The organism is Limnobacter humi (assembly GCF_024518835.1).
GTDB lineage: Bacteria > Pseudomonadota > Gammaproteobacteria > Burkholderiales > Burkholderiaceae_B > Limnobacter > Limnobacter humi.
Window position 1 is genome coordinate 114,499 of sequence record NZ_JANIGO010000001.1, and the last position, 115,343, is coordinate 229,841.

Consider the following 115,343-nt stretch of genomic DNA (forward strand, 5'->3'; position numbering starts at 1 on the left):
GTCGGGTCAGGACGCGTCATTCCTGGCCGGTGGTGAAATCCCCATTCCCGTGCCCTCTGGCAATGGCACCATCGGTATTGAATACAAGAAGTTTGGTATCGGGCTGACTTTCCGACCCACCATTCTGTCCAACAAAACCATTGCCCTGAATGTGTCGCCTGAAGTCAGCGACCTGGACTTTTCCAGGGGCACGTCCATCCAGGGCATTTTGGTTCCAGCCATCTTGACACGCCGGGCCAACACCACGGTGGAATTGGGCGAGAACCAAAGTTTTGTGATTGGCGGATTGATTAGCCGAAACATCATCGCCAACGCCAGCAAAGTGCCCTGGCTGGCTGAAATTCCCATTCTCGGTGCTTTTTTCAAAGGCAACTCCTACAGCCGCGAAGACAAGGAATTGCTGATCATTGTCACGCCCCGTTTCGTCAAGCCTCGCGCTGCCGACGCCCCGAAATTGCCTTTGCCCGGCGAGAATGTGGGCATGCGGCCCCGCAGTGTTTGGTCACAGCTCTTTCTGCCATCGGCAGGTGAGCCAGTGCCCGGCTTCTCGACGAAGTAAGGGGATGGCATGAACAACATTCCCCGAATTCTGTTCATTAGCGCGTCCGACGCCCACTGGTTGTGGCTGTCCGACGCGGTGGGTGAACGCTTCATGCTGGTGCGCGAAGGCGGCACATTCTCGGAAATCGCCAAACGGGTTGGCTTGGTGTCGCCCAACTTGGCGGTGGTGGATTATTCACCCCAAGTCGGCCTGGATCCTGGTTTGGTGGTGAAGGAACTTCGTGACATTGCGCCCGACTTGCCGGTGGTGGCACTGGGTTCCAAGGAATCCACCGATGCGGTGGTCAACGCACTGCGATCGGGCGTTAAAGACTTCCTGGGCCTGGACTCCAGCCCTGGCGAGGTCCTGAAGATTTTGATGAATGTTGCCGAAACTGCACCCAAAACCGCACAGGATGGCAAGGGTTACGCCATGGTGGTGCTGGGCGGTCGTCAGGGCGTTGGCGCCACCACACTGGCGGTTAACCTGGCGGTGCAACTGGCCAAACAAAATAAAGACCAAACCTTGCTGCTGGACTTCGGGCTACCGCTGGGCGATGGCCTGGTGCACTTGCCCTGCGAGGAAAAGCAGGGTGCAATGGACTTTGTGGAATGCGTGCGCAACCTGAAACGGTTTGACGCAACGCTGGCCAAAACAGCATTCCGCCGCAACCCGGAAACAGGGGTTGCATTGCTGTCGCTGCCGCGCAATCTGGCAGACTTGCGCGACATCTCTGCTTCCGATGCATTGAAGTTTTTGAACCTCATCAAGTCATTTTTCGAAAACATCGTGATTGATTTGTGCGGTTTCTCCAACCTTGAATTTGTATCCAGCCTGCTGCGCAGTGCAGACACCACATTGATTGTGACACCCCAATCGGTGCCGGGCATTGTGACGGCAGCCGAGCTGGTCAAAGCACTGAATGACAAAGGCATTGCCACCAAAACATTTGATTTGGTCGTCAGTCCTCACCACAAGGACGTGGTACTCGACCCGCCGTCGATTGCCAAAAAACTGGGCGTGGAGCGCCATCACACCCTGCCAGACCGTGGCACAGCACTCATCAACGCGGTGAACAACGGACAAGTGCTGTCCAGCGTGGATGCCCGAGACCCCTATGCCAAAGCGGTGGCCAACATACTCGCTCAAACGCACGGCCTGCGCAGCGCTGGTGAAGAACGCAGCCTTGCCCTGCCTGATTCATTGAGAAAGTGGTTCAAGAAATGAATGAGATTATTTTTGGTCAGGAGGCAACACCACCGGAACCACCACCGACGAACAAATCCGACGGGGTGAGTACCCAACCGGTGCAATTTGCCACGGCCAAAGTCAACGACATCGACACCGCAGTCATCAATGATGTGAAGGACATGGCCCATGAGCATGTGCTGTCCATCATTGAGAAGAAAGGTGCCACCTTCGCCAAAATGAACAACGGTGAACTGGAAAAGTTCATCCAGGGCGAAGTGCAAAGCTTGATTTATGGCAAGCAAATACCGTTGAACGACACCGAGGTGGCTTACGTGGCCGACTCGCTGTTCAAGGAAATTGCCGGTTTTGGTCCGCTGGAGGATTTACTGGCCGATGCCACTGTTGAAGACATCATGATCAACGGTTACAAGGATGTGTACGTGTCCCGCATGGGCGTGATGGAACGGGTTCAGGCCCGCTTTACCGACAATGCACACCTGCTGCGGATTGTGCGGCGAATCTTGGCTCCATTGGGCCGGCGACTGGACGAATCCAGCCCCATGGTCGATGCACGCCTGCCAGACGGCAGCCGCATCAACGTGATCATTGCACCACTGGCGCGCGACGGCGTGGTCGTCTCCATCCGGAAATTCCGCAGCACCCCACTGCGGGCCGAGGACCTGATGGGCTTGGGTACTTTTGATGCCCGGCTGTATGAACTGATGCGGGAAGCGGTTCGCAAGCGCTGCAACCTGGTGGTCAGTGGTGCCACCTCCACCGGTAAAACATCCATGCTCAACGTGCTGGCCGAATTCATTCCAGCGGGCGAACGCTTGATCACCATTGAAGACACCGCCGAATTGCAACTGAACCACCACCACGTGGTTCGGCTGGAAAGTCGCCCGGGTGGACATGAGGGTGCTGGTGCAATCTCCATTCGTGATTTGGTGAAAAACAGTTTGCGGATGCGCCCCGACCGCGTGGTGGTGGGTGAGGTTCGCGGTGCGGAAGTGCTCGACATGCTGCAAGCCATGAGCACAGGCCACGATGGCTCAATGGGTACCATCCACGCTTCCACGCCCCGGGATTGTTTGCACCGACTGGAAATGCTGTCTGGCTTTGCCGGGTTTACAGGCAATGAAATGAGCCTTCGTCGGCAAATCGCCTCCGCACTGGATCTGATCGTGCAGATTGTTCGTTTGCCTTCCGGGAAACGCCGTATTTACAGCGTGACCGAGGTGGCGGGCATTGTGGACGACAATATTTTGCTCCAGGACCTGTATCGGCATGAAAGCCGTTTGGGACCCGACGGACAGGAAATCGACAGTTGGGTACCCGTGGTGCCCTACCCCAAAAACCCGAAAATTGCCCATGTGCGCCTGACATGACTTTTGGACTCGTTGCTGTTGCACTGATTTTTGTGTCGCTGGCCTTGCTGCTGTTGGGCAAGGGCGCGGAACAGGAATCGCGCGAACGCGCCGAAATTCGTCTGGAGCGCGCGTTGAGCCATTCGCTCAACCCCATGGCCTTGCACAAAGACCCACTGAAAAAAAAATACATTCCGCAGTTCATCACCGACAACCTCATCTCAGCCGGACTGATACCCGACAAAGCCCTGGCCTTTAAAACACTGGCACTTTTGCTGGTGCCCACGCTCTTGGCCGTGGGTTTGCGCGGACCAGCCAGCGCCACAGGTGTACTGGTCCTGTTGCTGCTGGGCGTGGTGGTTTACGTGCTGTACCGGCAACGGAAGCGGCGCCTGCTGATGCTGAGTCAGTTGCCAGCTTTTCTGGACGGGGTGGTTCGCGTGAGTGCCGTGGGCTACAGCCTGACGGTGTCATTCAACACGGCCCTGGAAAATGCGGACCAACCGCTCAAGGATGCATTGGGCATGGCGGTTCAAATGCAGTTTGCCGGTCTTGAACTGGATGAGGCCATGCAACGCCTGGCCCGGGTTTATGGGTTGTCTGAATTCAAACTGATTGCCTCGGTGGTTGGATTGGCCCTGAACTATGGCGGCAAAAGCGACATTTTGCTCAGTCGCCTTGCGCAATATTTGCGTGACCGGGAACAACATCACAAAGAACTGATGGCCATGTCATCCGAGGCACGAACCTCCGCCATTTTCATGTGCTGCCTGACACCAGCACTGGCTGGGCTTATCCTCACCCTGAACCCAGGATACATCGGCACCATGTGGAATGACGGAACCGGCCGGCTGCTCCTGCTGGCTGCCGGGGGGCTACAGGCCTTCGGTGCAGCCGTTATTTATCGCATGGTCAAGAGCATTTGAGGAGCAACACATGACAATGTCCCCGATGCTGGCCCTGGGTATTCTGATGGTGGGTTTGGGCTTGATGGGTTTGGCCTGGGCGCTGCTGCGTCAGGCTGCCAAGAAGGACAAGGCGCTGCAACGCATTGATGAATTTCTCGACCAGCGACGCCGGGTGCAAAGCTACGTCGGGGCGAGAAATCAAGTGCCCACCGCCGCCTTGAGTAACCGGATCGACCGGATTGGTGCTGCATTTTCAAAAACCAAAGCATTCTCCTCGTTTGTGGATGAAGAGGATCGCAAACTGCTCGGCAAGGCCGGCTTCGGTACGGACGAAGACCTCAACCGGTTTGTACTCATTCGGGTCATTCTGGCCATGGCGGGTCTGCTGGCCGCCACTTATTTCAATGTGCTGTCCCAAAGTGGTTCAGTCGAATTGGTTCGCATGGTCGCCATGATTGGACTGGGATTCATGCTGCCCAAATGGGTACTCAAGGCGATTGCAGAATCCCGCGAGCAGGCGTTTGAACGGGAATTGGTGGCCATCGTCGATGTGATGCGTCTGTTGCAAGGTGTGGGCTTGAGTGTTGACCAATCCATCGAAATCATGGCCACCCAGCTGCGCGACCTGGTGCCCATCACCGGCCGTCTGCTCAATAAAGCGCACATTCAAGCCAAGTCCGGTGTGCCGTGGAATGTCATCCTCCGAAAAATCGGCAACATGTACAGCAGCGACGAGTTCCGTTCATTTGTTCAGGTGCTGGGACAGATTGAAAAATTTGGTGGTGCTGTTCAGGAACCCCTTCGACAATTCTCCGATCGCCTGGTGGAAAAGGAACGCTCGTCCGCCAAGGAAATCATGGGCAAGCTGACCGTCAAGCTGACGGGCGTGATGGTAATCACAATGTTGCCAGCCTTGCTGATTGTGGCAGGTGGTCCGGGTATCATCTCTATCATGAACGCTTTCCAGCGTGTTGGAGGATGATGTGAATTTGAAGGTTCAAGCCCTTCCTGTTGCGCTGGCTGTGGCCATGCTGGCTGCTTGTGCGCCCATGCCGCAACGGGAGGTTGTGATTGCAGGTCAAAGCAGCAGGCCAGCCCCCACGCCCAACGCTGCCGTGGTCACGCCCACACAAGAAGCGGTGATTCGCGCAGAACAAGCTGACAAGCAGAGCGAGCTCAAGCAACGCGACCGGCAACTGGATGCGCAACGCGAAAAGGATCTGCATTTGAAATTGGTGCAACAGATGATGGAACAGAACAATGCATTTGCAGCATTGGCCCATCTGGATGCATACGACCAAAAATGGGGCGCCAGCCGGCAAAGCCGTTTGCTCAGGGCCGATGCTTATCGCAAAACCAGTCAGTGGGACAAAGCCGAGTCGGCCTACCAAACATTGCTGGGCAACTCCACCAGCGCACAGAGTGGCCCGGTCTGGTATGGCTTGGGAAAAGTCTCCATCGAAAAGGGTGATCTGAAAAGTGCCAACACCCGACTGGAAAAAGCAGTTCAGATCGACCCTCTCAATGTCAGTGCTTACACTGACCTGGGCCTGGTGTATCTGCTGGAAGGTCTCAAAGACCCGGCTTACAACGCCTTGATGAAGGCCAGCCAATTGTCGGGCGGCGACACCACGGTGAAAGCCAACCTGGCGTTGTGGGCCTTGGTGTTTGACGAATTTGGTCTGGCCAAAGACATGGCCGACCAACTGAACTGGTCGGAAGTCACTCGCAACAAGGTGTTGGCCCAGGCCAATGTGATTAAAAAGCGCATCGACTCCAAAGGAGGCGCCCGATGAAACCCACATTTCAATGCACACTGGCCACGCTGTGTTTGGTCTTGCTGTCAACCGCCCATGCACAAGAAACCACCGAAGGAAATCCGGCCCGCTCATTGCGAGGCCAGACCGATGCGAAAACCGGACTGGAGGCCCGCCAATGGCTTCATGAACAAGCCAACGGGATTCACCGTGGCGACGTGGAGGCTTATCGGGCGGAGTCTGCTGGCAAAGCGTATCGCGCTTACATGGATTCCATCGGTTCGAAAGAACAGAAAGCGCCGACCTCTCAGGTTCAAACCATCAAGACCAATTAATCCCACAGCACTGTGCTTCAATTCGTGTTAAGCCTGTTGTCCGCATTGACCGGCAGACGCTGGATACATCCGGACGAAACCGACAAACTGTTGCGCCAATTGTCCGAAACACGGCAGAAGCTCGACAACACCGAGCTGTTGAATCAAAACCTTCGGACGCAATTGCAAGGCTTGGGCAACGCACACGCCGAACACCTTCAGGCGGTTGAACGTGCGCACCAACAGTCGCTGGATGAAGCCCATCGCTCACTGCAGGCTTTGCAGGGTTTGCACGAACAACTCACCCAAAGCCTGGACCTCGAAACCCTGCGACACCTGAAGGAAAACGAAGCACTGCTGCAGCAGCTCAACTGGCTGTCAGGCACCATCGCCCACGACTTTCGCGCACCATTGCGAGCCATCGATGCCTATTCGTTTTTTTTGGCCGATGACCTGGGCAGCAATGTCCCACCGGAAGCCACGAAATCGCTGGATGAGATTCGACGCAATGGCCAACGCATGGGTGTGCTGCTGGATGGATTGATTGAATACCTGCGGATGAGCGTTTGCCCACTCAACCTCCAGATGCACGACTTGGCCGAGACTGTGGAGCAGGTCATCAACGAGCACCTGGAATTTTCTGCGGTGCCCATTTCCATCGATGTGCGGGGGTTGATGAAATTCGATAAACCCTTGGTCATGCGGCTGTTCAAAGAACTGATCGACAACGCCGTGAAATTTTCAAAGGGAACGCCCGGGGCACAAATCTGGATTCGACAACAAGGCATGGAACTCATTGAAATCGTGGACAGTGGCGTGGGGTTTGACACCGCATTCAACCGCCAGAAATTTCAATTGTTCCACCGCATGCACGGCAATGATGAATTTCCGGGTGAAGGGATCGGTCTGGCCATGGCAGAGCGCATCGCAGCCCGGCACCACTGGCAACTCAGCTTAAGCCGTTTGGGCGAGCGCACCGTCGCACAGGTTCGATGGTCAAACCACCCGGCCGAGCAAGTCCAGCAACCCCGGTAGCTGACCCAAATCGCGCCGGGGCAAAGCACACCGCACCTTGTGCTGTTCCAGTGCCGTGTCCAGCAATGCCGGTGCAGGCAGGCTACTGGGCAAATTCTTGAATACCAGCACGGTGGGCGTGGTTGCTGTTTCACCACGAATTAAGCTACAGCCGATCTGGTTGCCCACCAATTGAACCAAACTGCCGGCCGGATAGATCCCCAACTCCTCCAGGATGATGGCTGTGAAATCGCTGGACAAAGGGCTGCCATGGGAGAACAGGTCTTTGACCGCCTGCTCTGCGGTGAAGTTGGCACGGTATTCCCGTTGAGCCATTCGGGCATTGAATGAATCGCACACACCCAAGAGCACCGAGCCTGGATGCGCATTGTGGATTTGTGCAGGGTATCCAGAGCCGTCGGGCAGTTCATGGTGAAGCCGCACCGTTTCCAGCCACAGCTCGTCCACCACGCCCAACAAGCTTAACTTACTGGCACTCTGTTCCGGATGCCGTCGAATCACCTCCCGCTGCTCCCGACTCAGCGCCTCCGTCTGCCCGCGCAATCGCGCTTGAAGCGCAAGCATGCTGATGTTCATGGTCAATGCAGCCTTCATCAACGACGCCAAGGCACCGTCATCAAACTGCCCGCTGCGCTGGGCGACCCGGGTCAGGGTCAGGGCAACCAGCAGCGGGTGCATCACCGGGTAATCATCGGACGTGTGCCAGGACAAGTAAGCGTAGGCCAAATCAAACTGCCGCTCCGACACCATTTTGAGGCGTCGGGCCAACTCATCAATCACCGGCACAAAGGTGACAGGGTCCTCATCCATGAGCACCTTGGACAACACCCGGTAGGCGCAATGCAGTTCATCAAACAACTCCCGGGCCTGAAAATACAGCAAGGTAGCCCGACCAAGCTCAGACTCCAGCGCCAGCAAACCGTCTGCCGGCAGTCGTTTGGCTTGGTCCAGTCGTTGGCCCCGAATGTTGTAAAGGTGTTCACACGCGATCGACTTGCGTTGTAGCAATGGTTGTACAACGGCCGGGTCTGGAATGGTGATTAGCATGGACGTACTCCTGTATACCTTTGGCATATCGGCATGCGGTCCGCGCTGGCTCATCGCCCGGTTGGTGGAGACGCCCGGAGGAATGTTCCGAACTGAACCCGAAAAACCAGTTTATTCCGTCACTGAATACGCCAACAAACATGCGATTTTTAGAGCGTGTACCAACAACCCTAAGACATGCGCCATGCAAGCCATTCATCTTTATGCAACACCGGTCTTGAACAACCCTTTGTTACAGGCCGTCAAGCTGGAAACGCCCACAGCCAGCCTGCACACAGGTCCCGACTTGGACGATGCGTTGGCCGTGGTGTTGCAAGCGGTTCGGGAAAGCCAACAACCAGGGGCGCTTGAAGCACTGGGGCAAATGCTGGCTTACATGGAGCAGTTGGAAAAAACCAGCACACCCGACAGCGTGAGCGATGCGTGGGTGATGTTGAAAGCCCCGGTTACACTGACTGTTTGAGCGAACACCGCAACGCCTGCAGTGCCAAAGCAAACTGACCCAGAAAACCCAGGCCACTCCAAGCGGGTAGCGACAACCCCAACAGGGGTGGATACACATCCGAGCATAAACCGTCGGATGTGAACAGCGCAGGCCACACAGACACCCAAGGCAAAGCATTGAGTTTAAGCTGCAGCGGATCGATACCGCAGGTTTGCAAGGGATGGGCCAACACCCACACGTGATAAAAGGCCGATGCCCCACCTGCCAGGGCCAGCAGCAGGGTCAACAAGGTTATCCCGACCTGGCCAGGCCGAATCAGCATCAACAGAAAACACACAGCAGTTAACAAGTAGGCGTACCGCTGCAAAATGCACAGCGGGCAAGGAAACCATTGCAGCACTTGCTGGGTGTACAACGCGCCGCCCAGTGCGCACACGCTGAGCAACAGGCCAACGGCAGCGTGCATTCGACGATTGGTGGAAACAAACATGGCGAAGCGAAACCGGTTTCAGTGTTGGCTGGCGACCCAGCGTTCCGTGTCTTCAAGCACCATCCGCATGTGCTGCATGTAGCGCTGAGTGGGATCCCCGATCGGGTTGTGCTCCATGCACAGAAATACAAAACGCAAACGCATGAAGCCAATGGTGCCAGCAGCACCCGCACTGCGGTGTGCCAACGACTGGAACGCTTTCTCTGGCATGCTGTGCGGGTCGACCTGTTGGTCAACCCACTGCTCGCGAGTCTCTTCAAAAAATTCAGTGGCAAATTCCAGCAAGGTGTCCAGGCCCAGTTCGCGGCTCAAACGCCCCCACTGGTCCAGATCAATCAAGTCTTGCAGGTCGAGGTTGGCCTCGTTGTATTGATGTTCAGCCATGGGCATAAAAACGAATCGACAAATCTAGTACAGGATACTCGCCTAAAACCCAAACAAATGCCAGTTCCGCCTATACTGGACCAGTTTTGTGGAGCGTGTGCCACACCTTGACTGCACCTGAAAACCTGCCATGACCAACACCCTTGAACAACTGAAAACAGTCACCACGGTGGTTGCCGACACCGGTGATTTCCAAGCCATTGGCGCTTACCAGCCCCAAGATGCCACCACCAACCCGTCGCTTATTCTGAAAGCGGTTCAGAAGGCAGACTACGCGCACTTACTGAACACGGTTCAGACCCGTCACGGCGGTGAATCGCTGGATCTGCAGACCGACCGGTTGCTGGTGGACTTCGGACTGAAAATTCTCGGCATCATTCCCGGGCGTGTGTCCACCGAAGTGGATGCAAGGCTGTCGTTTGATGTGCAAGCCACGGTGGAGCGGGCGCGCCGAATCGTCCAGCTGTACCGGGCCCATGGTGTCGACACCGAGAAACGTCTGTTGATCAAAATTGCATCCACCTGGGAGGGCATTCAAGCCGCCCGAGTGCTGGAACAGGAAGGCATTCACTGCAACCTCACCTTGCTGTTTTCACCCATGCAAGCCCATGCGTGTGCCAAGGCTGGTGTTCGTCTGATTTCACCGTTTGTGGGTCGCATCTACGACTGGTACAAAAAGTCTGCGGGCACCCAATGGAACGAGCAAGCCCATGCGGGCGAACATGACCCCGGGGTGCAGTCCGTGCGCCGCATCTATGCCTATTTCAAACAACAAGGTATTTCAACGGAAGTGATGGGTGCCAGCTTTCGAAACGCAGGACAAATCAAGGCACTGGCGGGTTGCGATTTGTTGACGATCAGCCCCGAGCTGTTGGCCGAATTGCAACAATCAACCGAGACGCTGAAGGTCGACCTCAGCCCAAGCTGGGCTTTACAACAACCGAAAGAGCATTTTGGCGACACCGAGGCCGAGTTCCGCTATGCCGTGAATGCCGACGCCATGGCCACCGAAAAACTGGCGGAGGGCATTCGCGCGTTTGTCAAAGACTCAATCACGCTGGATGGTTTGTTGAAGGGTTAAACAGACCGGCCTGCCCTGGCTGGTTTTAAACCACCCCACCCCGCCTCAACGCGGCAATCTCATCCTCGCCATACCCCAAACCACGCAACACCGAATCGGTGTGCTCCCCAAGGGCGGGGCCAAGCCACCGGGTGCCACCAGGCGTGTCGCTCAGCTTGGGCACCACGCCGGGTACCTTCAGGGTTTTACCATCCGCAAACGGGTGCTCTTCAATCATGCCGCGTGCAGCAAACTGCGGGTCCTGCACAATGTCAGCGATGCTATAAATTTTACTGACAGGTACATCTGCCGCTTCCAGCACAGCCAGGGCCTCATCAATGGGGCGTTGTGCGCACCACTGCGCAATCGTGTGGTCAATCAGGGCGGTGTGCTTCACGCGGCCATCGTTGGTGGCCATGTCGGGGCTGTCGGCGAAATCGGCACGGCCAATGGCCATCATCAAACGTTTGAAGATGGCATCGCCGTTGCCACCAATCACGATGTAACCACCATCACTGCAGGTGTAGGTGTTGGACGGCACGATGCCCGGCAAACTGGCACCGGAGCGTTGCCGCACCACACCCGCAAAATCATATTCAGGCAGCAGGCTTTCCATCATGTTAAACACCGACTCATACAGCGCCACATCCACCACTTGCCCCTGACCGGTTTTGTGGCGTTGCTGCAAAGCCAGCAACGCACCAATGACCGCATGAAGGCCAGCCAGGGAATCACCAATCGAAATGCCCACCCGCACCGGTGGTTTGTCCACCTCACCACTCAGAAAACGCATGCCCCCGATGGATTCGGCGATGGCACCAAAACCAGGGCGATCCTTGTAGGGGCCGGTTTGACCGTAACCACTGAGGCGCACCACGATCAAACCCGGGTTCAAGGCTTTCAAGGCCTCCGGGCTCAGGCCCCACTTCTCCAACTGCCCCGGTCGAAAGTTCTCCACCAAAACATCGGTACTGGCGAGCAGCTTTTTCAGCACAGCCAACCCCTCGGGCGACTTCAGGTTCAGGGTGATGGATTTTTTATTGCGCGCCTGTACAGCCCACCACAACGAATTGCCCTCGTGCAGTACACGCCATTTGCGGATCGGGTCGCCGCTTCCCGGTGTTTCCACCTTCACCACCTCAGCGCCAAATTCACCCAGCATGCGGCTGGCAAACGGGCCTGCAATCAAGGTGCCCAGTTCAAGCACGCGGATGCCAGTCAACGGGCCAGCGGGTGACATCGGGGGTTGGGCTTGTGGGGTTGTATTCATGGCGTTATTCCGGGTCAGCACCCAACGGTCTGCGATCCAGCAGTGCGCGGGCCACGGTGGTGGGGTCGGTGTATTCCAGTTCGCCGCCAATCGGCACACCGCGGGCCAGTCGGCTCACCTTCACACCCTGTTTGCGAATTCGGTCTGTCAAGAACACCGCAGTCGCTTCGCCTTCATTGGTGAAATTGGTGGCCAGAATCACCTCCCTGACCTCACCGTCATCCAGGCGGGTGGCGAGCTTGGGCCAGTCCAGGGATTCCGGTCGTACACCATCCAGGGGCGATGCGCGCCCCATCAGCACATAGTAGTAGCCTTGGTAGGTGTGGGTGGCCTCAATCGCAGCCAAATCTGCGGGTGTTTCGACAACACACAACACGCTGGCATTGCGACGGGTGTCACTGCAAATTGGACACAAAGCCGTGTGACTGAAGCTGTTGCAACGCGCGCAGTGTTGCACATCGCGAACGGCAGTCAGCAAAGCCTGGCCCAGGTCAGTCGCGGCTTGGCGATCATGCTGTAACAAATGAAATGCGAGCCGCTGGGCAGACTTGGGACCCACGCCGGGCAAGCGCTTCAAGGCCTGAACCAAGTCAGCCAAAGGGCCGAGCCCGTCAAATGGGTCGAGGGTGTTGCGCGTCATGAATACATCCGGTGGGGCGTATTCAGAACGGCATTTTAAAACCGGGTGGCATGGGGAAGCCGGATGTCACTGTCGACATTTTTTCCTGCATCAGGGCCTCTGATTTGCGAACGGCGTCGTTGAATGCAGCAGCGACCAAATCCTCCAGCATGTCCTTGTCGTCAGCCAGCAAACTGGGGTCGATGGTTACACGCTTCACATCGTGCTTACAGGTCATCACCACTTTCACCAAGCCACCACCGGAAGCGCCTTCCACTTCCAACTTGGCAAACTCGGCCTGCATGCGCTGCATGTTTTCCTGCATCTGTTGGGCCTGTTTCATCAGGCCGGCCAACTGGCCTTTCATCATGTTCATGGTGTTCTCCTCCGGGGACGGTTCAATCACACATCAGCAGGGCCGATGTCATTCAATGTACGCTCAGAACCTGGCACCACTGTGGCACCCATGAGGTTCTGTATGCCCTTCAAAAATGGGTCTTCATCCAGCGACTTTTTCGCGCCTTCCATGGCTTGTCGCCGGTTTTCGCTGTGCACCGCATGGGCGGTTTGCTGTGCTTCACCCAAGGTCATGGTGACTTTCACAGGCGCTCCATAGTGCGCTGACAACAGACCTTCAATACGGCTCACCATGCTGGCGTCGGTGTAAGGGCGGATGGCGGTGCGCAAATGGAACTGGATTCCAGCCCCTTCACGTGCAACGCTCACCAACTCCGCCTGTACCAATGCCTGCCGGGTCAGGCCCTTGGCCGGAATCTGTTGGGAGGCTAGAGGCCAACTTTCTGGCGTGGGCAAGTCAGGCTCAACCGCTGAGCCTGTGAATGCCGGGCTGGCCTCCACCACGACCGGTTTGGCCAGGGGCATTTCCTGCACAGGAACGGAGGTCGCCACCACCGGTGGCGCCAAGGGCCGTGCAGGCGCGTTGGCCACCACGGGCGCTTGACCCCCGGGCTTGAATGCCAACATGCGGATCAAGGCCATGGAAAAACCAATCGACTCCTCGGGTGCCAGGTGCAAATCAGCACGGGCATGGGTCGCAATCTGGTAGATCAGTTGCAGGTCTTCTGGGGTTAGTGTCTGCTGCAAACCGGTCAAGGCTGCATCGTCCGGATCGTCACTGTTCAGGCCTCCGGCAAACACCGCCACCGACAAACGGTAGGCCACCGCCGCCAATTCATCCAGAATGGCTGGAAAGGGTGCTGCAACGGCAGCCAGTCCACGGGCAATGTCCAGCAAGGCCTTGCCATCGCCACTGGCCAATGCATTCAGAATTTGAAGCACCACTTGCTGGTCAACACTGCCCAGCATTTGCCGGACCACCGCCTCGCCAACCGTGCCTGCACTGTAAGCAATCGCCTGATCGGTCAGTGACAAAGCATCCCGCACACTGCCTCGAGCTGCCTTGGCCAACAAGCGCAAGGCACCAGGCTCATGCGCAATACCCTCTTCTTTCAGAATATGGCCCAGGTGGTCGGCCAGCAAATCGGGCGGCAAATTGCGCAAACCGAATTGCAGACAACGCGACAGCACCGTGGCTGGAATTTTTTGGGGATCAGTGGTGGCCAAGATAAACAACACATGGCCAGGCGGTTCTTCCAGCGTTTTCAACATCGCATTGAATGCACTGGTGGACAGCATGTGCACCTCATCGATGACATACACCTTGTAACGGCCAGCGGTGGGCGCATACATGGCGTTTTCCAGCAATGCGCGCATTTCATCCACGCGGGTGTTGGTGGCTGCATCCACTTCCAGCAAATCCACAAACCGGCCTTGGCTAATTTCGAGGCAGGCCTGGCACTGACCACAGGGGTTTTTGCTGATGCCGCGCTCACAATTCACCGCCCGGGCGAGAATTCGCGCGATGGTGGTTTTGCCCACGCCGCGGGTACCGGTAAACAGGTAGGCATGGTGCAGGCGCTGGTTCTCAAGGGCATGCGACAAGGCACGCACCACATGGTCTTGTCCCACGAGGGAATCAAAATCACGCGGGCGCCATTTGCGGGCCAGCGCTTGAGAAGCGGTTTGAGTCATTCGCAATGGACCTCAAAAGAAAAGGCGAGCCAGAACCCCGGCACTGACTTCACGGTTGTGGCTGCTTCCTTCCGGACCTGACCAGGTTGGCCGCTACGCCATGCGGGGAGGCCCGCCGGCTTGAATTCTACACCGAAGTGAGCCAATGGATTTGCCCTACCCGGTCAATCAGGGCAGCCCGTGTGCGCCCGGCAGTCTGCCCAACATTCAGGGTTTGGTCCACCAAACCCACATATTCAAGCACTTGCGCGGTGTAGTCAGCCAAATTGTGCGCATTCACCGCCCATTTGTAGTCCAGCACCACCGGGCCTTCCAAGGACAACACCACCCGGTCTGCCCTCAAAAAACGGCCATTGGGCAATGTCCATTCCAATTCATTCCAGGCCTGCACTGCATCAGCCAGAAAAGGCCTCAGCACATCACAATTCAGCACGGTTTCGCACGCAGCACGCACGGCGGCCAGCTCATCATCGCCCAGTCGAAGGAATTCCGCCTCACAGTCCAGCCAACGTGCCTGCCACCAGTCCTCAAACCGCACACCGCGCGCTGTGTCCACCTGTTCCATGGCCTTGTGCCAGGCAGTGCCCATGCGCAACTCTGGTGAATCAATCCGGACAATGGCCTCGCCCACTGGCTGCCGCAGCAGAGGCACTGCCGGACAGGCTGTTCGGCTCCACACCACGGGCTCTGCCGGTGAAAACAGGTCGGTTTGAACGGCTTGCCGCACGTCAAGGGCTGGTGGAACCAAGGGTTGGCGCTGACCATCGGGCCAGGCGGCGAGCTCACCCTGCACCTGCGCCAACAGCCGCTCATACCAAGCACCAGCCGCACTTTTGCTGCCAGCACGACCACTCACATGGACTGAAAAACGCGCGCGGGTTAGGGCCACATACAACAAGTGGTCTTCCTCGTCCCGGTAGGCTGCCTCATCCTGTGCAAAGGCCTCCGCCCGGCCACGGCTGGGCTTTCGGGTGTTGGCCATCACGGTCACGCTGCGGCACATCCGCTCACCCAAAGGCCAATCCATCAACAGGCCCGCTGCGCTGCCCATGCCACCCACATTGCGGTTTGCATCCAGCAGCCAAACATGGTCGGCCTCCAGGCCCTTGGCGGCATGCACGGTCATGATGCGCAAGACACCCGGCTGAGGCTCGCCACCATCACCGTCCGACCCCCCGTACACCTGCAACCGCTCAGCTTCCGCCAGCGCGTCGGTCAGGGAAGGAAAGCGCCCCTTGTTCACACCCAAGGCCCAGGCCTTCAACCAATCCCAATGGCCAGCAAACAAGGCGCGCTCTCGAGGCTGCGCCACGGCCAAGTATCGCCGCGCCGCATCGGTGTCATCCACAATCAAACCCAGGGTTTCAAACAAGGGCAGGCTGCGTGACCATGCCAGCCACTGTTCAATCTGTGTGACCCAGTTCTCGAAAGGCTGCTGTCCCACCGTTTTCAAGTTTGCCAGTGTTTGCCACACGGTGGTGTGTCCCTGCCCTGCCGCTTGCTCCATCAACCGTTGCAGTTGGTCGGATTGAGCGCCCAACAGCGGACTGCGCAGTAGCTGCAGCAGGGCCATATTGTCATCTGGGTTGTTCAGCACCCGAAGCAGCGCCACTGTATCGGCCCACACCAGGGAACCATAGCGTTCACCCTGATCTTTGACGGTGTAAGGCAGATTCGCCTCACGCAGCGCGGCGATCAAACCCGCTGCGCTGCCATGGGCTTGAACCAGAACCAATACTTGATGCAAACCAGCAATGCGCCCTTGTTGCAACCAAGCCTGCAAGGTGCAGGCACACAACTCACCTTCAGACCGTTCCGCCTCCTTCTCGACCAGGGGATAAACGCTCAATGCGGGCCAGACCTGGGCAGGCTTGGGGGTGTCGGTGCTTAGACTGCGGTGTGGCCGAAACGGGGTTCGTCCGCGTTTGCCGTCCCCGGCATACACTGCGTTGACCAGCTCTACCATGGTGGCACTGCACCGCCGGGTATCGTCCGAGTACAAACAGACTGCATCAAAGTGGGTTTGTAGCCACGCCGTGGCCTGTTCAAACAAACGCGCCTCGGCCCGCCGGAATCGGTAAATGGACTGTTTGGGGTCGCCCACCAAAAATACGGTGGGCCGCTCGCCGGCACCATACTCGCCCAACCAGTGTCGCAACACATTCCATTGCACTGGGTTGGTGTCCTGAAACTCATCGACCAGCAGGTGTTTGACACGCGTGTCCAGCTTTTGCAGCATGTAGGCCGATTGCTGGGGGTCCATGGTCAGCTGCAAGGCTGTGGCTTCCAGGTCGTCGAAGTCACACAGGCCTTGTGCACTTTTCAACTGTGAATATTCATCAAACAGGGGCTTCACCAACACGGCCAGTGCCTGCGTACACTGGAGGTCAATCTGGTCTCTTTCACGGGCCAACGCTTCCATGCACTGGCCCTGCAGTGTTTCAACCAGGCTCACAAATTGAGCCTGATCAAAGCCGGGCGCAGTCGTCAAGGCCTTGTTGGTTTTGATTAAAGTCTTGTTGGGCTCCTGTTTTTGGGTCAGGAAAAAACCCTGCACCTCGGCAAACAAGGCCTGTCGACCATCCACATCACCTGGCAAATGTTGAATCTGCTCGACCAAACCTTGCAACTCCGTGGCTTTGCGCTGGTTGGCCTCAGTGCCCATGCCCAACAGGCGGGCCAAGTCTGCACAGTCGCGGGCGAATGCAGCGTCCAGCAGGCACTGACTGGGCCAGTGTTCACGGCTGTTCAGGTCAAACAGGGCCTCCCAATCCCGCTCGCTGATGCGCGCTTGAGCATTGCCAAACACCATCTCGCAAGCCACCCGGTTGGACATGGCCTGCACCAGCACCTGCCGCTGCCCATCCCGATTCAGGTGCACTGCCAACACGTTCAGCGCATCCAGCACCGCTTTGCCTGCCTCACAGGCCAACACAGCCTTGCGCGTCAGACTATCAATCGCCTGATCCATCCAGAAAGCGGTTTGCTCGGTGGGTTCGCTCTGCCGGGAAAAACCACTGGACAGCGGTGCCAACTGGCACAAGGATGTAAACCATCCATGGAACGTGTTCATGGTCACGCCCCGTGAATTGGTCAGCACCAACCCAGCCAGGTCACGGGCCTTCAAGAGATTCCCGGCAGAGGCCACCGCACCGCGCTCACTCAACAACACGGCAAGGCGTTCGTCATCGGCCAGTGCGCATTCCTGCAACAATCCAAACAAACGCTGGCGCATTTCCTCGGCCGCTTTCCGAGTGAAGGTAATGGCCAATATTTCATCAGGCTTCGCGCCCGCCAACAGCAACCGAAATAGCCGTGCGGTCAGCAGCCAGGTTTTACCACTGCCAGCGCAAGCCTCCACCACGACACTGCGCTGGGGGTCGCAGGCAATTGCTGTCCAATCCGCGGCGGCGAGGGTCGGCTGGTTCATTCTGGCGTCCCCAGCATGCTGTCAGGCCGGCACACCCAATGCGCATCACAATGTGTACAGGCATCGCCCGGTGAGGCCTGCCAGTCCGCTTGCGCAGAAAAAAACGCATCCAGTTCCACAGCAAAGGTTTGCCAAACCACCTCACCCCAGTTCCCTTGGCCCTGCTGGGACTGTTCCTGGGTGGGTGGTGGCATGGGTACCCATGCGACATCGTCGGTGTGGATTCCCAAAAACATCAATTCAGCAGAGGGCGCTTTCAGCAACGCCTGGTACATCGGCAATTGCGGCGCACTCAGTGGTTCGGCAGCCATTTTTTTCAGCACGGGCAACGGTTTGAACTTAATGTCCACGATACTCACGTGTGAACCCAGCCGATCCAATCGATCCACACGACCAGACAGTGGCAGGTCAACCCCCGTTTGTTTCAAGGGCAACGCGCCGTCCACCCTTGCCTCAGCCGTGTCCATTCGCCACCCCTGCAAGTATCGGCCCATCAACTGGCCCGCCACTCGGGGAATCAACCGGTCAAACACAGCAATAAACGGGTGAAGAAGGCCCTGCTCTTCCAGCGTTAATCCGTGCCAAACCGCATTGGCCTGTTGCTGCAAGGCGGTTTTCCAGGTTTGAAGATCATCGACTTTTACACCGGGCATCTGCAGTTGGCGGGCGGCTTTTTCCAATACCCGGTGAACAAAGATACCCCTTAACTGCGGAAAGCTCGGCAAACCCTCGTCACGCTGACGTGGCCAAGGCATGGCATGCTTCAGGCCGAAACGCAGCGGGCAGGCCGCGAAATCGTCCAACGCTGTCACGCTGAGCTGGGCCGGCACCGACAGTGCGTCCGGCAGGGCCCGCAGGGCCAAGGCCTCAGTCGCGCACGCGTCCACCTGAACCTGCTGCCCATTGGGCACCACCTGCCAGCCAGGGTAGGAAAAGCGCTGTTGCAGCAAACCGACCCACAACAGCTCAGGCAGCAATGACTCAGGTTTGCCAGCAGACTGGACACAATGCACCAGGCTCACCACATGAGCCTGATTCAGCAATTCGTACAAAGCAGACAGTTTCTGCATGCGAGCTTGCCTGGGCCCGGGAAAGCCCAATTCCTGCGCGACGGCAGGTGGCAATAATCCCGGCGGGCTTTCCTGAAAATGCGAGGCAGCACAGCCCAGGACCAGCACATGGTCCAACGTTCGTAAGCGCGTGGACATCAGTGGCACCATGCGCACCGGGCTGCGCACATCCTCTGGACGGAAACGTTCCTGTTCAGCCCAATGGCGCCAAGCGGCCAGCAGCCCTGCGGCCGAAAATTGCGCATCGGCCTGTAACAGACGCATTTGCCGCCAGCCCTGCACCACCAGTCGTCCAGCCTCATCCTGAAGCAGGTCGCTGAGCAAACCGCGATGCTCGAGCATATCCAGCACAGCCTGCGCCCACTGCGCCAATGTCCGATCACCGTGCAAGGCCCAGGGCTGGGCGTCGGGCTTCACCTCACCAGTCAGCGGGTGCCGAAACAGATCAATTTGCCCCTGCTCAACCCACTGCCGCAACAAGGCGTCCATCCAGCCTGCCACATTGGCCGTGGACAGTCGCCAGCCAGTCCGGTCATCCACTTGAACGCCCACCTCGGCCAACAACGCCACCAGCCGACGGGCAGCCAGGCGGTCCAGCACAGCAACGGTGATGGATCGCCCAGGGCCAGAGTCATTCGCGGTGGATTCCAGCCAGTTCACGATGCAGGCTGCAGCCTGATGGGCCTGAGCCGTTTCATCCGGCGCCTCGTGCAACACAACGGGCGGTGCCACTGGGCCTGCCGGGCCGGATACCCAGCGCCGATGCACCCAATCCACCCAGGCCTGTGGCCCTTCAATCATGGGCAAGCTCAGGCGTTTAACTGGTACTTCGGGAAAGAAACGCTCAATCCACCAACCCGGCAGGGGTTCACCATCATCCAGCCAGACAATCTGGTCAAGTGCCTGGGGTGGAATGGACGGGGACGCGATTTGGCGTTCCAGTTCATCACCGAACGCATCAGCCAGGCGGCTGACCACCTGCCCCTCTTCTGCGGAAAACGCATTGGACTGCAGGTATTCAGCCCATCGCGTTGGGCCGGAAGCCCGCACCCAGGTCAAGCGCAGCGCAAGGTCGAGGTATTCCTGGGCCAACGCCCACACCTGCGGCAGGGATAAACCCCCAGTCAAATTCGGCAAACCCTGGAGAATACTGACCAACTCGGCCTTCAACGCCCACCAGGCTGTTGGGGCAGCAGGCTGACTCAGGCGGTCGGCTGTCTGGATGTGGGGTGAGAGCACAGGCCCATCGGGTTGCCCTGCGCGGGCAGCCATCACGGACTGGAAACGTGTCTTGAATTCAGCCGCTGCCTCCACCCTGGGCATGATCCACAGCACCCGCTGAGGGTCCAGTGGTTGCCCGGCAAACCATTGCAGGGCCTCATCCAGTGGGTTGTTCACGCCGGTGTTAACAGGCTGAGACATGCAAGACCTTGAATTTCAGAAGATTGTCCACAGTTACGAGGTGATGGTTTGTATTTGGCGTGTTTTTCGCTGTAACATCCAGAGTAGCATTTTCTTAACCCAGATTTTTCGCGGTTGTCCGAGTTGGTTTTCAGCTTTGACGGGCTTTTGGCACATTCACCAAGCCCCGACCCGATAAAGGATTGATTTCAATGAGCAGTGATCTCATCAAGCATGTGAGCGACGCCACTTTCGAAAGCGACGTGTTGAAAACCGACGGCCCCGTGCTGGTCGATTACTGGGCCGAGTGGTGTGGTCCCTGCAAAATGATCGCCCCGATTCTGGACGACTTGTCAGCCGACTACAAAGGCAAGCTGCAAATCGCCAAGCTGAACGTGGACGAAAACACCGACACACCCGCCAAATACGGCATTCGTGGTATTCCAACCCTGATGTTGTTTAAAAACGGCGCTGTGGTGGCCACCAAGGTGGGCGCGCTGTCCAAATCGCAACTGGCTGCTTTCATTGACAGCCATCTGTAATACAATGCAAAAAAAGCCCGGTGAAATGCCGGGCTGCTGATCTGCAGTAAATTCACCCAACACCCTTTCTCCCTCGTTTGTCACCCCTGGCGTTCGCCACCCTTCTTCCCGCACAGCTATGTATCTTTCTGAATTAAAAACCCAACACGTGTCTCAACTGCTGGAAATGGCTGCAGGGCTGGACATTGAGAACGCCAACCGGTTGCGCAAACAGGAACTGATGTTTGCAATCCTGAAGAAGCGGGCCAAAAACGGCGAGCAAATTTTTGGAGATGGTGTGCTGGAAGTGCTGCCCGATGGTTTTGGCTTCCTGCGTTCGCCAGAAACATCCTACCTGGCCAGCCCAGACGACATTTACATTTCCCCCAGCCAGATTCGCCGCTTTAACCTGCACACGGGTGACAGCATCGAAGGCGAAGTGCGCACGCCCAAAGATGGCGAGCGTTACTTTGCGCTGGTGAAAGTGGACAAGGTCAATGGCGAAGCACCCGAGGCCAGCAAACACAAAATCCTGTTCGAAAACCTGACGCCCCTGCACCCCAACCAGCCCTTGAAGCTGGAACGCGAGATGCGGGGCGAAGAAAACAACACTGGTCGCATCATCGACATGATTGCACCCATCGGTAAAGGCCAGCGTGGCTTGCTGGTGGCGCCGCCCAAGTCCGGTAAAACCGTGATGCTGCAACACGTGGCCCACGCCATCACCGACAACCACCCAGACATCACCCTGATTGTGCTGCTGATCGACGAGCGCCCGGAAGAAGTGACGGAAATGATGCGCTCGGTGCGCGGTGAAGTGATTGCTTCCACCTTTGACGAACCGGCAACACGCCACGTGCAAGTGGCCGAAATGGTGATTGAAAAAGCCAAGCGCCTGGTTGAACACAAGCGTGACGTGGTCATTCTGCTCGACTCCATTACCCGCTTGGCCCGCGCTTACAACACGGTGGTGCCCTCCTCTGGCAAAGTGCTGACCGGTGGTGTGGATGCCAACGCATTGCACCGCCCCAAGCGTTTTTTCGGTGCTGCGCGAAACATTGAAGAAGGTGGTTCGCTCACCATCATTGCCACGGCACTGGTGGACACCGGCAGCCGAATGGACGAGGTGATTTACGAAGAATTCAAGGGCACGGGCAACATGGAAATCCACCTCGAGCGCCGCATGGCCGAGAAGCGGGTTTACCCAGCCATCAACATCAACCGCTCGTCCACACGCCGGGAAGAACTGCTCATCAAACCCGACCTCCTGCAGAAGATTTGGGTACTGCGCCGCCTGCTGCACGACATGGACGAAATCGCGGCGATGGAATTCCTCATGGACAAGATTCGCCAAACCAAGAACAACAACGAATTTTTCGAGATGATGAAGCGGGGCAATTAAGTCCGCAGCCTGATTCGAGTTCACAAAAAACCCGGCCTTGCTGCCGGTTTTTTTCTTATTTCGACGAACCCCACACCTCAACCAAACGGTCATCCCGACCGCAGCGGCTGCGGTAATAGTTGTAGCGAATCGGGTTTTTCTTGTAGTAGTCCTGATGGTATTCCTCAGCAGGATAAAAACCGATCACTGGCGCAACCTCGGTGTATACCACCGGAAATCGTTTGCTGTTCACCAAGCGAGCCAAGCTGTCCTGAGCAATCTTTTTTTGCTCATCATTTGCATAAAAAATTGCGGTGCGGTACTGGCGGCCCACATCGCAAAACTGGCGGTCTTTCACAGTCGGGTCAATGGTTTTCCAGTAATGCTCCACCAATTGTGCATAGCTCACTTTCGCCGGGTCAAACTCCACCAGCACCGCTTCAGCATGCCCTGTTTTCCCGCCGCCCACCTGCTCATAGGTGGGGTTCTTCTCGGCTCCACCCGCGTAGCCCGAGGTGGTTTTGATCACACCGGGAACCTTGTCAAAGTCGGACTCGGTGCACCAAAAACACCCGCCAGCAAATACGGCTGTTTGTGTGGCGGCTGCCCAGGCGGTCGAACCGATCGATGCACCCAGCGACAGCACCAAGCCAGCCAACATGATTTGAATGCGCCTCATGATTTCAACACCTCAGGCAAGGCCTCTCCATCGGCCACAAATTTCAAGGCCAAACCATTGTTGCAATACCGCTTGCCGGTGGGGGGCGGACCATCGTCAAACACATGCCCTTGGTGTCCACCGCAGTTGCTGCAGTGGTATTCGGTGCGGGGCAATATCAGTTTGAAATCCCGTTTGGTGCCCAAAGCACCTGCAATCGACTGGAAAAAGCTGGGCCAGCCGGTGCCACTGTTGAATTTGGAATCCGACTTGAACAGGGGCTGACTACACGCAGCACACACAAAGGTTCCCTTGCGCTTTTCGTCATTGAGAGGGCTGCTCCAAGGGCGCTCCGTGTCCTCTTGAAAAAGCACGCCATATTGTTCTTTGCTGATGATTTTCAACCAGTCTTCTTTGCGCTTGTTCACTTTGAACTCTCCTGCCAGGGCAACCTGCTGAACCAGGCTTGTTGCAAACCAACCAGTGCCCAGGGTACCCAGCGTACTCAATAAAAAATGTCGTCGTTTCATTCAAATTATCCTATTCATTCAACTGTTTGGGCATTGGGACAACGCCTTCGGCGCATTCAAGGCCTGCAATACCTCTCCAGTGCCGCGGGCTTCAACAAAGGCGCCGACACCCAATTGGCTGGATTTCCATGCGCTGGGCAGCAGGGCTTGAATGGGTATGCCCGCTTTGACCTTGGACACCGGGTACGGACCAAATACGCGCCGAACCACACCGTCATGGGTCAACACCTCACCCCGGTTTTCACCGGAATTCACAGCCGATGTTAATCCATCTTCATACAGCACCACAGTCACTGTGGCCTCTCCGTCCACAGCACCCTCTGTGTCTTGAATACGCACCGTCGCATTCAATTTTCCGGAATCCGCGGGGATGGTCTCCAGCTGCAAGGCCCACGGCACCGGTATTTTCTGGGCAGTGGCCAATTGGCGGCTCAATGTCGAACGCAGGTTCCAGTCGCGGGATTCCGCACTGTTCATCACCACCTGCGGCGTGTAAATGCCACGGGTGTGACCAATGTTTCGGTGCCCGTATTGGCGCGCGGTGTATTGCGGGCTGCCGTAGGGATCTTTCCAGCCAATGTAATCCCAATAGTCCACATGAAAAGCCAATGGCAACACCTGGGTGGCCAATTCGGGTGTTTTCAAGCGGGAACTCAACCAGCGATCGGCGGGTGGACAACTGCTGCAACCCTCGGAGGTGAACAACTCCACCAGCACCACCTTGTGGGCAGGACTTGCCCAGGTACAACGCTGCTCGGCCGCCATGGCAGGCAATGCAGCGGTCAGCGTGGCTGACAGGATTGCCGTATTCATCCACATCTTTTGAACGGTCTTCATACGACAACCCTCCTCGCCCTTATTTCTTCATCATGTCGTCTTTTTTCATGTCATCTTTTTTCATCATGTCGTCTTTCTTCATGCCGTCTTTGTTGGACATGGTGTCTTTCTTCATGTGGTCTTTTTTCATGTGATCCTTCGACATGGACTCCTTCTTCATCATGTCGTCTTTTTTCATCATGTCGTCTTTCTTCATCTCGTCGGCGTAGGCGCCTGAGAACAAGAATGCGGAGGCAGACACCAGGGCGAACAGTACTTTCTTCATTGCAATCTTCCTTCTGAAAAGGCGCGGGATGCGCATGCCGGGAACGATTCCCGAAGAGGAGTTCGGTGGCTTGTGCCGGGTGGTTACAAGGCGGAGAGAAATATTTTGGGTGGCCCAAGCAATGCCGGGTGCCCGTGCCTTTTTAGCCCCCCCCAGCAAAGCCGGTAGCCCGGTCCGAACGCCCCCCGAATGTAAAGGTTGCCCCGCGCATTCTGAACCGGACCGATAACTCGCCACTGCGTGGCTCAAACATCTCGGTCCGTGTGTTCGAATGCTGTGCGGGTCAAACCAATCGGGTGGCTGAATGTTCGGAGCCGGGCACACCGGTGTTGCTGGGGCGGCCTGCGCGGTTCACCTCGCCTGCAGCGACAGTCAGGACAATCTGCAAAACCGTGACAAGCAGGCGTGGTGACCGAGCGGTGACACAATTCAGATTCGCGATCAATGGTCTGCTGCTACCCGGCTAAACGGCCCTTTCGCCAACCAAATGGGAAAGATCAAGGCCACCATCATCATGCCGCAAATGCACAGCACCGCATTGGTGGACAGCAAGTACGCCTGTTGATTGATCAATCGGTCGGTGGTGGCCAGGGCGCTGTCCATGTTCATGCCCAAGCCCTGCAGCGTACCCACATAGCCCATGGCATTGTCGGAAGCTGTGTTCACATTCTCGACCAACCTGGCGTGGTGCATGGTCGCTTTGTGCTCCCACAGGGAGGTGATGGTCGCCGTGCCCACACTGGAACCCATGTTGCGGATGAAACTGTTCAAACCCGAGGCCCCAGCCATGCGGTCTGGTGAAATACCGGACAAACTGATGGTAATCAACGGCAGGAAGAAGCAGGACACACCAATGCCCATGATCAAGCGGGTGCCCGCCAAGGTTCCGTAGGTCACATCGGGTGTAAACCGGGCGCACACAAACGCGTACACCGCAAACATGAAAAAGCCGAAACTGGCCACTGCCCGGGCATCCACCTTGGCAATGTTGGCCCCCACGATCGGGCCTAAAAACACGGCCAACACGCCGCCCAGGGCCATGGTTCGGCCAGCCCAGGTGGGCGTGTAGCCCATTTGTGTTTGCAGCCACAGGGGCAGCACCACTGTAGAGCCAAAAAAGGCAATGGTGCCAATAAACAGACACACCATACCCACTGCAAAATTGCGCTGGGTAAACAGCTTCAAATCCACCAGGGGGTGCTCGTCATACCACTCGTAGATGATGAACACACCCAAGCCCACAAAGGCGACCACGCCCAAGGCAATCACCGTGGGGCTTTCAAACCAATCCAGCTCGTTGCCTTTGTCGAGCATGATCTGCAACGCACCCACCCCAATCATGAGCAACACCAAACCGACCAGATCAATCGGCAGCTGGCGCTTGGGCGTCTCGCGCTTTCTAAAAATGGGATACACCAGAAACAGGCACAGCATGCCCACGGGCAAGTTGATGAGGAACACCCAGTGCCAACTCAGGTTGTCGGTTAGCCACCCCCCACTCAATGGACCGATGATGGGCGCAGCCACCGTGGTCATGGCCCAGATGCCGGTGGCCAAACCAGCCTTTTCCGGAGGGTAGGCAGACAACATCAAGGTTTGCGACATGGGAATCATGGCGGCACCAAAAATGCCTTGCAGCACCCGGGCGGCAAGCAACACTTCAAACGAGGGCGCCATGCCGCACAACAACGACGCCATGGTAAACATGAAGGTGCTGATACAAAACAGCTTCACCTGCCCCAAGCGGCCTGCCAGCCACCCGGTGAGTGGCAACATAATGGCCTCGGCCACCGCATACGAGGTGATGGCCCAGGTGCCTTGGGATGGAGCAACCCCCAAGTCACCCGAGATGTTGGGAATGGACACGTTGACGATGGTCAGGTCCAGCACATTCATGAACGACGCCATGCCCAAGGCCAGTGTGGCCCACAGGCGCTGGCCTGCAGGCAAGGGTTGGGGGTTCATGATCCTTTCAACTCCCGGTTCAGGTGGGCTTGAACATACGCGTCGGCTTTCTTGCCGAGTTCATCAAACACGGTGGTTTGACGTGCAGCAGTTTGCTCACCCGCCACCAGCGCACCGTCCTGCGAATGGGTGTCCACTTCAGCACGCATCGACAAACCGACACGCAAGGGGGCTTTTTTCAGTTCCTCCGCATCCAGCGCAATGCGCACCGGCACCCGTTGCACAATCTTGATCCAGTTGCCGGTTGCATTCTGGGCAGGCAGCAAAGAAAACGCACTGCCGGTACCCGCGGACAATCCTGCCACCTTGCCGTGGTAGGTCACTGCGCTGCCGTACACATCCGCTTCCAATGTGACTGGTTGGCCCACGCGAATGCGACGCAACTGGCTTTCCTTGAAATTGGCGTCCACCCACACAGCATCCAAGGGGATCACGGTGAGCAATGGCGTGCCAGGCGCAACCCGTGCACCCGGCTGCACACTGCGTTTGGCCACCTGGCCTGACACGGGTGCTTCAATGCGGGTGCGCTGGTCGTTCACAAAGGCGGCGCGTAATTGCGCAGCCGCTTGCAGCACGCGGGGGTGACTGGACACCTTCACATCGCGGGTTTGGTTCAGTGAGGCATCCAGCGTCGCTTGGGCCTGCGTCAAACCCGCCTGGGCCTGCAGCAATGCAGCCTTTGCAGCCGACAATTGCGCAGCCATTTGCGTGGCGGTGCTGCGGGCATGCTCCAGTTCTTCCGCGGACACCGCACCCAGCTTGAATGCCGCTTCACGCCGGTTAAGGTCCGATTGTGCACGGGTGTTTTCAGCGGTCAACCGGTTCACGTCTTCTGTGGCTTTTGCGATATCCGCCTGACGGCTTTGTGCTCCGGCTTTGTTGATATTGACCTGGTCATACAGCGACTTCACGGCACGCACGGTATCGGCCAGTTGAGCTTCGGCCTGCGCCAGGGCCACTTGGGTATCGGTATTGTCCAATTCAATCAGTGCCTGGCCGGCAGTGACCACCTGATTGTCATCGGCCAACACGCGTTTCACGTTGCCAGTCACTTGGGAAGAAACCACCACCAAGTCACCCGCAACGTAGGCGTTGTCAGTCTCTTCGCTGAAACGACCAAATGCATATTCGTAAGCTGCAAAGCCGAGTCCACCGAGCACCACCGCACTCAGGAAGATGGCGATGACTTTTTTTCGTTTGCCGGCATTGATTGGTGTTTGTGTTGTGCTCATGATGCGTCACCTTGAATGTTGTTCATTTGGAAACCGCCACCCAGGGCGTTCACCAAGTCAATCTGATTGCCCAATGATTTCAATTGGAGCTCGAGGCCGCGCAGGGTCTGCGCCCGATAAGCCAACTCGCTTTGAATGGCGGGCATGGCGGAGTCCAGTCCGAGCGTGCGACGTTGCTGCGCCCGGTCCATGATGCGTTTCAGGCTGTTGCTGCGGTCATCCAGCTTGGTTGCCTCCGCTTTGTATTGCTCCAGCATCAACACCTCGGTGATCACCTCCTGGGCTGCGTTGGTAATCGACGACTCGTAATGCGCCTTCATGGCTTCAAACTGCGCCCGTTTGGCCTCGGTGGCGAAGCGGATTTTTCCGGCATCAAAAATAGGAAACTGAACAACCCCACCCAGCAAAGCCACCTTGCTGTCGGCCTGCGTCAACTTGTTAAAGCCGATGGCCTGAGTTCCCAGGTAAGCCTGCAGGTTGATGTTGGGCAACAAGGCCAAACGTTGTGCGTCCACCTCGGCTGCAGCCGCCTCAACGCGGAAGCGCTCACCGACCAGGTCGGGTCGGCGGGTCAACAGGCTCAGGGCAATGGGTTGTTGGCTGCTGTAGTTCAACAAAGGGGCTGGCAAGCCAGGCTGCAGTTCCTTCAAAGCGGCTTGGGTAATGGCAGGGTCACCCACCAGGCTGTCCAGCGCTGCCAGCAAACGCGCTTGCAAACCTTCGGCCTGCGCCAGCTGCTGCTGGGTTTGGGCCTGTCCATCACGTGCTTGATCAAGGCCATTGCCGTTGTCCAAGCCCAAGTCCAGTCGGGTTTGTTGCAGGCTCACCAGTTGAGCCTGAAGATCGACCATGCGCTGTAACTCGGCAATTTCCGTTTTGGCATAACGCAATTGCACATAGGCCCGCGCGATTTGTGTGGACAGTTGCAGCGATACCAAGGCCTGTTCGGCTTGGGTTGCTTTTAGCTCTCCCAGCGCGGCTTCAATCGCTTTGCGTTGCTGGCCCCACAAATCCAGGTTCCAACTTGCGTTGAAGGTGGTTTGTCCGATGTCCAGCGGCCTGCCGCCAAATTGGGGCGGCACGTAATAGTTTTTGCTCAGTTCCTGGCGATTGAACTCCCCCCGGAAACCCAGCGAGGGCAGTTCATCCGCCTTTTGTATACCCAGCTGTGCTGCAGCAGCGGCCGTGCGGGCGGCAGCGGCACGCGCACCTGCGCTGTCTTTCAGGGCAGCTTCAATCAGTGCCGACAAGGCTGGGTCATTGACTTGCGTCCACCAACGGTCGGAATGAAACTCAATGGCTGGTGCTTTGGGGTCAGCCTGTGCATTGCGCGCGTTCACCCAATTGGGCAAGGCATCGCCTGGCACGGGTCCAGCAGCCGGGGGCAGCGCGCAAGCCGCCAGGCTAAGGCTCAACATGGCCTGGACTACTTGGTGGATGGGGCGGGTTCGCATGGTGTTGCAGGTCCTGCATCAAAAAGTTTCATCAAAAGCGCTGTCATTTGCGCTTTCTCAGCATTGTTTAAAGTTGAAAGGCTTTGCTCATAGCGCGCCCAGATTTTGGGCATCAGAATTTCGACCTGCTTTCGCCCGGTCGTTGACAACACCATCCAGCAACTGCGTTTGTTGTTGGGATCGGGAGTGCGCGTCACCCACCCCTTGTCCATCAGGAAGGTGGTGGTTTTGGTGGTGTTGGGTCCAGACTGGCCAATCGCATTGGACAGCTCCTGCGGACGTCGGCGAAAGTCTTCGCTGCCGTAGAGCATGGCCAGCACCATCCAATGAGAAATCAGCAGGCCTTCAACCGCCAACACGGTGGCCAGTTCGGATTCCAGCTGGCGCTGGGCGAAGTGCAGCAAGCGGTTCAACAACACCGTTTCAAATGGAAACGCGGGCTGCTGCGCTTTAACCCGGTGCAGGCTGGCAATCAGTGGGGCCAGCCGTGGCGGGAATTCCAGGGTGTTGGGGATGGCATCCTCAGTCATATTCATTCACTGGTGCATTGTTTACCAGTAAACTATATTCTCGAAAAGCTTCCAGAATCAAGTAGTAAATGAACAAACAGTCATTTATTTACACTAGGGATTACCCGCAAATCGGCCGGATCGAACGGGCATTGACTTAATAGGTAACGACTTTGTCGCTGTCCAGAATCAACTGAAGCAGATCTTGCGGAAACACAAACCGGGCTGGCGTGTCTGCCAAGTCTGCATCGGTAACGCCCCGCGCGCGGGACGACAAGGTGGACAGGCAGATGTTGCCTCCGCCAGCCACAAACCCGGCGTAGTGATCACCCACAGGCCCGGTGCCCACGCCCACCACGCTGTCACGGCAGGCCTTGCGAATAAGTTGAACGCCCTCGCCCACCAAAAACAGGGTGACATCGTGCCCGGCCTCAACCGCTATTTTGCCCAACAAAAAGGCCAGGGCTGCTTTGGTGGGCTCCTCAGGGCCGCAAGTGAGTTGAATCAACAATCTGCTCATCATCGGGTCTCCAAATCAAGGTGAGGGTTAGGTTGTTGCAGCCAACCGGTTTAAGAGGTGGCCCAGGTGTGCTTCAAACAGTTGGGCCGGGTTTTGACCAAACAGGCGAATGCGCCCGGTGTGCTGCAACATGAGCAGACCCACACTGTGGGCAAACAGGGCTGTGGTCTCAGCGATGGCCTTGTCCTCGCTTAACCCCTGGGATTGCAAGGCTGACTGAATGGGCTGGAGGCAGGCCAGCAGCCCAGCATTCAACGCCGCATTCAGGTTCTTGTTCAAGCCCTGCGGCTTTAAGCCATTGAACAGGTAAAAGCCCAGCTCAAGGTCTTGTGGATGGTCAGCGTAGAACTGATAGAAGGCCAACGCAGCCGCCTGCAGTTTGCGCAAAGGCAACCGTGGTCTGACTGCCGCCGCCTCAACAACGCTTTGTAAACGCTGCAGTGACTCGGCCAGCAAAGCACCGTACATGTCTTCTTTGCCGGGGAAGTAACTGTAGATGGCCCCTGGGGTGTAGCCCGCCCGCTTGGCGATTTCACGCAACGAAGCCGCCTCCAGGCCCTGTTCCCGGAACACAGCGCGCGCTGCATCCAGAATCAGGCTGCGCCGGTGGTCAATGGCAGCCTGTTTTCGCTGCGACGAAGGATGGGGGTTGATGGTCATGACTGATTCTCAATTTTCTTGACAACAGTTTGACATTGAATTGAACAGTGTTCAATAATTGAACACTGTTTAATTTTTAGAACACCAACGCAATCATGATGATGGATGCCCAGCAATACCGCGAGTCTTTGCGCACCTATTCCCCCACCGTGTACCTGGACGGCCGTCGCGTGGACTCAGTGGCTGACGAGGCCGCGTTTATACCAGGCATTAACGCAGTTGGGCTGACTTACGATTATGGCCTGAAGACCGAGTGCGCCCCCATCATGACTGCCACGCAACACACCAGCGGCAAGGTGGTCAACCGCTTGCTGCACATCAACACCAGCGCAGGCGACTTGCTGAACAAACTGGAGGCCGTGCGCCTGGTGTGCCAGGAAACCGGCTGCGCACAGCGCTACCTCACCCACGATGCATTGAACGCCATTTACCAAGTGGCTGCCCGCATGGACCACGCTGCGGGCAGCACCGAGCACATGGCACGCTTTCTGAACTACTTGCACACCGTGCAGGACCGGGACCTGACCCTGGGTGTGGCCATGACAGATGCCAAGGGGGACCGAAGCCGCAAACCCCACCAGCAAGCCAACCCGGACACCTATGTGCATGTGGTGGAACGCAATGCTCAGGGCATTGTCATTTCAGGGACCAAAGCCATCGTGACCGGGGCCCCTTACATGCATGAACTGTTGGTCATGCCCTGCCGCAACATGGGCGAGGCCGATGCTGACTTTGCTGTGTGCTGTGCGGTGCCGATTGATGCACCGGGCATGACCATCATTGCCCGCCCGGCCGGTCGTCCCGGTGAAAAGGCTGCGCTGTTTTCCAACCGGTATGGCCAATCCACCGGTGTGGTGGTGTTTGACCGTGTGCAAGTGCCTTGGGACCGGGTGTTTTATGAAGGCGCCTGGGAACATTCTGGCCATTTGACTTATCACTACGCCACCCACCACCGCCACAGTTGTATTGGTGCACGGGCCGGGTTTGGCGACCTGTTGATTGGTGCCGGCGCGCTGATGTGCGAGGCCAATGGGTTTGACCCGGGCAAAGAAACCCACCTGCGGGAACAGATGGTGGAACTGATCAAAATCACCGAGGGCTTTTATGCCTGCGGTGTGGCGGCATCGGTGTACGGCAAGGCCGATGAATTCTCGGGCAGCTTCATGCCCGACGCGGTGTATTCCAACATCGGCAAACTGCTGCTGGCCACACAGATTTACGACATGCACCGCATTGCACACACAGTATCGGGCGGTCTCATTGTGGCCTTGCCCGGCCCCGATGAAGACCACAACCCGGCCACAGCCGCCACGCTGGCTGACATGCTGCAGGCCAACCCTGATATTCCGTATGACAAACGCATCCAGACTGCGCGGTTTATTGAAGACTTGACCGCCTCGTACCAAGGCGGCTGGTATTCGGTCATCAGCTTGCATGGAGGCGGCTCACCGGCAGCCATGAAGCAGGAAATTTACAGGAATTACCCCATCGGCAACAAAGTGGACCTGGTGGAACGATTGCTGAACCGTGGCCTTGCCGCTGAGCCTGGAACAGGTTCGGACAGGGCCATTACCCAAAACCGGCAACCCGGCAAATGCTGTGCGCAAGGCTGCACAGTGCCGGGCCAACCAGTGATGGTGGACTTACCGAACAGCCGGGCGTAAAGTGAGGGTTCAGGCTTAAGACCTGAGCCCAGTCCGACTCCCATTGGCTGGCCATAAAACCCGATGAACGCCCCAATGAGACCACATCCATGACAGCACACCCGGCAGCCGACCTGACGGTGTATTTCGACTTTTCCAGCCCCTATTCCTACCTGAGCGTGATGCGCTTGCCCGACTTGGTGCGGGAACGCGCATTGACGGTGCGCTACGCGCCGATCGTCTTGGGCGCCATTTTCAATAAACTGGGTTGGGAGTCGAGCCCGTTCAAGTCACAGCCCCTGAAGATGAATTACATGTGGCGTGACATGGAACGGCAAAGCCGGCAATTGGGCTTGCGGTACCGAAAACCGTCGGAGTTTCCAGTGAGCAGTATCAATGCAGCCCGTGTGGTGAGTTCAGCCCCTGATGCCGACTGGATTCCCGAGTTTTGTCAAACGGTGTTTCAGGCCTATTTCGAATGCGACCGAGACATCAACTCGCCCGACAGCCTCATTCAGATTCTGGATGGTCTAGGCCTGGATGGCGAAACCCAGCTTCAGGCCGCCATGACGGAGGACAATAAACTGCGCTTGCGTCACCTCACCGACCAGGCGCTGATGTGCGGGGTGTTTGGTGCACCCAGCGTCGTGGTGGGTCATGAACTCTTTTGGGGCAATGACCGCTTGGATGAGGCGCTGGACTATGCGCAAGCCTTCAAAGCCAGCCACCCCCGAAACACGGTGATCGCAGCCTAGCGGCTACGGTTCAATGACCACGGGTTGACGGGTTTTCAGCCAGGCCTCCACTTTGGGTAAATAATGCGCCTCAATGATATTGCGGCGTATTTTCATGGTGGGCGTGAGAAAACCGTTCTCCATGGTCCACAGGTCTTTCACGACAATCAGGCAGTCCAACTGCTCATGGGCCTCCAGCTTTGCATTCACCGCATTCAACAGCTCGGTCATTTGACTGAGCACATGCGCGCGTTCTTCGGGGTTGTGTTCAACCGCCTGGTGCTCTTCCAGCGGCAACATCACCAATGCAATGGGTTGCGGCAATGACGGGCCGGTCACGCACACCGCTTCAATCAAGGCATGCCCCATCAGCCGGTTTTCAATGGGCACAGGGGCCACGTACTTGCCCTTGCTGGTCTTGAACAGTTCTTTCACACGGCCGGTAATCTTCAGACGCCCCAACTCGTCCACCTCACCCATGTCGCCGGTTTTCAGATAGCCGTCTTCGGTAAAAGCCTCTTCGGTTAATTCCGGCAACTTGTAGTAACCCATCATCAACGTGGGCCCCTTGACCTGAATTTCGCCTTGCTCGGAAATGCGGCAGTCCACGCCCGGGAACGGTAAACCCACATAACCGGGGCGTGCAGAGTCCAGCCGGTTGCCATGCGAATACGCAAAGTTTTCAGTCATGGCATAACCTTCCAACAGCTCAAGACCCAAGCCGCGATACCACTCAATCAGTTTGGCCGACAACGGGGCAGAACCGCTCAAGGCCATGCGAACCTCGGACAAGCCCAACTGTTGGAGGATTTTGCGTTTGAACAGGCCGGACAACACCGGAATACGGAACAACACGGACTGCACACGGGGCGAAATTTTGGCGCAAATACCATTGTAAAACTTGGCCCACAACCGGGGCACTGAGAAAAACAGCGTGGGCCGTGCGCGACGCAAGTCCTCAATGAACGTAGACAAACCCAAGGAAAAATAAACCCGGAACCCAAAGACCATGGAACCGGTTTCCACCACAGCCCGCTCGGCCGCATGGGCCAGCGGCAAGTACGACAGCATGCGATCGCCACGATGGATGCCATAGAGTTGAGCCGTCCCCAGCAAGGCACGGGTCATGGCCCCAAAACGCACCATCACGCCCTTGGGGTTGCCCGTGCTGCCCGAGGTGTACATCAGAGTGGCCAATTCATCCGCGGTGCGCTGGGCGGGCTGCTGGGTGGGAGCAAACTCGCTCAGCAATTGGTTCCAACCCTGGCTGCCGGATTTGCTTGGCCCCAGCGGCAACACCACCGTGGGTAGCCCTTCGGGAATGCCCTCTTTCACCACGGGCCACAACTCTTCCATTTTGCCCAGAAACAGCAGTTTGGCCTCGCTGTGCGCCAGCACGTAAGCGGCAGTTTCAGCATTGACTGTGGGGTAAATGGGCACAGAAATGTGGCCAGCCATCCAAATGGCCAAGTCGGCCATAATCCAGTGCGCCGAGTTTTTACCCAGAATGGCAATGTTGCTTCGCGGTGGCAAGTTCAGCGATTGTAAATACGCAGCCATGCGCTGCACCTGGTCATTCACCTGCGCCCAGGTGTACTCCACCACTTCACCAGGCCCCATGGGCTGCACAAAGTGCACCTCGTCGGCACAGGTGGTTGACCAATGCTGGAGGCAATCCAGCAGGGTCTCAAATTGAGGTAAATCGGCATTGCTGTACTGCGGTGCGGCTGGGCTCATGGTCGGCGTCTCCCGTTGTTGTTGCTGTTGTGCCCTGATTGAATGGTTCAATGGGTTTCTGTGAACCCTGCTGATGCTGCGTGGGTTGGTAGGCCCTCGCGAATTCGAGTTGAAAAATTGTCGGTTGGGCTCACCGTTTGAGCCCGCTCAGTGATGCGCCCCAGGCGGTGCAGTGTTTCAAAATCATAGCCAGCCACCAAACCGCCTTGGTCAAAGGCATACTCCGCGAAGTGGCCCGAGGCCAGCAGACGGTAGTCCATCGGCAAGCCAGGCGCAATGTGCCGTGCAATGTCCACCACGATGGTGGTGCAGTTGCTGGTCAAGGTGTTGTAAAACTGGGGGTGCTGCTCAATGTCCCGGGCTTTTTCAAGATAAGCCATGAACAGGGTTCGAAGCTGTTCCGGTGGTATGGCCAGGCGATACAGATAGACATCCTCACCCCGCGCATTGGTGCGGGTTTTGATGATGTCGTCTTCCTCAGAAGCAATCAACACACTTTCGTATTGCCTGAAAAAACCAGCCACGGCCGAGAAGGCTTCCCCGCGCTCCTTGCGAATTTCAAGCGAGAACACCAGGTGCCGGCCGTCTTTGAAACCGAACGACACCAAGGTGTGGGCAATGTGAGGGCCCATCCAGTAAGACAGCACGAGGTCGGCTGACTCCAGGGTATCCAGATCGTATTGGCGGGTTTCCCAGCGCGGCGTGAAATCGGTTTCACTGCGCCAGTCAAAATGCCGCACTTGGTGAAGCGTGACAATGCTGCCCCGCTGCTCCCAACGCAGCAATTGGCTCACGTCCTCGGCCCAGTCGCGTTGGTGTGATGGTTTTTGACTAACCCACCACAAGGCAAAGGCCAGCAGCGGCAGAAGCAGTAAAACCATGACCACGCGCGTCATCACGCGGCGTCAACAGACAGCAATCGACCCAACTGGCCATACAGGCCCTGCTCGGGGGTCAACGTGCTGCGCAGCCGCTCCGACTCTTCCAAAATTCGCGTCCAACGCCGATTGACTGCTTGGTAATGGGCATCGGTCTGCTTGTCCTCATAAGCATAGGCAAACGCTTCCAGCCCCAATTTCAAATCCGAGTGTTTGTAAAAACAGGTCTGAATGCCTTCCACGGTGTCGCGGTCCAACACTTGCGCGCAATGCGTGTCAATGGCACCGCCAAACACCTCATCCAGCCAGTCGATTTGCGGGTCGAAGAACAGGTTGATCTGGCTACCCGTGTTCACGGAATGGGCGTGTCCAGCCGGGACAAACACTGCTTTGCTTTGGAAGATCTTGCCATCGCAATGGCAATTCAGCAGGGTGTTGTCCATGGAAATGGCGATTTGATGACACCAGTGTGCATGCTCGTCCACATTGCCCCGCACGTCGACAAACACGGCCAGCCCCAGAGTGCAGGCAAACTCGTGACCAATGATGACGCAGGGCAATTGAGATGACATGGTCATGCTCCTTCGGACGGCATGTCTTGATTTAACCAGAAAGCGCCGATGATTGTTTTAACGTCGCTCACTTCACCGTTGCGAATTTGGGCCATTAATTCGTCTGGATGAACCAACACCACGTCGAGAAACTCGTTGTCGTCCAACTGCTGTTGTGCTGCAGTCAACCCGCGCGCCACATACAACACGATGCGCTCGGTGGAATAGGAAATCACCGGGTGAATGGTGGTCAGGTACTGAAGCGATGTTGCGCTGTAACCGGTTTCTTCACGCAATTCACGGTGCGCAGTGGCCAGGGGCTCCTCACCGGGGTCAATTTTCCCAGCGGGAAATTCCAGAAACACGCGGCTTAGCGGGTACCGAAACTGCCGCTCCATCACGTAGCGGCCATCGGCCAGTACCGGAATCACCATGACAGCACCTGGGTGTTCGGTGTATTCGCGCACCGACTCAGCCCCATTGGGCAAGCGCACAGTATCACGGTTGATTTTCAGCAAGGCGCCATCGTACACGCGCTCGCTGGTCAGGCAGGTTTCCTGAAGGTGGGAATCGATGGGGTCCATGAATGGCAAAAGAGGCTCCAGTGAGCCTCTTTATTAACACAGATCTGCCAGTTTTCTGAAATGCTCAAGGTCGAACCGGGCAGTTGGCCGCCACCTTGTACTCTTCCGGCAAGCCACACTCCGCCGCAGCACCATCAACTGCACAGCGCACTTTCTTCATCAGGCGCAACGCGCAGCCGTCGTAGACACCCTCTTTGCTCAGCGCAATCCGCGACTCGCGCATCATCCGACTGTAGTCCGCTTTGTCGGCATCTGACAAGTCCATGTAGTACTTTTCGGGAATCAGCTTGTCGACTTTTTTCACAGCCTCCAGTGCCTTGGGCATTTCCTGCGCCACGAATTTGCGCAACTTCAGGCCCGAGCCTGGCTGGAATTTCGTTTTTCGAAGAATGATTTGATAAGTCACCATGGCCACAGGGAATCGCACCACGGCACCTCGCTTGCGGATGCCCTTGTAAAGCTCCAGGGGCTGGTAGGCAATTGATGGCGCCACAATAATGTCCACTGCACCGTTGTTGAACAGCGACCCATAGTTGGACACATCGGCGGCCACTGGCTGGGCCCCCACCTGCTCAATCAGTTTGATTTGCGATTCATCATGGGCCAGCGCGGCAATTTTTTTGCCAGCGGCCTTGGCCAGGGTGTTGATGTCTTTGTCGTTGACAAAGATGTAGGCGGCACCAAAAGGCAATACACCACCCACCTCGTAGTCACCCTGCTCCATCACCGATTGCAATTGCCCACTGCCCATGCTTTTGAGAGCCAGCAATACAGCCTCGTAGTTGGGCAATGCACCAATTGCATCCAGGCTGCCCGTAAAACTGTTGAAACGGCGGGTGCGAATGCCAGTGGCCACCAACCCATCACATTTGCCGATTTCAAAGTCTTTGGTGGCCACCGCTTCATTGGTGTACACCACTGGCTTGAAGCCATAGCCATTCTTTCGACCTTCCAGTGCATATTCAGTGGCCAGGTTGGCGATCGGGCCTTTGGCGCCCAGGTAATCGAACACACAAATGGCAGGTTCGGACTTGTCTTTGGCTTGGGCCTGTGCAAGGTCTGCATGGCACAGCATGGCGAACGCTGCGGTGGCCCCCAACAGGGATTTGAAGACTGTGTTCATTCGGTTCTCCCGGGCTGCAGGGCCCGCAAGGTGATGATCTGCGTCAGATTGGACAAGGTTTTGGTCATCATCCGGTTCCAGATGACGTTGACGATGAGGGCATTGAACACACCGCGTTTCACGGCGGCCCCAAGCCCACCCCGCAAATAGAAGTTATACCGCCAGGTGATGTCAGTACCATCGCCGTTTTTTTCAAATTCAAATGAGCCCTTGGCATGGTCCAACCAGGTCAACAGGGGCTGTGTGAACCCGGTGCCCTTGTACACAAATTGCCGGTTGGGCACAAAGGCCAGCAATTCCTCGCGAATGGTGTAGCCGCCTTTGAATGTGATGTGCTGCACATCGCCAATCTCGGTGAACGTTTGCCCCGGCGCGCGGTCTACTTGCACAATGGGCGCAATCACTGCATCGTGGTGGATGTATTCCTGTGCACCCAGTCGCGTGAACAAGGCAAAACAGTCTGCCACAGGCACGGGCACATGGCAGGTACGTTGAATGGTCAATGGTGCTTGTGTCACGGTTGTCCCTGTTTGTATTTTGATCTTGGGGTGCTGCGTATGTTCTCTCGCTGGTTTCCGTTGTGGTCCAAGCTAAAAGCCCTGAAAACCCATGGCCGATTGATGTGGCATGCTTTTCGTCACCATGACACCCCGCTGTGGATCAAGGTCTTCATGGTGGCCGTGGTGGTTTACCTGCTCAGCCCCATCGACCTGGTACCGGACTTCCTGTTGTGGTTTGGCTTCACCGACGACCTGATTGTGGTGACGCTGGCCATGTGGCTGCTGGGCAAATGCATACCGGACGCAGTCAAATTGTCTGCCCCGGGTCAATCGGTGTGAACATTGAACCATGATTGTCTGTTCGGTGCGCAGGCCCACGCCCGGGAAATGTCCAAGAGCCGACAGTTAAAATGAAAAAACCCCAGTGAAATCAATCCACTGGGGTTCTTTGAGCATTTGCTCGATTTTTGTCGTCTTGTTGTAATTACAGCAGACGGGCATCGGGTCACATCCCTCCACGCCTAGCTAACCGCTATTAAACCGATCATCCCTTACAACAGCCTGACCCCCCTATTGGGGCCAATTCTGTGGAATGAGCCAGACTTTCTACCCCTATTCGGGGTTTTCCCCGGTTGCGAAACCCTCACACTAGGCTCAAAGCCCATCGCTTGACGGGCACAACCCGATGCATTGATCGCCCCCAAGGAAACAGACATGTCGGAAGCCGAAAACCACGCCAGCCCGCAAGACTCTACCAACCGCGCACTGGACAGCACCCAAGCCATCATCGAGTTCGACCCCAAAGGTTATATCCTGTCGGCCAACCAGAACTTCCTGGACACCATGGGCTACCGGGCTGCCGAGGTGTTGGGTCAACACCATCGCATGTTCTGTACGCCGGAATATGCCGAGAGCGCTGACTACCAGCATTTTTGGAAGGACATGGCCAACGGACAATACAAAACCGGCGAGTTCATGCGGTTGAACCGCCAAGGCGAACCAGTGTGGCTGCACGCGACGTACACCCCCATTCAGGGTCCAGACGGCCAAGTGACCAAAGTTATAAAGTTTGCCAGCAACATTACTGCGAACAAGCAGGAAGCGCTGGAGAACCAAAGCAAAGTGTCTGCCATCAATCGATCCCAAGGTGTCATCGAATTTGATCTACAGGGGAATATTCTGTCGGCCAACCCGAACTTTCTCGAGTTGGTGGGCTACACCCTGAAGGAAGTGGTTGGCCAGCACCACAGCATTTTTGTTGAACCGGCCGACGTCAACAGTGCTGCTTACCGTGCTTTCTGGAAAAGCCTGGGCGAAGGCAACTACGATTCAGGTGAATACCTGCGTGTGGGCAAAGGGGGTCGGCGGATCTGGATTCAGGCCAGCTACAACCCGGTGATGGACCTTCAAGGCAAGCCGGTGAAGGTGGTGAAATTCTGTAGCGACATCACCAGCCGAAAGCTGCAGTCCATCAAAGTTCAGGCCAAGCTCGATGCGATGTCCAAGAGCAACTGTGTATTGGAGCTCAACAGCAACCGTGAAATTGTGGGCAGCAACCCACTGATGCGCACCACGTTGGGCTATTCAGACAGTGACCTGCACGGCAAGCTGGATTCGTTCCTGATGTTTGATGAGGACGTCAGCCACGAGCATTATTATGCCGAGTGGGCCAAGCTGCGAGATGGCCGTTCCATCACCGGGGAACTGCGCCTGAAAGGTGCGGGTAACCGCCAAATTTGGCTCACTGGCACGCGCAGCCCGATTTTCGGTATCAACGGTGAATTGCTCGAAGTGATTTACCTGATGCAGGACGTCACCGACGGCAAGAACCTGCAAATGGACGCCCAGGGTAAACTGGGGGCCATCGACCGGGCTCAAGCGGTGATTGAATTTGACATGACTGGCAAGGTGTTGACCGCCAATGCCAATTTTCTGAATTTGATGGGATACGGTCTGGAAGAAATCCAGGGACGTCACCACCGCATGTTTGTCGATCCAGAATACGGCGCCTCAACCCAATACCAAGCTTTTTGGGAAAGCCTGGGCCGCGGACAATTCGAGCAGGGCGAATTTAAAAGGGTCTCAAAGAATGGTCGGGAAATCTGGATTCAAGCCACGTACAACCCGGTGTATGACCCCCGTGGCAACCTGGTCAAAGTGGTGAAATTCGCCAGCGACATCACTGACTCCAAATTGCGCAATCAGGAATTTGAGGCAAAGGTTGCAGCCATTAACCTGGGGCAGGCGGTGATTGAATTCAATCTGGATGGCCAGGTGCTAACGGCCAACCGCAATTTTCTCAACGCCATGGGCTACACCTTGCGGGAAATTCAAGGCCAGCATCACAGCATTTTCTGTTCACTGGAATACACCCAGAGCGAGCAATACCGTGATTTCTGGCTCAAGCTCAATGAAGGTCAATTCATCAGTGGTCGCTTTCACCGGGTGGGCAAATTCAATCGGGACGTGTGGATACAAGCCACCTACAACCCGATTCTGGACTTGAATGGGAATGTGACGAAGATCATCAAATACGCGTACGACGTCACCAAGGAAGTTCAACTGGAACAAAGCATCAACCAGAAAACGGAGTTGATGCGCAAGAGCATTGGGCATGTGGTCGAACGCATCGACCAGATCGCGGCAGAGTCTGGCAAAGTGGTCAAGTCGGCTGACGGCGGACTGGATTCTGCCCAGCAGGGTGCCCGTGACATCAAACGCTCCTTGGCCGCCATTCACGCGGTGCAGCATGGCACCCAGAAAGTGTCGGAAATTGTCCGCTCCATCAGTGACATTGCCAACCAAACCAACCTGCTGGCGTTCAACGCCGCGATTGAAGCTGCACGGGCCGGACAGCACGGGGTGGGCTTTTCAGTGGTTGCGGCCGAAGTTCGCAAGCTGGCCGAAAGCAGCGGCTTGGCAGCACGCGAGATTGCCACCCTGATTGAAGAAAATCTAGCTCAGGTCAATGACAGTTCGGAAACGCAACAATCCGTGGCCGCACACATGGACCAGATTGTGTCACTGCTGCAATCTGCCGGTGAATCGTTGCGTGATGTGATCGGGAAAGTCAGCGGTCAGGAATTCAACGCACGGGAAGTAATTCAGCTGATTGAGGCCTTGTCGGTATCCACTCAACGCGGGCGCACAGCATGAGCCTGACAAACCCGGTACCAGGCGGAACCGCCACCGGGTATGGCGCATTCCGAATCGGTGATTTGCACTTGGCGCTTCCGTTGGCCGATCTGCGGGAAGCCATTCCACTTCGCCAACTGCGTGCATTTCCCCACGGCGCAGACTGGCTGATGGGCACCATCCATGTTCGGGGTGTTGAGGTTCCAGTGATGGACCTGCTCAAGTTGTTGGGCAAGCAGCATCCAGCCCATCGCGACGATTGCATCCTGCTGCTGACCCATCAGCACCGCATGATCGGTGTGCTGTCGAGCCAGGTCAATAGCCTGTTTTTTCAGCATGCATCGAGCATTCGCGCCTTGCACAGCACCGACCACTTGGGACGCCTGAGCTCCGGCACGCTCATCAACCCATCGAACAACACCACCGCTTTCCTGTTGAACGTGGAGGCCTTGTTCGATTTGCCTGCCGTGGTGAGTGTGGAAGACCCTGAGCCACAGCGACAGGGCTTGGTCCAATCCAGTCAGGAGGCCAACGCCATCTCCGACACCACATCCAGTGATTCGCCGATGCTGTTGCTGAACAACGCCGGGGTTTCGTATGCCATCAACCCCAGCGACATTGAAACCACCATTCCAAAACCTGTGGTGGAACCCAGCGATTTGGCTGGCGGTTATTTCAAGGGGCATGTGGATTTCCGAGGCAAACGCATTCCTGCGATTTGCCTGGGCGAATACCTCGGTTTCGGGGCGATGCCAGACACCAAACGACAACCCCAAGCCTTGGTGCTGAAGTACGCCAGTGGAGAACTGGCAATCCTGATTGACCAGATTGTGGACATTGTGCGCGTCGATCTGCGGCAGACGATTGCATTGCCGCCATTGGCCCAACTGCGCAGCGACTTGATGTCGTCTGTGATTCCCAATTCGCTGCTCTACCCAGACAGACCCGACCAGTGCCACCACCATGTGTTGAACGCACAAGGTTTTTTGACAGACCCTGCGCTGGCTGAACTGGCTGCGGTGGTTCATCAAGCGGAAACCGAGCGGCAGCCGGAGATAACAGGGATTGGCGGAACGCAACACACGCTGACAGCGGATCAGCGCGTGATTGTTTTCAACCTACATGGCCTGTTTGCGGTGCCCATCGCAGAGGTAACCGAGGTACTCCCCTACCGTGGCATTGTAGAAGGCTTCCCGAAGCACCAACCCTTGCGTGGCTTTTTAACGCATCGCGGAAATGCGATACCCGTTTACGACCTGGCGCAAACCCTGGGCCTTGAACGGCAGCAGCTCGATGGCGATTCCAATGTGATTGTGAATCATCACCATCAACAATTGGTTGGGTATGCCGTGGGACAACTTACCTCCATCGAGCAGGCGCTGTGGTCACCCACAGTACCGGTGCTGGGCATGGAGCGACAAGCGCGCCACGGACCAGCGCGCAGCAACCAACGGATGGTGGAAGTGCGCCTGCATGGACAGCGCCAATTGATTGAGTGCCTCAGCCTGGCTGCATTGAACCCTGACGCGCCTGATGGAATGACTGAACCCATGCATCAAACCGATGGTCCTCAATCGCCTGTCGCATCTGAGACATCAGTTCCAAGTAGTAGTGCAAGTTGTGAATGGTGTTGAGCTGCGCACCCAGAATTTCTTTGCTGCGGTCCAGGTGGTGCAGATACGCCCGTGAAAAATGCTGGCAGGTGTAACAACTGCACTGCGCATCCAGCGGATTTTCATCGTTGCGAAATTTTGCATTCCGGATCCGAATGTCCCCATGCTGGGTAAATAGCCAACCATTGCGGGCATTGCGGGTGGGCATCACACAATCAAACATGTCGATGCCCTGCCCCACGGCATTGACCAAATCTTCCGGGGTGCCCACCCCCATCAGGTATCGGGGCTTATCGGCCGGCAGTTGAGGGGCTGTGTGGGCCAGAATGCGTTGCATGTCGTCTTTGGGTTCGCCAACGGACAAACCGCCAATGGCGTAACCATCAAAACCAATATTGGTCAGCCCAGCCAGTGAAACATCGCGCAGGCTTTCGTACATGCCGCCCTGCACGATCCCAAACAAGCCATTGGTGTTACCCAGTTCATCAAACGCATCGCGGGAACGACGCGCCCAGCGCATGGACAGCTCCATCGACGCACGGGCTTCTTCCAATGTGGCCGGATAGGGGGTGCATTCATCGAAAATCATGACGATGTCCGAATTCAGAACCGTCTGAATGCGCATGCTTTCCTCGGGTGTCAGGAACAGCTTGTCGCCATTGACCGGCGAGCGAAAGTGCACACCCTCTTCCTTGATTTTCCGCATGGCCCCGAGACTAAACACCTGGAACCCCCCGGAATCGGTGAGGATGGGGCCGTCCCAACCCATGAATCGGTGCAGGCCGCCAAACTTGGCCATGATGTCCAACCCGGGCCGCATCCAGAGGTGGAAGGTATTGCCGAGAATAATTTGCGCGGAGATGTCGTTGAGGTTTTGCGGTGTCATCCCCTTGACGGTGCCATAGGTGCCGACGGGCATGAAAATGGGGGTCTGTATAACCCCGTGAGCCGTGCGGATTTCACCCCGTCGGGCTTGCCCAGAGGTGGTTTTGAGGGTGAAGGACAGACTGGACTGGGGCTTGGTGTTCACGGCGGATCAGGCCTGCGAACAGGCGTCATGTGTGCTTGAAAAGGCGCATATTCTAAATCATTTCAATCACATGCACTTCATTTTCGGTGTTTGGAGTGGCGATTCAAAAACGAATCCAAGCACAGCAGGCGAAGGTTTGGCACAATGAGGGCATTCAAGATCAGAAGTACATCATGCATAAACCTGTGGACTCGCCCCTGCAAGCCGAAGAATTCGTGCGAGCCGAGAAACGCGAAGGTGACGCCGAGCTGGATGCCCACTTGTTCCGACAAGCATTGGCACAATTTGCAACCGGCATCACCATCATCACCACCCGCAAAGCGAACGGACAACTGGTGGGGGTCACTGCCAACTCCTTCAATTCCGTCAGCCTGCACCCGCCGTTGGTGTTGTGGAGCCTGTCCAAGAAATCCAGCAGCAACGACGCTTTCGCGGCGGCTGAGTACTATGGGGTGAGTGTACTGGCTGCGGACCAGCAAGAGCTGTCCACGCGCTTTTCCACTTTCAAAGGCGACCGTTTTCAAGGCCTGGACATCATCGAAGGACTGGGGGGCTGTGCACTCATTCCCCATGCCCTGGCCCACTTTGAATGCAAGGTCAAAAGCCGTTACGAGGAAGGCGACCACACCATCATGATTGGCGAAGTGCTGCGTTGCGATTACCGCGAGGGTGAAGCCTTGGTGTACCGCTCTCGGAAATATTTCCGGAACTGAATCGGTTCATTCAGTCCCAGTTCAATTCACCATGTCCGCTAAAGCTTTGCACCGGGTTTCGTCCGGAGGGTGTTTCCCGCGCCTGCAAATCGTCAGGCAATGCCTGCTTGGGGCCAGGCTGGCCAACCGCCACACAGGCTTGCACGGTGTAATGCCCAGGCACTTTCAGGTAGGCTTGAACTTTTGCGGCATCAAACCCACCCATGGCGTGAGTGGCCAAGCCCATGGCGTGCGCTTGCAGCGCCAGGTTGGCCCAGGCAGCACCGGTGTCGAATGCGTGGTTTTTTAAAGGCGCATACTCGGTGGAGTCCCGTTTGAGCGCGCTGTTTTTGGCGATGATCACCAACAAAGCCCCTGCCTGTTGCGCCCAACGCTGATTGGCAGGCACCAGGAAATCCAGGAAGGCTGACCAATGCGAATCACCCCGCAGCGCCCATGCAAAGCGCCAAGGTTGGGTATTGCTGGCAGACGGCGCCCAGCGGGCCGCTTCGAACAGGCTCATCAACTGCGCCTGTGTGACCGGCTCAGCCGAAAATGATCGGGGGGACCAGCGTTCCAGGATCAAGGATTCCACTGGATAATCCGGCTGGCGGCCGGTTGTGTTGGATTGGCTCATGGCTTGCACTGTGTCGATCACAATGCTTGATTGTAGTCAATCCACCAGCCGTTCGTTCAAAACCGACTGCAATCGGGCTTCATTCAAGTCTGTATTGCACAGCTCGATGAATTTGTAGGCGAAGCTGCGCAGGTAGTGGCCTTTGCGCACCGCAATGCTGGTGGTGTTTGCCGGAAAAGGGTTTTCAAGGTTGAGCAAAGCCAGGCCTGTGTCCTTGGATTTGCTGAATGCCATGCTGGCGATGATGCCCACACCGAGTCCCAGCTCCACGTAAGTCTTGATCACATCGGCATCCAGTGCAGAAATGGCGATGTCGGGATTCAAGCCATGGGCCGTGAAGGTTTCATCAATTTTGATACGCCCAGTAAAGCCCTCCTGATACGTGATGACCGGATACTCGGCCACGTCGGCCAGTGTGGGTTTGTCCAATTGCAGCAACGGGTGGTCGTTCTTGACCACCACTTGGTGCTTCCACTGGTAATACGGGAAGGTCACCAAGTCGTCCACATTGCCCAACACCTCGGTGGCAATGCCAATGTCCGCCTGGCCATCCAGCAGCATTTGGGTGATTTCCTTTGGGCTGCCCTGGTGCAGGCGCAAATGCACTTTGGGAAACAGCCGCTTGAATGCGTTCACCACCTCAGGCAAGGAATAGCGGGCCTGCGTGTGGGTAGTTACCACGGTGAGTTGACCCACATCGCGGCTGCTGTACTGCTCGGCTAGGTTCTTGATGTTGCGTGCATCCAGCAACATGCGCTCCACCACCACCAACAATTCCTTGCCAGGGTCGGTTAAGCCCATCAAGCGTTTGCCCTTCCGAACAAACAATTCAACCCCCAGTTCCTCTTCCAGATCACGAATGTGCTTGGACACACCCGGCTGCGAGGTGTACAGACTGTTGGCCACTTCCGTCAGGTTATAACCTTGGCGGACGGTTTCGCGGACAATGCGCAGCTGCTGAAAATTCATGATGCCAGGGCCACCTTGGAATGTTCAAACACCTTGAGCTGTTTGGCTGACAAATGAACCAACTGGCCTTCGGACAGGTTCAACGCCTGCGCCTGCTCAGCACCCAGTTCAACCTCGTAGTGCTGCGTGGCTGTTTCATCCAGCGAATCCAGCTCCACCCGGGTGCTCAGACCAAACCGCAGCAAGCGCACCACGCGTGCAGGAATGCCAGCAGCATGACCGGGTGCGGTGTGGATGTCAATTTCATGGGGACGCGCAAACGCCACCGACTCTTCGCGATGAAACTGGTTGGCCGACCCCAAAAAACCATACACAAATGGCGTGGCCGGGTGCTGATAAACCGCCTCCGGCGTCCCGATCTGTTCCACCCTGCCCTGATTCATCAAAACCACCCGATCGGCCACTTCCAGGGCTTCCTCCTGGTCGTGGGTTACAAAGATGGAGGTGATGTGCAGTTCATCATGCAAGCGGCGCAGCCAGCGGCGCAATTCTTTGCGCACCTTGGCATCCAGCGCGCCAAAAGGCTCATCGAGCAACAATACTTTGGGTTCCACAGCCAGCGCCCGTGCCAGTGCAATCCGTTGACGCTGGCCACCACTGAGCTGAGACGGGAATCGATCGGCCAGCCAGTCCAATTGAACCAGCTTCAAGAGGCTGTGGACCTTCTCCGCAATTTGGGCCTTGTTCAAACGTTCGGCGCGTGGCTTCATGCGCAAACCGAATGCGACATTGTCAAACACAGTCATGTGCTTGAACAGGGCATAGTGTTGAAACACAAAGCCGACATTGCGGTCGCGCACATGGGTGTTGGAGGTTTCCTCACCATCCAGAATCACCTCACCAGAATCGGCCTGTTCAAGCCCGGCAATGATGCGCAGCAAGGTGGTTTTACCGCAACCCGACGGGCCCAACAAAGCCACCAGTTCGCCGCTGTGGAAATCGAGGTTGACGTTGTGTAACGCGGTAAAGGTGCCGAATTCCTTGTGAATATTTCTGACCTGAATGCTCATGATATTTGCCTGAATTGTTCAATCAATGATTGCCCAGCTGTGCTGCACGGTGCTCAACCCAGGTTTTGATACCCAGGGTGATCAAGGCGAGGAAGGCCAGCAGGGATGCCACTGCAAAGGCCGCTGAAAACTGGTATTCGTTGTAAAGAATCTCGACATGCAACGGCAGCGTGTTGGTTTCACCACGAATGTGGCCCGACACCACCGACACGGCGCCGAATTCGCCCATGGCGCGGGCATTGCATAAAATAACGCCGTACAGCAAACCCCATTTGATGTTGGGCAGAGTGACGTACCAGAATGTTTGCCAACCCCGTGCGCCCAAGACGACCGCTGCTTCCTCTTCTTCTTTGCCCTGCGCTTGCATGAGGGGAATCAGCTCCCGAGCAATAAATGGAAAGGTAACAAACACCGTCGCCAACACAATGCCCGGGACTGCAAAAATGATTTTGATGTCCCAAGCTTGCAACCAGGGTGCAAACCAGCCTTGCGAACCAAACAACAAGACATAAATCAGACCGGCAATGACGGGCGACACCGAGAACGGCAAATCGATCAAGGTGATGAGGAAATGCTTGCCGCGGAATTCGAACTTTGCAATCGCCCAGGCCGCCGCCACACCAAACACCAAATTCAGGGGCAGTGCAATCGCAGCAGCCAGCAGTGTCAACCGCAGTGAATACAGTGTCTCTTCATCCAGCAGTGCATTTTTGTAAACCTCAACCCCTTGTCGGAATGCTTCCGCAAACACCGCCAGCAAAGGCAGCAATAAAAACAAGGTGAAAAAGCACAAGGCCAGACCAATCAGGCTGAATTTAACCCAGGGTGCTTCCCGGGTGGCCGACAGGCTTTGCAGGTGTTCAGCGCGTGAATGCCCCACACGCAAGGCCACCGCACCACTCATGAGGCTCTCCCAGTTCGTTTGGCCGTCCAGGCTTGCAGGCCATTGATGGCCAACAGCAACAGAAATGAAATGACCAGCATGACCACGGCAATGGCTGTTGCGCCGTTGTAGTGGTACTGCTCCAACTGGCTGATGATCATGAGCGGCGTGATTTCAGACACCATGGGAATGTTGCCTGCGATAAAAATCACCGAACCGTACTCGCCCACGGCCCGGGCAAACGCCAACGCAAAACCGGTGAGCAGCGCCGGAAAAATAATGGGCAACACCACATGCACAAAGGTTTTGAGTCGATTGGCACCCAAACTGGCCGCAGCCTCTTCAAGCTCGGTTTCCACGTCCTCCAACACAGGCTGAACAGTTCGTACCACGAACGGCAAACCAATGAAAATCAACGCCACCAAAATGCCCAGTGGTTTAAAAGCCACTTGTATGCCATGGGGCTCCAGGTATTGCCCCACCCAGCCATTGCCGGCATACAAGGCGGTCAGCGCAATACCGGCCACGGCCGTGGGCAAGGCAAAAGGCAGGTCCACCAGCGCATCAATCACGCGCTTGCCGGGAAAGGTGTATCGAACCAGTACCCAGGCTAGCAAAAGACCGAATACCGCATTGATGGCTGCTGCCAACAGGGATGTACCAAATGACAGCTTGTAGGATGCCACCACGCGGGGGCTGCTGATGACGGCCCAAAAATCAGCCCAGCCCATGTGGAATGTTTTCAGGAACACAGCCGACAGCGGAATGAGCACAATCAGGCAAAGGTAGGTGAGCGCGTAGCCAAGCGTCAGATGAAAGCCAGGCAGTACGCGCCGGGCGGAGGCCTGCGACACGATCAATCCTTTCAAAGGGTGTTTTGACGAAAGAACAGTCTAGGGGAGGGGTTGTGAAAACCGAACGATTAAAAAATTGCTTGGATATAAGAAAAATTTATGTAGGGCCCACTTGCTGAAATTCAAATCCGGCTTGCTGTACCGCATGCGCCAGGGACAGATCACCGGAATACCGGGCAATGGGTGTGACTCGGAATTCAGCTGCGGCTGCGTACAAGGCTGGAAGTTCAGACAGATTCCAGTCTGTTGTGACCCACACCGACAGGAAGTCTGGACGGATTTGCGCAATCAGGCTATTGGCCTCCAGTGAACTGTGGGCGTGCAAACCCGTTAAAAAGCCATTGCGCCGGTAGTTGTCGGCTGCAAATGCCAGGGTACTCAGGTCGGTGACTGCATTGGCCACCACTTGAATCACGAAATGGGTGGGGCTCAAACCGAGCGACTCAATCAAAGTTCTGAATGCTTTACCGTGGTTGTCGACCACCGAGGTGAAAAACCGTTGATTCACATCCAGAAACAAACGAACTGGTTCTGGGCTGACGCCAAAATAATTCAGGGTGTGCAGCGCGCGAATCAGGCGGTCACTGGCGATGTAGGTGTTGCTGTCCAGATTTTCGAAGGTGAGTTCTTGAATTGCACCATCCAAGCCCACGGTGTGGGCAACATGGCCAATGCGCTCGCCCGACAACACATGCGCAATGGGGGACAAGCCGCTGCTGACCACCAGGTCCTGAAATCGCCCAAGGACAACGCCGTTGTCATGCCGCCAGAAGGCCTTGTCATCCCGTGGCAAGGCAGGCAGACGCGCAACAGCCTGCTGAACACGCTCCAACGGCTGGGTGTGGGGATATGTGTGATGTGCACTCATGAAATGATCCAGCTGTTTGTTTACTGTAGACCGACCCGGGTAATGCGCCGGGCCTTTGCCAACGCGGTAAAGCGCTGCTTGACTGGTTGTGTTTGGGGCTCCAGCTCACCCAAGGGGATGGGCGACCAGTTGTCCCGCAAACCTTGAACCAAACGAAGCACGGATGGCCATCGTCCATGGCCCGATGCGGTGTTGATGTGACCCGCATTGGTCAAACTGAGGGCATGCAGGCCCCAGGTGTCGGCCCATCCAAATGCTTCCTCGGCACTCATCCATGGATCGTTGGTGCTGGCAACCACCAGGCCAGGCACCTTCAATGGCACAACGGGCATGCACTCCACAAGACTGTGAGCCTGCCCGGCCTGCTCACCAAGAAGCCCGGAAGCACCGAACCGACGGGGCGTTGCCGGTGCGACCAACACCACTGCACACACCTTGCTTTCATGGTCGGAAATGGCCATCACACTGGCCAGGCATCCAAAGCTGTGCGCCAACAAAATGACATGTCCTGGCGCCTGTCGGACATTGTCGCGAATCGCGTCAGCCCAGGCAGCAACCACCGGTTTGTCAAAATCAATGCCCTGTACGCGGCGGGTGTTGGGTAGCTCACGTTCCACCCAGCTTTGCCAGTGATCGGGATCACTGCCATGCAAGCCGGGTACAGTCAGGCAAAGCGGGGGTTGCATGGCAGACCTCGTCGGTGAACAAGCAAGGGATAGCCCGAAAAATCAGCGCTTGAAAATCTGGTCGAACACGCCGTTGTCATCAAAGTGGGTTTTCTGCGCCTTGGCCCAACCACCAAACACGTCATCGATGGTGAAAGTTTTTACTTTGGGAAAGCGCTTGATGTCCTTGGGGTCCGCCAATTCGGGCTTGATGGGTCGGAAGTAATTTTCAGCAGCAATCTTCTGCCCCACCGGTGAATACAGGTATTCCAGGTAAGCCTGAGCCACTTTGGTCGTGCCTTTCTTTTCAGCATTGGCAGTGACCACCGCCACGGGGGGCTCGGCCAGAATACTCAGGGACGGCACCACGATGTCAAACTTGTCCGGCCCCAGTTCGTTCACAGCCAAAATGGCCTCGTTCTCCCAGGCCACCAGCACGTCTCCAATACCCCGCTGCACAAAGGTGTTGGTAGAGCCTCGCGCACCGGAATCCAATACAGGCACATTCTTAAACAGGTTGGCGGTGAATTCCCGGGCTTTGGCCTCACTGTTGCCGTACTTCTTCAGGGCATACCCCCAGGCCGCCAGGTAGTTCCAACGGGCCCCTCCCGATGTTTTGGGATTGGGGGTGATCACGGCGACGTTCGGCTTGGTCAGGTCATCCCAATCTTTAATGCCTTTGGGATTGCCCTTGCGCACCAGAAACACAATGGTGGATGTGTAGGGTGAACTGTTGTGCGCAAAATTTTTCTGCCAGCCAGCGGGCAGCTTTTTGCTTTCCTGGGCAATGGCATCAATGTCATAACCCAAAGCAAGCGTCACCACATCGGCATCCAGCCCATCAATCACTGCACGGGCTTGCTTGCCCGATCCACCATGAGACTGCTTGATGGTGACGTTGTCACCGGTTTTTTCTTTCCAGTATTTGGCGAATTCCGGGTTGTACTGCTGGTACAGCTCGCGGGTGGGATCATAAGACACGTTCAGCAATTGAATGTCGGCTGCATGGGCAGGCGAACCAAAGGCAGCCACTGCTGCCAGGCCCAAGCCGGCCAGGTGTTTGATCAATGTCTTGGAAATCATGGGGAGTCCTTGTTCTGATTCAGGGTTCAACAAGGACCATGGTAGGAAAAGGGCTGCCTGCTGTGAACGAAGAAAAACTTCTGAGCTTATGCGTTTCAGTTGCAGTAACCGCCGTGCGCCGGCAGTTCCAACATCCTCCATATAAGGTTCGACAATTTGTGTCGTTGCCGAAATCACCAGCACTCCCCTATCGTCAAGTGCTGCCCAACCATGCACCTGAAACTGACATGTCCACCGCAGTTCATCCACAACAGGCGAAATCCCTCGGCCGCTGGCAATGGGGAGTTCAGAATCGCAACACACAAACGCTTTGGTTTTCCAGATCCTCGTCGCTGGCCACAGCGTTGAAACCTCTCAAGGCAGTGGTGCCCGCTGTGCCCAATCCGCCCATACCACACAGCTCACCCACTGAACCGAAGTACCCAACCCTGCCCGACAACCATACGCTGGACAAGATGATTCTCGACAGGGTGTTGACCCACGGAACAAGCCTGCAAGCGTTGTGCGACTTTGACCCTGTTCAATACATTCACCGCCGTGCACAGGGTCCATCGACGCCCGGTGAATTGGCGGTTTGGTCTGCTTTCATGACGGCTTTGGCCATGCCAGCTGGCGGCGAATGGCTAAGATCCAAAGGCGTTCGTCATTTACCACACGACGAACATCAAATCCGTTGGCTGGAAAATCTCGCCAAAGCTTGTTGCGCTGTGAGTCGGAGCATGGGACGATTTCCGGACATTGTTTGGCAATCTGAATTGCCAGTCCAACAAACGGATCTAGCCGTTCAGGCCGCAAACCTTGCACTATCGCGATTGTGCGGGCAGCCTTCCCAACCGGCATCAGCAGATTGGGTGGTCAATGCGCTTCGTAACGGACTGGATCCAGACAAGCAGTCCGCACAATTTCAACGGATTGAACGACGCCTGCTCAAACTCGGTACCTGGCTCAAACGGGCCGAGCAAAGCCGGCGATGGGCCCGCGCATGGCCGATGGCCGGTAAGCATCCATTCAACAACCTGCAATGGGGGTTACTGGGTGCGGACCGCGGCGGCAGCAAGCCGATCACGGAACTGCCTTCACAGCCAGGCCGCGCTTTTAGCCGTGGCGGACTGCTGAGCACACTGAACCACCTGGTGGACAACATTCAGGGCGCGTCACGGCTGCGTTGGTATGGCGGTGGACGAGCTGGTCTTGCATTGCAGGGCTTGTCGATCCGTCTGATTCAATGTCTGACGGGACTGTTGATCCGCGTCAAAATCAAACTCAGCTTGCATGGCATTCGCCAGGCTGGTTTCGAAATGGCCATGCCACCCTACAACATGGAGCTGTTATTGATCAGCCGTCGAGGAACACTGTTTCGCACCGGCGTTGGTATCGGCGCTGGCCCGGGGATAGAACCCTTGGATATTCATGGCGGTGTCGAGCTGGAGGCTCTGCAGAGCGAGGTCAACCACATGGAGGGTATCGCTTTGCGCATGCCAAGAATTCGCGGCCAGGAATCCACTCTGCGAGAACGCTTCAAAGCCTTGCTGGCTGACCTGGTAAACAGGCCCGGGGGATTGTCTGAACCGGGTGATTTTTTAAAATACCTACTGGCCAACTATCCGGAGTTGTCGATTTCAGAACTGGGGAACTATCGTGAAAAAACCCACAGCCACTCAGCGCAGTTGGAAGCCACCGCCAGCCTGAAATGTGTGGTGTTTGAATTGTGCTGCAATCTGTTTGCAAGGTTGCGGTGGACACGTCGGTCCAGACGAGAACTGGTGGACAACACAGGCGCAATCCGGGTGCACAAGAAGAGCCGGTTGCACGGACTTGAATGCGCTGTGGGTGCGAAGCTGGAGGTGAAATCGCCAATGAACCATTCCGACCCATCCATGCGGTTGACCAACGGAACCCCATGGTCGGCAGATTGGACAGTGGGTAGCGCAAGTCGATCATTCAGACAGGACTGGGTTGAGTCAGACGGCCTTGTGCACCCCATGTCATTCATCGAGGTCGAATATCAACATGTGCATGATTTTGTATCAAGCATCCAGGCCCACAAAGCGACATGGATTTCCGAGCGCGCACAACAAAAGCAGTGCTCTCATGCCCAGGCTGAACAGGAATTAAACACATTCCTGAATGATTGCAGAAACAACCGGGCCAGCAATTTAACTTATGCAGCCAGGGCGGAGCTTCGACCACACTGTGTTACCCAAATTAACCGGGCCAAAGCACTGCTTGACTTGCTGGCCAATCATCATCCAGCGCTGAGCCAAACGCTTCAACAGGGTATCAACACTGTCCAGCACAGTCCTGATTCATACCGACCAACCTCGTTTCGGGTCTATCACCGTCAGTCGAATCAGCGCCGTTGCGGCTTGCAAATTGGATTGCAACTGGAGTGTATTGACCAGGCCGACGGTGTTCACGCACACAATCGCTTGATGTGATCAAAGGCTCACGCGGTGCGCCTGGGCAACAGCACAACCACCATGGCTGTCAGAATCAGACCCAGCGCTGCAAAGTCAGGCCAGTGTGGTGCCTCGCCCAGAAAGAATGCGCCGGCCATGACACCGACCACCGGAATCATCATGACGGACAAACTGGATGCCACTGGCGGCAACGACTTGGCCAAGGTGAACCAGCCCACCTGTGCAAATGCAAACACGCCCACGGCGTTGTACACAATCGGCCAGATTTGTGGCCAAGTGGTCGGCAAGTGACCAGGACCCAAACCTTCCAGCACCACAGCCAGTGTGCCCATGGCTGCCATGGTGGGCCACATCATGAAATGCGTAAACGCCAGCGGATGCAGATCCACCGGAAAACGTTTGATGAGGGTGGTACCCAACCCCCAACTGCCGGCTGCGATGCACATCAGGAGCACACCCAACGGGCTTCCGGCAATCGCATTGAATTCCGAGCTCAGCAACAACAGCGTTGCCACCATGGCCAACGCCAATCCGATCCAGCCCCGTGCACCCACCGGGTGCTTGAAAAGAAGCCCAGTGAGCACCGTCCACACCGGCATGGTGTAGCCGAGAATGGCTGCCCGACCTGAACTCAATTCTTTCACCGCCAACACACAGAACACATGCCAACCAATCATGTTGGGCAGGCAGAGCCACAGCATTCGCCCCCACAATGCTTTGGGAACGCGCAGCGATACCTTCATGGCCGCCGCCAAACCCCACATGATGAAGGCCCCCAGCAACATGCAGAAAAAACGGAAGCTCAAGGGCGTGTAATGCGTGACCGCGTACTTCATGACTGGCCAGTTGATGCCCCATACCACGGTCATGCCCAGCAGAAGCTGCAATTGAAGAAGGGTAAGACGAACAGCGGGCATGGACCAGGCAATAAAACCGACAGGCCTGTAGTGTAATGGATACCCCCAACACTGGCCCTTGGTGCAAGCCCTAGCTGAATACCCAGATACGCGCGGCTCGGGTTGGCGACCAGAACCAGGTTCTGCACACCGGAACCATGGACGAACCATCTGAATGGAAGTCGCACATAGTGGTCCATTTCATGGCGGGGACACGCAATGCCACACACACAAGCATCGGCTGGATCAAGTTCTTCCAACAGGGCGTTATTGGACCATCAATTCCAGCCCCCTGAGGCAACACCCGAGCGTCGCCAGCCATTGCGCGGCAAGTTATACGGCATGGTTCAGGCGCTGGCCCGTGGCTCATCGGACATTTTCAAGAGACCCATGTGCCTGAATGCGAACGACAGCCCGCATCTGGAGAATCTGGCCCGGAAAACCCCAGCGGCGCAACACCCGGCGGCTCATCACCTTCGCTCCGTCACCTTTTCCACGCAGCGCCCTTCAAACCAACCACCACCATTTCCTTTCGGTGTTACCCATCGGTTCACCGGTGGGGTCGAATCCATGTCACATCCACCAACGGTGGCCAGCCTGATGCCGCAGCTTCGTGCCTCGCTCAGCAGCAAACAAGGCTTTGTTTACATTCGAGATGCAAATGGTCTGAGTCCAGTTGAGCAATATGTCGAGCAACTGAGGCGAAGTGACGCAATTCCCTTGGGCCACGGGTGTTCGCTGGTTGGTGCGTTCACCACGCCGCCAGCGATTGCATCGGTGTTTTCTCCTCAATGGACTTTTCAGGTTTACGATGCCAATCTTCAGTACACCTTTGATGTTCCTGTCACAGAGATACCGTTGGTTGACCTGCCCAACCCCAACCAACGGGCTCAGCAACTCATGCACATCAAAGACTGCATGGACAGCCACCTGCGCTCACTGCCCGACACTTACAAGGACAGTCCGCAGTGCCCAAGTATTATTTGCCCCCAATATCCCCGCATCGCCCAATTGGTGACTGCACAGGAAGAATGTCTGGGCCGACAGTTTCGGGGCGAGCTGAACTGCCGCCACGGCGGCGAATGGATTGGTGCTGTTGAAGAACTGTTACCGATCATCAGCCCGGAAAAGCCCCAGTTTCGGGGTGAAGAGTCGTGCGATGTTGAAACATTTTTTGTTCAAAAGGGCATCCGGGACGTTGGCATGCATCTACTGCCGCCATCGCTTGGAAACATCTGTCAACCGCTGATCGATGGTGCATGCATCCGAGGCTTCAAACGGCACCTGTTGAATCGCCCCGCCCAAGCCGAACCCAAACCTGAACCAGCAAGGCCCGTGCACAGGACTGCCTCAGCCACCCCTTGGCTGGACTGTCGGGATCACGGACTGGCCTTTAAAACCCCGGTTGAACACATGCAATGCGGCACACAGGCCATCAACGGCTTTTTCCAGCAACACCGACTCCGTGCATCAGCCATGGCTGCACACGTCGCCGCCCGACAACTGGATACCTACCAGGCACTGGGCCTACCGATTCATGAGCAAAAAGGCTTCATGCACCCCAAACTGTTGAGGGCACTGTTTGCTGAAAAACCGGTGCAGCTCACCCAACAGGAATTTATCGGGAATGACCCCCAAGCGTTGGACATGAGCAGTGAGTTGACCCGCTGGCAAGGATGGCAACAACTGGTCAACGCCAGTCCAGCTGCACAGGGAAAGAACTGGATAAACCACCGTGCTGAACTCATGGCGATTCGCGATTTGGTGATCACGCCGGACATGTGGTTGGCGGCCCAACGTGGCATTGATGTTGCTGATTTGAAGGCTGTACTGAACACAGAACTTGAACGCAATCACCCACCGCACCTACCCAGCCGCCTGATGCACCTCGACATCCACGCACAACCTCAGACCATGCAAGGGCTGGAAAGTTTTGCAATGCAGTCGCTGGCGCAAGGCAAGGACTGTCCGATCATCGTCCGGACGGGTCGGCAGGCCGGGCACTTTTTGACCATTGTGCCGGACCGCCATGGGAATTGGCTCAGCCTCAACAGCGACGGCACCCAGGAGTCTGGCGTGCAACGCTGCAAACTTTGGTGCCGCGCCGGTGAATTGGCCCAGTCTTTTCGAGCCCATGGCGTTGGTGATGTCTTAATCGATGAGCAATTCAACCGCGGGGGACACTGAGTATGCCGTTTGGAATCAAAAGCGCGATTTTTTCCTGTTTTGGGCAGAAAACGCCCCCCACAGAAACCACCCCAACCCAACAGCCCACCCAAGCCAATCCCGCTGGGCTTCGGGTGGCCGCCATTCCGCAACCCGTGCGCTTGAACCAGCTCGATGCAGTGCCAACCAACCCACTGGCCCTACCAGACCCACCACCCCGACCTGTCGACACTGGATTCCAACCGGGGCGACGCTACACGCCAACCGAACTTCAGTGTTTCGCAACCAATCGGCAGTTCAGCGAGAGCAACCGCATGGCGCTCTTGCAAGCCATGGCCAATGCCATGAACGAGGCTGATTGCCCGAAAGCGGTCAAGGCATCGTTGTGCCAGGTTCTAAGCGATCAATTGCGTGATCACGACAGCATCCAGTTTTTAAATGCGCCGAGGCAAGCCAATTACTTTGCGTCTTACGGCATCGACATGGCCTTGCAATGCCTGAGCGATCAATACTCCGTGGTGTTGGAGCGAAATCTGCGACAGATGCTCGACCGTTGGGTGAAGCAACTGTGTCCAGCCCAGACCGAATTCAATCTGGACGGCGTGGTGTACAGCCGTCAGGAAATAACCGCCCTGTTGAACAACCGCACCCTGATTTCCCGGCAGATTCCACTTCGCCCCGATGACCTCGCCACACGACTGGAAAACCGGCTCAACGGTGTGGGTACATCGCTACCTGGGCAAACCGTGCACGACGCTGCAGTGCGTGACAACGGCGAGCGGCTGCTCAACCTGATGAAGGCAGCGCACAGGCAATCCAACGAGATGACGCCAACCAACATGCGACAGGCAATTCAACAACTGGCTGACAAACACCCTCGGCAACAGGACATTCTGCGCGGCATGGAAAAAACCTTGACCAACCCACACGCCGACTCGAATTGGCGTGTACCTGTCATCGCGCGGCAAGTGCTGGGCCATGTCATCCAGTACATCTCGGCAAAAACCGACATACCCCTGAAAAATAACCTGAACCAGGCACTGCTGGAGCGTTTGATCGAAATTGATCGGGAAGACCCCTGCGCCCCCGGCATCATGCAACGGCTGTTGGACGTGCCCAGTGGCATCGACCCAGCCATGGACATCGCTGCCAAATCAAGGCAAGTGGGTGAAGACCTGGCCACACTGGCTGGCAAAACACGCCAACGTGTCGACGCGTTGATTGAGGAGGGGTTGGAGGCTTTGCCAAACCAGGACCGAACATTGGCCAATCAGCAAGGCCCGATGGCCATCATCGGCGAAAACATGTTCGAAGCCCGCGTCAATCTTGAGATGCAGCGCCTGAGAGGCCTTCCAGCCGGTGACTTGACAGAGCATGTCAACAAACTGAAGTTGGGGTTCCGCTAGACAAGCACACAGCGGGCGTGCTTGAGGGAACCGCAAATTGTTGGATGTTTACACTGTACAATCCGGGTACTTCATCACCTGAAACAACGTGGACCATGGGCCAGCGCTTCTCCCAATTCAAAACCTTTCCTGAACGTCTGGCCCACAGCTTCCAAACCAGCCATTCCATGTTGTGTGTGGGCCTGGACCCGGACATCAGCCGCATGCCCACAGGCTATGGCACCAGCGCAGCCGACATCGAGCGCTTCTGCGTGGAAATTGTGAAGGCCACAGCGGAATACGCCTGCGCCTTTAAACCGCAGATTGCTTACTTTGCCGCCAACCGGGCTGAAGGGGCGCTGGAGAACATCATTGGTCGCATCCATGAACTGGCGCCACATGCCACCGTGGTGCTGGATGCCAAGCGGGGCGACATTGGCGCCACCGCCAAGCAATACGCCATTGAAGCGTTTGATCGTTTTCAGGCCGACAGTGTGACCTTGAGCCCCTACATGGGCCATGATTCGGTAGAACCCTACCACGCCTACCCAGACCGGGGTTTGTTCATTTTGTGCCGCACCTCCAACCCTGGTGGCAACGATTTGCAATTTTTGGTCACCGGCCGGGAAGAGCCCATTTACCAAACTGTGGCGAAGTTGGCCACCAACGCCTGGAACCCGCATCAGCAAGTCGGCCTGGTGGTGGGCGCGACCTATCCCGATGAAATCCGGGCAGTTCGCCGGTTGGCGGGTGATGCGCCCTTGCTGGTGCCCGGTGTAGGTGCCCAAGGCGGTGATTTGCTAAACACCGTTAAAAACGGGCTGTGCAGCCAGGGCTGGGGGTTACTCATCAACTCCTCCAGAGCCATTCTGTATGCCAGCAGCGGGGCCGATTTTGCACAAGCCGCTGCCCGGGAGGCGGAATCGACCCGCGCTGCCATTCAAACAGCCAAAGACCAAGCCCATTCGGGCTAAAATTCGGGGTAACACACACCCAACACACACAGCGCACCAAGCCTTGGGCAACAAAGGCGTGCAGCCGGGGAGACACGGGATGAAAATACTTTTGGCCGAGGACGACAACCTGTTGTCCGAGGGGCTTGCACAATCGTTGCGACAAACCGGCTACGCGGTGGACTGCATGTTCAATGGCAGCGATGCCGATACCGCACTGACCACCATGAGCTACGACCTGCTCATTCTGGATTTGGGTTTGCCCAAAATGAGTGGCTTGGAGGTGCTGCGCAAGTTACGGGCGCGCAACAACCACATGCCCGTGCTGATTTTGACGGCCGCCGACAGTGTGGAACAACGGGTGCAAGGCCTGGATGCCGGAGCCGACGACTACATGGCCAAGCCCTTTGACCTGAAAGAGCTAGAAGCCCGTGTGCGAGCGCTCACCCGCCGAGGTTCAGGCGGCGGGGCCAGCATCTGGAAACATGGTCCACTGACCTATGACCAGGTCGGCCGAATTGCCTACATCAACGAGGACATGCTGGACCTCTCGGCCCGCGAAGTGGGGCTGCTGGAGATTCTGCTGCAGCGGGTGGGGCGACTGGTCAGCAAGGAACAATTTGTGGACCACCTGTGCGAATGGGGCGAAGAAGTGAGCAACAACGCCATTGAGGTCTACATTCACCGGCTTCGAAAGAAGATCGAAGTCAACGGAATTCGGATTGCCACGGTGCGGGGCCTGGGCTACTGCCTGGAAAAATACACCGACAAAGAGGCCCAAGCCAATGCACACCCCAACGCCTGAGGATGCCTGATTGGCCTGGTACAAACGCAATCCGCTGGCCTCGGGCAAACAACAGCGACGCTCGTTGTTTGGCGAAATCCTGGACTGGATGTTGGCCCCCTTGCTGATTTTGTGGCCCATGAGCATCGGCGTCACCTACCTGGTGGCCAAGTCCATCGCCAACGACCCGTTCGACCACATTCTGGACGACAAAATCACCGCCCTGGCGCAGGAAGTTGCCGTGCAGGCATCCAGCAACGCATTCAAATTGCCCGACCAGGCACTGGAAATTCTGAAAGCCGACGGGACCGACCAATATCGCATTCAGGTGGTCGGCAAGCGGGGGGAATTCCTCATGGGTGACGAGCGTACCCTGCCCGTGCCCGAACGGCGACGACTTGAAATCGGTGTGGTGGTGTTTCGAGACGTGGTCGTGAACAGCGAAGACTTTCGGGTTGGACATTTGTGGATTGAACTGCCAGTGCCGGGCGAGCAGCGCTTCATGCTCATCCAGATGGCTGAAACGCTGGGCAAACGCGAACGCCTGGCCAACGAAATCATCAAAGGCGTGATCTTGCCGCAGTTTGTGGTGTTGCCACTGGCCGTGCTCTTGGTGTGGTTTGGCCTGTCACGCGGCATTGCACCGCTCAACACCTTGCTGGATGTGATCCGCAATCGCAAACCCGACGACCTAAGCGCCCTGCAAAGCAAAGACACCCCGGAAGAGCTGATGCCGGTGATTTTGGCGTTGAATGAACAACTGAGCCGATTGGAACAAACCATTGAGACCCAGAAGCGGTTTGTGGCCGATGCAGCCCATCAACTCAAAACCCCGCTGGCCGGCCTGCGCATGCAGGTTGAACTGTTGAGCGACGAGCCCGACCCCGCCGCGCGGGCCCGCAGCCTGCGGCGCCTGAAGGTGGGCACAGAACGTTCAACCCGCCTGGTGAACCAATTGCTGGCCCTGGCCCGCACCGAGGCCCCGCTGGTGCTGCGGTTTGAACAGATTGACCTGTGCCACATTGCCCGAACGGTGACGCGGGACTTTGTCCCCGAGGCCATGAACAAGCGGATTGACCTGGGTGTGGAAGTGCCTGAGCACCCGGTCTACATCCAGGGCCAAACGCTCATGATCACCGAAATGCTGAAAAACCTGGTGGAAAACGCCCTACGTTACACCCCCGAGGGCGGACTGGTGACCGTGCGGGTGGATGACAGCAGCCAGCAAGATGGTATTCGGCTGGACGTGGAGGATGACGGCCCGGGCATTCCCGTCAATGAGCGCCCACTGGTGTTTGACCGTTTTTACCGGGTGCTGGGCACGAGCGAAGATGGCTCGGGCCTCGGGCTGGCCATTGTTCAGGAAACCGCCCACCAGCACAGCGCCCATGTGGCCATTCTCGACAACCCCCGCAGCACCCAGCCAGGCAGGCCTGGTTGTTTGATGCGAGTCAGTTTCCCGCCAACCCACAGTCAGCTAGAGTACTGAACTACAATAGTTTCACGCAGCAACCCCAAACCAGACCAACCCGATGAGAAGCAAACCCCAAGAGTGGCAAGCCCCCGATGATGACAATTCAAAGCTGGCCAATTTGTGTGGCCCAGTGGATGCCAACCTGCGCCTGATTGAGCAGGCATTCCAGGTGAAGATTGCCCGACGGGGTGGCATGCTCAATGTGCAGGGTGACAAAGATGCAGCGCGGCAAGCCATTGTACTCATCAACCACTTTTTTGACAAAAGCGAAAAACCGGTGACAGCCGATGACATTCAACTGGCCATCGTCGAACTGAAAAACACAAGCACCTTGAGCTCACCCAGTGAGCCCACGGTGATTTTGGGGCAAGACGAAGTGGTCACCCTGCGGGTAAAACGGGGGGATTTGCAGGCCCGCACTGCCCGGCAGAAGGAATACCTGAAAAACGTGCTGGAACATGACCTGACTTTTGGCATTGGCCCAGCCGGTACCGGCAAAACCTACCTGGCCGTGGCCTGCGCGGTGGACGCGCTGGAGCGCGATGCCGTGAAACGGATTGTGCTCACCCGCCCTGCCGTGGAAGCGGGCGAACGACTGGGCTTTTTGCCCGGTGACCTGACCCAGAAAGTGGACCCCTACCTGCGCCCGCTGTACGATGCGCTCTACGATTTGGCGGGGTACGACCGCGTGCAAAAATGGTTTGAGCGCAACGTGATTGAAATCGCGCCCCTGGCCTACATGCGCGGACGCACCTTGAGCCATGCGTTTGTCATTTTGGATGAGGCGCAAAACACCACGCCTGAGCAGATGAAAATGTTTCTGACCCGGATTGGATTTGGCAGCAAAGCGGTGATTACCGGGGATGTGACCCAAATTGACCTACCACGCGGCCAGCAAAGTGGCTTGGTGCAAGCCCAACACGTGCTGCGCCAAGTCAAGGGCGTGGCCATGACCTACTTTAATGCGCAAGACGTGGTGCGCCACCCCCTGGTGGCCCGCATTGTGGAAGCCTATGAACGTTTTCACAACCCGGAACGCCGCAACTCTCCCATGGAGGATGCCAGTGCCCAGGAGCCACAGCCTTGAATAAATCCGACCGCCCTGCCCCCGTCAGTGTTGCCATTCAGTGGGCACCGGAGGCTGACCACCCCCCGTTTTCGGAGGTGGACAATGCCCGTATTCGCCGCTGGGCCAAGGCCTGCTTTCGGGATGGGGCTGAAATCACCATCCGCATGGTGGGCGACGAGGAAGGCCGACAACTGAACCGCGACTTCCGGGGCAAGGACTACGCCACCAATGTGCTGACCTTTCCCATGGACCTGCCCGACCTGGGCAGCGAGGCTGGTTTGCCCACGTTTATGGCAGACATCGTGATTTGCCCCGCCGTGGTCGAACGGGAAGCCAAAGAACAGGGCAAAGACCCGATCGACCACTTGGCCCACCTGGTGGTGCACGGTTGCCTGCATGCGCAAGGCTATGTGCATGAACTGGACAGCCAGGCCGAACTGATGGAAGGCAAGGAAGTGGAAATTTTGAAGCGCTTCCGGATTTCAAACCCGTATGAGCGCTAGACCAGCAATATAGTGGGGCTGTACTTCGCCACCGTGGCATCATGGGTCAGCAACTTCAAAGGTTCGGTCAGCGCCTGCGCCACCAGGATTCGATCAAACGGATCTTGGTGAATGGGCGGCAACTCGGCAACAGCCACCGCATGCTCCGCTTCAATGGGCAACAAAAAATATCCCGCTTGCTCAAAATACCGCTTGGCCTCACTGGCTGACACCGGCATTACGCCACGCCCAAGGCTGTGCTTGATGGCGATTTCCCACAAACTGGCCACACTCACCCAAATGTGAGAACGACTGGATTCGATCCATTGGCGGGCTTGCTGCGGCAAACGGGGATGGTCTGTAATGGCCCACAAGGCGATGTGAGTGTCCAAGATCAAATTCATGGTTTTTTGGTCTGCCCCACAAACAGCGCCTCAATGTGGGCATTGGCCACATCAATGTCGTCTGGAACCTCAAACAGACCCTTGGCAATACCAATGCGCTGTTGAGACGCACCGTGGTCAATGGCGACCAACTTGGCAACGGGCCGGCCGTTGCGCGCGATGATGATCTCCCTTTCACGGCCCTGCTCCAAGGCTTCCACCAAACGGGACAAATTGGACTTCGCTTCGAGCATGTTCACGGGTTGCATTTGTCAGTTCCTATACCTTAGCTAAGTCTAGTCTAGCCAAAAATAGTTCAATTTCAAATGTCCTGCAGACCTGCCCTCTACATGTGGCAATTTTCCATCGCAGGGCTGTTGACGAAAAGCTGAATTTCCACCATAATCGCGGTCTTTGGTTGAAAGCTACTTGGTTGCCAACCACGGGTCGTTAGCTCAGCCGGTAGAGCAGAGGACTTTTAATCCTTTGGTCGCAAGTTCGAATCTTGCACGACCCACCAAAATTCAAGGACCTAGACGCGCAAGCGGCTAGGTCCTTTTTCGTTTCTGGGTGGTTTTTGGTCAACTGCCCGGGCGGACCTACTTCCGGTTTCCGAGGTTTTGGTTTAGCTTAGCGGCTAAATGTGCGAGTTTCGCCTTTGGTTTATTTGGTGAAACGGACGGCAAGCAATTGAAAGTAAATCAGTATTGGGCTCGCGATGATTTGTTCACATAAAGAGGTATCGCCAATATTGTTCGATATATCAAGTTAGCCAATTCAAAACATGACCACTATCCTTAAGCCGCACTTTGGTATCCCTCTAGAACGTGAATATGAGGGTTGGATCGTCCATCGAATTGAAAAATACTTTCGCCACATTGGGAAGAGCGTGCATGTATGGGCTGTTTCCCCTACGGATGAAGCAACCTGGCCAGCAGATGAAGCAATGATCGTTGGGGGGAAGCTATTTGGTTTGCAGTTTAAACAGCCCAAACTTGGCACTTACGCAGCAGGGACTTCTCCCGACTTTTCTCGCCTCAAATGGATACTTACTTCACCACCGGGGCAAGCTGCATTGGTAGCTTCAAACCCAGAGATTTATTACTGCCTTCCAACATTCACTAATCGAGAATGGCGTCGAGAGTCGCTTCATCATGCTCTTTTTTGGCACCCAACGTCATCGGATTTGGCAAATCCCGTCGATCTGAATGTCTGGTACGAAAACCTAAGCACCAAGGTAAAGTCGAAAAACAACAATATCGTTCGACACCCAAGCTGTTTCCGGTGGGGGGAGTTCATTGAGCGTGTTCTTAATTGCCAACTCCCAGACGGCTTTGAGCGAGCGACACCTGCACACACAGTGTTGCAGCGTATCCGCCGAAGCTATAGCGAGTTTATGAACATACCCCAGGGAGAGCGGCCTGATCAGCAAAACCAGGACAGCCAAGACGGCAGCCTTGAGACTGTTCTTTACCTCTTCTATTTGCCAGAGGAATACTTTGGCTAACCCATCATTCCACCTGACCTGCGCGAAAAGCCGCGCAGGCCGGTGAATTCAAACGTTAGCCATCTCAAAAGACACTATGCTGAACGCTTTCTGGCAATGGCTGCAGACCGTTAAACCACAACATGCGATAGCTGCATTTTGCGTGGCCATTGTCATAGGTCGATTTGTCTATCCGTCGCTCGTATATGACTCGTCGTCTCGCGACCTAATCCTTATCGCAATGCTCTGCATACTTGTGCCTGATCTTGCAAAGCTCATTTCGCGAGTCAACAAAGTGAAGATTGGTGACAAAGAAATCGAACTCGCTGAAGCTCTTGATGATCTGGCAAAGAAGACAGAAGAGGCCGAAGAGCAATTGTCAAAATCAGAAGACGGCGGGTTCAAGCGTGCCACGCCAGAAGCGTCGCCAAACATTGACAAGTATTTGAGAGACCCAAGAGGCGGGCTTATTGCTGTCGCGGTAGACATTGAGGAACGAGTCCAAACTATTCTCACGCAAAACAACCTAGACACTTCCCGAGGCTACATGTCGCCTATGCACGCAGCAGAATTGCTAGCGCGGCGCGGGATCGTTGTTCGCGAGCTGCCAATTCTGATGAAAGATTTCTGGGTCGTTAGAAATCGAGCCTTTCACAGCAGCAACGTAAAGCTTAGTGAGCAAGACGTATATCGGCTAGTCGATCTAGGTGTTCGTATTCTTGAACTCTTGGCAGTTACGCGCTCCGATGGCTAACCTCTCATTCCACCGGACCTGCGCGAAAAGCCGCGCAGGCCGGTGAATTAAAACGGTTAAGCCTCTTATGCCACTCCCCAAACGCGCATTTGTTAAGGTTGCAATAGTCGAGCTCTTGCAACAACACGGTGTGCTTCCAGTGCCAGAAGTACATCGCCTGATAGCTGAACGTTTTTCTCTCAATGCGGAAAAGGCCATCAAGCTAACTTCTCAGCCTCAGTACAAGGTTGAGATCCGCTGGGCAAGGCAGGAACTCGTTGGTGAGGGAATCATTGCTCGACCAGAAGTGTCTGGCAGAGGCCACTGGAAGCTCGCGGGCACGCTCAATGCACTTGACGTTTATCCCGACGAAGCGATTCCAGATGGTCCCTTTAAGGAAGGGGCATCAAAGAAGGTAGCGGTCAATCGCTACGAGAGAAATGAGAAAGCGCGTCTAGCTTGCCTGAAGCACTATGGTTATAGCTGCAAGGCATGCGGCTTCAACTTCGAAACCGCATTTGGCGTGCTAGGCAGGCAGCAGATTCACGTCCATCACACCATGCCAATATCTACCTTGGGCGTTGATTACCAAGTTGATCCCGTTGATCATCTGGTTCCTTTGTGTCACCGCCAATGTAAAAATGACCCACTAGCGCCAACTTAAAATTGACCCACCTGAGCAACAATTGCCGCTTTTTGGCGGCGCTTTGAATGTTGACTCAGGAGAATCTAGTGGAAATACATGTATTGAACGCGCAAGGCCACAGCATTCGCGCAATCGCTGAACAACTGGGCGTGTCCAGAAACACGGTCAGGAAATATTTGCGTGACCAGGCAGCCGAACCCATTTATCCACAGCGTGCGCCCCGACCGGCCAAACTCGACCCGTTCAAGAGTTATTTGAATGAGAGAATTGCCGCTGCCAAGTCGCACTGGATTCCAGCCTCGGTGTTGTTCAGAGAAATCCAGGCGAAGGGATACACGGGCGGCGTAAGCCGCTTGAAGGAGTATCTTGTTCAGTTCAAGCAGCCCGAGCCAGACCCAGTGGTACGGTTCGAGACAGCACCGGGCCAGCAACTGCAAGTGGATTTCACCACCATTTGCCGATACCGCTCACGCTTGAAGGCCTTCGTGGCCGCACTGGGCTACAGCCGTGCAACCTACGTTCGGTTTACCGAGCAGGAGCGCCAGGAGGATTGGCTCTCTGGTCTTGAGCATGCATTCGCTTTCTTCGGTGGTGTGACACAGGAGGTACTGTTTGATAATGCCAAGTGCATCATGCTGGAGCGCGATGCCTTTGGAGAAGGCCAACATCGCTGGAACCGGCAAATGCTGGACATGTCCAGGGACTACAACTTCAGGCTTCGGGCATGTCGTCCCTACCGTGCCAAGACCAAGGGCAAAGTGGAGCGATTCAATGGCTACCTCAAGGGAAGTTTCATCACACCGCTGGCCACCACCATGCGACAGAACGGTTTGCTGCTGACTGCTGATGTGGCCAATGCCCACGGCTGCACAGTGTTGCCCATCAACGCATTCACGGCACCACGGGGCAGAAGCCACAAATACTGCTGGATGAAGAGCGTCATTCACTGGGTGGGTTGCCCAATATCCAGGTGCCGCCACAAATAACTCACCGCAGCCTGCACATTGCCAGACCCATGCCGGTGGAAAGCCTGCAACACAACCTGAGCGTGTATGACCAGTTGCTACAGGTGGTTCGATGAATCTGCAAACAGAACGGATTGCCCGCCAGTGCGAGCAACTCAAGCTCGACACCCTGAACAATGAGTGGCCTGCAATTGCACAAACCTGTGTTGAACAGGGGCAATCTGTTGCAGACTTCCTGGAGCGGTCGCTTCAGGCCGAGCTGGATGCACGTGCCACGAGAACGCAAAGCATTCTGCACAAGTTCGCAGGTCTGCCTTCCATTAAAACCGTTGAACAATACGACTTCAAATTCGCAACAGGTGCACCGAAGCGGCAAATCCAGGAGCTAACTTCACTGGCCTTCATTGAACGCAAAGAGAACGTCGTATTGCTCGGACCAAGCGGTGTGGGCAAAAGCCACTTGGCAGTTAGCCTGGGTTGTATGGCCATACACAAGCTGATGAAGATTCGATTTATAACCGCGGCTGACCTGATGCTTCAACTGTCGGCAGCAAAAAATCAGGGACGCCTTGAGCAATACCTGCAACGCAGTGTTCTGGCACCACGGTTGCTCATCATTGATGAAATCGGATACCTGCCGTTCGGTCGTGAAGAAGCCAACCTGTTCTTCAACGTGATTGCAAAGCGGTATGAAACAGGCAGCATCATCGTGACCAGTAATCTCCCATTCTCACAGTGGGCCAGTGCATTTGCAGACGATGCAACCCTGACTGCAGCACTGCTGGACCGATTGCTTCACCATTGCCACATCGTGCAAATCAACGGTGAGAGTTACAGATTGAAAGGAAAAAAGATGGCTGGCGCCATGCCAAACCCGGTGGGTTTGGCAGCAGGAAATCAGTGAACAAAATCAGAAAGAATTGCTTGGGTGGGTCAAATTTACTTTGGCGTTGACGAAGCAAAGTGGGTCAAAATTCAAGCGGCATTGACATTGGAGTGACTAAACCTAGCAAACTGCCACTGTCGGCTCATCTGGACCTATCCAAGATATTCTTAGATACTCACCAGCAACCAATCCCTGTTCACGAAAGAATTCAAATATCTCAGCGGGTGACCAATCTCTTCCCGCTGAAAATGCAAACTTATTTTTTCTTAGAAATTCAAATACTCTCACCTGGTCATCACGGTGAGCGCAATGGATTGAATAGGTATCAGAACCACAAGACTGGAACTGATTAGAGAGGAGACAATCTCCGGCCTGACTATTCAGGCAGACAACGGTATTAACACCACCATTTATACTTGCAAGAAATCCATTGATCTGAGTCATGGCCCCACCTTGATGGTACCGAGCGTACGAACACCCGATCCGTCCATAGTTGATATTGAGTCAATAACCATCTCTGGCGCGCCGCCGGGCAAATGCATACCTGGGCCTTGAAAGAATCGATTTGAACCGCCCCGGCTTTCGTAGAGGCCAATTTTCTTAAGTGCGGGTTTGTTCGGCCTGCTGACCGAGTTGTTGATAATAATTCATCTCTGCTTCGGCCGGTGGAATGTAGCCCAGTGGCTCCATTAGTCGATGGTGATTGAACCAAGCCACCCATTCCAGCGTAGCCAGTTCCACCGATTCAATTGTTTTCCAGGCGCTTCTGCGGTGAATCACTTCGGCCTTGTACAGCCCGTTGATGCTCTCTGCCAGTGCGTTGTCATAGCTGTCGCCTTTGCTGCCAACTGATGGCTCAATGCCAGCCTCAGCAAGGCGTTCGCTGTACCGAATGGACACGTATTGTGAACCCCTGTCACTGTGGTGAATCAGTGACTGATTTCTGTCAGGTTGGCGGTCCCACAACGCTTGTTCCAGTGCATCCAGCACAAAGTCCGTACGCATGGAACGGCTCGCGCGCCAGCCCACAATTCGCCGAGAGAACACGTCGATAACAAATGCCACATAGACAAATCCCTGCCAGGTTGAGACATAGGTGAAATCAGATACCCACAACTGGTTCGTTGGCGCCAACAGCAACCAAAGAGCCGTCTGCATACGCTTTGCGCCACTGAAACAACTGGCTGGCTGCGATACCCGCTTCACGGGCCACCAAAGAAACAGACTTGCCTTCGACGTACGTTTGCTGCACCAACGCCAACTTTTCTTCCGGTGTCCAGCGCCGTCGGCGCTGGACACCGATTATCACTTCAACCCGCTCGGGCTTGCCATCTGAACTCATAGTAGTAAACATAGCTGTATTCCTAGTCGTAAGTTTAAGGAATACCTCCGGTACTGTCTTTCAGGGGGCAAGTTCAGGTGAAAACTTGGGTTTTTGGCGCCATACCGATTGAAGAGTTGCCCTCAGTTGTGATGACTTGTTAGCCGTATGGAGCGTTACTACAGATACTGATGCTAGGCAGAGAATTAATTCGCAAAGTTTCAGTTGCTCGCAAGCTATCAAAACTTGGCAGAATATATACAGTTTGAGGCGCTTGAGAGGTGGCCCCTGGTGAGGGTGTAGTCTTTCGAACGGTCAATAGGAAAGTATTGAATCTTTGGATAAAAATCAACAATGAATGGCATACCTGTTATTGACCTTTTTGCTGGCCCGGGAGGGTTGTGCGAAGGTTTTGCATCTCTAACAAAAGGTGAATCGAGATGCTTTGAGATTCGTGTTTCGATTGAGAAAGATCCTATCGCTCATAAGACTCTTTCACTTCGTGCTCTGTTCCGGTCCTTTCCTGTAGGGAAGGTCCCTGCTGCCTACTATCAATATATCAGAGGGGAAATTTCACGGGAGCAGTTGGAAAGTGACCCAGTTGTAATTCCGTATGTCAAAAAATCATATGCTGAAGCTAGGTGCGCCGAATTGGGGAAAAATGATCATAGTGAGATTGACTCTTGGATTCGGGATGGCCTTGCAGGTGCCAAAGAATGGGTCCTGATAGGTGGACCACCTTGTCAGGCTTATTCAATCGTTGGCCGATCGAGGATGCGCGGCAATAATCCAAAGGAATTTGAGTCAGACAAGCGACATTTTCTTTACAAAGAATACTTGCGAATAATCAAGGAATTTTCTCCCTCTGTCTTCGTAATGGAAAATGTAAAAGGAATGCTGACCTCACAGCATTCGGGCTCATTAATATTTAACCGAATACTTGAAGATCTTCAGTTACCCGGAAACGGTCATGAATATCTGGTCAGATCATTTGTTGTTCCTGGCGAGATTAGTGACCCGGATGACTTTGTTATCAAGTCTGAGAATTTTGGAATCCCACAATCTAGGCACAGGGTCATACTGTTTGGCATCAGGGCCGATATTGCTGAGTCGGTGCCAGACCTAGTTAACCGTCCCGAACGTTTCTCATTGGAGCAGTCACCCTTAGTGTGCGCCCGGGATGTTCTTGATGGGCTGCCCCCGCTTCGAAGCAAGCTTTCAAACCGTTATGACGGGATGACCGACTCTGTCGCAAATTGGCAAAAGGCTCTTACTAACGGACTAAAGGTCCTCGAGAAGAAAAAAAGTGCGGTTCCACTGCGGGTGTTGGAACGTGCACAGTGGGCGGTGACTAAGTCATGGATCCATAAGTCAACTGGTGGACAGTTCATCCAGTCGGATATCTCCATGAATGAACCTCTGGCTTCTTGGTACCTCGACCCCGAGATAGGTGGCGTAACGCTGCATGAGACGAGAAGCCATATGGAATCCGATCTGCATCGGTATTTGTTTGCCTCCTCATTCGCTCGAGAGGAAAAGAGATCACCGAGGTTGAGTGACTTTCCTCAAGCCTTGTTACCCAACCATCAAAATTTGAACAACGAATCAACGCCATTTCTAGACAGATTCCGAGTGCAGTTGCGTAATCAACCATCGACAACAATCGTGTCCCACATTTCCAAGGATGGGCACTACTACATTCATCCCGAACCCTCACAGTGCCGTAGCCTAACGGTTCGCGAGGCTGCGCGCTTACAGACCTTCCCCGATAACTACTTTTTTGAGGGCAATAGAACACAGCAGTATCACCAAGTGGGCAATGCTGTCCCACCGCTATTGGCTAGGAAAATCGCTGAAATTGTCCTCAGGCTGTTGCAGTCGGCAGGTCTTTGAATTCTCCAGAAACCTAATTACCTTAAATCCAGCGAGCTAACCCTGCAGGCTGGACTTCAAGGGAGGCAGACGTCAAGTTGCACACCCAGATCTTCAGAACACACCATTCAAGTGCATGAAGTCTGGAGCGGGTTGTCACATACCTCAAACTATACCGGCCATTTTCTGTCAGCCGTTGTAGCGAACCTCTGGAATTCCTGTGGCTACAGGGGAGTAAGAAGCAGCGAAAACTGCATCCCTACACTCTGGCTTTTTGGCCCATTCCGAAATCATCTTACCACCAGCACTTTCGTGGAGAACCTCACTGACTTGGCGCGCCCATATCTCGATCTGTTTAAGGAGTTCATGGGAGACTGCCTGATTGCTCCAGATCTTATCGAGATCAATGCGATCACCCAACATCTTGGCGGTCACTGATACGGTATATGCCGTGATGTTTGCTTGGAAAGCTTGGAACATGGGGCGGATCAGTTTTTGAGTATCGCGGTAGAGCTTTGCCTTCGCGATCATGGATTTGAAGTCGGCAGTAGAGGGCAGTTTGACTTCCTGTCCCTCCGGAGCAACGAGTGCTGACATGAAACGGTCAAAGTTTTTCTGGGAGCCGAGGCTGACGATCTCTGGTTTCTGAGCCCAGGCATTCAGATACTTTGCAAGATCCGTTTTGGTCAGGCGGCGACTCGTCGGGATCGCGTCCTTGATCTTCTTTAGCTTGGCAGGTGTTGTTCCTTCCCTAGCCAACAAGGTATTGTAGCTTCCTGCAGCGCGCTCATAGAACCACTGACTGACTCCATCTGGGCAGTACACATTACGGGAAATCTTTTCGATCTCCACATGGAATGGCTTGTTGGCTGAGAGGTCTGACTGTCTAACAGCGTTCTGGCTGTTCGCAAATCTGGAAATGTCTGAAACCAGGGCCTCTTCCTTGGCAGGGTCCTGAACTCTCATGACAATGATCTTTGCGGCCACTCTGACGCCGGACAAGTCGATTTCAGGATACTTCTTCTTTGTGAAGTACAGGGATGCAGTGGTCTGCCCACCGTTGACGATTTGAAGACCCTTGATCCATGCGATTCCGATCATACCGTCCAAGGAGTTCCCCAGCCTTATTTCGTCGGCGACCATAACAATGCCGTTGTTGTAGGCCATGAAGCGTTCAGGTGAATTTCTGAGAGTGTTTTGTATGCCGGCATTCACGCCTTTGCCCTTGACGCTCAAAAACGAACGAACGTTGGCTTCAAGAAGTCGCGCACCAAATTTTTCGTAAAGCAGGCGAAGAGCGTCACCGGGAACAGCGGTCAATGCGTAGTCATAGTCATCGTTCTGCCCATTGACGAATACGCATGGTAAGGGCTGACCAGACAACTCATTGAAATCGATGACCAATTCGTCACGCGGCTTACCTTCAGAGATGTGGCGGTATAGCCGCTCAATATCCATAACCTCCAGCCTGACAGCCTTACCGTTTATTTCTTTTGTCTTGAAGCTCTTGGAATTGGCGATGCGGTCAGTAATGACGAAGATTCGGATCTGTTCCAAATCGTTGTAGATGGCTTGCAGCGTCTCAGCTAATGAACGGACATCGTTTGTCGGATCCAGCTTTGGAGCGAGCGTTCCTTGTGCACAGAGGGACAAGAACCGAAAACATTGCTCAACAGCCGTTTTCGTTTCAGCGTCAGGTATACGCGTTGGCTCATCCTCCCCTAGGTAAAGGCTAACGAACAGATCGAGCTGATCGTTGTCGTCAGACAATGAGTAACCACTGAGCCGCAATATGGCGTTGCCAACTTTTCCTTCGAAATAGCACTGGACAGGCTCGAATGTCATACCAATCTCTGCCATGTGATCCATGACGATATTGGCATAAACAAGTTCTTCGTAGAGGGCCCCGTCCTGCATCTGCGCACGCACGGTTGCCTGTATTTCCCTCAAAAATTCAGCAAGTTCCATAGTTAGATCATTTCCAGTTTCTTGAGAGCTGTTGTCAGGCCAACATCTTGGCTGAGCAAGGGCTCGAGATTGATTTCATATCTAGCACTGATGACTCCGGGCTTCACGTTGCCGAGCATCAGTCGAGGAAAATTCTCTCCAACTTCAAGCATCGCGATTTCCCGCAGGGAGAATCTCCGATGGTATTGAGGTGAATGCGCTGGCGAGTATCCAGCAGCGAGAACTCTGTCATCAAACTCGGAAAGGGTGATTGGATTAGATTCCAGCTGTGCTCTGATTGCAGAAATCTTTTCGGGGAGCGTTTGTCCACTCTCGGTCAACGCATATTTGACGGCACCCAAGAAAAGGGGGCTGCAGTTCGTGTCATCCAGTTGTTCCAGCGAACCAATTTTTGCAACCAACCCAGCGGTGGCAACAGTGGTCTTTACTTCGATGGCACCAAAGCCAAGTTCGAAATCCCTGAGCCCGTGAAGTGGTCCACTCCAGGCCCTGATTGCAGCTTCAGGAGCCATGCCGACCTCCAGCATTTTTTCCAGCACGGTGAGTTCACCTACAAGACCAACTTCATTCTCGGCAGACAAAGGTACAGCACCCTTGCGCATGAACTCTTGCCACGCTCGAATCCTGCCAAGGAAAGCGCGCAATTCAAGACTGTGGTCTCCGGAACCCGTGTCCAAGATTGCATGGACAATATCCGACACCATGGCCGAGAATAATTCAAGGTTTCCGTTCGGACTCCGAGTCAATGCAAGCCAGACGAAGCCATCCTGCTCAGAATTGACACGAGTGACATGGAATCCCAATCCTTCAGGAAATTTTTCGTTTCTCGAGATCACACTTGTACGAAAACCTGCGAGCAAGGCTTCGCATAGGTCTGGGAAATTGCGCCCAGCTCTGAACCTGCCGGGATGTCTGGGCAAAACTGCCACTGTGTTCCATCCGGACGTGCCTTGTGCGGTCTGGATTGAATTCCAAGCCAGCTGAATTTCGTCAATCAACTTGGCCATATTCCTGAGCCCATTGTGCTTGAGTTAAATGATCCACTGCATATTTGACTTTCACCCCGGCATCGCTGGCAGGGAAGCTAATGCCGAATGCAATGACAGGTTTTTTCCAGTCACCAAAGCCAGGACCAAATTCGGCCTGATCAGGGTCCAAGGGGTACAGCATCAGCAAGCCCCTCTCAGGGGCCGCCTGTATTCCTTGTTCTGGCGCGCCCATACCTCTGATATATCGGATAGCGAGGCCATTGGGAAAAGTAGGTGCCTCTGGCTTTTTGCCGTCTTTAACTCGGGCTGCGTCTGGATTCCAGTTTTTCAGAGTCAATGCCATGGCTGCGTCCCATGCAGGGCCGTCAAGATCGATAGACTCATCCGGCGGCGAAACGGGACGACCAATCGCATAACGGTCGCTGCGTGTGTTATCCGCCTTCCGCTTGATCATGCGATCAACCCTTGGCCCACCTGTGAACTGGTAAGAAACTCCCTCACCACCGTCTGCCAAGTAGACTGTCCACGAGGTCAATTGACCGATCTTGGCCATGGACCGGATGAAATCCCGTATCAGGGGGCTATTGACCTTACGCGCTGCCGGATGGGTGGCGTAGGAATCAAAGAAGTCTGCGATAGCTTCGCTGGAAACGTTGTCCCAGAGATGCCCGTACCATTTTTTGGGCTTGCTTCCCCGCAGTCTGATGATTTCAGGCGACTCTTGCGGAGAGCCACATGCTTGGAGAAGCCTCGTGGTTGCGTCCAGATTCTTAGACAGAATATCAGCGGATCTGTGCAGTGCAACGGTCTCAAGGATTTCGCCGCTGAAAGACAGTTGCAAATCCTTTGCGGTGCGCATTTTCAAAGGTGATGTAACCAGCAGGACGGGATGCGACTGGACCCTGAGACCATAGTCCTTAGGGGTTGCACCACTGTCTTTCATGGCTTCGAATTCGTCTCGCAGTTCCTCGGATGCATCAGCAATGTGCTGGAACCACTCGATCAGATCATCCGTCGTGTACAGACGGCAAAGATCCAGATAGCCCGGGCGGTACCCAAACCATCGCCCCATTTGCATGAGGGTGTCGTACATTTTTGAGGTGCGGACAAAGTAACTGGTGCAGAGTCCTTCAAGCGTAAGACCTCGAGCAAGCTTGTCGCCGCCAACAGCAATCACTTTCAGCCCCTTGGTGCCGGGTGTGGCGTAATCAAGAATATCCTTTGCCTTGCCATTGATCATTCGGACTTCAATATCGGACAGTACATCTCCCAGCTTCTGTAAGATTTCATCCCAAGAATGATCTGGCGGCGTGGTCTCGGATTCAACCAGTCTCTCAATCACAGCAGTGCGAGTGGGCGAGAAATCCTCCTCCCAGAGCCTTCGCATCTGTTTCAGCGACTCGATATCGTCAACACCACGGGTAATACGCTGGCGAAGCCCCGTGATGTATTCCTTTACCTGCCTATGAACATCTTTTTGAACGAGGATATAGCGAGTAACGTGAATCAGCATAGAGGAATGCTCGCTACCCTGGCCGCGTAACTCGCGGGAAGCGCAGGCCAATACAAAAGACTGGATTGCATTCTTAAGAGAGGGAGGCAGTGTGTCTACGCCAAGATAGAAAGGTTGATGATACTTGTCGTGTTTTTCTGGCATCCATCCTGTCTCACGGTCTTCGCTCATGTGGTCCTTGAATACGCGAACAAGAGGAAGCCCTCCGATTCTTCCATCGACGCCTCTCAGGCCAAAGATGCGAGTAGGACCGAAGTAATTTGAAGGAGCTGCGAGATTGATGATGAATGACTTGGGAAACAGGTCTGCGCCCTCATCAGTGGTGTTCCCTTGCCTATGGATAAACACGTTGGCGAACGGGGTAGCCGTGTACCCGACATAAGCAGACTTTGCAAAGCTGTGCAGTATCTTCCGGATACGGCTGTTGATGGCCTTGGGCTCGTGATCCGGATCCGGGTTACCTTCGGAGTCAAATGTCTGCTCCCCGGTATCAACTGACCCGTTATCTGCCTCGTCATCAATCAGAAGCAGGGGCAGATTGCTGACGTATTTAAGTCCGCTTTCATTATCTCTCGTATCGGCGACATGGTTCTTGATCCATTTCAGCAGGCGATCCAAGACGGTTTTGTTCTTCTTAACGACGAATAGCCAGGGGCGTTCTTCTGGCGTGATAGCTAGGTGATTCGCGATATTTGTGCTGAAGTCGCCGTTTTCAGTTCGGTTGGTGGCGCAGTTAGGCTTGATCTCCAGATCGCGTCCCATTTCGCCGACACCAATGAATTTGACTACATCATTGTTCGCAGAAGTTTCGTAGCCCAGAAACCCTTCTTCAAGTCGAATCTGGGTCTGGGATCGCAGGTTGTTGTGAAGACCGGCTAGAATAATGATTATTTTGTACCCAGCGTCAGCCGCTTTACAGATCAGTCCTGTGTAGTTGGCGGTTTTCCCCGACTGCACATGCCCAACCACCAGCCCACGCCTGTCCCAAGAACCAGTCCGGTTGGGGTCCTCAAGAAGGCCAAGCATTTCGTCTGTAGAGATTTCCAGTGCATCTATGGCAGCCGGAGGCATTTTCCGCTCCAGCATGTCCCTGTACCTTGGCCAATATCTCCATCCCTTTTTTCGTGAAGAACCAAGCCAGGTTTCGTGATCACTGTCGTCGGAGAGTGTTGAGTTCTTGCCGATCCAGATGCTGTAACGACGGATCAGTTCAGCAACGGCGCCCTCGATATCAATGGGTTCATCTTCCCGTCGAGGCATGATGGAAGCGGCCAGCTCAACCATTTCCTTGATCACTGAAGCGGTTGGGTTCTGGGTGGCCTGTTCCATCAGCAGGTTCTGTGCATTGCTTATGACGGTACTGGTTGGTCGATTGAATTCGCTCATGTGCTATTCCTGTCTGGTCTGATTCATCCCCGCATTCAGGATTCCGGTACGGAAAGCTGTGCAATCAGATGAGGGAAATTCTGAAAAGGATCTGTGCAGGCGAGTCTCGCCCTAGCGTCCTCGATATCCATGCCCTTTTGGACAACTAAGTTTCTGAACAGGGATTTCATTACCTTCAAAACAGCTTCATCAGAACTGGAGGCAAAGCTTGTCACAGGCGTTTCTTTTTGCTCGGCGGTGTCCAGCCAGATTTTTTGAACAGGGACAGTCTCTTCAATGACCCTGATCATGCTGATGATCAGATCCTTCTGGGTAGAGGTGGCGTCGTCAAGAACCGCAGCAATGCTCGGATGCGCCTCGTCAATCCTATAGCGAATTCCCTTGGACGTGCGTTCCACCTTCCAAGCTTGCTCGATTGGTGTATTCGTATTGACTCTCGTTGGGCTTCCCCGATATGCAAAGACCCGGCGGGCACGCTCCCTCGTGTCAGTGGCCATACTAGTCAACCAAGGACGCAACGCTACGGGAGGACGTGCAACTGACTTCTTGACGTCAATTTTCCAGTCTGCATCTGCAGTGTTCGGGATATCTAGTCGAATGCGAGCCAGTCTGCATGGCTCTTCTCGGTTCCAGGCCCTGGGCTGCCCCAGCCCCAACCATCCACCAGCGACCAGAAGCCGCTGGTTTCTATAAATGTAAAAACCTTGCTGAGCATTCCACCCGGCAGGACCACCGTTGATCTCGTATTCGTTATCTGACAACTTATCCCTGTGAGGTAGGACGTGGCATTGAACTTCAATGTCTCCGCATGAGGTTCGGTGCCTCTGGACAGGTGATGTCCATGGTTTTGCGGGATGACCACTCAGGAAAGGATCCCACGCTTCGATCTTTTTACCATTCAGGTTGAGTTGCAGCTTTGGACGGTGTCCTTCGAGTAAACGGTGAAAAACCATAGCTAAGTGACGCTCGACCTGCTCTTCCATTAAGGCCAAGAAGTCATTGACCGTGAAGCTTTCGGTGACGACGCGGTCAAGAACCTCCCATATCACGATTGTCCCGTGATCGAGGGAATCCAGCTTTGCGGGCAGGTCCTCGGAGCCGGGTGCCGGTCCTTCAATTAGGACCCATCCGATATCCGGATTAGCTTTGAGCAGATCCAGATCCCATCGGAGACAGCTGGTGACACCGTTCTTTCTGGATGCAACTGTGAGGCGTTTGCATTGAGAAAACGAGGCAGTCTTAAGTCCCATGCCGAATCGGCCAAGATCGTGCGGTGATCGTGCGTCGAGAGGGTTTTTATCGCCTAGTGTCATGGCGCTCTCAAGCTCTTGGTCACTCATCCCGGACCCATTGTCCAGAATATGGATATTACTCGACGTCTCTTTCCAGTTAAATTGAATATCTACTGTAGTGGCGTCAGCGGAAAAGCTATTGTCGATGATGTCAGCTAGTGCAGCAGCGGTAGAGTAACCGAGCCCGCGCAGGGATTCCAGCATTGCGCTGGCCCTTGGTGGTGCGCTCCTTGTAGCCAGCTGATTATTTTGTTTGTATGGACTCATGAGCGATATCCATTAGGTCTTTGAGTTTGTCGCTGCGGGATGGGTGTTTCAACTTGCTCATGGCTTTGGCCTCAATCTGTCGGATGCGTTCTCTTGTTACACCGAATGCCTGTCCAATTTCTTCAAGCGTGTGATCTGTTGACAGGTCTATTCCAAACCGCATCCGTAAAATACGTGCCTCATTAAGTGTCAAACTATCCAGCATGTCCCTTACTGTCACATGAATATTGTGCAGCAATGCGGCATTCATGGGAGCGGATTGAGCACCATCTGCAATGAGCTCAGTTTGCAGATTTCCCTCTTTATCGATTAACGTATCAAGGGGTACGATCTCCATATCGAATGTTACTATCTGTCGAATCTTGTCCTCGGGTATCTCCATTCGATCCGATAAAACGGAAACGTTAGCCTTGGTCCCGTGCTCCTGTAGATATTGACGAGAGATCCGATTAAGTTTGTTGATGGTTTCAATCATGTGCACCGGAATACGTATGGTACGGGCCTGGTCGGCGATGGCGCGGGTAATAGCTTGACGTATCCACCATGTGGCATAGGTCGAAAACTTGTAGCCCAGACGATATTGAAATTTGTCCACGGCCTTCATCAGGCCGATATTTCCTTCCTGTACTAGATCAAGAAATTCTAAGCCTCTATTGGTGTACTTTTTCGCGATCGACAGCACAAGCCGAAGGTTGGCTTCAATCATTTCTTTCCTGGCTTCTCGGCAGGCGCGTTCGCCAGCGTTCATGCGTTTATTGATGTTCTTAAGTTCATCCAGTGGAACCATAACGCGATGCTGCAAGTCGATCAGATTTCGTTGAATATCCTGAATCTGGGAAATATGCCGCCCTATGTTAGTAGCCCAGGGCATCCCAGATACGGCCTGACCCTCTACCCAGTTGAGGTCGAGTAATTTTGAAGCTACAAGGTTGTCCTGTATATCGCGATCACTGAATTCAATCACGAATTGGTTATGCGGGTAGCCGCACTTATTTACGATGATGCTGCGAAGCTCGCGCTCGTTCCTGCGTACATCGTCCACCTGGCCACGCACGATGTCGCACAGCTTCTCAATAGCTTTGGTAGTGAACCGAATAGTCATCAACTCTTCAGACAGCGCAGTCCGAGCCCTAACGTGGTTGGGTGTTCCCCAACCCTCCTTCTCGTAGACCTTGTGCAGTTGTTCAAACAGATTGGCAACCTTATCAAACCGTTCCAAAGCCTGGTTTTTCAGTTCCTCAAGATGCTTGTTCTGTGCTTGGGACTCGCTATGGTTTTCGTCTTCGTCGGTATCGTCGAACTCGGCGAAGTCTTCTTCGGTCACAGGGTCGTCGATCATGTCGGCGTTGAAGAAGCCAGCTACCAAGGTGGAAATCACAACCTTGCCTTCACGGATTTCCCTCACCATACGCAGGATTTCGGCAATGGTAGCAGGGGATGTACTAATCTCCTCTGTAATTTCCTTCAGACCTTTTTCAATGCGATTGGCTACTTTGATTTCGCCTTCACGTGAGAGCAGTTCACCCCTGCCCATTTGTCGTATGTAAAGGCGCCCTAGGTCATTTGATGACCCCGAAAGCTCGTCTAGATATTCGAGGGCACTATTTAAGGTACGCTCTTCCTCGGCCGTCTCTTCTTCATTAAGGTGACCCGTGAAGGCATCAAATATGGAAATATATTCGTGTCGTTCGTCCGTCTGCCCCCCCAGATCGTTAATGACCTGACGAATATTGTTGGAGAAATCCAGATCTTCAATTCCAAATTCCGACGACGCAATATCTTGGATCTGTAAGTCCGGAACACTTCCTTCCCGCAAGACTCTCAGCAGTGCACCTCTAACTGCAGCACGTGTTTCAGCGATTGCAGTCCTGACAATCGGTTCTGCAAACTCGGGAAGAGAGACGTCAAAATCTTCCCAGTCGGCCGAAGTGTCAATCGCAACGTGCTCTGAAATCGCTTTCTGCTGAACTTTAACCTTGAGCGCAATTTCAGGATCTTCTTCAGGAGGATGGGCCTCTTCTTCTGGCTCCCAGTCCCCGATACTCCATTCCGAATCTAATTCATCCTGATTAAGGTCAATTGTGAAGTCGTTTGACACTGCAGAGGGGTGCGTTACCTGTTCGGTTGTACCAGAAGAAGGTGGTTCTGCTACCTGATCCGTCGGCTGAGCTGCAACTGGAATTGAAACGAATGACTGTATGAGCGCTGCGGTCTCGCTATACCCTGCCTCTGAGGCTATGCTGACTGCATTCTTCCCCTCTAAGTTCAATAAGAGTGGATCCGCGCCGTTCTCCAGCAGCAGTCTGCAAGCGTTGGTCTGTTTTTTTCTGGCCGCGATCATTAGCGGCGTGTTGCCCGCGTCATCACGGGCATTCAGATTATCACCTTTTGCAATGTGTAACCTTATCGCAGCCTCAACGCCATTTGAGACCGCTATTTTTAGTAGCTTGTTCAATATGCCTTTCATGCTATGGACACTCGCTTGCCATTATCTAGGCAGGCCCTATCCGTTAGGCGCAAGTTTTTTGAGGTCCGTGCTTGCATGTTTTTTAAAAAAATAAAAAATTGCTGAATTTTTGTATCAATTCATTTTCGCAATTAGGATTCGCTCTCCGTCGCGTCCGTGGACAACCCCGGCTTTCATTGACAAACCGGAGCCTCATTTTGAGGCTGTTTCAAAGACCTCTGGGCTGACCCCACCGAGATGGGAATGCCTTCGGGTTCGGTTGTAAAACGCTTCAATGTAATCGAAGATATCTTCCTTGGCCAGATCACGCGTTTTGTAGATACGTTTTTTGATTCGCTCCTTTTTCAAACTACTAAAAAAAGATTCGGCAACGGCGTTGTCCCAACAGTTTCCACGCCGACTCATGCTGGGCTCAAGCTGGTGGGTTTTACAGAATCGCAACCAGTCATCACTGCTGTATTGCGAGCCTTGATCTGAGTGTACAAGTACCTTTTTCTTGGGGTGTCTGCGCCACAAAGCCATCAGCAAAGCATCCAGTACAATTTCTCGATTCAAGGATGGTTTCATTGACCAGCCAACCACTTTGCGCGAATACAAATCCACTACGACTGCTAAATAAAGCCAACCCTGCCAAGTTCGAATATAAGTAATGTCAGTGACCCAGGCTGTGTCTGGCTCATTGACTGTGAACTCACGCTCCAATCGATTCGGGGCAATGATGGAAGGCCGGCCAGCAATCGGGCGTGGTGCCTTATACCCGCGCAAAGCCTTGATCTGGTTGACTCGCATGATTTTAGCCACACGATGTTTGCCACACAACTCACCGGCTTCTGGCATGTCCTGAAACACGCGACGTGCGCCGTACACACCACGACTGGCCGAGTAAGAAGCTCGAATCAATTCCAACAATCGGTGATCTTCAATCGCGCGGTCAGAAACAGGTTTGTGCAGCCATGCATAAAATCCAGCCCTGGCAATGCGCAGCACTCTGCACATTGTGGCCACACGAAACTCTTGTTGGTGCTCGTTAATAAATTGGTACTTTACTCGGGCTGGCTTGCAAAGTACCTTGCGGCCTTTTTTAAAATATCTCGCTCCTCTTCGGTGCGCCGAAGTTGGGAGCGCAATTTCAAAATTTCACTTTTAGCTTCAAGCAACTCATTTTTTTGCTGCTCGGTCTCTGTGGGCTTTACCGCGTTGACCCACTTGTAAAGACTGTGGGACGAAACGCCAAGTCGCTCCGATACCTCAGCGATGGTGTAGCCACGGTCAATAACCTGTTTGACGGCTTCGTCTTTAAATTCTGGGGTATACCTTTGTCCACTCATGATGACTTTCTCCTATGCTCAAATATTAGCCGGGAGTTGTCCACGATAGGCGGGGTAGTCCAAATATTAGCCGGGAGTTGTCCACGATAGGCGGGGTAGTCCAAACAATACTTTTGCCACCCGAGAAACGCTGCTCAATTTCCTGCTTACTTCTTCTTCCCATTTTTTCATTTCCATAGGCGAAAGCACCTGATGTGTAAAACTGGTACCAAACTGGTACCCAGGTACATTCAAACGCGCCCAGTCAACATAAGGGATCCGAACGTACAAATTAACACCTAGGTTATTGATATATTTACATAAAAAGTACTTTCTAAAACAAACTACCGCTTGAACACAGCACGTTTGTTTTGATTAAAAATGGAAAGTTTTTTTGCTTTTAATCCTTTGGTCGCAAGTTCGAATCTTGCACGACCCACCAAGAATACAAAAAGCCCGAGGTTTTAAAAACCTCGGGCTTTTTTCATTTGTAGCCCCGCAAATCAGGGCTCATGTGATCAAACAGCCAACGCTTCCTGACTCTTGCGCTTCAAGCTGGGCAAGCTGTACTTGAATGCACGGCCCACAACCGTGGAGAACTGTTTAACAATCGATGCCTTGTTGTAATGCTGGCCATAGCGCTTGCAAATTTCCTGCACTTCAACCGACATTTCTGCATACCGGTGTGCAGGCACCTCCGGGAACAGGTGATGTTCAATTTGGTGGCTCAAGTTGCCAGACATGATGTGGAACAGCTTGCCGCCGGTCAGGTTCGATGAACCCTTCAATTGGCGCAGGTACCAATGCGCTTGCGACTCACCATCCACCACCGACTTGTCGAACACTTCCGAATCGGCTGTGAAGTGGCCGCAGAAAATAATCGTGAAGGTCCAGTAATTGCGAATGATGTTGGCCAGGAAATTACCTGCCAGCACCGGCAACAAGAAGGGGCCAGCCAACAGCGGGAAGAAGATGTAGTCCTTGGCGATTTGGCGCCAGGCTTTCTTCAAGGTTGGAATGGCGCGGTCTTTGGTTTCTTTCAGGGTTTTTTCGCCGCTGATCACTTTTTCAAGTTCAAGCGTTTGCAAAGCCAGCAGGTTTTCAAAGAAGGTGGCCAGCAAAGCCATCATGGGGATGTTGGCCAGAAAACGCGGCTCCCATTTCTGTTCCGGGAACAAGCGCAGCACGCCGTAACCGATGTCATGGTCCTCGCCCAGCACGTTGGTGAAGGTGTGGTGGCGGTAGTTGTGGCTGTAGCGCCAGTTATCAGAAGTACACCAGGTATCCCACTCATAGGTTTGGCCCATCAGCCGCTTGTTCTGCATGAAGTCGTACTGGCCATGCATCACATTGTGGCCCAGCTCCATGTTCTCCAGAATTTTGGATACGCCCAAGGTGAGCGTGCCCAATACAAACGCTGGCGGGAAAATGCCGGCCATCAAGAGGCCACGGCCTGCGATCTCGGTGTAGCGCACGGCCTTTTCGATTTTGGTGATGTACTTGGCATCGCGTTCGCCCACATCCGCCAAATGCTTTTGGCGAATGGCTTCAATTTCGGCGCCAAACTGTTCCAGTTCAGCGGGGCTCAATGTGCGGTCAGCTTTTCTCATGATGTGCTCCGGTATTTTGAATGTTGGTTTTTACAGGTCCAGTGACACTGGGCCTTGGGCGGCGTTGATACACAGGCGCAAGGCTGTGTTGTTGGTGCCGCACACCGATTTGTTTTGCATGTTTTGCGTGGTGCCTGTCAGCTTTTCGCAGGAGCAGGTGTTGCAAATGCCCATGCCACAGCCGTGGGGTGGGTTGATGCCCTGCTCTTGCAAAGCCTTGAGCAAGGGTTTGTTGTTGCTCACTTCAACAATGCGATTGCTTTTGGTCAAGGTGACGGTGAAGGTTTTCACCTCCGCGTCGTCATCGATGGTGAGTGCCATCGGTGTGAACGATTCAGCGTGAAAGCTTTTGGGTGTATCGCCCAGAATGCCGCGCAGTGCATTCATGAAGCCATCAGGGCCGCAGGCATACACATCGGTGGTTTCCAGGTTGCCGGCAACGGCTGCGAATTGTTCGGCGCTGGGGCGGCCTGCCAAGTCACCTTCCGCCAGGTTGGCACCGCTTTCCAGCAAGCGCACATAGTTGAAGTGCGCATTGGTTTTTGCTGCCAAGGTGGCGTCAAACAACACATCGGCTGGGTTGCGGGCCCAGCTCATCAACGTAACATCGGCTGGCCAGCCTTGCGCTTCCAGCTCTTCAATCAGGCTGATCATGGGTGTAATGCCGCTACCGGCTGCCAACAGCAGCATGGTGGGACGTTGTTGGTTCAGTGTAGGCTGTGTGTGTGCAAGGGTCATGTCACCAAACACATCGCCCAGTTCAACCACGGTGCCCACGGCAAGCTGGTTCACTGCGTAGCGTGAAACCAAACCGGTTGGGGTTTGCTTGATGGTGAGGCGCACCAAACCGCTGTCGGTGGGCGCGCTGCTGAAGCTGTAAGAACGGGTGTGCACCACTTCATCAATGGTGACACTGAGGTTCACGTGTTGGCCAGCCTGGAAACCTTTGAACAAGGCATTGGGGCGCAACCACACGCTCACCGCATCGGCGGTTTCACGGTCAATGCGCACCACTTCAGCCAGGCAACGGTCTGTAGAATGGGTGCTGCCAGCTTGCTCAAGCCAGAAATTGACGAATTCCTGACCCAGAATTTTGGACAGTCCGCGAACAACTTTGCTGGACAATTGGCTGTTGGTTCTCATGGCGTTTTCCACATTAGTGAACAGATGTGCACCAATGTAACGAAAAACCCCTGTTTTCTGCAAGAAATTTTGCTGAAAAAACTAGAGCAAAGTGTCAGAAGAGTACAAATGTACACTTATTTTGTTTATAAATAATTGATTTTATTGATCTTATTTTGAAGCACCTAAATTAACGAATTTAGTGAACACTTTTGCAAAAAACGACTCACGGTGAGTGCGGCTCAATCTGTTTTGCTTCAAACAACACCCCATCCAACACAAACAAAAAACGGCCATCCTTAAGAAGAACCGGAGACACAAAGTCACCCCGCTGACACTTGAACTCGACCACCCTGGAACCTTTCAACCAATCTTGTTCTGGTTCGATTCGGTATTCATCAAAAAACGTTTGGGGTAGTGTCGGCGTCGAATGTGCAGTGGGTTCGTTGCAAACCATGTCTTCAAACGCCCATTCGTTGGGCTTGAACAAGAAAGTTTGACCCACATGGGCTTGCTCATCGTCGGGGCCCATTGCTGAAATGGGTGCAGAGTCCACAACCCGGACAACGGCCCAGTGACCTTCGAGCAAAGGTTTGGATTGCAAACACCCAGCTAGTGTGAAAATAACGTGTACAACTAGCGATGCACTGGAAAGATAGATCAACCGGTTCATGACTGTAGCCTCACTTCAACTGTATAGAAAACAGTAGGGTAAAGACCCACGTATAACATGAGCGAAATGATCACCCGATGTGTAACCTTCCGGGTTAATTGAGGGGTGAGGCTGAGCAATTGCTGCGCCAGAACATGAATTCTTTCCACGTCCATTAAAATATTCAACGCATCAACCCAAACTGCTCCATGCAACTCATCTGGCACAAACGCGACCTGCGCACCGTTGACCATGTTCCCCTTCAACGCGCACTTGAACAGTCGGGCGACAGTGAGTTGCTGCCCCTCTACATTCACGAACCGGGCTGGTTGGCGCAACCCTATGTGTCGGGCAGCCACCAGCAATTTGTGCATGAATCACTGGACGACCTTCGGTTGGCCTACCGGGCAGCCGGTGGGGACTTGGCCGAAACCACAGGCGATGCGGTGGCGATTTTTGCGCGGCTACATGCACAGGCGCCCATCACCGCGATTTGGGCTTATCAGGAAGTAACAACCCTGTGGGGCTATGAACGTGACCAAACCGTGCGCCGTTGGTGCAAGCAACAGGGCATTGCCCTGCACGAGCTGCCGCAGAATGGCGTGCATCGCGGGCGAGATGGGTATTTGAAGTACAACTTCAAGGCCTATTTGGACGACAGTGCCTATACACCGCTCACCTCCTTGAAAAAAATCCATGCCGCAAACCCAGCGATTCAACACAGGTGGGCTTTCACACCAGGCTCACCGCTTGAGCTTGGCAATCCCCCCCATCAGCGACCTGCACTGAAATCGCCCCCTGCGCCACAGGCCATGAAAGGCGGCATGCGGCAGGCCCATGCACTCATTGCCACATTTTTTCAGGAAAAAAACCTGTTCCGCTACCCGGGCTCGCTGTCCAACCCCAGCCTGGCTGAACACGGTTGCAGCCGCTTGAGCCCCTACCTGGCCTACGGTGTGGTGTCGGACCGTTTTGTGCTGCAGCGTTTAAACACCGTGTACGAGGCGGCGCTGCCTGGGCTAGACCGAATCAGCCAGGACAAAATCACGGGTTGTGCCAAGTTTTTTGCCGACCGCATGCATTGGCGGAGCATGTATGCGCAGGCCATGGAAGTACACCCGCACAGCGAGGTTCAATGTGACATCGCCGGTTTTAACGGATTGCGGGAACACAGCGAAACAACCGGTTGGTTTGAGGCTTGGGCAGGCGGGCAGACCGGTGTCCCCATGGTGGATGCAGCCATGCGACAACTCAACCACACCGGCTGGATACCCATGCGCATGCGCGGCATGGTGACCTCATTTGCCCTCAATGAACTGTGGTTGCCCTGGCAACAAGTGGCGCACCACCTGGCGTGTGCTTTTGTGGATTTCGAGCCTTTTATTCATTTTTCGCAGGTGCAAATTCATGCAGGTTCATCCCGCTTGTCAGGGCCATTGATCTACGACCCCGTGAAACAACAAGCGGAACAAGACGAGCAAGGGGACTACGTGCAGCGCTGGGTCCCGGAACACCTGTCGCCAACGTACCCTGCCCCACTGGTGAATATTCATGCCGCGCGGGAGCGTGCACGCAAGCGGGTGTTTGCCATTCGAAAAGGCCAGCCCGACCCCGGCAACAGCCTCACCCCGTTGGTGTAGTGGCCCACAGCGCTGTGCGCTCCAGCGCCGCTTGGCGATGCAAGGCTGCGGCCTGATAGCGCGGGTTGGACAACATGTTGAGGAAGGCGTATCGGCCTGGGTATTGCAACACGGCGATTTCATCCCACAGCCCAGGGGAGGGGTCACCCTCTGCGCCGATCAAGGTGAGTTTGTAACGCCCCATGGCCACCATGTTGCCACCCAAGCGGAAAATGCACTGGGCTGCCACCGCGCCATAGCGTTGGGCATAGGCTTGCTTGCCGCTCAAGGATTGATCTGCTGCCCCGTTGTAGTCCGGGTGCGCCCGAAACTTCAGCAGATTGACCATGTGAATGGGTGTGCGTTGCGGGCTGTGCCGATAGACTTCAAATTGAGACGGACTGGGGTTCACGCCACCGGCCATCATGTCCATCGGAATGGATTGACTGGCTTTGGGGGGCGGCAGGAAGCCCATCACCTTTTGAGTAAGCTGCATCGCATGGTGTGTGAAGCAGGCTGGCTGCAAGGCCACCAACGCATTCACCGCATCGGCTTGCTCCCCGAGTGCCTTCAGTGCCACACCTTGAACCAGCGTGTGCAATGCTGCTGCGCTGGGCAGTGACCACACAGCCACGGTGTGCCACCGTGCGTCGGATTCGCCAATGAACAGCTGATCACACTGCGCGTGGCTGAGCACTGCGCCGCCCAGTTGCCGAAGTGCTTGAACGGCGGATTGCAAACCAGCAGCGGGCGATTGGCCCTGTGGCCACCGCCAGTGCCAAAGCGCATACACACCCCGGTCTTTGGGTAGCAAGGCCAACATGGCCAGTTGCTGGGCACTGGGGGTTCGCCAATTCAACGAAGGATTCATGCTCAAAAGGGTTTGCTGCCACACCTGAAAAAATACGGCAACGAGTCGATGGGAGCTTTCACATTAACATCCCCAGGCCCCTGAAATTGCTGACCACTGTCCACATGCAACCAGCAGCCTTTGGGTAAATACACCGCCCGGCTGGTAGCACCTTGTGTGACCACCGGGGCCACCAAGACGTCGGGGCCCAACATCCACTCCTGGTCGGCATTGCGGGCTTTGTCATCGTCTGGAAAATGGAACCACAAGCCGCGGGTGGGCGGTATGCCCGTGGTTTGCGCTTCCTGCCACAGGCGCATGATCAGTGGGGATGCTGCGGCATGGAGCTTGGCCGCCTTGGTCCAGTGTGCAAGGGTTGTGTCGCCATAAAACCAGGGCATCCGCACACCGTTGCTGGAAGAATTGTGAACCCGGAACACCGGTGAAAGCGCCGCCCAGAATGACCAGCGCGTAAAGAGTTCTGCATCGGGTGCGCCAGTGTGGTAGTCAAAGTACCCACCGATGTCGGTGTTGAATCCATAGGAACCTGTGGCGCTGCGGCTGAGCATGTCGGTGGTGAGCGAGGCCAAGCCTGACGCGCGCGACCAGTCGCTGGTTTCGTCACCTGGGAAGTTGGCCGATTCAAATGCTGAGCTGCCTTGCCGGCCCGAGTATCCCGCCCGGGTCCAGAAGAAAATCCGCCGGCCGGTTTTGGCTTCGATGTCGTCCACCACCTTGCGGGTGGTTTGGTGAAACAGGGTGGGATACTGGTTGTGCATGGTTTCACCGGTGCTGCCATCGTGGAATTGCATGTCCAGGGCGATGTGTTCGCCGAAGTCTTGCATAAAGCCATCGGCCCCCAGGTCCACCAGCATTTCCCGAATGCGGCCATTCCACCAGGTGACGGCCTCCGGGTTGGTAAAGTCGACGGCTGCGCCCACACCACCAAAGGGCGTACCAAACAGATACGGCAGGCCTGTGGTGTCTTTCACCACATAGCCTTGGCTCAAGGCCTCGGTGAAGGTCTCCGGTCGCTCGGTGTTGGCAGGGTCTAGTCCCACATAATTTCGAATGTACAAATAGGCGCGAATGCCCCGGTTGTGAAGTTCGCCGATGATGGCGCGGCTGACATCCCGCGAGAGAATTTCCCAGCCTTCAAAGGCATACCCTTTAATCGGCAGTTTGTCTTTGTCGATGCGGGCAATGTCGTCCATCACTTTGGCTTCGTAGCTGGCAGCGTCGTCTGCCTGCGCAGACAGCACCCGCACAGCGCGGGACAGCGTGGGCCCCAGGTCGGCTGGGTCGGGCACCCGGTGCCGGCCTTGTACGGCAGACAGGCGCTGAAGGCTTTGCGCCACGTCACCAGGCAATACCAGGTAGCTCAATTCCGCCCCGCTGACATTGACCTGCCAAGCCTTGGGATTGGCAGCGCCGAGGTTGTAGCGGGAAGGCCGGGTGCTGTCCAGGAAAAAGCCATATCCGCCTGTGGAGGCAAAGGCCGTGGAAATGTAGTAGGCCGAATCTTCCCCAGACGGGAACATGAAACGATCCCCTCGACCCGACAAAGGCCCTGCCACAGGGCTGGCAGGCCCAGCACCCACATTCTGGGCCTGAATGAAATTGCTCAGCGATTTTCCCCGCTGGTTGACCGCATTGTGGCGCCCACCAAATCCGTGGAAGGATTCGGTGTCCTGCATCTCGAAACTGTCGGCCATGAAGGCCACACCCTGCGCTGGCATGGCTTGTACCTTGACCGAAAAACCACCCACAGGGTCTGGAAGAATGACGGCCTGCAGGGTACGCCCGCTGGGGTCGTTGGTGGCGATGGTGAGTTCAATCCCCGCCCCTGCCGCTTTGACAGCAGTGACTTCTGTGCCATGGTACTGAATACCCAAGGACGCACTGGTGAGGGTATTGCCCACCCAGGGTGTTGCCCGAATTTGGGGCGACGCTTGGCCACCCACCAGAAAACTGAAGGGCGCATGCAGCAAAACATCGGGCACATAGTCGCTACCCAAGGGTTCATCCAACACCACGCCCGGTTGCAGGGCGCCCCCTGTATCGCTGTTTTGTGCCAGCACCAATTCATCCCGCGCATTGTAAAAACGAATGCGCAAGGGTTTTTTGTCGATTTGAACCCGTCCATCGGTAGAGCGTAGGCTCACGGTTTGGGCCTGTTGATTGAACTCGGATGGATTTGTGGCCTGGGCCGCTGTACGGGTTTGGTTTTCGGATTGGCCGCCCAGATTACAGGAAGCCAGGAGCAGGATTCCGCTGCACGACCAAACACATCGAACCAACTGGGTATTCAACATCACCGCGTACTCAATCCATGGTTTGAAACAAGCGAAGGTCCACACATTGCGCCATGGCGGCATATCCGGCCGGCGTTGGGTGCAGATTGTCGCCACTGTTGTACTGCGGTGCCAGGTAACCCGGGCGTTTGGGGTCTTCCAGGCATGTTGCAAAATCCACCACACCATCGCTCAAGGTTTGCTGGCGTATCCAGGCATTCACTTCATCACGGCCCCGGCGTGCCTGTTCAGTGCCATGCATGACCCTCAATGGCACCAGCAGCCCCTCCGTGACAGCGCCCTCGGCAGGCGGTATGGTTCCCAACACAATGTTCAAGCCGGCCCGGTGTGCCCGGGCAATCAACTCTTTGTACCCGGCAATCAACGCTTCGGATGTGGGGGGTAGCCCAGCCTTCGGGTTTCCAAAATCATTGGTGCCGATCATGAGCAGCACATGGGTAACGCCAGCGGTTTGCAACACATCCGCATCAAACCGGTCCAACAGGGCTTTGCCAAACTGCGGCAGCCAGCCATCCTTCAACAATTCGTTGCCACCGATGCCTGCGTTGGCCACGGTCAGCGGCAAGCCTGCAGTCAACAGCCTGCGCTGCAGGTGGTCTGGGTAGCGTTGGTCGGTCGATGTCATGGGTGATGGCTGGCCATCTTTAAAACCGGTGGTGGAGTCGGACCCATCGGTGATGGAGTCGCCCACGGCGACCAAGGTGCTCACCGATTTTGAGGCGGCCGTTTCCAGCGCTTCGATCACCAAAAAATTACTGGCATAACCATCGGGTGTGGCCTGGTAAGCACCGCCTGCGGCCTCGGCTGCATGGTCGCCCGGCATGCTGACATACACCAGTTCATTGGCGTTGAGGTGGCGAGTCAATTGGGGTGTGGCTTCCGGGGCGTAAAAACTGACCCCCACCCGTTCGAAGGCACGCAAGGGGTATTGCACCCAATCGCTGAGCACGGTTTGCCCGGCTTGCAAGGTGACTCGGGGCTGCCCATTGAAGGTCAACAGGCATTCAGTGCCAGCAACCATGTCTGGCAGGCCGGGCGACTTTTCCTTCGCAATGTGAAGGTTCTCAAGGGTGACCGGTGCCGTGGAATACCGATTGCTCAAGCGCAGGCGCACCCAATCGCCTCCCCAATGCGGTGCCAAGGCGTGGCGCACCGACAACCCGGAGATGGGGTGCGTGATGAGTGCATCACTGGGGGCTGCTTTCCACGCGGTCACGGGGTAAAGCCCAGCGGGTGCTGAGTCTGAACGCGGACACGCCGGGGTGTTGCCTTGGCTTGCTGATGTGCGTTGTGCTGGGGCAACGGCCCCATCCGACGATGGGCCACACGCAGTGACCATCAGCAACCATGGCAGGCAAAGCCACATCGACCACCAATGAGCCATGCGGACAAGTTGACGCGGGTTTTGCAGTTCGGAACGCATGGTTTATTTATGTGACACGTATTGGTGTCAGAATATATGTGATACGGTACAGTGTCAAATACAAACTGTTGCCCATGACCCAACCCACCGCCTCCCCACCCCAACGCGCTTATGCTGGCAAGTCGGCCCAGGAACGCCAGAAGGCGCGACGGCAACAGTTGATTGCCGCTGCCATTGAATTGATCGGTCAACACGGGTTTGCAGCGGTGTCGATCGATTCAGTGTGTGCTCAGGCGGGGCTGACCAAACGCTACTTTTACGAGGCGTTTGAATCGCGGGAGGCGCTGCTGGTGGCCAGCTATGACATGGTTAGCCGGCAATACATTGCCCATATTCTCGAGGGAACAGCCCCTCACCTCACCGACGCACGCCAATTGGTCAAGGCGGGCTTGATGGCCACCTTTGGATTTGTGAAAGCGAACCCCGCCAAGGCACGACTGATGATGATTGAGGCCCAGTCCGTGCGAAGCCTCATCGGGCAACTGTATGGCAATCGCTATGATGAATTTGTGAATTTGCTGTTGGACTTCACCCGCCCATTCCTGCAAAAACCCGCCCCGCCCGATCCAGTATTCCGAGTGCTGGCCAAGGGCATGGTGGGGTCCATCATCCACCTGTGTCAGGGCTGGATTGCCACCGATTTCAAACAACCCATGAACGAGTTGGTGGACGGCATGGAGCGGATCATGGGCGGCATTGGCCATGAACTGGGCGTGAAGGGGTGGAGTACACTGAAAACAGACACATCAAAAACCAGCCAACCATTGCGCTGAGAGACGGAGACACACACCCCATGAACCGATTGATTCACCGCGCGGTATTCGCAGCGCTATGCCTGTGTGCACTGGCCACCGGCGGCACACCGAGCCATGCGCAGGATATTCCCAAAATGCCGCCCGGCATGATCGGCAGTGTTTCAGACCAGTTGATGAAGGAAATGAAACCGCTGGCCAAACCCTTGTATGTGAAGATTTGCATCTTCGACATTCTGGGAAAATCGGGCCCGGTGTACAGCATTGCGCAAGACGTGGCCATTGAAGCCCGCAAGTGGAATCTGTTCGTCGAACTCATTCCGTTCACCAATGAGAGTGTGGCAGCAGAATCGTTCCGCACGGGCCAATGCGAAGCGGTGGGGCTGACCACCTTGCGGGCACGCATGTTCAACAATTTCATGGGCAGCTTCGATGCCGTGGGTGCTCTGCCCAGTTACGAACACGTGAAGGTGGCCCTGCAACTGATGATGGGCAGCGACAAAACTTATCCGCTGTCCATTAGCGGGAAATACCAAGTGGTGGGCATGGCCCCGCTGGGCGCTGCCTATGTGATGGTGAATGATCGCGCCATCAATTCAATTGAAAAAGCGGCGGGCAAAAAAGTGGCGGTGATGGACTGGGACCGCAGCCAAGCCAAAATGATTCAGCAATTGGGTGCGCAGCCCGTGCCCAGTGACATCACCAACTTTGCACAAAAATTCAACAATGGTGTGGTGGACATTGTGGCGGCACCCGCATTGGCCTTTGCGCCCCTGGAGCTGTACCGCGGGCTTGGAACGAAAGGCGGCATTTACAAAATGCCGCTGATCAACGTAACGGGCTCTGCGGTCATCAACCGCACACGCCTTGAAAAGGAGGTGCCCGACCTGGATGACCGCTTGATGAAAATGCGCAAGTTTGGGTTGAGTTATGTGGACCAAGCGATTGCCACCATTCGAAACATCGAGAAGCAGGTGCCGACCAAATACTGGATGGATGTGGCGCCCGCCGACCAGGAGAAATACAACATCATGATGCAACAGGCCCGACTTCAATTGACGAAAGATGGCGTGTACGACCCCAAGATGATGACCATGCTCAAACGGGTGCGTTGCCACTTGAACCCCAAAGCGGCCGAATGCTCGACGAAGGATGAGGAATAATAACGGCCACACACCTCGGTTCAGCTTTCACACCATGCCCCTGCTTCAAGCCCCCTACACCTACGATGAACTGCTGAACCGTTTTGGTGAGCGCTACAAATGGATGGCACTCTTCATTTTGGGCTTTGGCACGGTGGCTGGGGTGTTGTGCACATCCAGCTTTAATGTGGCAGTGCCTGCCCTGAGTGCGCATTTTCAGTTGGGACAAAGCCAAATTCAATGGGCCATGACCGGTTTTCTGGCCGCCATGACCGTGGGCATGTTGCCCACCAGTTGGCTGCTGGACCGCTTGGGTTTTCGCGTGGTGTTTTTGGGCGCCCTGCTGGTGCTGACTGCGGCCAGCTTTACTGGCTTTTTTGCATCCAGTTTTACCGTGGTGGTACTGGCCCGGGTGTTTCAAGGCCTGGCCACGGGCGTGCTGCAGCCCATGGGCACCATGGCGCTGATGCGCCTTATTCCAGCAGAAATGCAAGGCCGTGCCTCGGGTATTCTCACCTTCAGCATTGCACTCACACCCGCCATTGCGCCGTCCTTTGGCGGCCTGCTACTGGATCACTTTGGTTGGCCCTCGATTTTTTTGCTGGGCCTGCCCTTCGCGTTGGCTTCCGGATTGGCCGCAATCTTTTTGCTGCCAGCACCACGCGAGATCAAGCACAACGCATTTGACTGGACCGGGCTATGCTGGCTGACCGTGGCCACACTGGCCTTGGTGGAAAGCGTTTCAAGCCTGCAACACAGTGGGTTGTTGTCATGTCGGTTTGCCGCACCGGTGATGGTGGCACTGGGTGCAGCAGCGCTGTATCGCCGCCATGCCCTGCGCAACTCGGCGCCCATCATTTCCCTGGGCCTATTTGGTGAACGCACCTTTTCCATGGGCACGGTGGTGTCGTTTTCCTATGGGTTTGGGTTGTATGCATCAACCTATCTTATTCCGGTGTTTTTGCAGCACGCGCTGGGCTACAGCGCCAGCGACGCCGGTATTGCCCTGGTGCCGTCTGGCATTGCCTTGGTGTTGATGCTGCCCTTGGCAGGCCGAATGGCTGATCACTACCCGCCCAAGTGGATCACGGTGCTGGGCCTGGCCGTGTTTGGCAGTTCATTCGCGATGTTTGCGCTGCAAGCCACACACATGCCCTACGGCCAGATTATTGCGGCCACCGTGATTGGCCGCATTGGTTTGGGGATGATTTTGCCGGCGCTGAGCCTGGCCACCTTGCGGCATCTGGACAGCGCCCAGCTGGGGCAATCGTCTGTGGTGTTCAGCTATGCCCGCCAGCTGGGTGGTGTGATGGGTGTGGCTGTGGTGGCTGTGCTGGTGGATTGGCGTGAGTCGCTGTATGCAGCCCACCACCAGGGTGTGGCGATGGCGTATGCACAGGGCTTTTTGTTTTTGGCCGTGGTGTTTGGCCTGTCGTGCTTTGCAGCGCTGCAGATGCAAGCTCACCGAGTGCGCGCTTCACAATAGTGCGGGCCGCACTCAAGCCCAGCAGCGCCATCAACACGGCCACCGCCCAATCGGGCCAGGATTGCCCTGTGAACTGCACGGCCACCGCGGCCAGAAACACAGCGATGTTGCCAATGGCGTCGTTGCGGCTGCACAGCCACACCGAGTGCATGTTGGCATCGCCATCGCGCCAGCGGTAAAGCAGCAAGGCCACCAACACATTCGCGAACAATGCTGCCACCGACACCACACCCATGGTCCACGGCTGTGGCAACTGCCCAGTGAGTGCGTTGTAAGCCGTCACACCCAACACGCCCACACCGAATGCACCCAAGGTGAGGCCTTTCACCAAGGCCGCCCTGGCCCGCACTTGCAGAGCCATCCCGAGTACAAACAGCGACACCGCATAGTTGGCGGCATCGCCCAGAAAGTCCAGTGAATCGGCCAATAGGGAAGCCGAGTCTGCCTTCAAACCAGACGCGATTTCAAACACAAACATGCCCGCGTTGACGCTCAAAGCAACCCACAAAACACGACGATAGGCCGGGGAACGGCTGGCCGGATGGGTATTGTGGTGGTCGTGGTCATCGTCGTGACAATGCGTACAGCCGGGCATTTGCTTCTCCAAGGTGGATCGGGTTAAGCTGCATTTAAAACCCTGAAGCCACTTCAGGGTCAAGCCCTGTGGAGCCCTGCATGAAAATTGGAGAACTGGCCGAGCGCGTGGGTGTGTCGGTAGAGACCATTCGCTTTTACGAAAAAGAAAACCTGCTGTGCCAGCCCGAACGGACAACGGCCAATTACCGCAGCTATGGGGAACACCACTTGGAAGACTTGGCCTTTGTGGTGTTTTGCCGAAACATGGACATGCCGCTGGACGATATTCGCAAACTGCTGGTGCTCAAGCATTCGCCGCAGGCCTCGTGCGAGCCCATCAACGACGCCATCGATCAACAACTGGCGGTGGTGGAGCAACGGCTAACCCAGCTTCACGCATTGAAAGCAGAACTCCAACGCCTGCGGGCCAAATGCACTGGCAGCCACACGGTGGGCGAGTGTGAAATTGTGAGGACAGCTCTATGCGGTCACTGAGTGAATTCACGGCATTCTAGAAGCTCATGCAGTGAGCCTGCGGTTAAACACCACAGCCACCGCCACAGCCAACAAGCCCCCCAATGCTTCGGCCACCACAAAAGCGGGTGCACTGCCTGGCGCAATGCCTGCAAAGCTGTCCGAAAACATTCGCCCGAATACAGCCGCCGGGTTGGCAAACGAGGTGGAGGACGTAAACCAGTAAGCTGCGCCAATATAAGCGGCCACCAAAGCGGACATGCGATCGGCTTGGCCCAGCACAATGACCAACAACAAGCCAGCAGTGGCCACCACTTCACCCAGCCAAACACCTGCGCCTGTGCGCACATGCTGGGCTGTGTGAAACAGTGGCCAATCGAACATGGCATTGGCCAGCACAGCGCCCAGCCAAGCCCCCAGCAACTGGGCCGCCATGTAAGGCAGCAGCTCACGCGCGGGTTGGCGGCGCAGCAGCACTTGCACCCCGGTGACCACCGGGTTGAAGTGGGCACCGCCCACCGAGCCAAACAATTCGATGAGTACAAACAGGCCAAACACTGTGGCCAGGGTATTGGCCAGAAGGGCAATGGCGTCGTTGCCCTGCGACAGGTTGACCCCCATGATGCCCGAGCCAATCACCGTGCACAGCAGGAGCAAAGTGCCCAGGCATTCCGAAACCAGTCGAACCGGCAAAGTGTGTTGCATGGCTTTAGCTTCGTGAAATCACTGACAACGCCGCTTGTAGTTCGGCAGGCTTTAAGGTATCCAGCGGCAAAGCCAGCAACTGCAACAGCTTGTAACCAAGGGCCTGCCGCGTGATGTCAAATGCGGTGCGCTTGGCTTCATCACCACCTTGGGCATTGGACGGGTCCGGAAAGCCCCAGTGCACTTTCACCGGTGCACCGGGCCAGTAGGGGCAGGTTTCGGCGGCTGCGCTGTCGCACACGGTGATCACGATGTTCATCTGGGGTGCAGCGGGTTGAGCAAATTCATCCCAGCTTTTGCTGCGCACGCCCTCGGTTGAAATGCCCGCCGCGTTCAACACCTGCAGGGCAAACGGATTGACCTGCCCTTTGGGTGAACTGCCGGCACTGTGGGCACGCACATCTTTGCCCAAAGACTGGGCGAGGTGATTCAGCATGGCTTCGCCCAGCACACTGCGGGCGGAATTGTGGGTACACAAAATAAGAACGTGGGTGGTCATGGTGGCCCTGGATTAACAACAGGTTGGAGAGGTTGCTGTTTCACACCCCTGCCCTGCACAACAGTTGTCCGTTAAAAATGTCAGCAAGGCATTCATGTGCGCAAAGCTGGCGGTGTAAAACAGGTTGCGGCTTTCGCGGCGCGCAACAATCAGCCCCGCATGGCTCAATTCCTTCAAATGAAAGGACAACGTGGCGGCAGGAATGCCCGCCTGCTCGGCCAACACACCGGGATTGAGGCCCTGCGGCCCGGCCACCACCAGCGCCCGGAAGATGTTCAGGCGGGTTTCGTGGGCCAAGGCAGCCAAGCTTTGAACAGCGTCTTTGTTTTCCATATTTCGAATATTTTGGAAATGTGAGCAAATAATGCCATTCAATGCCTGTGCTTGCAAGGGCTGTATGGCCCACGACGCAGAAATCCATTGTTCTGTTACGCCCTCCTGTGCCATGATCGGACACAAAGAGGGCAACCAAACCCAGCCCCGAATACAGGCTACGAACATCGGCCAATAATCCAGGAGGAAGACATGGATGTGAGCACCGCTCCCCGCGGCAATGCTGTATTTCGTCTTGTTAAAACAGTGAGCGATGCATTCGCGTTTCCACTGAAAGCATCCCACTACATTGAACTGGTTAACCCCTTGTGGGCCGACCACACCTTGCAAGCCCGCATTGAAAAAGTGTGGGATGAAACATCCACGGCCCGAACACTGACCTTGCGCCCAGGCGGCAACTGGCGAAGCTTCAAACCGGGGCAACACCTGCGGGTGGGCATTCCAATCGGAGGGCGGCACTTTACCCGCACCTACTCCATCAGCTCGGCCACCGAGCCCATGGACGGCTGCTTCACCATCACGGTGAAAGCCATTCCGAATGGTTTTGTGTCCAACCACATTGTGCGTCAGCTCAAGGTGGGCGACTACATTCCCATCGGTATTCCGCAAGGGGACTTTTATTTGCCCGACGCCCAGCCGGTGCGCCCACTGTTCATTACCGCGGGCAGCGGCATTACCCCCATCATGAGCATGCTGAGCACACTGGACAAAGAGGAGCGCTTCCCCGATGCATGCCACATTCACTATGCACCCCATGCGCAGGATGTGATTTTTTCCAAAGCACTGACCGCCCTGGAAAACAAATACAACCGCTACCACTTAAGCCGGGTGTTTACGCGGGAAGTGGGTGCCGACCTGAATGCACCAGTGTCTACCCACCACCACTTCAGCGAGGCTCAATTGATGAGCCTGTGCCCAGACTGGCGCGAGCGCGATGTGTATGCCTGCGGCCCACAATCCCTGCTGGATGCACTCGAAGCCTTTTGGGATCAACAAGGCTTGAGGCGCCAACTGCACACAGAGCGCTTCCGGGCAACCCTCGCCACCAGCAGCCAGCCGGGCCAGGCTGGGCGCGTGAGCTTTTCCAAAAGCGGCACGGTGGTGGATTCGGATGGCACCACCAACCTGCTGCGCATTGCAGAAGACAACGGACTGAACCCCGAGCACGGCTGCCGCATGGGCATTTGCCATGGCTGCGATGCCAAGCTGGTGGAAGGCTGTGTGCGCGACCTGCGCACCAACGCCCTGCTGAGCGAGGCCGGACAAGTGATTCAGATTTGCGTGTGTGCCTCGGTGGGCGACGCAACCATTGATGTGTAAGGGGAGAAAACCATGGGTATGCCAACACATTTGAGTGCGGCCGACATTGAAGAGTTTGGCCGCGAAATGGACGCCATCCGCAATGAGGTGGTGGATTCACTGGGTGAGCGGGATCGCCATTACATCCTGACCCTGATTCGGGTGCAGCGTTCCATGGCCCTGGCCGGGCGCATCATTTTGTTTCTCAGTCTGATTATTTTGCCGGGCAACGGGCTGGGCTTTGACAGTTGGGCAGCCTTCCTCACCATCGCTGGCGTGGGTGCCACCATGCTGGGGCTCGCCAAAATCATCGAGAACATGGAAATTGGCCACAATGTGATGCATGCCCAATGGGATTGGATGCGCGACCCGGCGATTCAATCCAACACTTGGGAATGGGACAATGTGTGCCCCTCCGACCAATGGAAGCACAGTCACAATGTGGTGCACCACACCTGGACCAATGTGTTCGAGAAAGACCCCGACATTGGCTACGGGGTACTTCGGGTATCCGAACAACAGCGCTGGAAACCCCAGTTTTTGCTCAACCCCATCATCAACTTCATTCTGATGATGCTGTTCCAGTGGGGTGTGGCCGTACACGACATGGAACTGGACAAGGTGATTGAGGGCAAGAAAAAGCTGTCCGAGATTGGACCCATGGGCCAACGCATTTGGTGGAAAGTGAAGCGCCAATTGCTGAAGGACTATGTGCTGTGGCCACTGCTGGGTGCCGCATTCACAGTGCCCGTGACCGTGGTGATGAACCTGCCCATGTTGAGCAATGCGTGGCATGCGTTTGTGGTGGTGGCACTGGGTAACCTGGTGGCCAACGGCATGCGCAACATTTGGTCCAATGTCATTATTTTTTGTGGCCACTTTCCGGAAGGGGTACACCATTTCACCAAGGAAGAGGTGGAAGGTGAAACCCGCGCGCGTTGGTACCTGCGCCAGTTGCTGGGCAGTGCGAATATCGGCGGCGGGAAAATTTTTCATATTTTGTCGGGTAACCTGAGCCACCAGATTGAGCACCACCTGTTTCCGGATGTGCCCAGCAACCGCTACCCGGAAATGTCCCAACGGGTGCGGGCGCTGGCCGACCGCTATGGGCTGCCCTACAACACGGGCAGCCTCACGCGGCAGTTTGGCACCACCACCTGGAAAATCTGGAAGTTTTCCTTGCCGGTTAGCTGAGGCGTTTCAGCAGCGCCTTCATGATCAACACCTCGCGGGCCTGTTGAACCAGAACCTCATTGGCCAATTGGCGAATGTAGGGGGTTAAGGCCCGCCGGGATGGCAAGGTGCTCATGGCCATGGCGGCCTCGTGGTGGGCAATCATCCAGGTAAGAAAGCGCCGCTGCCGGTCTGTCATGGGGAGATTGGCATCGCCCAGCTGTTGCAGTTCTTCCGGCATTCTCAAGCCAGCCATGCCCAAGGGGCTTTGCTTGCATCGCTCCAGGAACAATTTCTCATCCACATTCAGTTCAGCATCTGCGGATTTCATCCACGCCATCAGATCGCCATTCAACGGCAACACGGGCGCTTCGCGACCCAATAACCAGCCTTTGAGCTGCTCAACCTCTGCTGACTGCACCTGCACAATGCGGCGGGCCAATTGGACCACATTGGGATCGGGTTGGGAAACAGCAGGGCTGACCATGTAGGACGCCATCATCAAGGCTTGCTGATGGTGCACCAGCATGGCTTGCGCATAGCCCAGGTCTATGTCAGGGGGCTCTTCCCCGGGCTCATGTTCTGAGCCCAGGTTCTCGACCAGTGGTGGCTGCTGCATCACATAGCCCACCATTGCACCACCCAACATCATGCCCAGTAGCAACCAACCCAACGCAGCCCATGGGCTGGTGGCAGCAAACCTCACAGGGCTCACCGGGGGACAACGGCCGGGTCATATCGCACCACCTGAAAGCCGGCACACTGGGACGTGAACCAGATTTCATTCTTCTCCAGCACAAAACGGGGTTGTGAGGAGGTCCAATCAGCACCGAAACAATTGCCGCTGACATTGAATGTAGAACCACCTTTTTGGCCCGGTTTCATGGCCGGGTTGAAATAGGCAATTTCCCGCACGTGGGACGGGTTGGTGATGTCGAACAGGCGCAGGCCCGAGTTGAAATAGCCACACGCCAACATCTTGGCGTCGGCCGGGTTGTCCACCTGGCAGTAGTGACTGTCGTAACCAAACAAGGCCAGGCCCACCGTGTCCATGGAGGCTGTCTGGCAATTCTCGGGTTGGTTGATGTCCAAGGTGAGTTTGGACAGCAGCACGGGCTTGCTGGGGTTGGACACATCAAAAATTCTGGGGATACCAAACGCCAACCGACCGGAACCACAGGTCACCACCCGGTTGGCCACGCTGGATGTACCGTCTGAGCCCAATTCATCGACCGCAATCAGGTAATCCTGCCCTTTGATCTTGACCGGAATGGTGTGTTGGGCGGTGCTGCCGTCATTCCAGTAAGTGGCACTGATGAGTTTGGGCGTGGGGTCCGCTGCGCGATTGTGGATTGGGGAAAAATCGTAAATGGCAAAACCATTCGTGTTGTTGCCCTCGTTGCGGCCAGACCCTGACAAGGTGACATAACCCCGGGTTCCATCCGGACTGACCGACAACCCGTGTACACCCACCGGTGGCGAAAACTTGGTGATGAACTTGGGTGCAGCCGGATTGGATACATCAATGGCGTAATACTGGCCTTGCGTGAGGTCACCGCCATAGTAGGTAAGACCATCGGGCGCCCACTCGCCCTCATGACCAATCACGGTGGTGTCTGACAATTTCCCCGAGTAGAGCAAACGCGGCTTGGTGCAATCGCCCTTGATGTCATACACATCAAACTCGGGGCCACCATTGTTGGAGCTGGTGCCATTCACCGCGGCCAGCAAACCGCGTGCCGTGTTTACTTTCAGAGACTCCCAGGGGTCTAACATGGACACTGAGGTGAGCCGCCCCGCATCGCGCGGCTTGGATGAATCGCTGACATCGATCACCACAGCGCCGGGTTTCATCAAGGTGGGGCGCTTGGGTTCTTTGGGTGCGACTGCAATCAACGCATAGGCTTGGCCATAGTAGGAACAGTCCTTGTAAGAGGTGTGCTGCCAACTGGCCCCCTCGCCTTCGTACTGGCCCACCAGGTCCATGTTGCAGTGGTAGCCGGTGAAACCCGCCAACCGGTCAGCCAAAGCCACCTGGCCTTGCAGGCCTTTTTCAGGTGCGTCGCTGGTGCGACAGGTTGCGCGGGGAATGGCGGTTTGAACCACGGTCCCGCCAGGCGACTCTGATGGGCGAACCACAGACCCCGCCGAACCGCCAGCCGAACTGTTGCTGCCCAAACACCCGGTTAACAGCAACACCCAGCAAGCGCTGCCTGCCAACCACAACCCATGCGCGTGCGCACCCCTGCCCTGCCCGTGTGAAATACCGGCCATGTCTGTCCCCTCTGCCCTGATTTGGTTTTTGTTGTTGTGCTACCTGTGATACTTAGCTTGGGCGAGATTTCTGACGAATCGCTGAATGGGTGTGTCAGGTTTTGGACATAAACCCAGACACGTCAATGTCGAGTAGTTGACACAAATCGACCCGTCAATCATTACACCACATCCACTTTCACCCGCAACCGAGTAACAAAGGTACACGAACAATTCCCGGGCACACCCATGAAATCCATCTGGACACTCAGTCTGGCACTGCTGTTGAGCGCCTGCTTGTCAAACAACAATGATCAAACCGCATCGGGCGGCGCGCAGCCCACACCTGTCACGCCCAACGAGGTGCCCACGGTATCGAAGTTTTCGATCGCCAACCAGTGTTATGGCTTGCAGTCGGTGTTTAGCCGTCAATACGTCAAAACCGCGGGCAACCAATACACAGCCGCGCCAGCCACTGAGGCTGAGAGCTTTACCTTGCGCCCAACCTCGCTGGGGAATTACCTGCTGTATGGTCGGGACAAGCAGATGGTGACCGCGCAAGGCAGCACCACCGCCGCCAGCGCCGAGCCCACCGATGCAGCCATCTGGAAGGTGGAGTTTGACGACAAGAAAGGCGTGTTCCGGTTTTTTGATGCAACGGGTCAATTGCTGACCTTGGACAACACCCAAGGCCTGGTGCTCGCCAGCACAGACAGCGAGAAGAGCCAGTTCAAATTGATGGCGGCCAACAACTGCACGGCGTACCCGGAAATGCCGACCAGCATGGTGGGCAAGCCCTACCCCGGCAAAGGAATAGATCAACCCATCATCGGTTTTGCCGACACACACACCCACATGGGCATGTCCAGTGAAATGTCGCTCAAAGGGGATGTTGGCCCTTCGGCTGGTGGTGTGTTGTATGGTGAGGTGGTGCATCGCTTTGGCGTGCCCCATGCCCTGAAGGACTGTGCTGACTTCCACGGCCCCAATGGCATTCGCGATGCCAACAACATTCTGGAACAAAACCCCACCGGCACGCATGACACCAAAGGCTGGCCCACATTTGTGGATTGGCCACGCCGCAACTTCCTGACCCACCAGGTGATGTACCACGCCTGGGTGGAGCGGGCATGGCGCGCCGGCTTGCGCCTCATGGTGATCCACGGCACCAACATTGCAGCCCTGTGCCGGGTTGGCCAGCTGTATGCCAACAAGCCCGAGGCCGATTGCACCGACATGGGTGTGGCCACCAAGCAGGTGAAGTACCTCTACGACATCCAGGACTATGTGGATGCGCAGTTCGGTGGCCCCGGTCAGGGCTGGTTCAGGATTGTGAAAAGCCCGGCGGAAGCCCGCCAGGTGGCCAACCAGGGCAAACTGGCTGTGGTGCCCGGCATTGAAGTGGCCCAGGTGTTCAACTGCGGCGTCACCATCCTGCCGGACGGCACCGAGCAACGCAAGTGCAGTGAACAGTCGATTGACGCAGAAATTGAAAAGCTGTGGGCACTCGGTGTGCGCCACGTGTACCCCTTCCACGACATTGACAGTGCCTTGGGCGGCGCCGGTATTTTCAGCGGCGATGTGATCAACTTCCTGAACTTCCTGGACACCGGTGCTTTCTGGAAAACCACGGAGTGCCGCGCCTACCCGAAAGACGAGCCGTCTGTTCGCGAGCCAGGCACCAAAATGACCACTGCGGTGCCAGGCACCGGTTCAGACCCACTGACCAAGCTGTTGTTTGAAGCCGTGGGTGGCAAGGCACCGCTGTACCCGGACGGCATTCGTTGCAATGCCCGCACCGTAACCGACCTGGGCATGTACGCGCTGAAGGCCATCATGAAAAAAGGCTTTGTGATCGACATCGACCATGCCGAGTACCACAGCAAAGACATCATGCTGGACCTGGCCGAACAGCAGACGCCCGCTTACCCCATGGCCTCGTCCCACGACGCGCATGGTGGTTTGACCAGCGACCAAGCCATCCGCATGCTGAAGGACGGCGGCGTGATTTACCCCTACAAAGGCAACGGCATCAAGCACAAGGAATTTTTGCAGAAGCTGAAGTTCTGGCGCCAAAAGGCCGGTGTAACCAACACCCCGATTGCGCTGGGTTACGGTGCAGATGCCAACGGCTTTGGTGGCCACCCGGGCCCCCGCGGCGGCAACAGCAAACCGGTGCAATACCCCTTCACCCTGTTCCGGGGTGCCGACTGGGGCCCGCGTTACCAGTCGCTGCCCTCCATGCAGGTCAACCTGCTGACCATTCCGGACAGTGGCAAGTTCTGGCACATCGATGAGGTGGGCATGGCGCATTACGGGCTGGTGGCCGACTTTGTGGAAGAGGTTCGACTGGAAAGTGGCGCAGAGGGCCTGGATGCCCTGTACAACTCGGCCGAAGCCTATGTGCGGATGTGGGAGAACGTGTACTACCGCAGCAACCCGCGATGAAGGCAGCAGCAGCCCTGCTGTTGCTTGTACCGGGCGTGGCGTTCGGCCACGCCTTTGGTGAACCCGTCCAACTGCCCATGCCCTATGGGCTATACATCTGGGGCTCCGTGCTGGCCCTGGTGCTGTCGTTTGTGTTGCTGGCAGCCGGTGGCGGGAAATCCCGTCTGCTGAATGCGCAGCTTGCATTGCCTTGGCCGGTGATGCAAGCAACCTCGCTTGAACGGATGCATCGCTGTGCAGCGCTGGTCTGGTTGGCGATTTTGGTGGTGTGTGTGCTCACTGGTTTGTTGGGCACCCGCGACAGCATGCGCAACATCAACATGACCACCTTCTGGATTTTGTATGTGCTGGGTGGGGCCTACATGGCCATGCTGGTGGGCAATTGGTATACCCGCCAATTTCCCTGGCAGGTGCTGATGCTGCCCCACTGGAAAGGCCCATGCCACTACCCGCGCTGGCTGGGCCACTGGCCCGCCACCGTGCTGTTTGTGGCCATGGTCAGCATTGAACTGTTTCTGCACAACAACCCCCGACAGCTTGCCTGGATGTTGCTTGGGTATGGGTTGATCACCTGCACAGGCATGGCCTTGTTTGGCACCCGCCGCTGGCTGCAGCGGGGCGACCCGCTGGCAGCCCTGTTCCGGGTGTTTGCAGCCTGTGCCCCGCTGCGGCGTTTGCCCAGCCAGCAAGGCCAAATTCGCTGGGACTTGGTGATGCCTTTTTCGCAATTGAAGCGCCTGCGCCTGTGGCACCCTGCGCAGGCTGTGTTCGTGTTTTTCCTGCTGTCGTCCACCGCATTCGACGGGCTGCGAGAGACCAAGGTGTACTTCAATGTGTTTTGGCAAGATCCGTTCGGCCTGCTCACCCTGGCATTTGGCGAGCACCCGATGAAAATCTACCCGGTGGTTCGCCCGTGGTTTTTTGCGTGGGAATTCGGATTGCTGCTGGCCTCACCGTTTTTTTACTTGGGGCTGTTCTGGCTTTTTCTTCGATTGGGGCAAAGCATCACTGGCAAGGCTCACGCCATGAGCCTGATGATGCGCCGCCACCTGCCCAGCCTGATACCGATTGCCGTGGTTTACCACGTGACGCATTACTACACCTTGCTGCTGAGCCAGGGCCTGAAAATTCGGGGGCTGGTGTCCGACCCCTTGGGCTGGGGATGGAACCTGTTTGGCACCGCCATCACCGGGCGCCTGCCCTGGCTGCCCGACATGGCCAATATTTGGACCAGCCAGGTGGTGCTGATTCTGGTAGGGCATGTGGCTGCCGTGTGGCTGAGCCACCAGGAAGCCTTGCGCATGGAAGGGTCGGCTGGCCGAGCGGCCTTGAACCAACTGCCCATGTTGGTGCTGATGGTGGTGTTTACTGCGGTGGGCTTGTGGGTACTGGCCCAACCCTTGCAGGGTTGAGCCAGCGCGGGGCTTTAGAACCGAACCGTCAAGGCCTGAACATCGGTGGCCTGTGTGGCACCTGTACCAATCTCGTTGGTGCCAGACGCCGCAGTGGCTGCAGCAACGGCTCCCGTCGCAAGGTCCACGTTGAACAAGCTGAACACCCCGGTGGTCCCGGTTCGGCCCGCCACCAAACGCATGCCGTTGTCGCCACCCGCAATGTTAAATCCACCATACCGGTTGAAAGTTTGCGTGGTGGAGCCAATGAGCGCCAACGTTCCGCCGTTTGCATTGGTTTGCTGCAGCAGTTGGTTGTTCACCGCATCCAGGTCAAACAGCCGGGTGGCAGCAGGCGCTGGCCCGGTGAAGCTGTTGGTGTAGGCCACCTGTGTGATGGCAAAACCCGCCGTGCCGCCACTCAACGCAGTGTCGGTCGTGGTCGCACCAGTGGACTCCAACCCCGCACCCGGAACCCGGAGGTTGCTGGACGTGGTGTCCGTTGCACCTGGTGTACTCACAATGCGCAATGCATCTGCGGCTGGATTGAAGTCGATGGTGTACTGCTTGCCATCGGCCAAGCCATTCACAATCGCGGTTGCAGCGCTCAGGGTTGAACCCAGGGTGGCTGCGCCACTGCTTGCATCGATCACATAAATTTTGCCGGCGCTGCTCAATGCATACAACTTGCCATTGCTGGGCCGGTAATCCATCGATAGCAAACGCTCGCCCGATGCAACACCCGTGATGTTCACGGTGGTGGCGGTGTTGGGCGTGCGCACACCAAACTTGACCAGCCGCTGGGCACCCGCGGTGCTGCCGTCCAGCACCACCACTTCAGGCGCTGTTGGCAATGCCAAGCTCATACCCACCACGCCGCTGACCGGCACCACACCCACGGCTGTTGCAGCTGGCCCAGCCACCGGCAAGGTGGCTGTGGAGTCGGGCAACGCAATTCGATAGAAGGTGAGGTTACCAGCCACCTGCATCAAGGCATAGCCCTGGTTGTTGCTGCCATCCACATCAAACTCGCCGATGGACTGGATGGTGGTGGCGGCAGCAAACAACGGGGCAGCCACCACCGATGTTCCATTGTTGGGCACGGTCTGCTGAATCAAGTTGCCATTGCGCACATCAATATTGAACATTCGTGTTGAGGTGGTGCCATCAAACGAATTGGTGTAGGCCGTGGCTGAGTCAGCAAATGGTGTTACCGAAGCATCGGTGCGGTTGATGTCACCATCTTCAAAGGTAGACCCCACCCCATTGCCACCGCCAGCGTTGAGTACGATACGCAGGTTTTGGCCGGTGTTCGTGATCACACGCAAGGCATCTGCCAAGGGGTTGAAGTCCACACCAAACACCGTGGCGGCGGGGTCCAGTGTGGTGTAGGTTGATCCTGTTGCGGCGGTCAGTGTGGCCACCACAGTGGCCACTCCGGTGTTGGTGTCGATGGTGTACAGGCGCCCACCGTTGCCTGGCAAGGTGCGCGCCACCGCGTACAGCTTGCGGTCACGGGGTCGGAAGTCCATGCCGATGAAGCTGTCGCCACTCAGCAATCCGGTCACGGTCACGCGGGTGCGGATGTCATTCGGGGTGGTTCGGTTGAAGGTCAGCAAATCATTGCTGGTCGTGAGAACGACCACATCCCCCTGTGATCGGGGGCTGTTTCCACTGCCAAGACAACCCGCCAGCAATACGCTGGCAGCGGCCATGGCCACCCATGTTTTTTTGAATGTTTTCATACTGTTGCCTCTGTTGCTTCGTTGAGGGATGCGCAAACCGCTGCCTGTCCCACCCTCCTGCAACAACACAAATTAACATTCAGATGCCACCAAATGTTAACTTATGTTAAACAACGAGTATTCAAAACCACATCAATGTGTGGTTGTGTTCATCAATACGCACAGTCTCAAAGCGGCTGGTTAAGCTATGGACCAAGGCCAAGCCCATACCGCCCAGCGGGATGGCCGCATCGTCGTTCACATCGAATTCAAAGTCATGCACCTCGGCCTGCGCCAGGGTGCTGTCCGGAATTGGCACACCTCGGTCAGTGAGCTTCAGCAGCAAACCACCACGGCCCTTCATCACCTGCACCTGCAGGGTGTCATCCAGGCCCAGCCCGGAATGGCGGCACACATTGCTGGTCATCTCAAACAGACACAGCTGAATGTTCGCAACCTGTTCCTCATCCACGCCCAGGATGCGCAACACATCCGCCAAGCGATCGGACAACTCCGGAATCAGGTCTGCATTCACCGGCATGGCCAATTGCCAAGCCTTGTCATAGGACTGCATGTCATCCGACAAAGCCGTCTGCAATAGGCCCTCAATGTCCCGCAGCACAGGCGCCGAGCAGGCTTCAAACACCAAGGGCACATGCTCGCCCCATTGGAACATCAGCAGCGAAATATCCACCGCTTCGCGTTCAGCCTGCAGCGGCAAACGCCGGGCGGGTTTGAGCAAGGCAGACTGCAGGTGTGGGCGTAAATCATCAAAACCCACAGACACGCTGGATTCAAACAGTTTTTCTTTGTTCTCGACAAAATCGTCGCCCATGGCGGGGTGTTCATTCAAAGTGCCCGAAAACAGGAAGAGACGATCACCTGCACCCAGGGAGAAAAACACGTCCTGGAATGTCGCATCGGGACTGACACCCAACGGTGGGCCGTATGCACCCAACTGCTCAATGCCTCCCCGGGCGCGGGTCACGATGGCCATGGGGTATCCCGCATGGCTAATTCTGGCCTCGCCCGTGTTGGGGTCCAACACGCCGTAACACAAGGCAAACTGAGAGTCTTGCGAACGCTCGGCATACACCCAGGCATTCAACTCGGTAAGCACCGCCGCTGGAGAGAAGCTGGTGTTCATGTAACGCGACAGGGTGGAGCGGTCTTCGTTGACCGCATCGGTCAAGCGCCTGAAAAACGTCAAGCCACGCGCCACACCCACCAATCCACTGCCTTGTGCGGTCACGTGAAAGAACGCGATCAAGCCGTCCTTGAGCGGCATGACATTCATCATCTGGTTGCTGACCAAATGGGCGGGCTGAAACAAGCAGTCCAATTGAAGGCGGGGCGGATACTGGCGCTGCGCTGGCAAGTTGGCCAGTTGCATGGCGGCAATCCGCTCCATGTCCTCCTGCACCTCTTGGTGCAAGGTATCCGCCTGCTCTTGGTCCGAGGTAAAGCGCTTGTGAATGTCCGCCAGGCGCAAACCGGTGGCCAGTCGGGTGTAGATTTCCCGGGCGGAATGCACTGGGGTGGTGATGTTGTCAACACCGTCTTTCAAACAAGTCATCCAATCGGCCTGAATGGCAGGGTTGCTCACCAGCAGCACATACAGACTGGGGTTTTTGCCTGCGCGTCGGCCCGATTCGATCAGGTCTGCATGGGCAGGCGTCCAGCGTTGTACATCGAAGAGCAAGAACGTCACCGCTTGCGCCTGCAGCACCGCTGCACACTCGGCCGGATTGTCCGATACCACTAGCGTGTAGCCCCAGGTTTGCAGCCACTCGGGTAGCTCTGGCGATGCACCGGCATCGCGAAGCAACACCACCCGGCTGTTTTCCTTTCGCCGTGCAAACTGAAATTCCGGTTCTGTGGTTTGCCGGTCTTCCGGCACATCGAGTGGTGGGTCAGCGGGATCACTGTCGCCGACCGCGACATCGGGCGAGTCGTGGTCGGTGGCTACTGAAGGTGCGCTGTCCCTTTCGGCTTCCTTCCACTGCAAGGCCAGCAGGCTGCAGTCATCGTCCAACACCCGGTTGGCAGGCTTTCCGCTGGTCCAATAGGCCACGCCCTCGCGCACTTGCTGCACTTGCCTGGCAAGGTCTTGCATACTGTAACGGGTTAGCAAGGCCATCAGGCCACCCTGCTCCAGCGCATTGCCTGCCTCGTCCATCACCTGGGTTAAACCATCGGAATACAAAAACAGTCGCTCCCCGGCCTCCACCTTGAACTGGTGCAAGGCGTAGTCGGTGTCAGGCACAACGCCGATCGGCAAGTCGCTGTCGCCCTCCACCGAGAACTGGCCATCCAGGTGCTGAACCATGGGGCACGGTGAACCGGCCGATGAGAAAAACACTTCACCGGTGTGCACATGCATCACCCCGTAGGTGATGCAAAAGTACACATCGCCTTCCCGGGTCATTTGAAAGCGGGCATTGAGGTCTGCCAACACCTCATTGGGCATGCGCACCCGCTGAACAAACGACAGGTCCTGCTGGTCGAGCAAAATGCCATCGTGTGGATTGGCCGACAACAGGCGATACAGGTCCAGTGCACGCAGCGCAGCCGGCACTCCATGGCCCACCACGTCAAACACATAGAACCCAGCCCACTGTTCATTCAAGGGCAACACCTGGAACAGGTCGCCCGATACAAACACCTTGGGCAACCAGAAGTGGTCATAGAACAACCCTTGAATGTCTTGCCCTTTGTTCGGCAAGAGAGAGGTCTGGAATTGGGCCATGGCCCGCATGTCGGTGGACAACCGTTGCATGGCGGTGGGCATCGCGGCGCGCAGTGCAAAATACCGCTTTTGCAGATCAATGATTCGGGATGCCGTGCCGAGCCGAAGCGCCAGCTCACTGCGGTCCACGGGTTTGGAAATGAACTCGTCAGCACCCGCTTGCAAAGCCTGAATGCAAAGCCGCTCACTGGCCTGCTGGCCCAACACAATCACATACACAAAGAAATCAAACTTGGCCCCATGAATGGCGCTGCACAGATTGAATACATTGACAGCTTCCAATTCGCTGCTGCACAACACCAGGTCAATCTGCTCGCGCTCAATCCATCCCACCACATTGTCCAGCGAGCTGGCCTGTTGCGCGAAATAGCCACCCGCTGACAACACCTTGGTCAGCCAGGTGCGCTCCAGCACACTGTCGTTCACCACCAGGGCTTTGTGCTGCTTCACGGAACTGGAAATGGCGTTCATGTCACCACCGGGCCGATTGCGGGCGCACATCGAGGTGCAGGTGTTCATCGTACAGCCCGACACCACTTTGCGGCATGTGCAAGGCCAAGGTGTGCACTTTGCTTAAATCAACACCGCGAGGAATGAAGTCCACCGCCCGAAACCGCAATGAAGGGCCCGGCAAGTGGCGCGACTGGTGCGCAGCGCCCTCCGTGGCGGCATTGGTGTTGGGCATGCGCAAGCCCGACGTGATGTCGAACACACAGTAGCCATAATGCTCCGCCACCCAGCGCTGCAACAGGGCCAAGCGCAACAAGAGATGGGTGTCGGGTTGGCCCACGGTGTTGTCGGCTTGAACATCCCGCAGCATCCAGGCGGCTGCCTTGTAACCGTCGGACTGCAGCAGGTTCATGCGGTAGCGCTCGCCAGCCCGTTGAACATCCAGCCACAAGGGGTTTGTGGCTGCCCAACCCCACAATGGCAGCGCGGACATGATCCCGCCAAACAGCAATGTGCGGCGGGTCTGGCTCTGGATTGGCGCGCTCATTTGATGCATGTGAGCGTTGCAATTTGTATGGTCGACATGCCATTGACCGCGAGACACCGAACCGTTAACGTCCCGGTGGTTGAAGTTTGCGTGTTCAACACGGTGGCCGATGAACCGAGCACAACGGTTGGATACGTGAAAAAACACTGATTACCGTTACCGTTCCCGTTGGTACCGGTGGCCACCACGTTGTTGATGGTGCCACCTGGGCAAGGCCCACCCGTGGTGCTGCCGCTCCCTGTGGTGGTGCCCGCGGGGGTATACGAGGCAATGCGCATGCCCACAATGCCGGCCGGGTAAGGCTGGCCATTCACCGTGATGGTGGGGTGGGCAAAGTTGGTGGAGTTGGTGTAGTTAAATGATCCCACTGCACCCACCAGGTTGCCATTCGGTGCCACCCGGGCAAAGGCATCACCGCCCAGGCGCTGCAGCATGGAACCCACTTCAGTGCCGTCGTACTGCCCGCTGGCGGGGTTGTCCCCTTTGGCCAGAAAAGGGTCGCGCACATACACATACCCGTCAATCACGCAATTGCCCAATGAGCAACCCGATGGGCTCACCGTGAGTTTTAGCACAAACGGGCTTTGGTTCAGCGTGGCCAGTGTGCTGGCTTGGCTGGGCAGCAACTGCAGGTTGAGCAGCTCGGTCACGGTGGGTGCCAGCGCATTGCTCACCCCAGACACTGAGCTGCCCGACACAATCGCAGTGCCATTGATTTGAACATAGGTGCTCAAACCATCTCGAATCTGTTTGATTTGGTCCGCTTGGGCATAGGCGCCCTGCACGGTGTAGTCCTTCACGGTGCTTCGAATGGCCATGTAAGCCACCACCGCAGCCACAATCAGGCCCAGTGACATTTCGATCAGGGTGAAACCCCGTTGCTTTTGAAGCAGGCGCTTGAACAATTCCGGTACTCCGTTTAAACACACTTCCACCCTGCCGGCAGGGCAGGATGGGAAGCAATCAACACGCGGTGGGTATTAACCGCGGTCAAACACCAGGTACAGCGAACCGGTGGTGGTAATTGCGTTGCATGCGGTGGTCGCGTTTGCGGCACTGATGGTGCCGGTGGTGCTCACCACACTGGTGCCGGATGCGCCACCGATGGACACCGTCGATGTGTTCACCACATAAATGGCGTTGGTGGCTTGGGCCACGGCGTTGATCAGATCGTAACACTGGTCAGCAGGAACACCGCCCCAGGCCAATGTGGCGTAGGTGCCGGTGGGCGTTGTTTCAACCTTGCCATCAATGCCGCTACCGTACAGGATGGGCTTTACACCGTAAGTGTTACCGGCCGAGGCAATCGCCTTGGGGATGGTGGAAGAAATGATGGCGGGGTCGGTGGTGTCGTTCTTGCCGTTCAGTGCGGTGTACTGGTTGGTACGGCCAAACTTCTGCTTGGCTTCGGCCACAATTTCAGTGATGGCCGTGGTGTTTTCACGCACCTTGGTGCGGCGTGCGTTGTTCTGGAATGCAACAAAAGCCACAGCGGCCACAATGGCAGCAATGATCAGGCCGATGGACACTTCGATCAGCGTGATACCTGCCTGGTGTTTGCGAAAAGAATATGAATTCATGGGGTCTTCCTGTCTAAAAATTGTGTGTCGCTTCACGCTGAACACGGGTTAAAAAAACGTCACGGGTACTGCACTTCGGTACTGCTTTAAACACTTAACGGTACTGTTTCATCTTGTTCACGGGGTCCAAGGCGTCGGTCATGCTTTGCGCAATCGACAACTGGCCCACATACAGAAACAGCACGCAGGCGGCCGAGGCCACCATCAAGAGCGTATTCATGCCCTTGGAGGTTTTTTCAATTTCCTTGCGCACTTCAGCCACGCCTTGCGTGCCCAGCTCAATGAGCACGCGGTCAAACCGGGTGTCATTTCGAATGGTGGTGGCCAAGCGGGCCAGCAACTTGGGGCTGAGCAAGCCATTGGCAAAGGCTTCGACATACTCGGTGGGTGCCACATACAAGTGGCGGCTTACGCGCCGCAAATGCCATTGCATCCAGGGTTGCGCCATGGACCGCAAGTTGTCGATGGCACCGGTCAGGGTGCTGCCACTTTTGAGGAGCACCGCCAGCGACGTGAGCAACAAAGTGACTTGAAAATCCCGGTAAATCGACAAGGGCAAGGCGATGGGAAACACCGGAAACAGCAGCAAACCAATGCCCTGGGGAATGCGCTCAATGCGGCCCCGCCACTTGCCTTTCCAGCGCGGCATTTGATAGATGAAGAAGGTGATGAGCGCGATCATTACCCCCATGGTCTGAAAGCCATGGCTGGCCACCGATTCCGAAAAATTGCGAACGGCCGCGTTGTAGGGTGTCCACACCTCGGGCGGCGCAATTTGCGCAATGATGGGAATACTGCGGGTGGCCAGCACATAACTGAACACAAACACGCCAGGCAGCATGATGAATGGTGGGAACATGGCCTTGAAGATGAGGCTACGGGCCTGCTTTTGCTGTTGAATGGCGACCACCAGCGAACGCAGGGTTTCGGGTTTGTCTTTGGACTGGTCCACCGCCGAC

Annotated in this window: 100 protein-coding genes, 1 tRNA gene, 1 other RNA gene and 5 pseudogenes (2 of these 107 only partly in view); 42 read left to right on the forward strand and 65 right to left on the reverse strand. The window is 55.8% G+C overall.

Annotated features, from left to right (window positions below; translation table 11 throughout):
- The 8 genes in view from NQT62_RS00555 to NQT62_RS15470 are tightly spaced (at most 12 nt apart) and all read left to right on the forward strand, a layout consistent with a single transcriptional unit that may run on beyond the window.
- Positions 1-559, forward strand: partial view of a type II and III secretion system protein family protein gene (locus NQT62_RS00555; RefSeq protein ID WP_256762577.1) — the 3' portion only. It extends 965 nt beyond the left edge of the window; only the last 559 of its 1,524 coding nucleotides appear in the window; the start codon falls outside the window, past its left edge; it ends in the stop codon at positions 557-559.
- A 9-nt stretch (positions 560-568) separates the two neighbouring features.
- Positions 569-1,768: a CpaE/TadZ family protein gene (locus NQT62_RS00560; RefSeq protein WP_256762579.1), complete on the forward strand. Its 1,200-nt coding sequence runs from the start codon at positions 569-571 to the stop codon at positions 1,766-1,768.
- Positions 1,765-3,120: a TadA family conjugal transfer-associated ATPase gene (locus NQT62_RS00565; protein ID WP_256762580.1), complete on the forward strand. Its 1,356-nt coding sequence runs from the start codon at positions 1,765-1,767 to the stop codon at positions 3,118-3,120. Before NQT62_RS00560 ends, NQT62_RS00565 begins: the two co-directional genes overlap by 4 nt.
- Positions 3,117-4,025, forward strand: coding sequence for a type II secretion system F family protein (locus NQT62_RS00570; protein WP_256762581.1), 909 nt, complete (start codon positions 3,117-3,119; stop codon positions 4,023-4,025). The genes NQT62_RS00565 and NQT62_RS00570 overlap by 4 nt, the downstream gene beginning before the upstream one ends.
- 10 nt (positions 4,026-4,035) lie before the next feature.
- Positions 4,036-4,989: a type II secretion system F family protein gene (locus NQT62_RS00575; RefSeq protein ID WP_256762582.1), complete on the forward strand. Its 954-nt coding sequence runs from the start codon at positions 4,036-4,038 to the stop codon at positions 4,987-4,989.
- A gap of 1 nt (position 4,990) precedes the next feature.
- On the forward strand, positions 4,991-5,803 hold the full coding sequence (locus tag NQT62_RS00580; RefSeq protein WP_256762583.1) for a tetratricopeptide repeat protein: 813 nt from the start codon (positions 4,991-4,993) through the stop codon (positions 5,801-5,803).
- Complete coding sequence (locus NQT62_RS00585) at positions 5,800-6,099, forward strand: hypothetical protein (RefSeq protein WP_256762584.1); 300 nt, start codon at positions 5,800-5,802, stop codon at positions 6,097-6,099. Before NQT62_RS00580 ends, NQT62_RS00585 begins: the two co-directional genes overlap by 4 nt.
- Before the next feature lie 12 nt (positions 6,100-6,111).
- Positions 6,112-7,113, forward strand: coding sequence for a sensor histidine kinase (locus NQT62_RS15470; protein ID WP_256762585.1), 1,002 nt, complete (start codon positions 6,112-6,114; stop codon positions 7,111-7,113).
- Here NQT62_RS15470 and NQT62_RS00595 read toward each other — a convergent pair.
- Positions 7,075-8,160 (reverse strand): HD-GYP domain-containing protein, encoded by a 1,086-nt coding sequence (locus tag NQT62_RS00595; protein ID WP_256762586.1) that lies wholly within the window; start codon positions 8,158-8,160, stop codon positions 7,075-7,077. The genes NQT62_RS15470 and NQT62_RS00595 overlap by 39 nt on opposite strands.
- A 184-nt stretch (positions 8,161-8,344) precedes the next feature.
- Between NQT62_RS00595 and NQT62_RS00600 the strand changes: the two genes are divergently transcribed.
- Positions 8,345-8,623, forward strand: coding sequence for a hypothetical protein (locus NQT62_RS00600; protein WP_256762587.1), 279 nt, complete (start codon positions 8,345-8,347; stop codon positions 8,621-8,623).
- Here NQT62_RS00600 and NQT62_RS00605 read toward each other — a convergent pair.
- The gene (locus NQT62_RS00605; protein ID WP_256762588.1) at positions 8,607-9,071 is read right to left on the reverse strand and encodes a disulfide bond formation protein B; all 465 of its coding nucleotides are present in this window, start codon (positions 9,069-9,071) and stop codon (positions 8,607-8,609) included. The genes NQT62_RS00600 and NQT62_RS00605 overlap by 17 nt on opposite strands.
- A 42-nt stretch (positions 9,072-9,113) precedes the next feature.
- Positions 9,114-9,479: a hypothetical protein gene (locus NQT62_RS00610; protein ID WP_256762589.1), complete on the reverse strand. Its 366-nt coding sequence runs from the start codon at positions 9,477-9,479 to the stop codon at positions 9,114-9,116.
- A 130-nt stretch (positions 9,480-9,609) separates the two neighbouring features.
- Here NQT62_RS00610 and tal point away from each other — a divergent pair, with 130 nt between their 5' ends.
- A complete protein-coding gene (gene tal / locus NQT62_RS00615; protein ID WP_256762590.1) occupies positions 9,610-10,560 on the forward strand; it encodes a transaldolase in 951 nt (316 codons plus the stop codon).
- A 25-nt stretch (positions 10,561-10,585) separates the two neighbouring features.
- Here the strand turns inward: tal and NQT62_RS00620 are convergent, their stop codons facing one another.
- From NQT62_RS00620 to NQT62_RS00650, 7 genes are all read right to left on the reverse strand, one after another.
- Positions 10,586-11,809 (reverse strand): CaiB/BaiF CoA transferase family protein, encoded by a 1,224-nt coding sequence (locus tag NQT62_RS00620; RefSeq protein WP_256762591.1) that lies wholly within the window; start codon positions 11,807-11,809, stop codon positions 10,586-10,588.
- A gap of 4 nt (positions 11,810-11,813) precedes the next feature.
- Complete coding sequence (gene recR, locus NQT62_RS00625) at positions 11,814-12,449, reverse strand: recombination mediator RecR (protein ID WP_256762592.1); 636 nt, start codon at positions 12,447-12,449, stop codon at positions 11,814-11,816.
- Positions 12,450-12,471: 22 nt separating this feature from the next.
- Positions 12,472-12,798, reverse strand: a complete 327-nt coding sequence (locus tag NQT62_RS00630) for a YbaB/EbfC family nucleoid-associated protein (protein ID WP_256763502.1) — start codon at positions 12,796-12,798, stop codon at positions 12,472-12,474.
- A gap of 32 nt (positions 12,799-12,830) precedes the next feature.
- A complete protein-coding gene (dnaX, locus tag NQT62_RS00635) occupies positions 12,831-14,480 on the reverse strand; it encodes a DNA polymerase III subunit gamma/tau (RefSeq protein WP_256762593.1) in 1,650 nt (549 codons plus the stop codon).
- 20 nt (positions 14,481-14,500) lie between these two features.
- An RNA gene (gene ffs, locus NQT62_RS00640) (signal recognition particle sRNA small type) lies at positions 14,501-14,597 on the reverse strand.
- Between the two features lie 10 nt (positions 14,598-14,607).
- A complete protein-coding gene (locus NQT62_RS00645; RefSeq protein WP_256762594.1) occupies positions 14,608-17,910 on the reverse strand; it encodes a UvrD-helicase domain-containing protein in 3,303 nt (1,100 codons plus the stop codon).
- Positions 17,907-20,402 (reverse strand): PD-(D/E)XK nuclease family protein, encoded by a 2,496-nt coding sequence (locus NQT62_RS00650; RefSeq protein WP_256762595.1) that lies wholly within the window; start codon positions 20,400-20,402, stop codon positions 17,907-17,909. Before NQT62_RS00650 ends, NQT62_RS00645 begins: the two co-directional genes overlap by 4 nt.
- 191 nt (positions 20,403-20,593) lie before the next feature.
- Between NQT62_RS00650 and trxA the strand changes: the two genes are divergently transcribed.
- Both trxA and rho read left to right on the forward strand, forming a co-directional pair.
- On the forward strand, positions 20,594-20,923 hold the full coding sequence (trxA, locus tag NQT62_RS00655) for a thioredoxin TrxA (RefSeq protein WP_256762596.1): 330 nt from the start codon (positions 20,594-20,596) through the stop codon (positions 20,921-20,923).
- A 118-nt stretch (positions 20,924-21,041) separates the two neighbouring features.
- Entirely contained in the window at positions 21,042-22,304 is a 1,263-nt protein-coding gene (rho, locus tag NQT62_RS00660) for a transcription termination factor Rho (protein ID WP_256762597.1), read from the forward strand.
- Positions 22,305-22,359: 55 nt separating this feature from the next.
- Here rho and msrA read toward each other — a convergent pair whose 3' ends face one another.
- The 10 genes from msrA to NQT62_RS00710 form a co-directional block, all read right to left on the reverse strand.
- Positions 22,360-22,962 (reverse strand): peptide-methionine (S)-S-oxide reductase MsrA, encoded by a 603-nt coding sequence (gene msrA, locus NQT62_RS00665; protein ID WP_256762598.1) that lies wholly within the window; start codon positions 22,960-22,962, stop codon positions 22,360-22,362.
- Positions 22,959-23,471: a peptide-methionine (R)-S-oxide reductase MsrB gene (gene msrB / locus NQT62_RS00670; protein ID WP_256762599.1), complete on the reverse strand. Its 513-nt coding sequence runs from the start codon at positions 23,469-23,471 to the stop codon at positions 22,959-22,961. Before msrB ends, msrA begins: the two co-directional genes overlap by 4 nt.
- 18 nt (positions 23,472-23,489) lie before the next feature.
- A complete protein-coding gene (locus NQT62_RS00675; protein WP_256762601.1) occupies positions 23,490-24,308 on the reverse strand; it encodes a DUF1223 domain-containing protein in 819 nt (272 codons plus the stop codon).
- A 19-nt stretch (positions 24,309-24,327) separates the two neighbouring features.
- A complete protein-coding gene (locus NQT62_RS00680) occupies positions 24,328-24,573 on the reverse strand; it encodes a pentapeptide MXKDX repeat protein (protein ID WP_256762602.1) in 246 nt (81 codons plus the stop codon).
- Between the two features lie 441 nt (positions 24,574-25,014).
- A complete protein-coding gene (locus NQT62_RS00685; RefSeq protein ID WP_256762603.1) occupies positions 25,015-26,538 on the reverse strand; it encodes a DHA2 family efflux MFS transporter permease subunit in 1,524 nt (507 codons plus the stop codon).
- A complete protein-coding gene (locus NQT62_RS00690; protein WP_256762604.1) occupies positions 26,535-27,770 on the reverse strand; it encodes an HlyD family secretion protein in 1,236 nt (411 codons plus the stop codon). The genes NQT62_RS00685 and NQT62_RS00690 overlap by 4 nt, the downstream gene beginning before the upstream one ends.
- Complete coding sequence (locus tag NQT62_RS00695; protein WP_256762605.1) at positions 27,767-29,224, reverse strand: efflux transporter outer membrane subunit; 1,458 nt, start codon at positions 29,222-29,224, stop codon at positions 27,767-27,769. The genes NQT62_RS00690 and NQT62_RS00695 overlap by 4 nt, the downstream gene beginning before the upstream one ends.
- Positions 29,197-29,760: a MarR family winged helix-turn-helix transcriptional regulator gene (locus tag NQT62_RS00700; protein ID WP_256762607.1), complete on the reverse strand. Its 564-nt coding sequence runs from the start codon at positions 29,758-29,760 to the stop codon at positions 29,197-29,199. Before NQT62_RS00700 ends, NQT62_RS00695 begins: the two co-directional genes overlap by 28 nt.
- 130 nt (positions 29,761-29,890) lie before the next feature.
- Positions 29,891-30,256: a DsrE family protein gene (locus NQT62_RS00705; protein ID WP_256762608.1), complete on the reverse strand. Its 366-nt coding sequence runs from the start codon at positions 30,254-30,256 to the stop codon at positions 29,891-29,893.
- A 24-nt stretch (positions 30,257-30,280) separates the two neighbouring features.
- The gene (locus NQT62_RS00710; protein ID WP_256762609.1) at positions 30,281-30,913 is read right to left on the reverse strand and encodes a TetR/AcrR family transcriptional regulator; all 633 of its coding nucleotides are present in this window, start codon (positions 30,911-30,913) and stop codon (positions 30,281-30,283) included.
- 95 nt (positions 30,914-31,008) lie between these two features.
- Here NQT62_RS00710 and NQT62_RS00715 point away from each other — a divergent pair, with 95 nt between their 5' ends.
- Positions 31,009-32,577 (forward strand): 4-hydroxyphenylacetate 3-hydroxylase family protein, encoded by a 1,569-nt coding sequence (locus NQT62_RS00715; protein ID WP_256762610.1) that lies wholly within the window; start codon positions 31,009-31,011, stop codon positions 32,575-32,577.
- Positions 32,578-32,666: 89 nt separating this feature from the next.
- Positions 32,667-33,311 (forward strand): 2-hydroxychromene-2-carboxylate isomerase, encoded by a 645-nt coding sequence (locus NQT62_RS00720; RefSeq protein WP_256762611.1) that lies wholly within the window; start codon positions 32,667-32,669, stop codon positions 33,309-33,311.
- 3 nt (positions 33,312-33,314) lie between these two features.
- Here NQT62_RS00720 and NQT62_RS00725 read toward each other — a convergent pair whose 3' ends face one another.
- The 6 genes from NQT62_RS00725 to NQT62_RS00750 form a co-directional block, all read right to left on the reverse strand.
- Positions 33,315-35,027 carry an AMP-binding protein gene (locus tag NQT62_RS00725; RefSeq protein WP_256762612.1) on the reverse strand — a complete coding sequence of 571 codons (1,713 nt, stop codon included), beginning with the start codon at positions 35,025-35,027 and terminating at the stop codon, positions 33,315-33,317.
- Between the two features lie 47 nt (positions 35,028-35,074).
- Complete coding sequence (locus NQT62_RS00730) at positions 35,075-35,908, reverse strand: Lnb N-terminal periplasmic domain-containing protein (protein ID WP_256762613.1); 834 nt, start codon at positions 35,906-35,908, stop codon at positions 35,075-35,077.
- 14 nt (positions 35,909-35,922) lie between these two features.
- The gene (locus NQT62_RS00735) at positions 35,923-36,477 is read right to left on the reverse strand and encodes a hypothetical protein (protein ID WP_256762614.1); all 555 of its coding nucleotides are present in this window, start codon (positions 36,475-36,477) and stop codon (positions 35,923-35,925) included.
- Positions 36,478-36,479: 2 nt separating this feature from the next.
- Entirely contained in the window at positions 36,480-37,040 is a 561-nt protein-coding gene (locus NQT62_RS00740; RefSeq protein ID WP_256762615.1) for an NUDIX domain-containing protein, read from the reverse strand.
- Positions 37,041-37,104: 64 nt separating this feature from the next.
- Positions 37,105-38,163, reverse strand: a complete 1,059-nt coding sequence (locus tag NQT62_RS00745) for a putative solute-binding protein (RefSeq protein ID WP_256762616.1) — start codon at positions 38,161-38,163, stop codon at positions 37,105-37,107.
- On the reverse strand, positions 38,160-38,681 hold the full coding sequence (locus NQT62_RS00750; RefSeq protein WP_256762618.1) for an SRPBCC family protein: 522 nt from the start codon (positions 38,679-38,681) through the stop codon (positions 38,160-38,162). The genes NQT62_RS00745 and NQT62_RS00750 overlap by 4 nt, the downstream gene beginning before the upstream one ends.
- 39 nt (positions 38,682-38,720) lie before the next feature.
- On the opposite strand from NQT62_RS00750, the gene NQT62_RS00755 reads away from it, so the two are divergent.
- From NQT62_RS00755 to NQT62_RS00765, 3 genes and pseudogenes are all read left to right on the forward strand, one after another.
- Entirely contained in the window at positions 38,721-39,002 is a 282-nt protein-coding gene (locus NQT62_RS00755; RefSeq protein ID WP_256762620.1) for a YkvA family protein, read from the forward strand.
- A gap of 375 nt (positions 39,003-39,377) precedes the next feature.
- Positions 39,378-41,819 carry a methyl-accepting chemotaxis protein gene (locus NQT62_RS00760; protein WP_256762621.1) on the forward strand — a complete coding sequence of 814 codons (2,442 nt, stop codon included), beginning with the start codon at positions 39,378-39,380 and terminating at the stop codon, positions 41,817-41,819.
- Positions 41,816-43,207: pseudogene (locus NQT62_RS00765) on the forward strand (chemotaxis protein CheW); the annotation flags it as partial. The gene NQT62_RS00760 and the pseudogene NQT62_RS00765, both read left to right, overlap by 4 nt.
- A gap of 91 nt (positions 43,208-43,298) precedes the next feature.
- On the opposite strand, the gene tgt reads toward NQT62_RS00765, so the two are convergent.
- On the reverse strand, positions 43,299-44,441 hold the full coding sequence (gene tgt, locus NQT62_RS00770) for a tRNA guanosine(34) transglycosylase Tgt (RefSeq protein WP_256762622.1): 1,143 nt from the start codon (positions 44,439-44,441) through the stop codon (positions 43,299-43,301).
- A gap of 173 nt (positions 44,442-44,614) precedes the next feature.
- Between tgt and NQT62_RS00775 the strand changes: the two genes are divergently transcribed.
- Positions 44,615-45,154, forward strand: coding sequence for a flavin reductase family protein (locus tag NQT62_RS00775; RefSeq protein ID WP_256762623.1), 540 nt, complete (start codon positions 44,615-44,617; stop codon positions 45,152-45,154).
- A gap of 10 nt (positions 45,155-45,164) precedes the next feature.
- Here NQT62_RS00775 and NQT62_RS00780 read toward each other — a convergent pair whose 3' ends face one another.
- From NQT62_RS00780 to NQT62_RS00815, 8 genes are all read right to left on the reverse strand, one after another.
- Positions 45,165-45,770 (reverse strand): nitroreductase family protein, encoded by a 606-nt coding sequence (locus NQT62_RS00780; RefSeq protein ID WP_256762624.1) that lies wholly within the window; start codon positions 45,768-45,770, stop codon positions 45,165-45,167.
- Positions 45,771-45,806: 36 nt separating this feature from the next.
- On the reverse strand, positions 45,807-46,739 hold the full coding sequence (locus tag NQT62_RS00785; RefSeq protein ID WP_256762625.1) for a CysB family HTH-type transcriptional regulator: 933 nt from the start codon (positions 46,737-46,739) through the stop codon (positions 45,807-45,809).
- Entirely contained in the window at positions 46,736-47,749 is a 1,014-nt protein-coding gene (locus tag NQT62_RS00790; RefSeq protein WP_256762626.1) for a sulfate/molybdate ABC transporter ATP-binding protein, read from the reverse strand. Before NQT62_RS00790 ends, NQT62_RS00785 begins: the two co-directional genes overlap by 4 nt.
- Positions 47,750-47,771: 22 nt before the next feature.
- Positions 47,772-48,653 (reverse strand): sulfate ABC transporter permease subunit CysW, encoded by an 882-nt coding sequence (cysW, locus tag NQT62_RS00795; RefSeq protein WP_256762627.1) that lies wholly within the window; start codon positions 48,651-48,653, stop codon positions 47,772-47,774.
- Positions 48,650-49,486 (reverse strand): sulfate ABC transporter permease subunit CysT, encoded by an 837-nt coding sequence (gene cysT / locus NQT62_RS00800; protein ID WP_370569112.1) that lies wholly within the window; start codon positions 49,484-49,486, stop codon positions 48,650-48,652. Before cysT ends, cysW begins: the two co-directional genes overlap by 4 nt.
- Before the next feature lie 97 nt (positions 49,487-49,583).
- Positions 49,584-50,354, reverse strand: a complete 771-nt coding sequence (locus NQT62_RS00805; RefSeq protein WP_256762628.1) for a hypothetical protein — start codon at positions 50,352-50,354, stop codon at positions 49,584-49,586.
- 20 nt (positions 50,355-50,374) lie between these two features.
- Positions 50,375-51,040 carry an RBBP9/YdeN family alpha/beta hydrolase gene (locus NQT62_RS00810; protein ID WP_256762629.1) on the reverse strand — a complete coding sequence of 222 codons (666 nt, stop codon included), beginning with the start codon at positions 51,038-51,040 and terminating at the stop codon, positions 50,375-50,377.
- 42 nt (positions 51,041-51,082) lie between these two features.
- Entirely contained in the window at positions 51,083-52,102 is a 1,020-nt protein-coding gene (locus NQT62_RS00815) for a sulfate ABC transporter substrate-binding protein (protein ID WP_256762631.1), read from the reverse strand.
- Positions 52,103-52,329: 227 nt separating this feature from the next.
- Between NQT62_RS00815 and NQT62_RS00820 the strand changes: the two genes are divergently transcribed.
- A complete protein-coding gene (locus NQT62_RS00820) occupies positions 52,330-54,540 on the forward strand; it encodes a hypothetical protein (protein WP_256762632.1) in 2,211 nt (736 codons plus the stop codon).
- An 8-nt stretch (positions 54,541-54,548) separates the two neighbouring features.
- Here the strand turns inward: NQT62_RS00820 and NQT62_RS00825 are convergent, their stop codons facing one another.
- Positions 54,549-55,439 (reverse strand): DMT family transporter, encoded by an 891-nt coding sequence (locus tag NQT62_RS00825; RefSeq protein ID WP_256762634.1) that lies wholly within the window; start codon positions 55,437-55,439, stop codon positions 54,549-54,551.
- A gap of 198 nt (positions 55,440-55,637) precedes the next feature.
- Between NQT62_RS00825 and NQT62_RS00830 the strand changes: the two genes are divergently transcribed.
- The 7 genes from NQT62_RS00830 (at position 55,638) to ybeY (ending at position 63,752) form a co-directional block, all read left to right on the forward strand.
- On the forward strand, positions 55,638-57,605 hold the full coding sequence (locus tag NQT62_RS00830) for a hypothetical protein (RefSeq protein WP_256762635.1): 1,968 nt from the start codon (positions 55,638-55,640) through the stop codon (positions 57,603-57,605).
- A gap of 2 nt (positions 57,606-57,607) precedes the next feature.
- Complete coding sequence (locus tag NQT62_RS00835; protein ID WP_256762637.1) at positions 57,608-58,990, forward strand: hypothetical protein; 1,383 nt, start codon at positions 57,608-57,610, stop codon at positions 58,988-58,990.
- Between the two features lie 95 nt (positions 58,991-59,085).
- A complete protein-coding gene (pyrF, locus tag NQT62_RS00840) occupies positions 59,086-59,943 on the forward strand; it encodes an orotidine-5'-phosphate decarboxylase (protein ID WP_256762638.1) in 858 nt (285 codons plus the stop codon).
- A gap of 79 nt (positions 59,944-60,022) precedes the next feature.
- The gene (locus tag NQT62_RS00845; RefSeq protein ID WP_256762639.1) at positions 60,023-60,727 is read left to right on the forward strand and encodes a response regulator; all 705 of its coding nucleotides are present in this window, start codon (positions 60,023-60,025) and stop codon (positions 60,725-60,727) included.
- Between the two features lie 10 nt (positions 60,728-60,737).
- Positions 60,738-62,195, forward strand: coding sequence for a sensor histidine kinase (locus NQT62_RS00850; protein WP_256762641.1), 1,458 nt, complete (start codon positions 60,738-60,740; stop codon positions 62,193-62,195).
- 43 nt (positions 62,196-62,238) lie between these two features.
- Positions 62,239-63,267 carry a PhoH family protein gene (locus NQT62_RS00855; RefSeq protein WP_256762642.1) on the forward strand — a complete coding sequence of 343 codons (1,029 nt, stop codon included), beginning with the start codon at positions 62,239-62,241 and terminating at the stop codon, positions 63,265-63,267.
- A complete protein-coding gene (gene ybeY, locus NQT62_RS00860; RefSeq protein WP_306173501.1) occupies positions 63,264-63,752 on the forward strand; it encodes an rRNA maturation RNase YbeY in 489 nt (162 codons plus the stop codon). Before NQT62_RS00855 ends, ybeY begins: the two co-directional genes overlap by 4 nt.
- On the opposite strand, the gene NQT62_RS00865 is transcribed toward ybeY, so the two are convergent.
- Both NQT62_RS00865 and NQT62_RS00870 read right to left on the reverse strand, forming a co-directional pair.
- A complete protein-coding gene (locus NQT62_RS00865; protein ID WP_256762643.1) occupies positions 63,749-64,135 on the reverse strand; it encodes a type II toxin-antitoxin system VapC family toxin in 387 nt (128 codons plus the stop codon). The two genes, ybeY and NQT62_RS00865, sit on opposite strands and share 4 nt — an antisense overlap.
- A complete protein-coding gene (locus tag NQT62_RS00870; protein WP_256762644.1) occupies positions 64,132-64,383 on the reverse strand; it encodes a type II toxin-antitoxin system Phd/YefM family antitoxin in 252 nt (83 codons plus the stop codon). Before NQT62_RS00870 ends, NQT62_RS00865 begins: the two co-directional genes overlap by 4 nt.
- Before the next feature lie 175 nt (positions 64,384-64,558).
- Between NQT62_RS00870 and NQT62_RS00875 the strand changes: the two genes are divergently transcribed.
- The 6 genes and pseudogenes from NQT62_RS00875 (at position 64,559) to istB (ending at position 68,848) form a co-directional block, all read left to right on the forward strand.
- A tRNA-Lys gene (locus tag NQT62_RS00875) sits at positions 64,559-64,634 on the forward strand.
- Between the two features lie 264 nt (positions 64,635-64,898).
- A complete protein-coding gene (locus NQT62_RS00880; protein WP_256762645.1) occupies positions 64,899-65,621 on the forward strand; it encodes a hypothetical protein in 723 nt (240 codons plus the stop codon).
- 76 nt (positions 65,622-65,697) lie between these two features.
- Entirely contained in the window at positions 65,698-66,354 is a 657-nt protein-coding gene (locus tag NQT62_RS00885) for a hypothetical protein (RefSeq protein WP_256762647.1), read from the forward strand.
- 67 nt (positions 66,355-66,421) lie between these two features.
- The gene (locus tag NQT62_RS00890; protein WP_256762648.1) at positions 66,422-66,997 is read left to right on the forward strand and encodes an HNH endonuclease; all 576 of its coding nucleotides are present in this window, start codon (positions 66,422-66,424) and stop codon (positions 66,995-66,997) included.
- A 47-nt stretch (positions 66,998-67,044) separates the two neighbouring features.
- A pseudogene (gene istA, locus NQT62_RS00895) lies at positions 67,045-68,060 on the forward strand (IS21 family transposase).
- Positions 68,057-68,848, forward strand: a complete 792-nt coding sequence (gene istB / locus NQT62_RS00900) for an IS21-like element helper ATPase IstB (protein WP_256762649.1) — start codon at positions 68,057-68,059, stop codon at positions 68,846-68,848. Before istA ends, istB begins: the two are co-directional and overlap by 4 nt.
- A gap of 102 nt (positions 68,849-68,950) precedes the next feature.
- On the opposite strand, the gene NQT62_RS00905 is transcribed toward istB, so the two are convergent.
- The 3 genes and pseudogenes from NQT62_RS00905 to NQT62_RS00915 form a co-directional block, all read right to left on the reverse strand.
- A complete protein-coding gene (locus NQT62_RS00905; RefSeq protein WP_256762650.1) occupies positions 68,951-69,274 on the reverse strand; it encodes a hypothetical protein in 324 nt (107 codons plus the stop codon).
- A gap of 156 nt (positions 69,275-69,430) precedes the next feature.
- Positions 69,431-69,952 (reverse strand): annotated as a pseudogene (locus tag NQT62_RS00910) (IS3 family transposase); the annotation flags it as partial.
- A pseudogene (locus NQT62_RS00915) lies at positions 69,942-70,184 on the reverse strand (transposase); the annotation flags it as partial. The pseudogenes NQT62_RS00910 and NQT62_RS00915, both read right to left, overlap by 11 nt.
- Before the next feature lie 321 nt (positions 70,185-70,505).
- Here NQT62_RS00915 and NQT62_RS00920 point away from each other — a divergent pair.
- Positions 70,506-72,044: a DNA cytosine methyltransferase gene (locus NQT62_RS00920; protein WP_256762651.1), complete on the forward strand. Its 1,539-nt coding sequence runs from the start codon at positions 70,506-70,508 to the stop codon at positions 72,042-72,044.
- A 168-nt stretch (positions 72,045-72,212) separates the two neighbouring features.
- Here NQT62_RS00920 and NQT62_RS00925 read toward each other — a convergent pair whose 3' ends face one another.
- From NQT62_RS00925 to NQT62_RS00965, 9 genes are all read right to left on the reverse strand, one after another.
- Positions 72,213-73,991, reverse strand: a complete 1,779-nt coding sequence (locus NQT62_RS00925) for an AIPR family protein (protein ID WP_256762655.1) — start codon at positions 73,989-73,991, stop codon at positions 72,213-72,215.
- A 2-nt stretch (positions 73,992-73,993) separates the two neighbouring features.
- Complete coding sequence (locus NQT62_RS00930) at positions 73,994-74,998, reverse strand: PD-(D/E)XK motif protein (RefSeq protein WP_256762656.1); 1,005 nt, start codon at positions 74,996-74,998, stop codon at positions 73,994-73,996.
- Complete coding sequence (locus NQT62_RS00935) at positions 74,982-77,879, reverse strand: Z1 domain-containing protein (RefSeq protein ID WP_256762658.1); 2,898 nt, start codon at positions 77,877-77,879, stop codon at positions 74,982-74,984. The genes NQT62_RS00930 and NQT62_RS00935 overlap by 17 nt, the downstream gene beginning before the upstream one ends.
- A gap of 35 nt (positions 77,880-77,914) precedes the next feature.
- A complete protein-coding gene (locus NQT62_RS00940) occupies positions 77,915-79,438 on the reverse strand; it encodes an ATP-binding protein (protein ID WP_256762660.1) in 1,524 nt (507 codons plus the stop codon).
- Entirely contained in the window at positions 79,416-81,905 is a 2,490-nt protein-coding gene (gene rpoD, locus NQT62_RS00945) for an RNA polymerase sigma factor RpoD (RefSeq protein WP_256762661.1), read from the reverse strand. Before rpoD ends, NQT62_RS00940 begins: the two co-directional genes overlap by 23 nt.
- Before the next feature lie 192 nt (positions 81,906-82,097).
- Positions 82,098-83,233, reverse strand: a protein-coding gene (locus NQT62_RS00950) for an IS3 family transposase (RefSeq protein WP_256762663.1) whose coding sequence is annotated in 2 segments (ribosomal slippage) — positions 82,098-82,975 and positions 82,975-83,233 — 1,137 coding nt in all. Because the reading frame shifts where the segments join, the coding sequence is not laid out codon by codon here.
- A gap of 497 nt (positions 83,234-83,730) precedes the next feature.
- Positions 83,731-84,822: a fatty acid desaturase family protein gene (locus NQT62_RS00955; protein ID WP_256762664.1), complete on the reverse strand. Its 1,092-nt coding sequence runs from the start codon at positions 84,820-84,822 to the stop codon at positions 83,731-83,733.
- A gap of 30 nt (positions 84,823-84,852) precedes the next feature.
- Positions 84,853-85,965, reverse strand: a complete 1,113-nt coding sequence (locus NQT62_RS00960; protein ID WP_256762665.1) for a ferredoxin reductase — start codon at positions 85,963-85,965, stop codon at positions 84,853-84,855.
- Positions 85,966-86,170: 205 nt separating this feature from the next.
- Positions 86,171-86,617 carry a hypothetical protein gene (locus NQT62_RS00965; RefSeq protein WP_256762666.1) on the reverse strand — a complete coding sequence of 149 codons (447 nt, stop codon included), beginning with the start codon at positions 86,615-86,617 and terminating at the stop codon, positions 86,171-86,173.
- 188 nt (positions 86,618-86,805) lie between these two features.
- Between NQT62_RS00965 and NQT62_RS00970 the strand changes: the two genes are divergently transcribed.
- Complete coding sequence (locus tag NQT62_RS00970; RefSeq protein WP_256762667.1) at positions 86,806-88,236, forward strand: FAD-binding domain-containing protein; 1,431 nt, start codon at positions 86,806-86,808, stop codon at positions 88,234-88,236.
- On the opposite strand, the gene NQT62_RS00975 is transcribed toward NQT62_RS00970, so the two are convergent.
- The 3 genes from NQT62_RS00975 to NQT62_RS00985 form a co-directional block, all read right to left on the reverse strand.
- Positions 88,220-89,086, reverse strand: coding sequence for a DUF1330 domain-containing protein (locus tag NQT62_RS00975; RefSeq protein WP_256762669.1), 867 nt, complete (start codon positions 89,084-89,086; stop codon positions 88,220-88,222). The two genes, NQT62_RS00970 and NQT62_RS00975, sit on opposite strands and share 17 nt — an antisense overlap.
- Positions 89,087-89,088: 2 nt before the next feature.
- The gene (locus tag NQT62_RS00980; RefSeq protein WP_256762670.1) at positions 89,089-91,230 is read right to left on the reverse strand and encodes a TIM-barrel domain-containing protein; all 2,142 of its coding nucleotides are present in this window, start codon (positions 91,228-91,230) and stop codon (positions 89,089-89,091) included.
- Positions 91,231-91,390: 160 nt separating this feature from the next.
- Entirely contained in the window at positions 91,391-92,803 is a 1,413-nt protein-coding gene (locus NQT62_RS00985; protein ID WP_256762671.1) for a GDSL-type esterase/lipase family protein, read from the reverse strand.
- A 74-nt stretch (positions 92,804-92,877) separates the two neighbouring features.
- Here NQT62_RS00985 and NQT62_RS00990 point away from each other — a divergent pair, with 74 nt between their 5' ends.
- The 3 genes and pseudogenes from NQT62_RS00990 to NQT62_RS01000 all read left to right on the forward strand — a co-directional run.
- Entirely contained in the window at positions 92,878-93,576 is a 699-nt protein-coding gene (locus tag NQT62_RS00990) for a TetR/AcrR family transcriptional regulator (RefSeq protein ID WP_256762672.1), read from the forward strand.
- A 20-nt stretch (positions 93,577-93,596) separates the two neighbouring features.
- Positions 93,597-94,718: a putative solute-binding protein gene (locus NQT62_RS00995; protein ID WP_256762673.1), complete on the forward strand. Its 1,122-nt coding sequence runs from the start codon at positions 93,597-93,599 to the stop codon at positions 94,716-94,718.
- Between the two features lie 103 nt (positions 94,719-94,821).
- Positions 94,822-96,000, forward strand: a pseudogene (locus tag NQT62_RS01000) (MFS transporter); the annotation flags it as partial.
- Here NQT62_RS01000 and NQT62_RS01005 read toward each other — a convergent pair.
- Positions 95,978-96,778, reverse strand: coding sequence for a cation efflux transmembrane domain-containing protein (locus tag NQT62_RS01005; protein ID WP_306173503.1), 801 nt, complete (start codon positions 96,776-96,778; stop codon positions 95,978-95,980). The pseudogene NQT62_RS01000 and the gene NQT62_RS01005 sit on opposite strands and share 23 nt — an antisense overlap.
- An 80-nt stretch (positions 96,779-96,858) precedes the next feature.
- Between NQT62_RS01005 and NQT62_RS01010 the strand changes: the two genes are divergently transcribed.
- Positions 96,859-97,254 (forward strand): Cd(II)/Pb(II)-responsive transcriptional regulator, encoded by a 396-nt coding sequence (locus NQT62_RS01010; protein WP_256762674.1) that lies wholly within the window; start codon positions 96,859-96,861, stop codon positions 97,252-97,254.
- 24 nt (positions 97,255-97,278) lie between these two features.
- Here the strand turns inward: NQT62_RS01010 and NQT62_RS01015 are convergent, their stop codons facing one another.
- From NQT62_RS01015 to NQT62_RS01025, 3 genes are read right to left on the reverse strand one after another with little or no spacing between them, the layout of a single operon-like run.
- Positions 97,279-97,938: an aquaporin gene (locus NQT62_RS01015; RefSeq protein WP_256762675.1), complete on the reverse strand. Its 660-nt coding sequence runs from the start codon at positions 97,936-97,938 to the stop codon at positions 97,279-97,281.
- 4 nt (positions 97,939-97,942) lie between these two features.
- The gene (locus tag NQT62_RS01020; RefSeq protein WP_256762676.1) at positions 97,943-98,437 is read right to left on the reverse strand and encodes an arsenate reductase ArsC; all 495 of its coding nucleotides are present in this window, start codon (positions 98,435-98,437) and stop codon (positions 97,943-97,945) included.
- 12 nt (positions 98,438-98,449) lie between these two features.
- On the reverse strand, positions 98,450-98,770 hold the full coding sequence (locus NQT62_RS01025) for an ArsR/SmtB family transcription factor (RefSeq protein WP_256763508.1): 321 nt from the start codon (positions 98,768-98,770) through the stop codon (positions 98,450-98,452).
- Positions 98,771-98,962: 192 nt separating this feature from the next.
- Between NQT62_RS01025 and NQT62_RS01030 the strand changes: the two genes are divergently transcribed.
- The gene (locus NQT62_RS01030) at positions 98,963-100,090 is read left to right on the forward strand and encodes a ferredoxin reductase (protein ID WP_256762677.1); all 1,128 of its coding nucleotides are present in this window, start codon (positions 98,963-98,965) and stop codon (positions 100,088-100,090) included.
- 12 nt (positions 100,091-100,102) lie between these two features.
- Positions 100,103-101,263 carry a fatty acid desaturase family protein gene (locus NQT62_RS01035; RefSeq protein WP_256762678.1) on the forward strand — a complete coding sequence of 387 codons (1,161 nt, stop codon included), beginning with the start codon at positions 100,103-100,105 and terminating at the stop codon, positions 101,261-101,263.
- Here NQT62_RS01035 and NQT62_RS01040 read toward each other — a convergent pair.
- Together NQT62_RS01040 and NQT62_RS01045 are read right to left on the reverse strand one after the other, a co-directional pair.
- Positions 101,256-101,948: a DUF305 domain-containing protein gene (locus tag NQT62_RS01040; RefSeq protein ID WP_256762679.1), complete on the reverse strand. Its 693-nt coding sequence runs from the start codon at positions 101,946-101,948 to the stop codon at positions 101,256-101,258. The two genes, NQT62_RS01035 and NQT62_RS01040, sit on opposite strands and share 8 nt — an antisense overlap.
- A gap of 5 nt (positions 101,949-101,953) precedes the next feature.
- Complete coding sequence (locus tag NQT62_RS01045; protein WP_256762680.1) at positions 101,954-103,516, reverse strand: LVIVD repeat-containing protein; 1,563 nt, start codon at positions 103,514-103,516, stop codon at positions 101,954-101,956.
- 228 nt (positions 103,517-103,744) lie between these two features.
- Here NQT62_RS01045 and NQT62_RS01050 point away from each other — a divergent pair, with 228 nt between their 5' ends.
- Complete coding sequence (locus tag NQT62_RS01050; protein WP_256762681.1) at positions 103,745-105,943, forward strand: peptidase M19; 2,199 nt, start codon at positions 103,745-103,747, stop codon at positions 105,941-105,943.
- On the forward strand, positions 105,940-107,355 hold the full coding sequence (locus NQT62_RS01055; protein WP_256762682.1) for a hypothetical protein: 1,416 nt from the start codon (positions 105,940-105,942) through the stop codon (positions 107,353-107,355). The genes NQT62_RS01050 and NQT62_RS01055 overlap by 4 nt, the downstream gene beginning before the upstream one ends.
- A 14-nt stretch (positions 107,356-107,369) precedes the next feature.
- Here NQT62_RS01055 and NQT62_RS01060 read toward each other — a convergent pair whose 3' ends face one another.
- The 6 genes from NQT62_RS01060 to NQT62_RS01085 form a co-directional block, all read right to left on the reverse strand.
- Positions 107,370-109,079: a DUF4394 domain-containing protein gene (locus tag NQT62_RS01060; protein WP_256762683.1), complete on the reverse strand. Its 1,710-nt coding sequence runs from the start codon at positions 109,077-109,079 to the stop codon at positions 107,370-107,372.
- Positions 109,080-109,200: 121 nt separating this feature from the next.
- A complete protein-coding gene (locus NQT62_RS01065; RefSeq protein ID WP_256762684.1) occupies positions 109,201-112,326 on the reverse strand; it encodes an ATP-binding SpoIIE family protein phosphatase in 3,126 nt (1,041 codons plus the stop codon).
- Positions 112,280-112,813: a D-Ala-D-Ala carboxypeptidase family metallohydrolase gene (locus tag NQT62_RS01070; protein WP_256762685.1), complete on the reverse strand. Its 534-nt coding sequence runs from the start codon at positions 112,811-112,813 to the stop codon at positions 112,280-112,282. The genes NQT62_RS01065 and NQT62_RS01070 overlap by 47 nt, the downstream gene beginning before the upstream one ends.
- Positions 112,801-113,709, reverse strand: a complete 909-nt coding sequence (locus tag NQT62_RS01075; protein ID WP_256762686.1) for a type II secretion system protein — start codon at positions 113,707-113,709, stop codon at positions 112,801-112,803. Before NQT62_RS01075 ends, NQT62_RS01070 begins: the two co-directional genes overlap by 13 nt.
- Positions 113,710-113,784: 75 nt before the next feature.
- On the reverse strand, positions 113,785-114,384 hold the full coding sequence (locus NQT62_RS01080) for a prepilin-type N-terminal cleavage/methylation domain-containing protein (RefSeq protein ID WP_256762687.1): 600 nt from the start codon (positions 114,382-114,384) through the stop codon (positions 113,785-113,787).
- Positions 114,385-114,478: 94 nt separating this feature from the next.
- Positions 114,479-115,343: the 3' portion of a hypothetical protein gene (locus NQT62_RS01085; RefSeq protein WP_256762688.1), read on the reverse strand. Its footprint extends 290 nt past the window's final position; 865 of the gene's 1,155 nt are visible here — the last part of the coding sequence; its start codon lies beyond the right edge, outside the window — the gene reads right to left on this strand; the stop codon is at positions 114,479-114,481.

Coding starts and splice junctions, on each gene's coding strand:
- NQT62_RS00560 (WP_256762579.1), top strand. CDS start 569: ATGAACAACATTCCCCGAATTCTGTTCATTAGCGCGTCCGACGCCCAC.
- NQT62_RS00565 (WP_256762580.1), top strand. CDS start 1,765: ATGAATGAGATTATTTTTGGTCAGGAGGCAACACCACCGGAACCACCA.
- NQT62_RS00570 (WP_256762581.1), top strand. CDS start 3,117: ATGACTTTTGGACTCGTTGCTGTTGCACTGATTTTTGTGTCGCTGGCC.
- NQT62_RS00575 (WP_256762582.1), top strand. CDS start 4,036: ATGACAATGTCCCCGATGCTGGCCCTGGGTATTCTGATGGTGGGTTTG.
- NQT62_RS00585 (WP_256762584.1), top strand. CDS start 5,800: ATGAAACCCACATTTCAATGCACACTGGCCACGCTGTGTTTGGTCTTG.
- NQT62_RS00595 (WP_256762586.1), bottom strand. CDS start 8,160: ATGCTAATCACCATTCCAGACCCGGCCGTTGTACAACCATTGCTACAA.
- NQT62_RS00600 (WP_256762587.1), top strand. CDS start 8,345: ATGCAAGCCATTCATCTTTATGCAACACCGGTCTTGAACAACCCTTTG.
- NQT62_RS00605 (WP_256762588.1), bottom strand. CDS start 9,071: ATGCACGCTGCCGTTGGCCTGTTGCTCAGCGTGTGCGCACTGGGCGGC.
- NQT62_RS00610 (WP_256762589.1), bottom strand. CDS start 9,479: ATGGCTGAACATCAATACAACGAGGCCAACCTCGACCTGCAAGACTTG.
- tal (WP_256762590.1), top strand. CDS start 9,610: ATGACCAACACCCTTGAACAACTGAAAACAGTCACCACGGTGGTTGCC.
- NQT62_RS00620 (WP_256762591.1), bottom strand. CDS start 11,809: ATGAATACAACCCCACAAGCCCAACCCCCGATGTCACCCGCTGGCCCG.
- recR (WP_256762592.1), bottom strand. CDS start 12,449: ATGACGCGCAACACCCTCGACCCATTTGACGGGCTCGGCCCTTTGGCT.
- NQT62_RS00630 (WP_256763502.1), bottom strand. CDS start 12,798: ATGATGAAAGGCCAGTTGGCCGGCCTGATGAAACAGGCCCAACAGATG.
- dnaX (WP_256762593.1), bottom strand. CDS start 14,480: ATGACTCAAACCGCTTCTCAAGCGCTGGCCCGCAAATGGCGCCCGCGT.
- NQT62_RS00645 (WP_256762594.1), bottom strand. CDS start 17,910: ATGAACCAGCCGACCCTCGCCGCCGCGGATTGGACAGCAATTGCCTGC.
- NQT62_RS00650 (WP_256762595.1), bottom strand. CDS start 20,402: ATGTCTCAGCCTGTTAACACCGGCGTGAACAACCCACTGGATGAGGCC.
- trxA (WP_256762596.1), top strand. CDS start 20,594: ATGAGCAGTGATCTCATCAAGCATGTGAGCGACGCCACTTTCGAAAGC.
- rho (WP_256762597.1), top strand. CDS start 21,042: ATGTATCTTTCTGAATTAAAAACCCAACACGTGTCTCAACTGCTGGAA.
- msrA (WP_256762598.1), bottom strand. CDS start 22,962: ATGAGGCGCATTCAAATCATGTTGGCTGGCTTGGTGCTGTCGCTGGGT.
- msrB (WP_256762599.1), bottom strand. CDS start 23,471: ATGAAACGACGACATTTTTTATTGAGTACGCTGGGTACCCTGGGCACT.
- NQT62_RS00675 (WP_256762601.1), bottom strand. CDS start 24,308: ATGAAGACCGTTCAAAAGATGTGGATGAATACGGCAATCCTGTCAGCC.
- NQT62_RS00680 (WP_256762602.1), bottom strand. CDS start 24,573: ATGAAGAAAGTACTGTTCGCCCTGGTGTCTGCCTCCGCATTCTTGTTC.
- NQT62_RS00685 (WP_256762603.1), bottom strand. CDS start 26,538: ATGAACCCCCAACCCTTGCCTGCAGGCCAGCGCCTGTGGGCCACACTG.
- NQT62_RS00690 (WP_256762604.1), bottom strand. CDS start 27,770: ATGAGCACAACACAAACACCAATCAATGCCGGCAAACGAAAAAAAGTC.
- NQT62_RS00695 (WP_256762605.1), bottom strand. CDS start 29,224: ATGCGAACCCGCCCCATCCACCAAGTAGTCCAGGCCATGTTGAGCCTT.
- NQT62_RS00700 (WP_256762607.1), bottom strand. CDS start 29,760: ATGAATATGACTGAGGATGCCATCCCCAACACCCTGGAATTCCCGCCA.
- NQT62_RS00705 (WP_256762608.1), bottom strand. CDS start 30,256: ATGATGAGCAGATTGTTGATTCAACTCACTTGCGGCCCTGAGGAGCCC.
- NQT62_RS00710 (WP_256762609.1), bottom strand. CDS start 30,913: ATGACCATCAACCCCCATCCTTCGTCGCAGCGAAAACAGGCTGCCATT.
- NQT62_RS00715 (WP_256762610.1), top strand. CDS start 31,009: ATGATGATGGATGCCCAGCAATACCGCGAGTCTTTGCGCACCTATTCC.
- NQT62_RS00720 (WP_256762611.1), top strand. CDS start 32,667: ATGACAGCACACCCGGCAGCCGACCTGACGGTGTATTTCGACTTTTCC.
- NQT62_RS00725 (WP_256762612.1), bottom strand. CDS start 35,027: ATGAGCCCAGCCGCACCGCAGTACAGCAATGCCGATTTACCTCAATTT.
- NQT62_RS00730 (WP_256762613.1), bottom strand. CDS start 35,908: ATGGTTTTACTGCTTCTGCCGCTGCTGGCCTTTGCCTTGTGGTGGGTT.
- NQT62_RS00735 (WP_256762614.1), bottom strand. CDS start 36,477: ATGTCATCTCAATTGCCCTGCGTCATCATTGGTCACGAGTTTGCCTGC.
- NQT62_RS00740 (WP_256762615.1), bottom strand. CDS start 37,040: ATGGACCCCATCGATTCCCACCTTCAGGAAACCTGCCTGACCAGCGAG.
- NQT62_RS00745 (WP_256762616.1), bottom strand. CDS start 38,163: ATGAACACAGTCTTCAAATCCCTGTTGGGGGCCACCGCAGCGTTCGCC.
- NQT62_RS00755 (WP_256762620.1), top strand. CDS start 38,721: ATGTTCTCTCGCTGGTTTCCGTTGTGGTCCAAGCTAAAAGCCCTGAAA.
- NQT62_RS00760 (WP_256762621.1), top strand. CDS start 39,378: ATGTCGGAAGCCGAAAACCACGCCAGCCCGCAAGACTCTACCAACCGC.
- NQT62_RS00775 (WP_256762623.1), top strand. CDS start 44,615: ATGCATAAACCTGTGGACTCGCCCCTGCAAGCCGAAGAATTCGTGCGA.
- NQT62_RS00780 (WP_256762624.1), bottom strand. CDS start 45,770: ATGAGCCAATCCAACACAACCGGCCGCCAGCCGGATTATCCAGTGGAA.
- NQT62_RS00785 (WP_256762625.1), bottom strand. CDS start 46,739: ATGAATTTTCAGCAGCTGCGCATTGTCCGCGAAACCGTCCGCCAAGGT.
- NQT62_RS00790 (WP_256762626.1), bottom strand. CDS start 47,749: ATGAGCATTCAGGTCAGAAATATTCACAAGGAATTCGGCACCTTTACC.
- cysW (WP_256762627.1), bottom strand. CDS start 48,653: ATGAGTGGTGCGGTGGCCTTGCGTGTGGGGCATTCACGCGCTGAACAC.
- NQT62_RS00805 (WP_256762628.1), bottom strand. CDS start 50,354: ATGAGTGCACATCACACATATCCCCACACCCAGCCGTTGGAGCGTGTT.
- NQT62_RS00810 (WP_256762629.1), bottom strand. CDS start 51,040: ATGCAACCCCCGCTTTGCCTGACTGTACCCGGCTTGCATGGCAGTGAT.
- NQT62_RS00815 (WP_256762631.1), bottom strand. CDS start 52,102: ATGATTTCCAAGACATTGATCAAACACCTGGCCGGCTTGGGCCTGGCA.
- NQT62_RS00820 (WP_256762632.1), top strand. CDS start 52,330: ATGTCCACCGCAGTTCATCCACAACAGGCGAAATCCCTCGGCCGCTGG.
- NQT62_RS00825 (WP_256762634.1), bottom strand. CDS start 55,439: ATGCCCGCTGTTCGTCTTACCCTTCTTCAATTGCAGCTTCTGCTGGGC.
- NQT62_RS00830 (WP_256762635.1), top strand. CDS start 55,638: ATGCCACACACACAAGCATCGGCTGGATCAAGTTCTTCCAACAGGGCG.
- NQT62_RS00835 (WP_256762637.1), top strand. CDS start 57,608: ATGCCGTTTGGAATCAAAAGCGCGATTTTTTCCTGTTTTGGGCAGAAA.
- pyrF (WP_256762638.1), top strand. CDS start 59,086: ATGGGCCAGCGCTTCTCCCAATTCAAAACCTTTCCTGAACGTCTGGCC.
- NQT62_RS00845 (WP_256762639.1), top strand. CDS start 60,023: ATGAAAATACTTTTGGCCGAGGACGACAACCTGTTGTCCGAGGGGCTT.
- NQT62_RS00855 (WP_256762642.1), top strand. CDS start 62,239: ATGAGAAGCAAACCCCAAGAGTGGCAAGCCCCCGATGATGACAATTCA.
- NQT62_RS00865 (WP_256762643.1), bottom strand. CDS start 64,135: ATGAATTTGATCTTGGACACTCACATCGCCTTGTGGGCCATTACAGAC.
- NQT62_RS00870 (WP_256762644.1), bottom strand. CDS start 64,383: ATGCAACCCGTGAACATGCTCGAAGCGAAGTCCAATTTGTCCCGTTTG.
- NQT62_RS00880 (WP_256762645.1), top strand. CDS start 64,899: ATGACCACTATCCTTAAGCCGCACTTTGGTATCCCTCTAGAACGTGAA.
- NQT62_RS00885 (WP_256762647.1), top strand. CDS start 65,698: ATGCTGAACGCTTTCTGGCAATGGCTGCAGACCGTTAAACCACAACAT.
- NQT62_RS00890 (WP_256762648.1), top strand. CDS start 66,422: ATGCCACTCCCCAAACGCGCATTTGTTAAGGTTGCAATAGTCGAGCTC.
- istB (WP_256762649.1), top strand. CDS start 68,057: ATGAATCTGCAAACAGAACGGATTGCCCGCCAGTGCGAGCAACTCAAG.
- NQT62_RS00905 (WP_256762650.1), bottom strand. CDS start 69,274: ATGACTCAGATCAATGGATTTCTTGCAAGTATAAATGGTGGTGTTAAT.
- NQT62_RS00920 (WP_256762651.1), top strand. CDS start 70,506: ATGAATGGCATACCTGTTATTGACCTTTTTGCTGGCCCGGGAGGGTTG.
- NQT62_RS00925 (WP_256762655.1), bottom strand. CDS start 73,991: ATGGAACTTGCTGAATTTTTGAGGGAAATACAGGCAACCGTGCGTGCG.
- NQT62_RS00930 (WP_256762656.1), bottom strand. CDS start 74,998: ATGGCCAAGTTGATTGACGAAATTCAGCTGGCTTGGAATTCAATCCAG.
- NQT62_RS00935 (WP_256762658.1), bottom strand. CDS start 77,879: ATGAGCGAATTCAATCGACCAACCAGTACCGTCATAAGCAATGCACAG.
- NQT62_RS00940 (WP_256762660.1), bottom strand. CDS start 79,438: ATGAGTCCATACAAACAAAATAATCAGCTGGCTACAAGGAGCGCACCA.
- rpoD (WP_256762661.1), bottom strand. CDS start 81,905: ATGAAAGGCATATTGAACAAGCTACTAAAAATAGCGGTCTCAAATGGC.
- NQT62_RS00955 (WP_256762664.1), bottom strand. CDS start 84,822: ATGAGAAAAGCTGACCGCACATTGAGCCCCGCTGAACTGGAACAGTTT.
- NQT62_RS00960 (WP_256762665.1), bottom strand. CDS start 85,965: ATGAGAACCAACAGCCAATTGTCCAGCAAAGTTGTTCGCGGACTGTCC.
- NQT62_RS00965 (WP_256762666.1), bottom strand. CDS start 86,617: ATGAACCGGTTGATCTATCTTTCCAGTGCATCGCTAGTTGTACACGTT.
- NQT62_RS00970 (WP_256762667.1), top strand. CDS start 86,806: ATGCAACTCATCTGGCACAAACGCGACCTGCGCACCGTTGACCATGTT.
- NQT62_RS00975 (WP_256762669.1), bottom strand. CDS start 89,086: ATGAATCCTTCGTTGAATTGGCGAACCCCCAGTGCCCAGCAACTGGCC.
- NQT62_RS00985 (WP_256762671.1), bottom strand. CDS start 92,803: ATGCGTTCCGAACTGCAAAACCCGCGTCAACTTGTCCGCATGGCTCAT.
- NQT62_RS00990 (WP_256762672.1), top strand. CDS start 92,878: ATGACCCAACCCACCGCCTCCCCACCCCAACGCGCTTATGCTGGCAAG.
- NQT62_RS00995 (WP_256762673.1), top strand. CDS start 93,597: ATGAACCGATTGATTCACCGCGCGGTATTCGCAGCGCTATGCCTGTGT.
- NQT62_RS01005 (WP_306173503.1), bottom strand. CDS start 96,778: ATGCCCGGCTGTACGCATTGTCACGACGATGACCACGACCACCACAAT.
- NQT62_RS01010 (WP_256762674.1), top strand. CDS start 96,859: ATGAAAATTGGAGAACTGGCCGAGCGCGTGGGTGTGTCGGTAGAGACC.
- NQT62_RS01015 (WP_256762675.1), bottom strand. CDS start 97,938: ATGCAACACACTTTGCCGGTTCGACTGGTTTCGGAATGCCTGGGCACT.
- NQT62_RS01020 (WP_256762676.1), bottom strand. CDS start 98,437: ATGACCACCCACGTTCTTATTTTGTGTACCCACAATTCCGCCCGCAGT.
- NQT62_RS01025 (WP_256763508.1), bottom strand. CDS start 98,770: ATGGAAAACAAAGACGCTGTTCAAAGCTTGGCTGCCTTGGCCCACGAA.
- NQT62_RS01030 (WP_256762677.1), top strand. CDS start 98,963: ATGGATGTGAGCACCGCTCCCCGCGGCAATGCTGTATTTCGTCTTGTT.
- NQT62_RS01035 (WP_256762678.1), top strand. CDS start 100,103: ATGGGTATGCCAACACATTTGAGTGCGGCCGACATTGAAGAGTTTGGC.
- NQT62_RS01045 (WP_256762680.1), bottom strand. CDS start 103,516: ATGGCCGGTATTTCACACGGGCAGGGCAGGGGTGCGCACGCGCATGGG.
- NQT62_RS01050 (WP_256762681.1), top strand. CDS start 103,745: ATGAAATCCATCTGGACACTCAGTCTGGCACTGCTGTTGAGCGCCTGC.
- NQT62_RS01055 (WP_256762682.1), top strand. CDS start 105,940: ATGAAGGCAGCAGCAGCCCTGCTGTTGCTTGTACCGGGCGTGGCGTTC.
- NQT62_RS01060 (WP_256762683.1), bottom strand. CDS start 109,079: ATGAAAACATTCAAAAAAACATGGGTGGCCATGGCCGCTGCCAGCGTA.
- NQT62_RS01065 (WP_256762684.1), bottom strand. CDS start 112,326: ATGAACACCTGCACCTCGATGTGCGCCCGCAATCGGCCCGGTGGTGAC.
- NQT62_RS01070 (WP_256762685.1), bottom strand. CDS start 112,813: ATGCATCAAATGAGCGCGCCAATCCAGAGCCAGACCCGCCGCACATTG.
- NQT62_RS01080 (WP_256762687.1), bottom strand. CDS start 114,384: ATGAATTCATATTCTTTTCGCAAACACCAGGCAGGTATCACGCTGATC.